This window comes from Paenibacillus sp. FSL H8-0175, assembly GCF_045040615.1.
In the GTDB taxonomy this organism is placed as follows: domain Bacteria; phylum Bacillota; class Bacilli; order Paenibacillales; family Paenibacillaceae; genus Paenibacillus_AQ; species Paenibacillus_AQ odorifer.
This window is the reverse complement of sequence record NZ_CP150299.1, coordinates 4,496,982-4,612,324: the sequence shown is the minus strand read 5'-3', so window position 1 is coordinate 4,612,324 and position 115,343 is coordinate 4,496,982. Positions and strand designations below refer to the sequence as shown.

Sequence of the window (115,343 nt, the reverse complement as noted above, 5' to 3'; positions counted from 1 at the left end):
ATATCTCCTTTGTAGTTATCGTTATGATTGAAGTGTATCAAGCAATTAAGAACGCAATATGAACAAATGATTACAAGGTGAAAAAAATCACTAGTTTATAAAATACATTATATCCTAAAGGAAGTTTCACTTTCCACGACGAACTGTACTACTAGAGAAATGAGAGGAGACTTAAGGAAAATATGATCGGTAACATTGAAGGATTTCCTGTGCTCGAAACAGACCGCTTTATTTTGAGAAGAATTACACTGGATGATGCTAAAGAAATATATAATTATTTTTCAAAAGATGAAGTGACCCAGTATTATGATCTGGATAGCTTTACCGATATACAGCAAGCGATCAACCTTATCGAAAGATGGGATGAACGTTTCAAAGGCAAACAAAGTATTCGCTGGGGAATAGCCAGGCGTGAGGATAATATAATGATGGGTTCGTGCGGATATCATAACTGGGCGCACAGAAATTTCAAAGCAGAGATTGGATATGAATTATCTCCACTTTATTGGCGGCAGGGTGTGATGACGGAAGTCCTGACAGCTATTATTGCGTATGGCTTTGAGCATATGAAGCTCCATCGAATTGAGGCGTTTTATGATCCGTCTAATATTGCCTCCAAGAAGTCTCTTTTGAAAGCGGGCTTTAAGTATGAGGGATTGTTGCGCGAATCTTTTTTTGAAAAAGGTAGATTTGTAGATGCGGAGATTTGCTCTTTGTTAGCTTCCGATACGAACTAAGAAGTATAAAATTAAAAAATGCGAGTTAACCATAATGCGAGAGGACGTATTATGGTTTTTTGTTTGTGATACAATAAATAGATTATCGAATTTATCCTACGTGGTACTAATCCAACATACATATCATGATGAAAGAAGGTGAAGGTATGGAGTTTGAGTATTTGCTTCGTGTAATTGGCGCGGGAATTTGTGGCGTATTAGTTGGATATGAACGCAAAAGCCGGATGAAAGAAGCTGGAGTTAGAACACATTTTGTTGTGGCCTTAGGTGCTGCACTCATGATGGTCATCTCCAAATATGGGTTTCAGGATCAAGCGGATTGGCCTAATCTTTCTCTTGATCCCGCTCGGATAGCTGCTCAGGTAGTAAGCGGAGTAGGTTTTTTGGGCGCAGGAATGATTTTTATGCAAAGACACACAGTCAAAGGGCTCACTACTGCTGCAGGGATTTGGGCAACAGCCGGAGTGGGCATGGCTATAGGGTCTGGTCTTTATATTCTTGGCGTAGGAGCAACGATAATCATTTTACTTGGGCAAAAGATCTTACACAGTCGTAACAGCTGGCTGGCCGCACCAAAAACCCAACAGCTCGTTATAAGTCTAGCTAACACAGAAGGCGCTATGGGCCGAATTCAAGAGTTGCTTAAAGAACACAAAATCGCTGTTCTAAGTTTTCATGCTGAAAATAACAGTGTAGAATCCGAATTAAACGTAGAAATCGTTGTAAGATTGCCTGAATCATTTAATCCAGTACAATTGTTATCGATGATCCAAGAGGACGCAGCGGTTAAGACCGTTGAGTTTCAATGATTTTTTAGCACCTTCGATGTAACTAACTCACTTCGCATCAAAAGCTACCTCCTTTTTGAGAGTTTCCTTTTGATGCGAGTGTTACCTTCAATTTACCATCGATTCACACACCCTCACATTAATCCAAGCAAAATACCACTTTCAGTCTTTCTATTCCAATTAATAGGTTCAAGATTCAAATTAAATGCTAATTCATGGGCTTGTATGTTATGTCTGTGTTATATATTGAGTGGTTTTTGTGTTGGTTATCTTTCGTTAACCGCTTACATTTATTTTTAAATAAAAAATATGTCATTTATATTGACACATAAACCATGACCCTTTATTATTAATCCCATCACTGGAGAAACTAAATTAAAATTTAAATCAAAGAATACATTATCAGCGCTTTATTTGCAAATAATTTCTTGTTTTTGTGGTTTATTAATCCAATTAATGCACTGGAGAAAATAATTAGGAGAATGCCCGTGAAAAAGCACGATCAGGATTTTATGAAGCGACAAAATCGTTTAACGGTTTTCGAAATTATAAAAAATCAACAACCGATTTCTCGCGCTTCTATTGCTAAACAGACTGGTATGAGTCCTACGACTGTAAGTCGAATTGTCGGAGAGTTGACGGAGGAAGGATATTTACTCGATTCAGAGCAGGTATCATCAGGATTAGGTCGGAAATCAACGTTAATAGGTATGATGGACGCTTCTGTATTATCGGTTGGCGTTGAACTGGATCGCAGTCTTATGTCTATTGGAATTGTGGACTTACAAGGACAGCTTATCTGCAGTAGTCAATTTCCCCGTACACCAGACGAAAGCCCGGATCGAACGCTGGAACGGATTCATGAAGCCATTGAGCAATTGTTCCAGCAGCATGTGATTGACAGAACACGTATCGTGGGTATTGGCGTTGGACTTCCCGGCATTGTGAATAACGAAGAAGGAATTGTTGTCTTCTCTGTTCAGCTAGGATGGAAAAATGTGCCGTTAGCCAAACGCTTGAAAGAGCTGACAGGTTTTGAAATCGCTGTGGACAATGAGCTGAAAGTAAGGGCTCTTGCTGAACATCTTAAAGGAGCCGCAGTCGGCTCAAGCCGTACGGCATTATTGGGTTTCGGTCAGGGCGTGGGCTCTGCGATGATTCTCGAGGGAGAGATTTATCGAGGGGTGATGAACAGTGCGGGTGAAATTGGGCACACGACAGTAGATCCTAACGGAATGATGTGTGAGTGCGGCAAAGCGGGCTGTTTACAGACCTATATAAATATCAGTTCTTTATTATCTGAAGCTAATCGGATTCGCCCGATCCGTACGATTGAGGAGTTATTCGCAGCAAAACATGCAGGAGAACAATGGGCGATGCACTTGATCGACCGTGCACTCATGTATATGGCCATCACCATTAATAATGTCGTATGCATGTATAACCCCGACAGCGTGATTTTAAGTGGAGAACTCGTGGACAAATTCCCGGATATATACGAAGAAGTTGAGCAGCTGTACCTCTCTCGCTTTACCTGGGAGCCGCTTCGTGGTTCCTTTACGATTCATCGCTCGTTGCTGAATGAGAAGGGTGTAATTATCGGATCGGGACTTTTATCGCAAAATCGATTTTTTGCCTTAGATTAAATTAACTACTGCTGGGGAGGTTGTACAGATGGGATTTACAACATTGGTAGAAGAATATCGTGGTGGCCTGCTGGAGAATGTGCATTATGGTGCAGTTAGTGTAGTTGATGAGAAGGGCAACATTTTGTACAAAGCAGGCGATCCGGAGCATATGACTTATCTTCGCTCTGCTGCTAAGCCATTCCAAGCTTTGCCGGTAATGAAACGCCGGATCGATGAAGTATATGGTTTGACAAGTAAAGAAGCTTCGCTGTTTACCGCTTCACACCGGGGAGAAGCCTTCCATATTGAAGCGCTTGAAGCTCTTTTTCAGAAAATGGGATTAAAAGAAGAGTCACTTCATTGCTGCTCTACATACCCGCTGAATGAAGAAGCCAAAGCAGAACGTCACCGGGCAAATGAGCCCACTCGTAAAATCTTTCATAACTGCTCAGGCAAACATGCAGGGTTAATGGGCCTTAGCAAATATATGGGTTGGGATATAAACACTTATTACGATCCTAACCATCCTGTACAACAGGAGATTCTTGAGATGATGGCTTATATCGCTGAAGTTCCCAAAGCGTCCATCCCGCAAGGTATTGATGGCTGTGGACTTCCTATCTTCGCACTTCCGCTTCATAAAATCGCTTATTCCTATCTAAAGCTAGCGTGTCCCGATTTGATTGAGGATACGGATATACGTAACGCAGCCGCTGTCATTGCAAAACTTATGAACGATAACCCGGTTATGATTGCTGACACGAAATTTGTATGCTCAGAGCTCCTGAAGGATGACAATCTGACGGCTAAAGGTGGAGCAAAAGGGGTATACGGTATCGGACTCCGTAAGGAACGAATGGGTATATCACTGAAAGTATCCGACGGATCAGAACAAGTCTGGCCATGTATTATCGCATCGATTCTAGAACGTATTGGTTACAGCAATCAAGACACAATTGATCGCCTATATGCACTCGTGCCTAACACGATTGTTAATGATGGCGGTACTGTAGTCGGCGAACGCCGTGCTGTATTTCAATGGGAGATCTAGAGCATAAGGTCAAGAATAATCTTCAAGTTTGGTGATTAATCGGACTAGAAGCTTTTCTAATACATCGTTTGAATAGGGGAGTGTAAAAAATGAAAGCAAAAGGAAAAGTATGGTCAATGTTCATGCTGCTGCTTATTACAGTAGTAGTGACTGCAGGGTGCGGCAACAAAGCGAGCAACGAGGGACAAAACGGCAATACTGCTGGTGGAACTGAAACTAGCACCCCAACTACAAAGAATGATAAAGACATTGTAATTGCCATCAATTCTAACTTTATTACGCTGGACCCTCATAACGCAAGCGATACGCATTCAATCAGCGCTGCCAGAACGATGTACGAAGGTCTGATGGGTTTTGACGAGAATATGAACGTGGTTCCTGTTCTTGCCGCAAGCCATTCCATAAGTGAAGACGGGTTGGTCTACACGTTCACGCTGCAAGAGAATGTTAAATTCCAAGACGGTACTGACTTTAATGCTGAAGCGGTTAAAGTAAACATCGCCCGTATTCAAGATGAGAAGAACAATCTGAGACTGCGCAAAAGCTTCGCAAAGGTAGCGAAAGTGGAGACTCCTGATGCTAAAACCGTGGTTATTACACTCAGCGAGCCGTACAACGCATTTTTAAATAAAGTAGCTATGGCACCTATTATTAGTCCGAAAGCTTTAGAAAAAAATGGCACCGATATTTCGAAAAATCCTGTAGGGACGGGACCATTTAAGTTCAAAGAATGGGTGCAAGGCGACCGCTTGGTTGTCGTTAAGAACCCTGATTACTGGCAAGCGGGCTTGCCAAAAGTGGATAGTGTGACCTTTAGACCTGTGCCAGAGAATGGATCACGGATAGCCATGCTAAAAACCGGCGAGGCAGATTTTATTTATCCAATGCCAACGGAGCAAGTATCTGAGGTTGAAGGTCTTGAAGGAATTACTGTAGATACCATCGATTCGACAATCGTCCGTTATGTAACGTTGAATACGATGAAAAAACCTTTCGATGATGTGAAGGTTCGTCAAGCCATTAACTATGCTATCAATAAAGAAGCTTATATCAAAGTTGTGAAATCGGGTCTTGGTGCTAAGCTTGATTCCACGATGTCTTCCAAAACACAATACTATTCCCCGCAAACAGGTTATGACTATGACATTGAAAAAGCTAAACAATTGCTTGCTGAAGCAGGATATCCTGATGGATTCGAAACCGAAATTTGGGGTGAAAATGAATCCGAAACTATGAAGGGTATGCAATTTATTCAGCAACAGCTAGCACTTGTAGGGATTAAGGTAGACGTGAAATCCATGGAAGGCGGCACATTGTCCGACCAAATTAACTCTGCTAAGACACCAGAAGAAGCAAAAATTCAAATGTGGTATGTCAGCTGGTCTCCGTCTTCAGGTGATGCAGATGGTGCAACCAGAGGGTTGTTCAGTAGTGAAATGTTCCCGCCTGCTGGCTCAAATACAGCCTATTACAAAAATGAAAATGTAGACAAATGGATCGCTGAGGCGAATAAATCTGTTGATCCAGAAGCGGCTAAATCCATCTATGGCAATATTCAAAAAACAATTTGGGAAGATGCTCCATGGGCATTCATGGGCGTCGACCAAATCATCTCAGGCAAAAGATCGTATCTGGAAGGAGTTAAGGTCTTCCCGGATGGTTCCATTAATGTCCTGAATGCAGAAGTGAAATAATGCTAAACAAACGTTAGGTTTAATATCCCAAGAAATGAACGAGGCCGCTTCTGTAGTATGGTGGGAAGCGGCCTCACTAAATCATTTGTCGATACTGAAGGGGGCTTATGAGTTGGGTAGATATGCTTTACAAAGACTCCTCGGGGTTATTCCGCTGTTGTTCATTGTATCGGTGCTTGTCTTTTTGTTTATTCACTTAATCCCAGGCGATCCAGCCCGACTTATTGCCGGTAAAGATGCCACGCTTGAAGAGATTCGTGGAATTCAGGAGCAGCTGGGTCTCAATCTGCCTTTGTGGAAGCAATACATAAACTACATGGGTGATCTGCTAAGTGGTAATCTGGGCAATTCGATCCGTTCAGGGATCCCGGTTACTGACATGCTGGAAAGCAGAGTAATGCCTACGTTGTGGCTGACTTTTCTTAGTATGGCCTGGGCTCTAATTATTGGTCTTCTAATTGGCGTGGTTTCAGCCGTTTATCGCAATCGGTGGCCGGATCATTTAGGGACATTGACAGCCATTTCAGGGATGTCTATTCCTGGATTTTGGTTAGGCTTGGTACTCATTCAAATTTTCTCGGTAGAGCTTGGTTGGTTTCCAACGGGTGGTGTTGATTCCTGGAAGTCCTATATTCTTCCTTCCATTACACTCGGGATGGGAATTATGTCTATGTTGGCCCGTTATTCTAGGTCATCTATGCTGGAGACCCTTCGGGAGGATTATATCCGTACAGGACGTGCAAAAGGCTTACGCGAGTATGTTGTTATCGGCAGGCATGCGCTGCGCAACTCTTTGATTCAGGTGGTTACCGTAGCTGGGCTTCAGTTTGGGTTCCTGCTCGGCGGCTCTGTAATGGTTGAGACGGTATTCAGTATTCCGGGTCTTGGCAGGCTGCTAGTAGACTCCATTTTGTTCCGGGATTATACAGTCATTCAAGCCTTACTGCTTCTGTTTGCTACACAATTTATTCTTATCAATCTATTAGTAGATTTATTGTATGGCGTACTTAATCCGAAAATAAGGTTTTCTCAGTAGCTAATGCGACTAAGAAGCAGAATTTCAATAGATTTATAGGGTGAATTTAGGATCAGGAGGGATATCATGAGTGACAATTCGGCGGTGATGGGAGCAAAATCTCCATTACCCGGAGAGGTACTGGCCCCGGAGAAAACAAAAGGCCGTATGGGTGTTTTTTTACGTAAGTTCAGTAAACAAAAGATGCCCCTTGTGGCCGCATTTTTTATTATATTGCTATTCCTAATTGCAATTTTCGGGCCATTTCTGACCCCGTATAATCCTGATGAACCAAACTACGATGCTCTTATGGCAGGTCCTTCTGCTGCGCATTGGGCCGGGACAGACGAATATGGCCGTGATATTCTAAGCCGTCTGATTGATGGTACTCGCTTAACCTTAGCGGTCAGTCTCAGTTCCGTCTTAATCGCAGGTGTACTTGGAACTATCCTAGGTCTGTTAAGCGGATATTATGGCGGTTGGCTAGATCGGATAATTATGCGTGGCAGTGATGTACTATTTTCTTTTCCTGACTTGCTGCTTGCCATTGGGATCGTCGCCATTCTCGGTCCGGGTCTATCCAACGTTGTTATCGCAGTTGCAGTCTTTGGTACTCCATCGTTCGCCCGAATTATTCGGAGCGTAACGCTGTCTGCGAAAGAAACATTGTTTGTGGAAGCGGCTCGTTCCATGGGAGCGAAGCATCGCCGGATTATTTGGCGTCATATTTTTCCTGAGACCGTGCCCAGCATTATCGTTAATCTATCCATGAAGATTGGCGGAGCGATTTTGGCCGCTGCATCATTGAGCTTTCTCGGAATGGGTGCAAAAACAACAGAGCCCGATTGGGGCGCAATGTTAAGTATGGGACGTGATTATTTAAGTATTGCTCCACATATCGTTTATTTTCCGGGGATAGCCATCTTTTTAACAGTACTTGCATTTAACCTGGTCGGGGACGGACTGCGTGATGCTCTTGATCCCAAAATGAAAAACTAAGGAGGGACAAGACATGACTCAACATTTGTTGGATGTACAAGGGCTGAAAACGGAGTTCAAACGCGGCGATGGAAGTATAACTGCGGTTGCGGGGGTAGACTTTGCTATTAAAAAAGGTGAAGTGCTAGGCCTGGTTGGTGAATCTGGTTGTGGCAAAAGTGTAACCTCATTATCGATCATGCGGTTGCTTAAAGATACGCCGGGCAGAATTTCTGAAGGTTCTGTGCGTTTTGAAGGAAAGGATTTGACGAAGATTTCTGAGAAGGAGATGCGCCAAATCCGGGGAAATGATCTGGCAATGATTTTTCAGGAGCCGATGACCTCTCTTAATCCAGTGCTGCGGATTGGGCTGCAATTAACAGAGCCGATTAGGCTGCATTTGGGTTATGGGCGCAAGAAGGCTCGTGAGCATGCCATTCATATGTTGCGGCTTGTAGGTATCCCTCGCGCAGAGGAATTAATCGATGAATATCCGCATCAACTATCCGGGGGGATGAGACAGCGGGTTATGATTGCAATGGCCATGTCTTGTCATCCAAAGCTGTTGATTGCCGATGAACCCACGACCGCACTCGATGTAACGATTCAAGCGCAAATTCTTGATCTGATGAAGCAGTTGAAAGATGAACAGGATATGGGAATGCTGCTCATTACCCATGATCTTGGAGTAGTTGCCGAATTATGTGACCGGGTAGTTGTTATGTATGCAGGTCGTGTGGTGGAAGAAGCCTCTGTTCAGGAGCTGTTCGCCAGACCGCAACATCCGTATACCAAGGGATTGATTCAATCGGTACCTAAGCTGCGCCAGAATGTACATCGCTTGGAGTCTATAAAAGGGAATGTGCCAGACCTTTCACAAATGCCTGCCGGCTGTAAGTTTGCGCCACGCTGCGAATTTGCCATGGAGCGTTGTCTGTCGCAAGAACCTGAGCTACTTCCGATTGAGGGGCTAGAGCGCAAAAGCCGTTGTTGGCTTACACAGCAGGAGGACACGGAAGGAGCGGGATGTTTATGAAAGAGACTCCATTAATTGAGGTTAAGGGTTTGAAGAAGTTGTTTTCTGTGAAGAAGGGCTTCTTCGGAACGACTAAATATTTACACGCCGTTGATGGGATTTCATTCGCCATTCGTAAGGGAGAAACGTTCAGCCTTGTAGGTGAAAGTGGCTGTGGGAAATCGACTACGGGCAGGCTGGTGACTCGCTTACTGGAACCCAATCATGGAGAAGTATGGTTTAAGGGACAAAATATTAGCCATATCTCAGACAACCAAATGCGGCCTCTGCGCAAAGATATGCAGATGGTGTTTCAAGACCCTTATGCTTCACTTAATCCCCGCATGAAGGTGAAGGATCTTGTCGCCGAACCCCTGCTTATTCATACAAAGCTGTCCTCTAAAGAACGGGATAAACTAGCTTGCGAACTGCTAGAGACCGTTGGATTGAACAGTTTCCACGCCGAGCGATTCGCGTTTGAGTTCAGCGGTGGACAGCGGCAACGGATTGGGATTGCCCGGGCTCTGTCCGTTCGCCCAAGTCTAATTGTGGCGGATGAACCCGTGTCAGCGCTGGATGTATCGATTCAGTCCCAAGTGTTGAATCTGTTACAGGACTTGCAGGAGGAATATGGCCTGACGTACTTATTCATCTCTCATGATCTCAGTGTGGTCGAGCATATTAGTGATCGAATTGGGGTTATGTATCTGGGTTCTCTTGTGGAGACGGCTGATAAGGATACATTGTATGACCGTCCCTTGCATCCTTACACCCAAGCGCTGCTATCTTCAGTTCCCGTGCCCGATCCAAGCTTGAAGAAGGAACGCATTATTCTAAAAGGGGATCTTCCAAGTCCCGTTGATCCGCCGACGGGCTGTCGTTTTCATACAAGATGCCCTTCCTGTATGGAAATCTGTAAGCAACATGTGCCTGTATTCCGGGAAGTTGAACCAGGTCATGAGCTCGCTTGTCATCTGTTTGATGAAGAAATGTTGAAACTAGAACGATAATTTAAAATGTGAGTACACTTTACGGAAAAGAAGGGACAGCTATGAATATCTTGTTCGATTCCGCTAATGGGGCGGATACGCTTATCTACTTAGCCTATGAAGAGGAGCCTTTTCCTCTTCGGCTGGGAGAAGCTCACAAACAGAGTGGCAGTGTGACATGGTTATATGCTCGCTCTGAGGAAGAGTCCGATGTGATAGCTATTGGAATGGGAAAACGCCGGGCTCTTACGCTTGAGAAAGTTCGCCGAGCAGCGGGATCTGCCGCCCGTACAGCCCTAAGAGAAGGAAGAAATTCAGCTTCATTTGTTCGTAGGACAGCAGAAAGTAATATTTCCGCTGCGGATGAGCTTCAAGCATGGATTGAAGGCTGGCTTCTCGGATTATATCGTTTTCAAACCTATCGTGGTGTTACTAAAATAGACATTTCAGTTGATTTGCTGCTCCAGACAGCTGATTGGCCTGAACTGACTAAGCTTGAACTGGAAGTTGTACTAAGTACTGGCCGCATGCGCGCTGAAGGAGCAGTGGTTGCTCGCGATCTGGTGAATGAGGTGCCCGGGACTCTAAATTCGGATCGGTTCGCAGAATGGATGGTCGAATATTTCGAGCGTGATAACGCAGCAGTGAAAGTTCATGTCTACCGGGGGCAGGAGCTGGTTGACCTACAGATGAATGGGTTGCTGGCGGTTGGAGCAGGCAGTAAACACTCCCCAGCCCTCGTTGAAATTCGCTATGAGAGTAACCCTGAATTGCCAATGCTGGCATTGGTGGGTAAAGGTGTTACCTTCGATTTGGGTGGGATGAATGTTAAGACCGCAAGTGATATTAGCGATGCACGTATGGATATGGGTGGCGCAGCAGCTGTTATTGGCGCGCTGGATATTTTAGTACGGAATCAAGCTCATGTAAATGTGACCGCATTGATCCCAGTTGTTGATAACGTACCTGATGCTGAAGCAATGCTGCCATCGTCTGTTATACGCTATCCTAATGGGCTGACGGTTCAGGTTGCAAATACGGATGGCGAGGGGCGGCTTATTATCGCGGATGCTCTTATTCATGCAGCAAATATCGGGGCAACTAAGGTCATTGATATTGCAACACTTACTGGAAATGTTGGCGCAGCGTTAGGATTAGGTATCGCCGGCATATGGGGTGATGGAGAGATGACGCAGAGCCTCGTCGAAATCGGTGAGCGCAATGGAGAACGACTGTGGCCCATGCCGCTTATGGATGAATACGAAGTCGATCTTCGAAGCAATTACGCTGATCTGCGCAACGTTAGTACTTCACCTTTTGCAGGTGCGATTACAGCAGCGCTTTTTATACGGCGCTTTGTAGCGGAATCGCTGAGCTGGGTCCATATTGATATGGCTGGGACGGTTCAGTACAAACAGGATGTGGGGTATTCAGAAGCTGGAGCAACGGGCTATGGTGCTCGACTGCTCGCTGATTATGTTATGAAACAGGCACAACAATAACAACCGGAAGAGTGGAGGGAAGTTATGAGATTGGAAGTCATCGCTACCTGTATGGACGATGCCCTTACAGCAGAAGCGAACGGGGCTGACCGCCTGGAGCTCATTACTGCGATTACGGAAGGCGGATTAACACCAGGGATAGGATTGGTGCAACAAGTTGCCAAATCGGTTAACATTCCTGCGTTTGTTATGGTTCGCCCGCACAGCCGTTCTTTTTGCTATTCAAAGTATGACATTTTGACCATGGCAGCAGAGATAAAGCAAATTGCAGCCAGCGGTGCGGCGGGGATTGTGCTTGGTGCGTTAACCCCGGAAGGGACTATCGACGAGCGAGCGCTTGAAACATTATTGCCGTTGACCGAGGGATTGCAAGTTACCTTCCACCGTGCTTTTGATGAGTTGAAGGATCAAATAGAAGGTTATCGAACGCTTTGTAAGTATCCGCAAATTACGCGTGTACTCACTTCTGCCGGGCCAGGTCCGGCACCTGAAGCTATTCCTGCTATGCGGAAGCTAGTCGAGGAATCAAGGGGTAAAACGGTAAGTATACTGGCTGGAAGCGGTCTGAAGCCGGAAGGTATTACTTCATTTATACATCAGACTGGAGTAACAGAAGTGCATTTTGGGTCGGCTGTTCGTTATGATAAAGACGCTTTGTCGCCAATCGATCCAGCAGCCTTACGGGCGTTAGCGGAGAGTATTCATTCTAACGGCTAATAATAGATAGTGAAAAGGTGAATGGGTTATGCAGAAGGTTGAGAGCTACGTAGTTGGAATCGATTTAGGAGGCACAAAAATTGCCGCAGCATTGTTCGATTCAAAGGGGACCGTGTTGAAACGGGAATTGATGGAAACGGCTGGGGCACGTACCGCTAAAGAAGTGGTGCAGCGAATGATCGATATGATCCGCTCCGTATCCGAAGGGCGACCACTCACAGGAGTGGGTCTGGCTTCTCCCGGAGCTGTAAATAGCCAGGACGGGATCGTTATTCACGGCACCAATCTTCCGGAGTGGGATAATGTCCCACTGAAGCACTGGATGGAGTTGGTGCTAGGCGTTGAAGTAAAGGTAGTGAATGATGCGAACGCTGCGGCTTGGGGCGAGTATGTCCGAGGTGCTGGCAAAGGTGCAGACAACATGGTTTATGTTACCTTTAGCACAGGGATTGGAGCAGGTATCGTCATTGACGGCAAGCTGCTTCTTGGCAAAAATTCATTTGCTGGTGAACTAGGTCATAATATTATTGACCCGAACGGAACGGAATGCAGCTGTGGAAGATTCGGCTGCTGGGAAGTTTTCGCTTCGGGCACAGCGATTCGGGATATGGCGCTGCGAAGTATGGAGAGCAGCCCGTCGATGATTACGGAACTGGCTAATATAAATGGAGAAAAAATTACTTCGCGGCACGTATTTGAAGCCATGGCACTTAACGATCCCGTGGCCGTCGAGGTTATTGACCGGAGTATTCATTATATGGCACTAGGTCTAGCCAATGCAGTACATACGTTCAATCCTGATCGGATCGTGATCGGTGGAGGCGTGAGTAAGGCTGGAGATTTGTTATTCCCTGCACTGGTGGAGAAGACGGATCTATTTGTCATGGATCCTTATAAGGGTACTTTTACAATTGAACCTGCCGCTCTCAAAGATGATGTAGGCCTAATTGGAGCAGCAGCATTATTCCATACCGCTTAGGTGGAGTGAAAGATTGATTCACAGCTTTCATTAACGGAGGAGTTGGAGAGATGGGTACAAGAGAAGAAAGAACGAAATGGTTCTTACAGGATAGGTTCGGGATGTTTATCCATTGGGGTTTATATTCAATTCCTGCTAGAGGGGAATGGATACGCGGCAACGAGCGGATGAGTAGAGAGCATTACATGACGTATTTCGATGAATTTGACGCCTCACGATATGATCCGAAGAAATGGGCAAGTGCAGCCAAAGCTGCGGGTCAGAAATACGCTGTGCTTACGACCAAACATCATGACGGGTTCTGTCTGTTCGATAGTAAGCTGACTGATTTCAAAGCGACTAATACGCCCGCTGGGCGTGATCTAGTGCGGGAATATGTAGACGCTTTCCGTGCTGAAGGTATTGCAGTTGGTCTATATTACTCTATCATAGACTGGCACCATGAGGATTATCCCGGTTATGGAGATAAGGCACATCCTGATCGGGATAACGAAGCGGTCAAAGATAAGCCGATTGATTTCGATAGATACTTGGAGTATATGCATGGGCAAGTAAAGGAACTGCTCACCAATTACGGTAAAATCGACATTATGTGGTTTGACTTCTCCTACGATAATATGACAGGGGAGAAGTGGAAGGCGACGGAGCTTATCCGGATGATTCGTTCCATACAACCTGATATTATTATCGACAATCGATTAGGTGGCAATATTCGTGCGGCAGAACCTGAGGAGTATGCTGGAGATTTCTTCTCCCCCGAGCAGATCATTCCGCCTGGCGGCATTGTTGACGTAAACGGCCAATCCATCCCTTGGGAAGCCTGCATTACCCTGAATGACAACTGGGGTTATCATTCCGAGGATAAGAATTATAAATCGACCAAGCAAGTCATCCGTACGATGGTCGAATGTATCAGTAAGAATGGTAACCTGCTCCTCAATGTTGGACCAGATGCCAAAGGTGAAATGACGCGGGAATCACTGGTTATCCTTGACGAAGTTGGGGATTGGATGCGCCTTAATGGAGATAGTATTTATGGATGCGGGAAGTCTTTGCTACCTAAGCCAGAGTGGGGACGTTATACGCAAAAGGGCAATAAATTGTATGCGCATGTCTACGACCGTGGAATTGGCCCGATCTATTTCCAAGGTCTGAAAGGGAAGATTAAAAAGGCAAGATTACTACGTGATGGTACCGAGCTAAAGGTGGAGGCGCCGTGGATGGCTGAGGAATATTCGGATGTTGACGGTGGAGCTTTTATTACATTAAAAGGCGCGATGTTACCTGATGAGATGGATACGGTTATCGAGCTTGAACTATTTAATTAAATCAGAAGGAGTTGTCCCATATGCCCTGAATGGCTGCTGAGACAACTCCTTTTTTTCGTATTCTTCGCCAACATTTGCACATACGAAACACCTATCGGACACAGATGACTCTAAACCCAGAAATATCGCACTTTTGGGATGCCAACGGACCGCATAGCCGCTATTGCCTTGAAACACCCCCGATATGGAGCTGATTCTAGGGAATAGCGTCATTGGAGTCCGAAGCCCTGTTCCAAAGGCAGAAAATGTGCAAATAACGTCATCTGGGTCCGTAACTCTCAGAGGGGGCTGACAATGTTGAAGTTGTTGTATTTGAAGCAGGCATTCAACGAGTCAGAAAACAAAGCGGCAATTCTCCAAATAACAGGAGAATCGCCGTTCTGTGAATACTAGAGGCGAGCCTTGCGGAAGCCTTCATATATATTGAGGACCGCAACTAAAATCAAGACTGCTATACCTCCACCTACTAGCCCCGTTTCAAATTGGTTAGCTGTAGTGGTTAATAAATTAGACATGTAGTTAATGAATTCTTGGTTAAATACATTCGGATTTATAAGGATAACAGCGAATACAATAAGCACAATGAGCTCAAGGGCCGTATTACATAATGCTAATTTTCTAGTCCATTGTCTCTTGATTAATTTATATATAGTTAACGCGACTTCTAATCCGATCACAATAAGAATAATAGGCCAATAATCAAGTAATACATGCTGATTAAAAGCTGGGGCCACGAAGTTAAGTGCGCCTTCACCGCCTCTATAGACTCTGATCAGGTGTTCAGCATTAAAATAAACAGTAGCCCAAATGGCAGTCCACAGTAAACTTCCGAACACTTCGAAGCTTGTAATTGCTTTTTTCTTATGGACAAGCGCGATATCCTTCAAATCATCAGGAGTCCATTTCCTTAATTTTGTAGTAAGAGGATGACCTTCCTTTCCTTTATCCGCCCGTTCGATAATAGCGAACACAACAGTTATCCAGAAAAAGACTTGGATGCCTACTTCAAGAAAGGTTCCAATTCCTGTACTTATAACTGCAGTAACAATATCCGCAACTGTTTTATCGCCGCTGTAGCCAATCAAGTAATCAGCAACCAGAGCGATTAAAGAAACAACTACAGCGATGGGTATAATCATTTTTAATAACGTAACATATAAATCGAAATAGCGTGGGCCGATGAGATACATGGGCTGATCGCGGTACTCACTAGCTAAAATAGCTGGATTGCCCAATTTTGCAAGGACGGCTTTTACCTCTTTTTCGTCATAATCATCCGGTAACATATCCTCGATGGTTGATCGTAATTCTAATGCGATGTCTTCCCGATTTTGTTCTGGTAACCTCCGAGTAACTTCATGAATGTAAATCTCAATCAGCTTCATGGTCATCCTCCCCTTGTAATAGGCCGTAGAGTTCTTTCGAATTCTTAAGCCATTCTTCCTTTAGCTGTAAAAAAATCTCTACACCATAGTCACTTAGAACATAATACTTACGGGGTCTGCTCTCGGATGTGTCCCAGCTGCTCGTCACTAATTCCTGTTTCTCTAATCGGCGAAGTAATGGATATAGGGTGCTTTGATCGATGATGATGCTGGATTCCTCCAACAATTGAACGAGCGAATATCCATACTGGGGCGTTCGTAATTGACTTAAAACGGCTAGCGTTAACGTACCTCTTCTAAGCTCTGTGATTAAAGAATTTAATAAAGTACTCATTCACCCACCTCATTATTTAAAATATAAGGATTTATAATCTCTTATAAATTGTTCTTATATTTTTGGTTTAAAAGCTTGCTGTCCTTAAGAGGACGTCGAAGTCGTTTATACTTACTATGTGTCATACAGTATTCGATCTATACTATGCATCATACACTATTGTTGTTCCAACATCAATTGAATAAAATAATCTTCTGAGAAATAAATAAGAAAATTTATCTATTTTGTGAAGCGGTTTGATTAAAAGGAGGTCGTGAAATGATTCCATTTTTTAGTGACATCCCGAATGCTTCTACATGGGAGGTAGTTGAACCGGTTCATAAGGGCTGGTCAAAGGATAGATTTGATTATGGTAATCCATGGGTATTTTAATCATGATGTTCCAGTTGTATTCTTTAGGCTTTATATACCGAAGTGGTATTGGCAAGTTATACTGAGTGAAAAGACTCAGCTATTTGAGAATAGTTAGGGGAATTAAGCGATGAATATACTGATTGCTGAAGATGAAACTGATATAAGAAAACTAGTGAAAATTCATTTAGAAGATCGATCCTATCGAGTATTCGAAGCCAAGGATGGCATTGAGGCTTTAGAGGTTGTTAATCAACATGAAATAAATCTTGCCATTCTGGATATTGTAATGCCCAGGCTTGATGGGCTTAATCTGCTGCGACGGATAAGAGAGAAAAGCCATATTCCGGTTATCTTGTTAACTGCCCGCGGTGAAGAAATTGATAAGATAGTGGGCTTAGGCCTTGGAGCAGACGATTATATGGTGAAGCCATTTAGTGCTTCAGAGCTTGTGGCTAGGGTTGAGGCGCAGCTGAGACGAAGAAATGTATACGATCTTAGCCAATCGATAACTGAAGAAACAATCCAACATAGAGAATTGAAGCTGAATTTAAAGGAATGTATGTTGTACATAAATGAAAGTCCAGTTCTTCTAAATGCCAAGGAATATAAGGTGTTACAATGTCTGATGCAGAGTCCTAATCAAATTTTTACGCCCAAAAAGTTATATGTAGCGGCGTGGGAAGAAGATTTCTATAGTGATAATAATACGATTATGGTTACCATCAGCCGTCTAAGGAATAAGATCGAACGGGACCCGCACCATCCCGAATATATCGTTACAGTGCGTGGACTAGGTTACAAATTCTACAACCCAGGTAAATAAGATGAGAAAACAAAATATATCCTATCAATTGTTAAAAAACTATATCGCGATCTTTCTTATAACAACGGTTATAACGATATTGGTGATTGTTGCTTTGTTTTGCATGAACAGGCTGGGATCTAAGGACATTATTTATAATCAGTTAACGGCTGCTAAGCTTATGCAAAATGACTATCAAAGAATTGACACTAGTGTTGTTAATGATGTCGGGGGCAGTTTACAGGTTGTGAATTCCAATTACGAAGTCATACACTCCATTGGCAACAATCCATTTACGTCCAAGCAGATTAGTGTCAAAGAATTTACGGATTTTCTAATGAATACTGGCGCTAACAAAGATATGATCACTGTTGAATATAATGAGCAGGAACAATTTTGGCTGATCGTCTCTTTACCTATACAACTGAAAATGACAGGCAGTTTCCATTGGAATTCAGATTCACCTATGCAGGATCATACCCTTCAAATGCTTGGGTTTATTGGGTTAGGTTATTTGTTGATTCTGATTCTAAGCACGATGATTTATGCGAGAATTACGGCGGTTAGTTTCATTAAACCCTTAGACCAGTTGTCCGCTGCTGTTAAAAAGGTTAAGAATGGGGATTATTCAGCAAGAGTGCAGGTAGGCGGGAATAGGGAGTTTAGTCAACTGGAGCAGGCTTTTAATCATATGGCAGAAGTGATTCAGATCCAGACCTCGTTAAAAGAACAGAGTGAAAACAATCGAAAAAATCTAATATTGGATATATCCCATGATTTAAAAAATCCATTAACAAGTATTATGGGTTACGCAGAGCTTGAACTAAAAGAACAGGGGAGCGGTCGGATAGAACATTTGGAATTTGCCAAAATAATATACGAAAATAGTATCCGTGCCAATGTATTGATTCAGGATTTGTTTGAATTATCGAGAATGGAAAGTCCCGAATTCCGCTTGGATGTTACAACAGATGATTTCTCAGAATATTTGAGAGAAGAAATGATACATATGTTGCCCGAGCTTGAGGCTGCGGGTCTGATCCCTGATTTTGTAATCGAGCCAGAAGAAATAATTCTACAGTTTGATAAAAAAAGAATGAATCGAGTATTCTCAAACCTGCTTTATAATGCCATCGCTTATCAGGAGCAAGGTTCTACGTTTCAAGTTGTGCTGGAAAAGGTGAATGATGGAGCCAAGCTTACTTTTATTAATTACGGCCAACCATCAGCCTTGAACCCGGCAGGTTCTGGATTAGGGCTACTCATTGTTCAAAAAATAATAGCTGCTCATGGAGGGACTGTTCAGCTGAATACGCAAGATAACCAGTTTGAAATTATAATTGAGCTGAACCGGCAAATTTAAGGTCTATGTAAGATTACATTAAGTCGTATGAAATTTCCCAATGCTAAAATGGTTGATATTCAGTCTATTAACAATTTTACTTGGGGGAATAGATTATAATGATTGATGAAAAATCAAGTAAAAGGCAATTGATCTTGGGCATTATATTAGCAGTAATGTACTTTTTAGGATTGTTCTCCAATCTCTTGATCAGGCCGGTTATGGGGATTCTTAACCATGTTTTTATTTGGCAGCCAGAACAACAAAATCGAATGGCCTTACTGTTGAATAGTCTGATCTACATAGGAGTGATTATAGGTTTTAGGGGATTCTATAAACAAGCTATTCATGATTTCAGACAATACTGGGTCCGTAATATGTTATGGATGGTTTGGGGACTTTGTTTGATTATTATCATCGGAAGTATGTTGATTCCCACACTAATTTCCATTTTTCATCCTATTACAAAGTCTGTTAATGAGGTGGATTTACGGGCAATGTTGTCCTCGTATCCATTTATTTTTACAGTGAACGTGGTATGGATTGGCCCCGTGATTGAAGAATTAGTATATCGGGTTACCATTTTTAGAACGATCCGCAGGAAGAGTCGTCTTCTGGCTTATCTGATATCCTCCTTTTTATTTGGCTTCCAGCATGTCTATAGAGCCGTGGTGTTCCAGAGCAACTATAATGAAATGTGGAATATCTTCTCCTATATGGCTGCTGGATTAATCTTTGCCTACCTATATGAGAAGAGAAAAAATATATTAGTGCCTATAGGCGCGCACATGTTTAGTAATGGTTTATCTGTGCTTCTCTATTTCTTAAGTTAATACGAAATTTGACTTCACATCAGATTACTAGTAAACTGATAATCAAATAGATCCAATTCCAAAGCAATGGATGTGGTATAATGCGAGACAATGGATTCACTGAAGACAACAAACTAAGCTTATTGATCTGGCTGCGGCTGGTAAGAGTTTATGACAATAGTAACGATCTTTCCAATGAGTTCTTGAAGCAGTTTGATTTAACGGTTAGCCAGTTTGATGCGTTAGTACAAATACTATTACATCAGCCTGTGACACAGATGGAAATGGCCGAGCATTTAACCATTACTAAAGGTGGAGTATCACATATGCTTGGCAGATTAGAAAAAGAAGGATGGATTGAACGCAAGCAGGATTGGAAGGTGAAGTATATTTCTTTAACTGAAAAGGGCCAGGCGCTTATCGAGAAGGTGCTTCCTTTGCAATCGGATTTCCAAGCTTCGTTATTCGATCCACTGACGGACGACGAGAAGAAAGTATTTTACAGCATGCTTAAGAAGATTCACCGCCATAGCCTGAATGAGAATCGAATTCCACGAGGAGTTCAGTAGTATTGTAAAAGCTTTATTCTGAATAAAGCTTCCTTTTTTCAGCATCAGTTTACTAGTAAACCATAATTATATTAGGAGGAAATTAAAATGAGCCAACCACAAATAACCGGACAACATCATGTATCAATGATTACTAAAGACGCTAAACAAAACCTATGGTTTTATACAGAAGTACTGGGACTAAGACTTGTCAAAAAAACCGTAAATCAGGACGATCCAACCATGTACCATTTATTCTATGGCAACTCTAATGGCGCTCCAGGCACCGAGGTATCCTTTTTTGAAATGCCAAATGCAGGCCAGACCCGGAAAGGAACGAACAGTATTTCTGCAATCTCTCTTCTCGTTCCTAGCGATGAGGCTTTAGTATATTGGGCTAGCAGATTAGATACATTTGAAGTCGCTCATGAAGCTATCGTAAGTATAGAGGAGCGCAATTCGCTTACTTTTCAGGATAGTGATGAATTAACGGTTCATCTGGTGTCCGCAGAAAAAGATAATGTGACTCAGCTGGTAGAACCTTGGATTACTGATGATATTCCACCACAATATGCCATTGTTGGATTGGGTCCCGTTGAATTGACTGTTCGTGAGGCTAGCCGTACAAAGGCTGTTTTGGAGGATATTTTAGGCTATACACAAGTTCGTAGAGTGCCATCCATGGGTGACCCGAAGGTAATGGTGGATATTTATGAAACAGCTAAAGGCGGCTTGTACACTGAACTTCAGCTCAAAGAAGTTAATGATCAAGACCGGGAAAGACCGGGAAGAGGGAGTATCCATCATGTGGCTATAAGAGTGAAGGATCTGGAAGAATTAACCGCATGGGCTGCTAAAATCACAGCTGCAGGGTTCAAGAACACAGGGGTCATTGATCGTTATTACTTCCATTCCTTGTATTTCCGTGATCCGAACCATATTCTTTTCGAGCTTGCTACAGATGGTCCAGGGTTTGAGATTGATGAATCTTTTGACACATTGGGCGAGAATTTGACCTTGCCTTCTTTTCTGGAAGAACGCCGGGAAGAGATTGCATCAAAGCTTCATCCTATCCAATAATACAGCGAAGAAAGTAGGACATCATCATGATGGAACAATATAGAATCGACGAGAATAAGGGTTTAGAAATAGGTTTATACACTTTAGGTGATCATGTTGCAGATGCCTTAACAGGTAAACCAATCAGTGAACGACAACGGATTCAAGAGATCATTGCTGCCGCCAAATTAGCAGAGGATGCTGGATTAGATGTATTTGGAGTGGGGGAGAGTCATCAGCCGAAATTTATTACTTCAGCAGCATCGGTCGTACTTGGAGCTATAGCAAACGCAACGGAACGAATCAAACTTATCAGTTCAGCGACTGTATTGAGCACAGCGGATCCTGTACGTGTACATGAAGAATTTTCGACATTGGATTTGTTATCCGGAGGCAGAGCAGAGATTGTTGCTGGACGTGGATCACGATTAGGAGCTTATGAACTGTTCGGATATGACGTGAGGGATTATGAAGAATTGTTCGAAGAGAAGATTGAATTGCTTATGAAAATAAATAACGAAAAAAGAATTACCTGGGAAGGGCAATTCCGTCCTGCTCTGAATGATATGGAGATTTTTCCGAAGCCACTGAGTGGTAAACTGCCCATCTGGAGAGCGGTTGGAGGACCTCCGGCAAGTGCAGTTAAGGCAGGAAGAATGGGCATCCCGATGATGCTGGCTGTTCTAGGTGGACCTGCTTCAGCGTTCAAGACCTCTGTGAATATGTATCGTCAAGTTGCCGCACAATCAGGTTTTAATCCGGCTGAGCTGCCGGTGGGTACAACCACCCTTTTATATATCGATAAAGATTCACAGCAAGCGTTCCGTAACTATTACCCTTATTTAAATCACATGATGAAAGAGCTTCGTGGATCAGCGTACCCTAAAGACCAATTTGCTGAAGCCATGAGTGTGAGAAATGCGCTGCTCGTAGGCAGCCCACAACAGGTTATTGAAAAAATCCTTTATCAACATGAGCTGTACGGACACAATCGTTTTCTGGCTCAGATTGATATTGGTGGTTTACCGTATGCTCAGGTTGAGCAAATCATTGATTTGTTGGGATCGGTAGTCGCACCAGCCGTAAGACGGGCCACAGCTAAGAAATAAGAAAAACTATGAGATTGGAAAAAATTATATTAAAATTATTCCAATAAGGTTAGACGATGGTTTGAGAAGGATCACTTAAGGAGGCGAAGTGTGACGAATAAAATGATAGCTGCGCAACGTCTATATAACCAGAAGATCGTTGATTACAAGCTAATCAAGCCTGAACAGGTCGTTAAAGAATTAGGGGCAGTACAGGCGCAGGATTACATGCAGGCGATGTGGGCGATCGGGTTACGTACTCCATCTTCGAGTTTAGCTGATATAGAGCGTGCTATCGCTGATCGTAAGATGATTCTGAATTGGACGCTGCGAGGTACGCTTCATTTTGTCCCACCGGAAGATGTAAAGTGGATGCATCAGCTATCTGTGCCGCGTTTAGCAGGACAGACAAAGCGGCGGAATGCAGAGCTTGGGCTAGATGATCAGACACTAGAACGTTGTAGACATATTATAGTTAATGCTTTACAAGGTGGAAAGCAGCTAGATCGTGCTCTTATACTTCAGCTAATAGAAGAAGAAGGTATTCACACAGGGAACCAGCGTGGTTATCATATGTTGTGGAATGTTGCGTACCAAGGGTTGATTTGTTTCGGACCGATGAATGGTAAGCAGCAAACGATTGTTTTGTTAGAGGAATGGGTGCCACAGTTTCGAGAACTTTCTTACGATGAGTCATTGTATGAACTCGCTCGGAGATATTTCACCGGACATGGTTTAGCAACTGTTCAAGATTTTGCTTGGTGGGCAGGCATAACCCTTACCGATGCTAGAAGAGGTCTGGAAGCGGCCAAAAGTCAACTGCAATCAGAGGTTATTGATGGCAGTGAGTATTGGATGTCTGCTGATCGGCTAGAGCCAACTGCTGAGGACTCGGGCGTTCATCTGCTTCCGGGTTTTGATGAGTACATTCTGGGTTATAAAGACCGAAGTGCCGTTCTAGAGCCCGACGTTGCTCCTTTAATAGTTCCGGGGAATAATGGTGTTTTTCTTCCGACGATTGTTGTGGAGGGTCAGGTGGTGGGTACATGGAAAAGAACCCTAAAGACCAAGGGGATTGAGATTATGATCCATCCTTTTGCCGATCTGGGCGATACGGAAAAGTTGGTACTTAAAGAAGCTGACCGATATGCGGCATTTATTGGGCTGCCGATACTCAAAATGAATGTGAGTGGTTCATTGAGATGAGTATTTCACTATTCTCACCAATCTCATCATTCTCACCATTCTGATCATTCTCACCATTTTCATCTTTCTTACCATACTTTTGTGTGCTTCTTTCTCGCTAACGGACACCGTTGCACTTATTAGCACCTAAATGCTGATTTGCTGAGCTTTTCGGACTCCAATGCAGTTATTCCCGTCGCAGCACCTCTTTTGACCCCTATTTTTGCGGAATAGCGGCATCTGGGTCCGATAGATTCGTAAAAAGGCTATTTTTAGCTCAATAGCGTCTCCTGAGTCCGAACGGCATAATGGGTGAAGGGTGAAGGGTGAAGGGTGAAGGGTGAAGGGTGAAGGGTGAAGGGTGAAGGATTAAATGGATACCGATTACCGAATAACATTTCACGAATGCACTCTGAGTAAAAAATAACCCGGCAGGGCGGATCTGCCGGGTTATTTTCATGAAGCATATAGTTAGCTTAATTAGATTCGTCTAGCTAATTCAGCGCCTTCCCAAATCGCATTCAGCGCTCTACGCGCTTGCACCGCATCGCCAATTACATGATAAGGGATGGAGCTTTCCTCCAAGAAGTCCTGAAGGGGTTGTTTGTTGAGGGCGCGTGAACCTACAGCAATTACTACATAATCAGCAGGTAGGCTGTGACGTTCGCCGTCTTTTTCAACAATTACGCTATCCCCTTGAATCGCCATACTTTTGCTGTTGGTCATTAATTCAACGCCATGTCCATATAGACTTTCCATGACACAGATTTTCCGCAGAAGCCCTAGATCATTAGCAACATCAGCTTGCATTTCAACTACAGTGATTTGATGTCCTCGCTCTACAAGCAGTTCTGCGACCTCAAGCCCCACTAAACCACCGCCGATAATAACGACTCTTCCTTCTGGATGAACCGTTCCCCATAACACATCATGTGAATTGACCACATGTGAACTGTCGATGCCTTCCACAGGCGGAATAATAGGAGAAGATCCGATTGCAAGAATGACCTCATCTGGAGCAATTTCCTGGATTAATTCAGGTGTAACCTCTGTATTCATTCGAATGTCTACACCTTCTCGTTTAGCGGTTTCTCCCATATTCAGAGCGGCTGCAGCCATTTCCTCTTTACGTGGTGCGGCACCGGCAATATAAAGCTGTCCGCCCAGAATGTTATTTTTTTCGCATAATATTGGATGATGCCCACGTCGTTTCAGGGTGACAGCTGCTTCTAATCCGCCAGGGCCACCACCAGCAATAAGTACTTTTTTGGGGATACCCGTTTGCTGCAATTCATATTCACTTTCACGGCCGGTTGCAGGATTAAACACACAGCTGATAAATGGAACATTAGGATTCACGAATCCATCGAAGCAGCCTTGATCGCAACCCACACATTTAACGATCGTGTCTGCACGTCCGGCTAAAGCTTTATTGCAGAATTCCGGATCTGCCAGCTGCGCACGCCCAATGGCTACAAAATCAGCCAAACCCTCCGCAATAATCCGGTCTGCAATTGCTGGATCATTAATACGGCCTACGGCAATAACAGGGATGTTAACCACAGATTTAATTTGTGCTGCGTTATCTACATTGAAGCCTACAGGTAAATCGATCGGCGGTACTTCATATTTAATTGCAGCGCCAGCAGGGACCCCACGAGATACATTAACAGCATCAATTCCAGCTTCTTCAGCGAGCTTTGAGAAGAGCTTCATATCTTCCAGTGTAAGTCCACCCGGTAGATCCTCAATCGCAGAGATTCTCATCAAGATAGGGAACCCAGGTCCAACCGCTTTCCGGATAGCCCGGATACAAGACAGCGGGAAGCGGCAGCGATTCTCCCAAGAACCGCCGTACTCATCCTGACGAAAATTCATTGCAGGACTTAGAAATTGTTGGGGCAAATAACCATGGCCCGCATGGAATTCCACACTGTCAAATCCGGCTTTCTTCGCACGTAATGCTGTATCTGCGTAAGCTTGAACCATCTCACCGACTTCATGATGCGCTAGTTCACGTGGTATATGAGTCACGCCTTCAAACGGAACAGGTGAAGAGGAGACCTGAATTAGGTTGGGAGTTACTTTACCTCCATGCCATAACTGCAGACAGCTTTTGCCTCCTGCCTCTCGAATAGCTAATGCTAATTGAGCCATACCTGGAATGAATTTATCATCATAAAGGGCAGGAGCATCATCGGAGGCCGCCGTTGGGTGAATAGTTGTTACTTCTACAGTATTTAAGCCGTTGCCGCCTTTAGCTCGTGCTACATGGTAATCAATCAGACGATCACTGACGTATCCACCCGGCGCGTTCATTTTCGTGCCCATCGCTGGTAAAATGACCCGGTTCCTAAGCTCCATATTTCCGATTGTGCCCTTGCTAAATAGATGTGTGAATTCCATACGATAACTTCCTCTCTACATATAGGTTAAAAATAAATAGGTTATTTTAACCTATATTAGCGAAAGGGTAGGGTGAAAGTATGTGCAAAAAATCACGAGTGATTTGGCAGGAATGTAGTAATTGAGGTAATATAAGAAAATGATGAACCGGATACGTATTCCGGAAGCCCGGAGGATGATTATGGATATTGAAGTTTTGATTCTGGCCCAATTAATGAAAGGGGCCAAACATGGTTATGAAATTAAAAAAAACATTATTTTTGTAATGGGCAATGATAAAATCGTAAACAATAACTCGCTTTATCCAAAGCTGAAATTATTTGAAAAGCGAAAATGGGTAATCAAAAAAACGGAAATTCAGGAACGCCGGCCTAAACGTTATGTATATTCTATAACTACTGAGGGTGAGGAGCGGTTTAACACCTGCTTAACAGAATTTACGCTGGAGACTATTCGAATTGATAATGAATGGTCTATTCGTCTTGCTTATTATGAGCTTTTGGATCAGGAGACACGTAGAAGATTGCTTGATTACAGAGAGACTTATATGAACGAAAAGCTGGACCATTTACAGCAGTTATCCAAAGTAGTTGGCAATAGTGAGGATATGGATTACTCTGAGGAGCTCTATTTTTACACCCGAAGTATGGTTTTACGAGAGATCGAGTTAATTAAGGAGCTGTCACGTAAATTAGAAGCATAAGGAAACCGTTGGATTAGCTATAAAAATAGAATTTTATAAACACACCTCGCTGTAATCGTTAATTAACGGTATATTTGTAAAATCGATTCATAGTTTAGCTTTAGGTTTTCCGCTTGTGATTGGTATCATCATCTTTATTTTGGGTTTGATCATATTGGGAATCGAATATTTCACATCAGATTAGTTGAACCCCTCTCCAGAGAGGTGGGCATAGAACTGGATGATGAGAGTGCGCTTTTTCAAGCACTAATGAAGGATTCTGCTGCTTCTATTCCTTATGTAAAGCTTGGTGAAACCATCCACTAATTCGCAGATCGAAAAGCAACGTTTAAACTTGAGTCTAATCTGGCAGCCTTTTTGAGTTCAAATAGTAAAGATTATGAGCCTGGAGCAACGATCAGAGGATTTCATCTGACAGGTAAATGGGCGGATCAGACTAAGGATATCATTTTTGTTGTGCGAACAGATGCTAAGTAAATACTGTATTTTAAAATAAAAAAGACTACCCAGAAAAAAATCTGGCTAGTCTTTTATTGTTCGCCTTTATTTTTTGGCTTTAAAACCTGATGCTTGCATAAGCTTGGTGAATACTTCGGTGTTTTCGTAGATTCCAGTAAATAATTGTGCATTTTTGCCCATAGCTGTAATTGGAATATCAACCGCAGTATGGCCTGAGGTCGTCCAGTCCACTACAAAATTGTGTTTGGAATTGGCGATGGCGAATGGACCGTCTTCTTTGGATATGCCGTCACCGGACTCATCATCTGCGTCAACTGCTTCAATAGAAAATCCGCCGGTCTCATGGTCGGCAAGCACTAGAACCAGTGTATCTGGATTCTTTTTGGCGAAGTCTTTGGCTACTTGCACGGATTTGTCCAGTTCTTGACCTGATTTAATCGTCATTTTAGCGTTGTTTTGATGTGCAAATTCGTCAGTGCCTTCTTCTTCCACCATAAGGAAAAATCCTTTTTTATTTGTTGCTAGCGTATCTATAGCTTTCTTAGTCATCTCGGGCAGCGATACCACCGGATTATAAATATCTCCTTCACCCTCAGGCTTTTGCTGGAACATTTCCTCGTTTGCGAATATTCCAAGCAGCTTGCCGTCTTTTGCTTTTTGCATATCCGCTTTGTTCGTTACATAGGTGTAGCCCAACTGTTTAGCTTTATCCACAAGGTTACCTTGCGTTCCTTTGCTTTTTTCTGAAGGATCTTCAGCGGGTTCATCTGGGAATTTGCCGGGATTGCCTGCCGGGTACCAGAAATCCTCACCCCCACCGAGCAGAACATCAACCTTGCTCTTTGTCAGAAGCTGAAGAGCGATATCACTTTGCTTTGAGCGGTCTTCAACGTGAGCACCAAATGCGGCGCCAGTCGCGTCTGTAATCTGACTAGTGGTAACGACACCTGTTGATTTCCCGGCATCTTTAGCATATTCCATAATGGTCTTAACACTTTTTTTATCGGCATCCATTCCGATAGCACCATTATAAGTCTTCACACCGCTCGCATAAGCAGAAGCAGAAGCAGCCGAATCTGTAACAGGGACAGTGGAGCTTGTATGAATTAATCCAACGTATGGCATGGAATCCATTGCTAGATTTCCTTTTTCACCTACGGTGGCAAGCCGGATGGCATCACGCTGAGCAGCACCCATTCCGTCTCCAATAAACAGAATTACATTTCTTGTGTTCGAAGATGCTGCGTCTGCTTGATTAGGTGCATTTGTAGTGACTATGCTGGATACAAAAAGAGCAGTTGCCGCTGTCGCTACAATTGCTGTTCTGACGCCATACTTTTTCGGTGATTTCATAATTTCCCTCCTAATGTATGTTTACAGTCTCATATTATAGTAGTTACATTAAGAGAATGTTTTCTGGACTTGTAAAAAATGTAAAATGGTATAGTGAATATAAATTATCGGAGCTTGATAAAAGATTTTAAAATAAAAAATATCTGGGTGTATTATTGGCATATTGGATATATTCGTCTCCGAATACGGACTTTAAATGTTGCTCTTCTTGAAGAATTAGTAAATGAATCGCGGCAATGTTAAGAATGAATATTAGGAGTGTTAACAGATTGGGGTACATCAGATACAATCCCAAAAACATGAGATCAAACCCGACAAATGCAGCGTTTCTACTATATTTATAAATACCGTGTGTGATGAGTTTGGTTACAGTAGTCTTATCAATCCCAACTCTCCATGAAGTGCGCATAGCAATCATAGCTTGAATGAAAATGGAACATCCGAGGGCAGCTACACCAACACCGCTAAAGTGAATTACAGGAATATCAAACGTTTTGCCTACAAGTGTAACCATAAAGGACTCTGCTACGGAAAAAACAAACCATGCTGCGCCCCATAAAAAAGTAGAGGTTTTTACCAATAGCTCGGTATAATGGATCTTAGATAGTTTAGCGCCTTTAGCCAGAACGTTTCCTTTAATGTGGTTTTTCTTGTAAAGTATAAGGAGCTTTAATAGATAAGAAATTAGGAAGATGCAGAAAAGAAGTAGAGATAGGATATTTTTAAGATCGCTCATTTTAATTTCCTCCTCACTAATACATATGAATGATTGCTCATATGTTTGTTTATATCTTATTTCCTAATATTGTACATGTCAACTAATTATTGATTTAGGGGGATATCGTGAAAATAAGAGTATACAAAAAACGGTGGCTATGGGTGTTGGTTATCGCGGTTATTGTACTTGCAGGTACTGTAATCGGTATGCTGGTTACGCAAACTGGGCTTGCAACCTTTACTTCCAATGCTTATGGAGTCTCTTTGAAGTATCCAACGGAATGGGTCTTAGATTCAGCAGATGATGAGAAGGGTCAGGGGGAGGATGGTTTTTTTCAATTATCCGCTATGTCTGGAGAGGGACAATCAATAGATGAAGTAGCTGAAATCATTGCCTCCCATCAGCTGAAGCCTTATGGCTCCAATCCGCAAATCACTGAACTGACATTAGAGGGGTTAAAAGAGGAAGAGAAGGCAAAGTTGATTATGCCTTCTGCTGACCAAGGGGAGGAATGGAATCATCAAGCGGCGCTTATAATTAAATATCCCGAAGCGGTGAAAATAGGAGATGATGTATACTATTATTTTATTTTGCAGGGCGATAAGGAACATGTGGAGGAGATAGGTCAGACCGTAAGATTTACGGGTAAACCGTAAAGTGCTTGCGCACGAAGGTAGTCTACGGGTTTATTTGCAGGGATATCCAAGAAATATTCCGACTGCCATGTTTGCGTTTTTTGAGCTTGGCGACTCGTGGGATTGTCCCAAGGCGGGTAGACTCGAAAAGCTCTTTTTCCACCTTCACCTTTATCAGATAGAATATCTTGTTCTCTTAGGACAGCTTTTGGAAAAATAAATTGGCCAAAGTGATTCCCATTTCGTGTACTTATAACGAAGAGATCAGCAGGATCTGAGATGTCATAGGGTTGGATGGGATGATCTCCAATTCGCTCCCATAGTGTCACAAATTGCCCGACTTTAGTGGGTGTGATTTTAGCCACCCGGAATCTAATGGCCAGTGCATTTAAGGTAAAGATATATGCTCCGTATTCTGCATTTTGCGGTTCAAGAATTGGATCGGAGCAATCAAACCTGCAAGGATTATATACTTCTTCCATGGTAGCAAGTAAGTCACTATGTAGGGTATCTAAAAAGCTCAGCTTCTTATCATTCATCTGTTATTCTCCCATTTGAGTTCGTAATGTTCACTATCTTAATGCAAGTGAACCGAGTTCACAAGTGTAGGAATAATAGAGAAATTGAAGTTGGATTTATTTTATTGATATGGTTTTCCAAAGAAAAATAGTTTGTGATTTTTGGGGGAGTAGAAATTTTGGATATGATGAACATACTGGTTGAAGAACGCCATTGTCCTTTATGTAAAGAATTGAATCGTTGTGGCGCTGAAGGCGGTGACTGTTGGTGTTTCCATACAGAAATTCCACTCGAATTGCAAGAACAGATCCCGGAAGAACTGAGAGGGAAAGCTTGTATCTGCCAAAAATGCGTAGAAGCATTTAATAAACATTAACGGGGATTTTAATTAACTCTCGACGAAAACCGTAATTTCATTGTATATAATTAAAGTGTAATCTAAAAAAATAATGGAGGCGCAGATGAGGAAGCCAATAATTGCAGTAGATATGGATGATACAATTTGCCATCTAGTGAAGCGAGCCATATACCATAATAATAATGATTTTCCCACGCATCTGCTGCGGTATGAGGAAATGCTTGATTGGAATACGGATCATTTACGTCATCCGGATTGTACACAAGAGATTTTCTATGGGCGGCCCGGTCTGTATGAAGAGCTTGAACTGTTTGACGAACATGTCGTAGGAGAAATGGAGAAGCTGCATAACGCTTATGATGTAATTATAGTTACGGCAGCCCAACCCCAGTCGGTGGTGGAAAAATGGAACTGGCTGCAGAAGCATATGCCGTTTATTCCGATTGAAAATTTCTTTACCTGTAAGCGAAAAAATCTTATTAACTACGATCTATTGATCGATGACGGGGTGCATAACCTGGTTCCGGCATTGCAGGAGGGAAGAAAAGTGCTTTGTATTCCGCATCCATGGAATTTGCGGGCCCGTGAACAATATGCTTTTCCATTATTGACCTCATGGGAAGGTGCAAAAGAGAAGATAGATCAGATGTTAGGACGTCCAGAGAACGAATGAGACTGTTTTTTTATAGATGATGTACAGAAAAATATCCTCCGCCAAAAAATGAAGGTATCCCATTAGCCATTGTGGATTTTGAGATACCTTTTTTATGTCTATTGCAGAAGCACAATTTCATTATTATGCTCTGGATGTAAATATGTTGAATTAGTGACATTTCGATTCTTGGACTCTTTTCTTTGTATATTATTGTATATAAAAGGAGTGGAGATAGTAGTGAGAACAATCGGAATTGATTTAGGAACGACCTATAGTCTTGCTGCTTATTGGGACGGCAGTCAGGCTGTAATTATTCCCAATGTACTCGGGGAGCATGTAACACCCTCGATTGTTAGTGTAGATGCAGGGGGAGAAGTATTAGTTGGAAGAATCGCACAGGAAAGACTGATTACACATCCACAGTTAACCGCCTCGACTTTTAAGCGCTTTATGGGATCAGCAAAGAAATACACGCTAGGTACGATGACTTTTACTCCTGAAGAGTTATCTTCTTTTGTTCTGCGATCACTGAAAGAGGATGCGGAAAATCATCTAGGTGAGTCCGTAACGAAAGCTATAATCAGTGTTCCGGCTTATTTCAATGATGTTCAGCGGAAAGCAACTAAGAAAGCGGCTGAGATGGCTGGTTTACAAGTAGAGCGGCTTATTAGTGAACCTACGGCGGCGGCACTCGCTTATGGCCTGCATCAGAATCAGGAGACTTCATTTCTTGTTTTTGATTTGGGTGGAGGAACCTTTGATGTGTCAATCCTGGAGCTTTTCGAAGGGGTAATGGATGTTAAGTCGATTGCCGGAGATAACTATCTTGGCGGGGAAGATTTCACAGAGATACTAGTGGCCTATTTTATCCAAAAGAATAAGCTGGACGCTGAATCGTTAACACCAATAACGAGGTCGATGTTGTATAAGCAGGCTGAGCAGAGTAAACGAATTCTTGGTACAGAGTCTGCTGCGACTATGCGGATAGTTATTAAAGAGGAAGAATACGTGCTGACTATAGAACGCTCAGAGCTTGAGCAATTGGTACAACCATTACTAATACGTCTAAGACAGCCGATAGAAAGAGCATTGCGGGATGCTTCTCTGCAGCCTTCCGATCTGGATGGGATTGTGATGATTGGGGGTGCGACTAAAATGCCTCTGATTAAGCAAATTATCAGCCGTATGTTCGGGAAAATGCCTTATGCGAATATCAGCCCAGATGAGACCGTCGCACTGGGAGCTGCGGTTCAGGTGGCGCTGAAGCAGCGTGATCAAGCGCTGGATGAAATGATTTTGACGGACGTTTGCCCCTATACATTAGGAACCAGTGTTCTGCGAAGAGGTTCAAGCGGACAAACGTCATCTGGACATTACTTTCCGATCATTGAACGTAACACTCCGATTCCTGTTAGCCGGGTAGAACGTCTATATACAGCCGCAGATAATCAAAAGATCATAAGTGTGGATGTGTATCAGGGGGAGAGTCCTCGCGTTGAAAATAATCTTTTCCTGGGAGAAATGGAGTTTCAGATTCCGCAAGCACCTCGGGGAGAAGAAAGTATAGATGTGAGATATACATATGATGTGAATGGGATTCTTGAGGTGGAGGTTACAACCGTTTCAACAGGTCAGAAGCATCAGATGATCATTGAGCAAAATGCTGGTGGAATGACGAAAAAGCAAATTGAAGCTCGTTTACTGGAACTGCGGAGTATCAAAATTCATCCGCGTGAGCGTACCGAGAACAGGCTTCTGCTTGCTAGAGGTGAGCGTTTATATGAAGAGGTGCTTGGGGACCAACGGAAATTTATCGCACAGTGTCTGAAAGTATTCGAAGATGCTTTATATACTCAGAACGAGAAAGTGATTGAAAAAGCGGCACAAGCTTTCAATGAGCAATTGGCGGAAATTGAAGGGTGGTCATACTTCACATGACAATCTGGAGTATGTTGGAGATTGAACCCACAGATGAACTAGCTATCATCAAAAAGGCCTATGCCAAAAAACTGAAATCGCATCACCCCGAAGATGACCCTGAAGGATACCAGCAGCTTAGAGAAGCTTATGATACAGCTGTGAAATGGGCCCGCTCCGGGCAGCGTATAGCAAGCACTGTCCCTTCATTGGTAGGTGAGGATAAGAAAGAAATAGCAGAAGCAATATCAAAAGAAATAGAAAAAATGGTGATACAAGCAGAAAAAGTAATACGAGTAGATGAAGTTGAGGAGGAAGAAAGCGAGGAGGAAGAACAAGAAGTTGCGGAGGAAGACACCGAGGAGGAAGTAGAAGGGGCTACTACTATACCGCATGAAAACGAGTGGGCGCTGTTTCGCCCACTTCCCATTCAACTTGATGCTGATCTTCAAGAACAGCCAGCAGATATTTTTGACAGACAAATTAGGGAACTGTATGCGGATTTCTCGCGGCGGATTAAACAAGCTTCGTGGCATTCACTTTTGAATGAAGATTTCATGTGGAGTATAGAGCATCGTGATCGGCTAAGGGATAAGCTTATGTTGTTCCTTGATCAGTATCGAAATTTGCCTCATGCCGTATGGGAGGCTTTGGATTCATTTTTTCATTTTCGTGAGGACAAGGAAATATTTCTTCAACGTTATGATAATAAGTTAGTTGAGTACATACTAGGGCAGGTCGACGGAAGCATGGAAATGCGTTATGAGTGTTTCCTTTTGCAGGAGTCTCTTGAGTTTGACATAGAACACTATCTAAATCTGAGGCGATCCGCTCAATTCATGCTGATGGAGGATAAACATACTGAAGCGGGTCAACTGCTCGACGAAGCAAATAAGCTGTTTCAGAATGATCCGGATCTGCAATTATTGCGAGCTAAGAATTGTCTGGATACTGCTGATTATATGGAAGCGCTGGTGTGCTTGGACCGAGTAACCACTATGTGGCCTAACGAAAGAGACGGTTACTTATTAAGAGGGCGGCTTCTCTACTATTTGCAGCGTTATGAGGAAGCGATGAAGGATTGTGAATATTTGTTGCAAGAGGATGCTGGAAATAGAGATGTGCAATGTTTAATTCTGGAATGTAAGATTGCACGTTCTCAAATTGAGGAAGCTCTTACACAAACGGAGACTAATGAGTCTAAAAAGGACGAGTTCATTCATTTTCGTTACCTTGCGAATAAGTCCATGTTGAAGAACAAAAAACTGTATCCACAACGTCTTCGTATCTCTTCGCTCGTAACCATTGGAAAGAACATTATGGGGCCTATATTATTCTATCTATTGGTTTTCCTGAAATTAAGCTGGTTCTATATTTTGGTATATACCATATGTTATTTTTCAGTATCTGAGCTTCCCCCGCTTGTCAATGCAGTGTTCATTCTTATTTTTCTATGGAAAATCAGGAAGATTTGCAAAACAGCATACCTATTCTCGAACTAATATCAGGAGGCTCTACATGCTGAAGGAATACAATGTTAAGCAAAGAAAACGATTGGAAATGTATTTCCGCTGTCTTTCCTCTACCTGCATACGTGGTCTCTTAGGGAGATACTATGTGGTTTATGAATTTGATTTCAGTAATGTCTTCTTCAAAAGAGGATTAATCAAAAATGCTTGTGAAAGATGGAATATCGAGGATGCTAACTCCTTTCATCGCCAGATTCGCTGGCTTCTAGAAGATGGCAACCGTGCAGAATATAGATCTTTACATGCTCGTTTAGCCACACTTTCCGAAACCTCACGCAGTAAATATCTTGAGGCACATAAGGATCATGAGGATTTTGTTAATCTGAAGGTTGTTGCACAAGGTATACATCAGTTGCCTTCTGGTGACATTTCTGCTTTTGGGTTAGCTTGGGTAATTTATCTGAGCCGGATTGGTTATGTTGAAGATTATTTGAAGAAGGAAGAAGCCTGGGAATACAAAATAGAAGCCGCAAGGCAGCTACAAGAACGTTATAGCAGTTGGGCGGATTATTATATAGCCTATTCCTTGGGCAGCAAATTTTCATTAGTACAATCCGGCGGTTTAGATAATCTATTTGAGACGGGATTGCAGAAGCTCATGCGAAATAGCAGCATTCTATACAGGGAAGCCGTTTGGGGGCAAAATCTCCAGCCGGAAGCCACTTAGTCCGAACTTAGGTAATTAATACCTATTGATTACCTATTGAATCCCTATCCCATGTTGCTTAAGGACCCAGAGGACGCTATTTGCAAATTTATAGCCCTTTGAGCCGGTTTTCGGACTCCAGTGCAGCTATTCCTTGAGGAAGCGGTCTTTTGTGGTGTTTTTGATGCCAATAGGTGCTATGCGGTCCGTTAGGAATCCAAATGGGGGATAATGCAGCGTATAAGGTCAGCTGTGTCCGATAAGCTGCGTCGTAAGTGCAAATGTGATCCAAGCAAACGAAGTTTAGTAGTTTAGTGTTACAACGCGAGCAAAGGTATCTCCATGGATCAGATCAAAGAGCAAGCTAAAAGTAAAACGCAGCAGTAAGTCCAAACAGTAAACAATAAGACCAAACAGTAAACGATAAGACTAAACAGTAAATAGTAAGACTAAAACTCAACAGCAAGACCAAACAGTAAACAGTAAGAATAAAACCCAGCAGTTAAACCCAACGGTAAAACCCAACAGTATATCCAAAAAAAGAGGGAGTTCCAGCTGCTATAACGTAGCTTTTGGAATTCTCTCTTTTTTGTGATGCCGGATTAATCTTGACAGGATCTAATATTTGTATATAATTGGAATAGACCGACGGTCGGTCAATAGAATGGAGGACGTTTCAGATGAGAATTTCCAAAGAAGCGGAAGAACGTAGAAATGAAATATTGGATACAGCAGAAATGCTGTTTTTTACGAAAGGGTATACCAAAACGACAGTGAATGATGTCTTGCAGGCTATAGGTATTGCGAAGGGAACCTTTTACTATTATTTTAAATCGAAGGAAGAGGTCATGGATGCTGTTGTGCTGCGATTTATTGATGCTGGTGTAGCAGCTGCTAAGCAAATTGCTGCAGATCCTAAGCTGACCGTTCATGAAAAGCTGCTGCAAATCATTATGGCACAAAAGCCGGATACGGACAGAAAAAGCCAAATGATTGAGCAGTTCCATCAGGCTGATAATGCACAGCTGCACCAGAAAAGCTTGGTGGAAACCATTTTGCGGCTAACTCCTGTTTTGACGGAGGTCATTGAGCAGGGTATAGAGGAGGGACTGTTTCACAATCCGTATCCCCGGGAGACGATGGAATTTCTATTGATCACCTCTCAATTTCTTTTTGATGAAGGGATATTCAAGTGGCAGCCTGAGGAAATCATCCAGAAGATAAGAGCTTTTATCTATACGATGGAAATTACGCTAGGGGCGGAGAAAGGTAGCTTCGACTATGTGTTTCAAATGTTTGAGTAGGGGAGAGGGAATATTCTGAACAACAAATCCTTCGGAAATTTTATGATCATTTGGATGGGGGAGTGGATATCCAGTATTGGCAGCGGGTTGACGGCTTTCACCTTAGGGGTCTATGTGTTCCAGATGACGCAGACCGCCTCTAGTGTGGCACTTTTAACCTTATGTGCTTTTCTCCCTTCCATTGTGCTCAGTCCTTTTGGCGGCGTGTTAGCGGATCGGTTTGATCGGCGATTGATGATGATAGCAGGGGATTTGTTGTCTGCTTTTGGACTTATATATGTTCTCATCATCATGCTGCTGGGTGAACCTCATTTATGGCAGATTTGTCTGGGCGTGACGTTTAGTTCGATTTTTGTATCCTTGCTTGAACCTGCCTACAAGGCTACCATTACAGATTTATTAACAGAGGAGCAATTTGCCAAGGCTAGTGGTTTAGTTCAGCTTGCTGCGTCCTCAAAATATCTTCTTTCCCCTATCCTTGCCGGGATTTTGCTTAGCTTTATGGATATAAAAACTATCCTGCTTATAGATATCTCAACCTTTCTAGTTACAGTTCTTGCAGTGATGGCTGTTCGCAGGAATCTACAGACTGAACACAGAGTTCCAACGAATCAGTCGTTTGTAAAAGATTTGAAGGAGGGCTGGGATGCTCTTATTTACACGAAAGGTGTACTGCAGCTTACGATCATTTTGTCTGTCGTTACTTTTTATGTGGGTTTTCTCCAAACCTTATATACGCCTATGCTTTTACCCTTTACGGATACGAAAACTCTAGGCACGGTATTATCTGTAAGTGCTATAGGGATGTTGCTCGGCAGTCTGATTATTGGAGTTTTTAGCATCGATCGTAAATATATCAAAGTATTAGCGCTCGGCCTAGGATTCGCCGGACTGTTTTTTTCTTTGGTGGGTCTGACCACGAATGTTGCTTTTATTACAGCTGCTGGTTTTTTATTTTTTGCAACGTTGCCTTTTGTTAATACCAGTGCTGACGTTATGATTCGCAACCATATCCCAAATGACACACAGGGGCGGGCATGGGGGATCATTGGCATTTTATCACAACTCGGTTATGTGGCTGCGTATGCTTTTGCTGGCATATTGGCTGATCAAGTGTTTAATCCTCTTTTACGAGAGGGAGGTCTACTTGCTTCATCAGTAGGTAAGGTGATAGGCACTGGGGAAGGACGGGGAATCGGCTTATTATTTATCATCTCTGGTTTGCTCATCATTATTATGGCATTTGTGATCCCCAGAATGAAATCAATTCGCTGCCTTGAACGTGAATAATTGAATTCCGTATTAGAGAGGAGAAGGCCCGTCAATGCTGCTACGAATTGTAAAAAGAGACCTTCAACGCAATAAAATCATTACCTTCGGATTATTTGTGTTTATCATGTTATCGGCTTTGCTTGTTGCTTCAGCGTCGCAAGTGATTATAGAATTGTCGGGGTCCTTGAATCAGCTATTGATTAAATCCAAAGCCCCTCATTTCGTGCAGATGCACGCAGGACAAATCGACAGCTCAGCAATCGAGAGCTTTACAGCCGCTAATCCACTGGTGAAAGATCAACAAACCGTAGAGATGCTTAACTTGGATGGATCTAACGTTTATCTAGGCAGTAACCAAGGCTCGGAAGCAAACAGCGTGATGGATATCGGCTTTGTAGAGCAGAACCCTTCATTTGATTTGCTGTTGAATTTAGAGAACAAGGTGATTGAGGTATCGGCAGGAGAAATCGCTGTCCCCATTTATTATATGAAGCAAAAGAATCTGAAAATCGGCGACGTAGTTAGTGTTCTAGGTGAACAGTTCGATAAAAAGTTTGTGATTACTGATTTTGTAAGGGATGTCCAAATGAATCCAGCCATGGTCAGCTCCAAACGTTTTGTCGTAAATGCTGCTGACTTTACAGCGCTTAAACAACAGCTCGGCGAACCTGAATACCTGATTGAATTTCAGCTTACAGATCTATCTAAGCTCAATGATTTCCGCAATGAGTATCAATCCTCAAATCTGCCCAATAAAGGCCCCTCCATTGACTATCCTTTATTTAAAACGCTGAATGCACTGACGGACGGGATTATCGCAGTTGTTATTATTTTGGTAAGTGTTCTGCTGATGCTGATTGCTATTTTATGTCTCAGATTTACGATGATCGCTACCTTGGAAGAGGATTACAGAGAGATAGGTGTCATGAAAGCGATTGGGATCACGCAGCAAGATATTCGCAGCATTTATTTAGCAAAATATATTGTGATGGCAGCCGTCGCCTCTGTATGTGGATATTTACTGTCTTTAGGTGTGGTTCGTTTGTTTACAGCTAATATTACTTTGTATTTGGGCGTTGCTCCTGCCAGTATCCTTCATTATTTTGTTCCTGTCCTGGCGGTAGGTTTGATCTTTGGAGTTGTTGTATTCTTTTGCCGGATGATTCTTAGACGCTTTAATCGCATCACGGTTGTAGAAGCTTTACGGTCAGGTACGAGGGGTGAAGCAAGGATGAACACAAGCAGATTTTCACTTAGCAAGCGTAAATTTGTTAACGTGAATGCTTTTCTCGGGGTAAAAGATGTTTACGGGCGCTTCACCATGTACGGATTATTGTTCTTCGTATTTGTGATCAGTTTGTTTATCGTTCTAGTGCCAGTGAATATATTGAATACCCTTCAGTCTCCCCGGTTTGTTTCTTATATGGGCGTCGGTCAGAGCGATATTCGCATTGATTTGCAGCAATCGAACCAAATAGAGAAGCGTTTTAATGAGATGATAACCAAGCTTGAAAATGACCCGGACATCTCTAAATTTTCTCCACTGATTACTTCTAGATTTAAGGTATTAGGTAGTGATGGTGTATGGGAATCGCTAAATGTTGAAACCGGTGACTTTACTATTTTTCCGCTCTCGTATGTTCATGGAGGAACTCCTAGAAGTGCAAATGAGATCGCTCTTTCTGACCTGAACGCCAAGGAACTGAATAAAAAGGTGGGGGATATCGTTCATTTAGAGGTTGCTGGGGTGGCAAGAAAATTGACCGTTAGCGGGATCTATCAGGATATAACTAATGGTGGCCGAACCGCAAAAGCGCAATTGCCATATGATTCGAAGAAGGTTCTCTGGTATGTAGTAGCTTTGGATGTGAATCCGGGAATTTCCGTCCAGGCAAAAATGGATCAGTACACCAAATTATTTTATCCAGCAAAAATCACTCATCTGCAAAGCTATTTAGCTCAGACATTAGGAAATACAATTCGCCAATTGAAGCTGGTTACAGGCTTATCCATCGTTATCGCATTTTCGATTTCGATATTGATTACCTCTTTATTTCTGAAAATGCTGCTTGCCAAGGATTCTTCGCAAAACGCTATTTTGAGAAGTGTTGGCTTTACGTTAGGAGATATTCGTAGGCAATACCTGGTAAGGATGCTGATAATATCAGGGCTGGGCGTCATTCTTGGTACTTTTGCGGCTAACACTCTCGGGCAAAAAATTGCTCAAACGCTAGGCTCTTTCATGGGGGCTTCTAAGATACAGTTTGTAGTCAATCCGGCGGTAGCCTATCTTATTCTTCCTCTACTTGTCATGCTTATTGTAGCGCTCACCACCGTAACAAGCACGATCTCAATCAGAAAATCCAGTATAGCCAAACTAATTGCCGAATGATAGGAGGTGGCAGAATGTTCATATTAGAGACGAAAGGGTTAAAAAAAAGTTATTCAACAGGGCAAGGAACTCCGCAGTCGATATTAAAGGATGTTCAGCTTCAGGTGTCTCAGGGGGAATTCATAGCTGTCATGGGACCTTCTGGTTCAGGAAAATCAACATTGCTGTATACGATCAGCGGGATGGATAAGTTGACAGAGGGAAGTGTTATTTTTAAAGGGCAGGAGATCAGCGGAGTTTCAGAGAACGAATTAGCCGGTCTGCGCTTAAAGCATATGGGCTTTATTTTTCAGCAAATGCATCTGTTAAAAAACTTGAATATCCGCGACAATATCATCCTGTCTGCTTATCGGGCGAGAACCAGCAGCCGTAGAACTATCAATAAAAGAGCAGCTGAGTTAATGAACAAAACAGGAATATCTGCGCTGGCTGAACGTGATATTACACAGGTGTCAGGAGGACAATTACAAAGAGCAGCAATCTGCAGAGCACTCATTAATCAGCCAGATATATTATTTGGCGATGAGCCAACCGGGGCGCTTAACTCAAAAGCAGCTAGTGAAATCATGGACATATTAGCAGATATTAATCAATCAGGAACAACGCTTATAATCGCCACACATGATGCTAAAGTCGCTGCTCAAGCTGAGCGTGTCTTGTATATGCTAGATGGCAGCATTGCAGCTGAGCAACGGCTTGGAAAATATAATCGCGTAGATGGGGAATTGAAAAGGCGGGAGGAGAAGCTTGCGGCTTGGCTATTAAAGCTGGGGTTCTAATTGGGGATCTAGCGCTGTACGAATGTCAAACAACGTTGTGCAGTTTAATATCTGCCCAGCACTAAAACCTATCCTATATGCAATAATAACCACTCAATGCGAAGGCATAAAACAATTAAAAAAACTATTAACGCACCTCGATCATTGCTGATGCTGGTATAAACCGAACAAAAAAGCAGTTGCCCCGGCACATCCGGATAACAGCAATTGCTTTTTTGTTCACTTACTGATTCTTTAGAAAGCTTACGGCACTACGTAGATATTGGGTTTAGACACAGTGGCCATACCGTTGCCTAGGAAAAATCCTGTGTGCGGAGGTTGATTGTAAGCTGTATTCTGCCAGGCAATGCTTAACCGATATACTGGATCATGCATTAAGGTATATATTTTATTAGTGGTGATGTTCGTAGTTGTATAGATTCGTAGAGCCGAGTTATCGGACTTTCTCCAGATAGCCTCTTCGCGCCAGTCTCCAAGCAGGTCGGCCTGTAGGCTTGGCGTTGCTTTGGTACTATTGTTGGATGCTACGCTCGCTCCGGTTAATAAATTGGTAACGGAGTTGCTTGCAGGGTTCCATTTATCAATCTTGACACCATCCAGCAGTTCGCGGGACAAGTCGCCATCCCACCAGATTCCAAAATTCACAGAAGGCATTGAGCTGCTTATTTTGGTGCCTGTAATGGAGTATAGGCCAACGCCGTGAGCCCATACCTCTTCCCCGGGATAATTGGGATCAATATCGGCAGCCATCCCCCGGCCGGTATCTTTTCCCGTGTATACACCCCATAAGACCGTCCCGTTTGCAGCATCCCATACCGCAGCGCCATAGGGAGAACTAGTATTTTCCATGACTTTAAAAACTTCGAGACCGGGGCGGTTCGGATTTAAATCACCTACATGCAGCGCGTCTCCATGACCCAGCCCTGTATTGTATAAGGTCGCACCGTTATTATCAATGGTTAAGGCACCATAAATGATCTCATCCTTACCATCGTTATCCACATCGGCTACACTTAAGCTATGATTACCTTGACCGGCGGTTCCAGCATTGGTGGAGCTATTGCTATCAAAGGTCCATTTACGGGTCAAAGCACTGCCATTCCAGTCAAAAGCTACAACGACTGTGCGTGTATAATAACCACGTGCCATAATGATGCTTGGATGTACTCCATCCAGATAGGCTACACCTGCTAAAAAGCGGTCTACTCGATTGCCGTAATTGTCACCCCAACTGGATACGGTTCCTCTGGCAGGAACATAATCAATCGTGGTTAAGGCTTTGCCCGTTTGTCCGGAAAATACACTCAGATATTCAGGCCCGGTCAGGATATATCCACTGGAGTTGCGATAATCTGCACTTGTGTTTCCAAGGGTTACGCCAACTCCATCAACTGTACCGTCTGCTGTTTTGCAGACTACTTCGGCTTTACCATCACCATTGAAATCATAGACTAGAAATTGAGTATAATGTGCGCCAGCCCGAATATTTTTACCCAGATCAATTCGCCATAGCCGAGTTCCATTCAGCTTATAGGCATCCAGATAGACGTTGCCTGTATAGCCACTTTGCGAGTTGTCTTTGGAATTGGAAGGATCCCACTTCAACACGATTTCATATTCCCCGTCACCGTCTAAGTCGCCCACGCTGGCATCATTGGCACTATAGGTATAACTTACGCCATCTGGCGTAGTGCCACCTGCCGGAATCTGAATCGGAACGTCCAAATAATTGTTGGCCCATACATTTGCTGCTGGGGAATCTGATTGCTCAATACCGCCGACGATTGCTCGAACTGTATAGCTAGACGAAGTTATGCCAGCGTTATCCTGATAATTCGTGCTGTCCGTGATTGGGGTAACGTTTACTTTTGTACCATTGCGGTATAAATTAAAAGAAACCGACAGTTCTTCTGTTCCGAGTAGCCGCCAGCTCACAAATACACCGCTGGATACCTTCACTGCTACTAGTCCCCGATTTAGCTTTTCCGCTTGCCGGGCAGATGCTGCCGACACAGAGGAAAGAGAGCCAAAAGCTGCCGTCCCTAAGGTAAAGACTAAAAACCAAATGATTACAAGATACCCTGATTGATGTAACCGCTTACTCATTAACGAAGCCTCCTTTTCATTTTTGGTTCACGAGGGTTACACAGGATGTCATAGTGAACAGTACATAATATTTCATAAAGATAAAAATATGTTTTAAATTTACTTGAACCATTTTAAATGAGTACGACTTTACTCACACAGAAAGGAATACATAACATGGAAAATATAAGCTATAATTTAAAATTCGCTACACTTTGTGCCAAATATAATCTGGGTCTGTTGATGAATGAACCTGAACCGATAACAGGCGGACTCTTGCACAGAATGTATCGCCTGCAAACGGATAAAGCGCAATACGCAGTAAAGGCCTTAAATCCTCAAATTATGCAACGAGATACAGCAATGTCCAATTATATTTTTTCTGAAATGGTTGCGAATCTGGCTTATCAAAAGGGAATCCATGCTGTTCCGGCAATCGTATCTAATGGCAGTAGTATGCATGAGGTTGAAGGGCAATTTTATTTATTGTTTCCATGGGTTCAGGGGAAGGCATTACCTTTAGATGAAATAGATTTAGATTGTTGTAAAAAGATTGGGGCAATTCTTGCGCAGCTCCACATCATCGATTTCTCACAGGGAACGGATGATCATCACTTTGAAACGCTTAAAGCGTCTAAGGCTGCAGTTGCCAATTGGAAAGAGCTTGCTCTCAAAGGAGAGCAGCAGGGTGCAGAATGGTCAAGCTTGCTGGCAGATCACCTGCATAAGATAGAGAATTGGGAGTCATTGATTCATTCTTCAACAAGTCTATTGACGAATCATTATGTTATCAGCCATCGGGATTTAGACCCCAAAAATGTCTTGTGGGATGAGCAGAAAGTTCCGATAATAATCGATTGGGAAGCAGCAGGACCTATTCATCCTACGTTAGAGCTGATAGATGTAGCTTTATATTGGTCAGGTTCTGAATCGGGAGATTTAAGCAAAAAGGCATTCTCAAATTTGATTAACAGCTATCTGGAGCATGGCGGAGAGATTTATGCGGATTGGCAGGTTGTGCTCAACTATGGCTTTTTGGGAAAATTAGAATGGTTAGCTTACAATATCAGACGTTCGATAGGACTGGAGAGCTCAGATGATGCAGAACGGGAGCTGGGTACTCGTGAGGTAATCCGTACGATTAATGCATTACACGACTACGCTGATTTTATTCCACAATGTTTATTATGGTTGGGAGATTTAGAGGAAGGTAGTGCCTAATCTATTAAAGGAGAACTTATTTATGAATGTTATTAACGCTACGATGGAAGATATAAATGGATGAGTGTGTTCCGATGGACCGGAAGGGGGTTCACGCCAAAAGTTTAAACTGACTGTACGTTAAAAAGGAGGACTTATGAAGAAGTTTATAGTTATATCTGGCGTCTCGCTATTTTTGCTGGCGATTTCTTTTAACCCATTGTTCAACTATATACGTGAGTACATAATCTCTGATCAAATTAATCAGCGTTATGAGATAAAGCATGCTGAAAAAGAATATAACCCAATAAACGTACAAGAGATAACGGTTGATGATAAGAATATTAAAATCAGGGAAGAAAAAACAGGCAGGAAAGCAGATTTGACCCCATGGGATAAAGAGGAGAAGGTCCCGCCTGGTGATATTGTCAAAGTTCAGTTCTTATTAAATGATCAAAAAATCTCCACCCCTGATGAAATATGGCTATCCAATCGGGACAGAGGCAGCCGATATTTTTCGTGGATAGATATTCTCACAGTAAAGGACCGAAAGACTGGTGAGAATCAAATAAATATAGTCCAAAGACTGACCGACGATAGTCAACCCATGGAAACAAGAAAATGGAAAATCATCACGATTGCACAAGACGGAGAAGTAGACGAAGAGGTTCTCAGCTATGCGCAAAGAAGCAACAATCATTTAGGCGTCAAGCTAATCGAGTTCTCCGGTACCTCCCTTATGGGTATGGGCTATTATTCAGATGTTACTAAGGCCTATCCTAGTATTTTCTTCCCACTCCTATTTCCATTTCTAACTGGAATAGCGGGTCTCCTGTTATTGATTTTTCTGGTTGTTCTATTACTGTTTGAGCTTCATCTTAGACGCGTTATTAGAAAAAGAGGGCGATAAAGAACACAGGATACGTTCTGAAATTACTTGTAGTTTCGAATTACCTTTAATTTAGTGATAGTTGATAAGGCAAACAGCAGCAGTAAGACCCCGATTGAACCCATGACAGGACCAGGGCTGAAGAGATCAGACAAGGATGAGACAGCAGTAAGACCAATGGATGGGGCTACACTCATGATAGAACCTAATACACCGAACACCCTACCCTGGAGGTCTTCTGAAACTTCCAGCCTAAGGATTGTATTAATCAGCAACGTGCAGAATGAGAACATGAAGCCAATTACAAGAATGATAGGAATGGCAATCGCAGCGGAAGTGACGAATGATAACAGGAGGTACAGGGGACCGAGACATAGCAGTCCAGTCATAATAAGAAATCCTCTATTCTTCAATTTGGAGCCGAGCAGTAAGATCAGACCGGATCCGATCATATAACCAAGTGGAATACAGGCTTCAATAAGTCCAAACTGAAAGGGAGTGGAATCCCACACGTTGACGGCCATAACCTGGGTCAACATCAGGGAGGGGACAAAAAATAAGGTTAAGGTAGGAAGCATAATCATAACGGCGCGTGCAAAAGGGTACCTCCAAATATAGCGAATTCCATCGATCAAATCCTGTGTGAATTTCCGTTCCTTCTTGGGCACGTTGTTTAATTGAGTTGGCAAAGGAAGGGAACGGACCGCTAACACGAGCAGAAAGGAGAGGAAGAATGTAGCTCCATCAAATAAAATAGCGTCGGCTGCTCCAAAACTCGCTACGAAAATCCCACCGGCGGAATAACCAATAGTCCGGCAGATGTTTTCAGACAAGTTCAACAGTCCTACCGCTTTTTGTAGATGTTCTTTACCAACAACAGTAGTGATAGAAGCTTGGTATGCCGGGGACTGGAATAAAGCTGAAATGGTCGTAAGACCCGTCAGTATGGCGACGATAATGAACGAAGTAGAGGGCAGGGAAATGGCTAAAGCTAGCGTCACTACGAGACCGCAACTTATCAGATCTGTGATCAGCATGAGGGTTCGACGATTGACCCTATCCGCAAAAGTTCCCCCTATCGATCCGAGCAAAGAACTAAGCAATAAATTGATTATCGTGATGATGGCAATCATTTTGGCGCTGCCGGTCGTTTGCAGTACCCATAAACTTAAAGCAATACTATGAAAAGTGTTACCGAACAAGGAAATGGAGTACGAACTGAGTAGCAGCAGGAATCTCCGATTTCCCCAAAGAGAGGGATGAGCTTGAACAGCAGAGGGAACTTGTTTCACTAATACAGGACCAGGCATAAGTTATGCTCCTTTCAACTTAAACGCTTAAGTGAATAGCAAAAAAAATTATTCTACAAAATAACAATTATTTTCTTGTGCGGAGTAGTCAGAATGATGCAATAATTTGTTCATGAGTTCAAATGCAGTAGCCGCTTTATCCCCTGTGAAAATGAATTTATGAACGTCATCTCCTAATATTTCCGGACAATTGCAGGTGCAAAGAACAGAGAGTTGTTCGAACCTCCCGTTTTTTTCAACGTAACTTCCAATAAACTCATTAATGACAATGGCCTCTTTATAGCCCCCCTCCTGTAAGAATGTATTTAATTCCTCCAAATTGACAACGGTGAATATCGCTTCTTCAGGTAATGGAAGACTGTCCTGAATAAAGCGGGTGAGGAAAGAGTTATTGAAGCTCTCCATAATTAAACATACCTGTGAAAGGTCCTGTGGTTTTACCTTTTGCAGAGCTGCTCGATAGTTGAAAAAGACTTGCTTAAAGAGTTTATCTTCTATCATGCTGTCGATCAGAATCAAAGGAATTCCTTCTACAAAATGCTTGGAGATCGAATAAAAGGCTTCCTCGCGCACATCGATCAGAAATACAGCCTCCAGCTTTCTTTCTACGATAATATCCAAAGAAGGCTGGTCAACATCAAGTGAATATAGCAGCGTATGGTAACCAGCATTTGTTAACCGTTGTTCCAAGGCATGTATAAATGAGAACTGGGCATGGAGCTTCCAGTGTGGGGTATGGGCTGCTGTGTTAACAAGCACACCGACCAATCCTGTTTTCTGATTCGCAAGTGAACGTGCTGCCAGATTCGGTATGTAATGCAGTTCCTCGGCAAGCTGAAGAATCTGCTGGCGCGTTTTCTCAGGAATGGTTTGGTTGCCGACACGATTCAGAACATAGCTCACTGTTGCGACGGAGACATTGGCACGAAGTGCGATGTCCTTCATGGTTGTCTTTTTCACCAGTAAATAGCTCCCTTATCCTTGTGATATTTTCTAAAGATTAACATTCTGATTCTAAAGCGTCAATGGGGGGTGAGTGAGCAGTCAGATGACCCTGTTAAGTAGCTAGAAATGGAAGAATGTAGCCCTTGAGATTCAACTCTGGGAAGATCTGCTTGATAATCGTCTTAAGCTAAATTATACGAAACAAGCTTTATGCAAAAGCTGAAAAAATGCTTATTGACCCAATGGTCATCCTTCCGCTGTATTATTTTTATGCTGGAGTTTTGCATAAACCTAACATTAAAAAAGTAAGCGTAGAGTATGATGGTTCCATATCTTTTTCAAGAGGATATCTAATCTAAAGATTTATAGTAATAAAGATTATGAGGATACTTCCGCAGTTATTGGGAGTGTCCTTTTTGTATGGAATTAAGCACCTTTGTGACCTTTCTTAAAATTTGGGTAAATAAGTATTAAGATCCATGAACCTAAAACGGGCAGCGAGATGAGGTGTTCCTTATGGATACGATTCCGGATGGAGAGGAGTGATCTTTGTGAAACCGCTTCAGATAACGACACAATATTGTGAAAATTTTCACCTGTTTATTAAAATTTTTAATATATAATTAATTTATAATCAAAAACAAGGGGGATTTCAAATGAAGTTATTTAAAATGATGTTAGTAGCAGGCGTCTCGGTTGCAGTCTTGTCTGGTTGTGGTGCGAATAATAATAATGCGACTAATTCGGCGGCTACTACGGCTCCAACTACAGAGCAAACGGATGCAGTTACTACAGCTTCAATCGTAAATCAAGCAGATGCGTTTACCAAGGCTGTAAGTAAAGATGGAAATTGGATTATTGCCATTCTAAATGATGTGACGATTGCCCAAGATGTTGTTGTTGAAGGCGAATTCCATGATAAAGGGGCCGCAGACGGCGACATCTACCGTAAGATTGCTCTTTATGCCCAAGACGCTGATCACAAAGTTACTGCCAATTACACACTCACTGTACCTAAGTTAACTGTACAAAGTGAAAATTTACGAGTTCAAGGCGGAACCATTAAAGGTGATGTTTATGTAGAAGCGAACGGATTTAATCTGCATGAAACCTCGACTATTGATGGAAATCTTTACTTCGCAAACGAAGATGTGAAAGCAACTGCAGGGATTGAAGGTAAAGTGACTGGGGCAACTGAAGTTAAATAAGTTAGTGATGTTTTCGATTAGTTAGATGTAGAAGTTGAAGGACTAAATAGATAGAATTATTCGGATAGGTTCAGGAAAAAGGAATCAGTATGAATGGGCAAACTCATAATGGACTACACCCCATCTAGTTACCATATGAGAGCCGACGGAAGCTTTGAAGTAACAAGTAATGGAGTATTGAAGTGTACAATAGATGGTTTTAACTGTATTTTGTACAACTAAAATGCTCAAAATGCTCGGCCAGTGAAAATAGCTGTATTTAGTACATCTATTTTCTTGATTTAATACTCTACAGGCTATTTCTCTAGTTTTTAATTGTATAGAATACACTTAAAGTTAGAATTAGCCCTTGTGGATATGGAATAAGTGTATAGAATGCAGTTATCTTACAAATTTCACCAAGATAGTGCGTTACAACGGAGTGGGTATCCGAAAGCTACAAATGATTAAGCTTAGCTCGTAACCTACTCAAGCAAACCACCGCAGACCCAAAACACCAGGCAGTGAACCTCCAACGGAGAATCGCTGCCTGGTTGTTTTTTGTGGATGAATATATGAACTATTGTTGATTTTCTTCATATTGACTTATAATATTACTACCACTACTAGGAGGAACACATATGTCTAAGGAGTATTCGCGCACATATATTGAGAGCGTAAAGCTTGAAATGTTAAATAGGTTGGGATTAAAGCAGGTGTTCTTCAAGGAGCAAATAGGGGATAGCCTAATTTTTGAAGCTGTGGGCTTTGATAAAGGGGCAAAACATCGCTTTTGCGTTAGACCAAAGACGAAAACGATTGATGAATTCATTTCAGGCAAATGGATGAAGGTCCGCAGTTTTATAATCAAAAGTGTGGATATTTAATGTTGAACCCTATAAAGGTAGCCCCGTTAATCGGAGTTACCTTTTTATTTTTTGACCCATAGTCATTGATAATGTGAAGTATCTCCATACAGATCAATGGTTGTATTGTTATCAGTTAGGGTTACTTTACATAATGCTGTAGAGAGAATATCCGGTAACTCCCCAATTTCCTGCAATGATTTATTGAGAAAATAAGCCATAATGACTTTTAAAGTCATCCGATGCGTGACGATGAGCACTTCTAGCCCTACGTTATCGTTTATGATGCGCTCCATTGTCGGCACTACTCTTTGTTCAAGCTGCTTGTAAGTTTCACCTGAGGTTAGAGGAATATATAGATCGGGTCTGGTGAAAAAATGGGAATATTGTAAAGGGGATTCTAGTTGTATCTGATCCGTATTCATTCCTTCCCAGCTCCCCATGTTAATTTCCATTAAAGAAACTTGCTGATGAATAGGTAAACTCCGCTTTCCCCGTAAAATCTGCGCAGTATGCAATGCTCTTGGACTAGTACTAGAATAAATTGCGCCTAAGTTTTCTACTTCCAAACGATCTCTTAACCATTCCGCCTGCTGTTCGCCCAAGGCTGTAAGCGCAGAATTTTGATGCCCTTGCATTCGTTTTTGTAAATTCCATTCTGTTTGCCCGTGGCGGGTTAAGTATAATACTGTTTTTGTCATTAACGAGACCTCCCTTATGAATAGTTGTAAGTATAAGATAAATAAATATAAATAAACAATATATAATAGTTAACATCCATAATGTATAGTTATAGTAAAATGGCTGAGGATAAGCGGCGAATACAGATATTATTTTATGAAGTGAGGAAGAGATCACGATGAACTATCATGTATTAAAATTGTTTTATTACGTTGCGATCACAGGTAGTGTGACCAAAGCCTCTGAACGTTTGCATATCAGTCAACCCGCTATATCAGCGCAAATCCGTAAGTTTGAACGGGAGAATCATATTTTATTATTTGAAATTAAAGGAAAGAGGATGGTGCTCACCCCTTTAGGAAAAAGGTTAATCGAACCTCTTGAGAAGTTTTTTGCCATGGGTGATCAAGTCCAGCAAATCATTGAAGACTATCACAAATTTCCTGAGGGGAATCTGCGGATTGCAGGTAATTATTTAGCGACAAGCATCCTCATTCCCCGGTGGGCGTCATTATTCAAACAATCTTTTCCGGAAGTTAACATTCAGATCACTACTACTAATTCTCATGGTGTCATGGAAAAATTAAATAATTTTGAAGCAGACGTGGCGATTTACAGTGATATGGAGTTTCCTTCGCATAATACAGGAGTGTTCGAACATCGGGAGTTATATAGGGACGAGTATGTATTCGTGGTTTCTTCCCATCACCCTATTGCCAATCAGCAGGTTAGTTTTGAAGAAGTGATGTCTGAAGCATTTATTATGAGGGAAGAGGGCAGTGCAGCCAGAGAGCAGCTTGTCCGGTTGTGTGAAGAAAGAAGTGTACAGCAGCCAACGATTGGGCTTCAATTTAATGGAGTGAATGAAGTTATTCAAGCTGTCATTGCCGGTTATGGAATTAGTTATGTATCCGCTTTGTTGGCGAAACCTTATCTTGATCAGGGAACATTAGCTAAAATAGCAGTAGAAAATGTAGTCTCCAAGCATTCGATATGGATGGGCTACAGAAAGAAGGAACTTCAAGAAAGTTATATGCAGTCGTTTATTACGCTCGTTATGAAACAATTAAGTATAAAATAATTTTAGGAAATTAAAGATAATCTCATGGTAAACTATGGATAAAAATATTAGGAGGGGTCATAATGGATCAAATTGTATTCAAACAAATTAAGTTTGTGCGTAGTGTTACTGTGCGTGCTGTCGAGGGACTATCTGAGGGAACTTTGAATAGCATTCCAGAAGGGTTTAATAACAATATCCGATGGAATTTGGGACATATTTATTTGGTGCAAGAGAAGTTTGCCTTTCATTCTGCTCGGGAGCTTATGCAATTGCCGGCAAGCTTTGAACGCTTATTTGCGAAAGGGACTAAACCAGCCGAGTGGAATGAGGAACCGCCAACGCTTGAAGTTTTACTTGAGATGCTTACGGAGCAACCCAAACGGATCCAGGAAGCTTTTCACAATCGCTTAAGTGAGCAAGTAACCCCTCTTACAACAGGAAGTGGATTAACCCTAAATTCAATCGGTGAATTCATAAATTTCACACTTTACCATGAAGGTATGCATTTCAATACAATAAAATTATTAAATCGCTTTGCAGATAAATAAATTCAAATAACAAAAGATATCGATATATAGTTGGTATCTTTTGTTAGCTTTATGATCGAAAAAAAGATTTGTAAATGAAAAGGTTATGTGATAATCTAATTTATGTAATACATGTAACCGGTTACACATTGGGGGGATGAATGAAAAAATGATGACGATCAAAGATGTCGCGAAAATAGCTGGAGTTTCGGTAGCAACAGTCTCACGGGTTATAAATGAATCTGGATATGTGAATATCGATACCCGCAAAAAGGTTGAGGCAGCGATCAAAGAAATGAATTATACCCCTAATGAGGTTGCAAGATCATTGTACAAGCGGAAATCTAAATTAATCGGGCTGCTCTTGCCTGATATTACTAACCCGTTCTTCCCGCAGTTAGCGCGGGGGATAGAGGATCGGATGCAGGAGCAAGGTTATCGGATCATCTTTGGCAATAGTGATGAGAACGAGGACAAAGAGATGGATTATATTCAAACCTTTATCCAAAACAATGTCATTGGCATGATATCGTCAACCAATTTCCCTGAGAGTGACGTTTATTCTAACTTGAAGATTCCGGTCGTATTTCTGGACCGTACTTCTAATGATAGCCCTTCCGTATACGCAGATGGCAAAAAGGGCGGACGTCTTGCAGCACAGGAGATTATCGCACGGGGAAGCAAAAAAATTACAGTGATACAAGGACCGGCGCATATCAAACCTGCACAAGATCGATTTCTTGGGGCGATTGAAGTCCTTAATGAAATGGGAATCAGCTATAATGTGATCGAAACTTCATCCTTCTCCCATACAGTAGCAGAACAATGGGCTGTGGAGTTATTTGATAAATATATAGATACGGATGGCGTAATTGCCAGTAATGATATTGTGGCGACGGCAGTCATTCATGAAGCACATCGTTTAGGTAAAAGAGTGCCGCAGGATCTGCAAATCATCGGATTTGATGATATCCCGCTCAGCAGCTTGTTGTCACCTGCTTTATCCACCATTCGCCAGCCGGCACATGATATGGGTAGAGAAGCAGCGGGTTTACTTATTAAGCTAATTGAGCAAGATAAGGTGGAAGAGAAGATTATTCAACTACCCGTTAGCTTTGTGGAGCGGGAAACTACAAGAAGTAAAGAATAGATGACAACATGAGAAAGGTTGATGAATATGGCTAAGATATGTGTAATTGGCAGCTGTTCAATGGATTTAGTAGTGACTTCGAATAAGCGGCCTCACGCGGGTGAGACTGTGCTTGGAGAACAATTCTCCACCGTTCCGGGCGGTAAGGGGGCGAACCAAGCCGTCGCTGCTGCCCGTCTAGGAGCAGAAGTTACGATGGTTGGTTGTGTAGGTGATGATTTCTATGGTACCGCTATCATGGATAATCTGAAAAAGAATCGCGTTTTTACCGCCAATGTGGAACCGGTTACACATGTCGAAAGTGGGACAGCTCACATCATTTTAGCGGAAGGCGATAACAGCATTATCGTTGTAAAAGGAGCCAATGATTTAGTTACTCCTGCATTGGTTGAACGGGCACTTGATAATATTAAAGGCTCTGACATGGTATTAATCCAACAAGAAATTCCGGAAGAAACGGTGTCTTATGTAAGTAAGATTTGCTATAAATTCAATGTGCCTATGTTGCTTAACCCAGCACCTGCTCGGCCTATCAGTGAAACGATTATAAACAATGCCACCTATTTAACTCCCAATGAACATGAATGTGCAATATTATTTCCTGAGATGAGTACTGCTGAAGCTTTACGCAAATATCCCAATAAGTTATTTATAACCGAGGGCAGCAATGGTGTACGTTATTACGATGGTAAACAGGAAGTTTTAGTTCCCACCTATAAAGTGAATGCTATAGATACCACTGGAGCAGGAGATACTTTTAATGCGGCATTTGCTGTTGCTCTAGCTGAAGGCAAGTCTATTCGTACTAGTGTAAAGTTTGCCAATCGCGCGGCTTCTTTATCCGTCACAAAATTTGGTGCTCAAGGTGGCATGCCAACAAGAGTAGAGGTGGAGGTGAGTCTTTAATTATGAAAAAACAAGGAATCTTAAACAGTCATATTTCCAAAGTGCTTACTGATTTAGGCCACACCGATACGATTGTCATTGCTGATATTGGATTACCCGTTCCATCTGGTGTTCCAAAGATTGATTTAGCGCTTAAATTGGGAGTTCCCAGCTTTCAAGAGATTGTCGAAATCATTTCAGAGGATATGGTCATAGAGAAAGTTATCGTGGCAGAGGAATTAGCAGCAAAAAATAAAGGCACTTCTGAATACTTGAATGACAAATTTAAGGAAATACCTATAGAGGCGATTTCACATGAACAATTTAAATTGTTAACCCAGCATGCGAAGGTCATCATTCGTACGGGGGAAGCTAAGCCGTATGCAAATTGTATTTTACAAGCCGGGGTCTATTTTTGATAAAAAGGGGGTTCAAAGCGTATGCACATTACGATGAAGGATATTTATAAATCTTTTGGGGCTAACCGTGTGTTGACGGGTGTGGATTTTGAGCTGAAGGATGGTGAAGTTCATGCCCTAATGGGAGAGAATGGTGCAGGAAAGTCTACTCTGATGAACATTTTGATTGGACTGCATCAGCGTGATCAAGGAACCATTAGTATAGATGGTCAGGAAACATACTTTAACAATCCCAAAGAGGCTGAACGTTATGGTATCGCTTTTATCCATCAGGAGTTGAATGTGTGGCCGGATATGACAGTTCTAGATAATCTGTTTATTGGTAAGGAACGAACCTCCAAACTAGGGATCTTAAATATGAAAGAAATGAAAGCGTTAGCAAATGAACAGTTTCGTAAGCTCTCCGTAACGATTCCCTTAAATCAAGAGGCGGGGGAATGTTCGGTAGGGGAGAAACAGATGATTGAGATTGCAAAAGCGCTTATGACTCATGCAAAAGTTATCGTCATGGACGAACCGACAGCGGCATTAACCGAACGGGAAATCCAGAAATTGTTCGAAGTCATAACTTCCCTTAAAAAGGAAGGCGTCTCCATCGTGTATATTTCGCACCGGATGGAAGAGATTTTTACGATATGTGACCGAATAACGGTCATGCGAGATGGGAAAACAGTAGACACGAAGCCCATTCCAGAGACTAACTTCGATGATGTAGTTCGGAAGATGGTAGGGCGTGAATTAACCGACCGGTTTCCTGAGCGTACCTCCAAACCCGGAGAGGTTGTTCTTGAAGTTAAAAATGCTACGAAAAAAGGGCAATTTAAAGATGTTAATTTCTCCGTTCGTTCGGGTGAGATCTTAGGTTTCTCAGGATTAATGGGATCTGGACGAACAGAAATGATGAGAACCTTATTCGGATTGGAATCGTTAGACCGTGGAGAAATTATGGTGCGGGGAGAAAAGGTCACGATTCGAAATCCCAATGATGCGATGAAGGCGGGGATAGGATTCGTTACGGAGGACCGTAAAGATGAAGGGTTAGTGCTTGATTTCTCTATTCGAGACAATATGGTGCTTACAAATTTATATAGCTTCGCTCCTAAGGGTGTAATCAATGATAAAAAAGAACAAGAATTTGTAGACATACTTATCAAGCGGCTGCACATCAAGACACAGTCTTCCTCCACTTTAGTCCGGAATTTATCCGGGGGGAATCAACAAAAGGTGGTCATCGCCAAATGGATTGGGATCGGCCTAAGTGTGCTTATCCTCGATGAACCTACGCGTGGAGTGGACGTAGGAGCTAAACGGGAGATCTATCAGCTCATGAACGAATTAACAGAGCGTGGAGTCGCCATTATCATGGTATCGTCAGAGCTTCCTGAAGTCTTAGGAATGAGCGACCGGATCGTAGTGGTTCATGAAGGGGAAATTAGTGGAGAGCTATCACAACAAGAAGCTACGCAAGAAAAAATCATGACGTTAGCTACAGGGGGGCAATAGTAATGACAACTATCAAAGGTGAGAGAGAAAATAAAGGTTTTCAAATCGGGCAAATTACACAGAAGCTAGGTCCATTACTAGGGCTGATTATTCTAATTGTTATCGTTACGGTGTTGAACCCAAGCTTTATGGAGCCCCTTAATATCCTGAACTTGCTTAGACAAGTTGCCATAAATGCGCTTATCGCTTTTGGGATGACCTTTGTTATTCTAACGGGTGGTATCGATTTATCGGTGGGTTCTATTCTAGCCCTATCCAGTGCCTTCACCGCTAACCTGATGTTGTCTGGTTGGGATCCTGTCTTAGCCATTATTGTAGGTTGTTTAGCGGGTGGCGTGATGGGGATGGTCAACGGACTGATGATTACAAAAGGTAAAATGGCGCCATTTATCGCTACGTTGGCGACCATGACGATTTTCCGGGGATTAACACTTGTATACACAGACGGAAATCCGATCACAGGTCTCGGAGACAGCATGACCTTCCAATTGTTTGGCCGTGGATATTTACTAGGAATACCTGTACCTGCTATAACAATGATCATCGTCTTCGCAGTCTTATGGGTTGTATTGCACAAAACTCCATTTGGCCGTAAAACCTATGCCATTGGTGGTAATGAAAAAGCATCTATTATTTCAGGGATTAAAGTCGACCGCATTAAAATAATGATCTATTCATTGACCGGTATGTTGTCCGCATTGGCAGGAGCGATCCTGACTTCCAGATTGAACTCCGCGCAACCCACAGCAGGCACATCTTATGAGTTGGATGCTATCGCAGCTGTAGTATTAGGCGGTACGAGCTTAACTGGTGGTCGTGGACGTATCGTGGGCACATTGATTGGTGCACTGATTATCGGGATTTTGAACAATGGATTGAACTTGCTCGGCGTATCTTCTTTTTACCAAATGGTGGTCAAAGGGATCGTTATTGCCATTGCCGTACTCATAGACCGTAAGAAAGCCGTATAAGGGGGATTCCAACATGAAAAAGTTAACTTTGATTCTTACTTCCTTACTATTAATTCTCATGACAGGTTGTTCCTTGGAGCCTCCAGAGTGGGCTAAGCCTAGCAGTGGTGGAAGCATGGAGAACATGAAGATTGGATTATCCATATCTACATTGAATAACCCCTTCTTTGTATCCGTTAAAGATGGTGTTTTGGCCGAGGCTAAGAAGCAAGGCTTGGAAGTCCTTGTCATTGATGCCCAAAATGATTCTGCTAAACAAAGTAATGACGTCGAAGATTTGATGCAAAAAGGTGTGAATGCGTTATTGATCAATCCAGTGGATTCATCAGCGATCTCGACGGTAGTGCAAACAGCTAACAGTTTAAATATTCCCGTCGTTACGTTGGACCGTTCCGCAGATCAAGGGGATATCAAAGCTCTTGTTGCCTCTGACAATGTAAAGGGTGGCTCTATGGCAGCAGAATATATTGTAGAGCAGCTTGGGAAAGGTGCAAAGGTCATCGAGTTAGAAGGATCCCCAGGAGCTTCAGCGACTCGGGAACGCGGTAAGGGATTCCATGAGATTGCGGACAGCCAGCTAGAGGTCATTGCTAAGCAAACAGCTGATTTCGACCGTACGAAAGGGCTGACCGTTATGGAGAACCTTCTACAAGGAAATCCTGGCGTACAAGCAGTTTTCGCTCATAATGATGAAATGGCGCTAGGTGCTATTGAAGCCATTCAAAGTTCAGGCAAGAATATCCCTGTGATTGGTTTTGATGGAAATGAAGATGCACTTAAATCCATCGAAGCTGGTAAATTAACAGGAACCGTTGCGCAGCAGCCTGAATTAATTGGCCAACTAGCCATTCAAGCCGCTAAGGATGTATTAGAAGGCAAAACCGTAGAGAAGCTGATTGCGGCACCGCTTAAACTAGTTGTTAAAGAGTCAAAATAATAATCATTATAGAAAAAGACTGCGCTCACCGATTTGGTGAGCACAGTCTTTTTTGCTATACATTGCAGCTTATTCTTCAATAACTCTATCCGGTAGCTGTGTAACATAACTGTCTGACAAATGGAGTAGCTGTAAGGCACGCTTGAATTCGTCTTCTGTGGATTGCAGAGGTTGGTTGCCGTTACCAGATAAAGTATAATGCTGGCCATCCTCGAAGCCACTGCCGGATAAGAAGAGCTCTTCGTTATTTACGAAAGATCCTGTAGGCAAGTAATACCGTTGTGGTAGTAAGTTATAAGTTGATTGATTCAAGAGATCTTGTCCGAAATGAATATGATCTGCAAGAGAGACACCCAATAAATTAGATACGGTAGGTAAAATATCCACTTGCCCGCCTAGCTGTTCTTTTACACTAGGAGTTGTAATCCCTGTTGCTGACATGATCAACGGAATATTAATCAATTCACGTTCCGAATATTCATGGCCGAGAATCTCTTCCAGTAGGAGATGATCATCCTCTTTTAGAGAGAAGATAGGCAGTCCACGATGATCCCCGTACAATACGATCAAGCTGTTATCCCACACACCGTTTTGTTTGAGCTCATCGATAAAAAGTCCCAGCGCATAATCAGCATAATTCTGAGCCCGAATATAATCGCCAACAAGCGTTCCTTCGAATCGCTCTGGAAGTGTCATTTTGTATTTATCCTCTGGGATGGAGAACGGATTATGAGATGACATCGAAATTACATGGGAGTAGAAAGGTTGCTCATTCTGATCCATTCTTGCCAGCTCTGCAGCTGTTTTTTCATACAAAACTTCATCAGAAGCGCCATAGAATACTGTGTCTTCTTCTCCGAAGTAAGTTTTATCATAATAACGATTGAATCCCAAAGCACTATAAAGCTCACCACGGTTCCAAAAGTCGACTTCGTTCGTATGGAATGTTGCCGTATCGTAACCTTGTGCTTGCAGCAGCTTGGGTAAGCTTGGAAGCTCTTTAGGAGCGTACATTTGGGTAGCTGGACCATCAGGGGGTACATAAAAAGAAGTGTTCACAATAAACTCTGCATCTGAAGTGTTGCCTTGTCCAACCTGCTGGTAGAAACGCGGGAAGTAGAAGCTGCTGGCGGCAAGCTTGTTCATATTTGGTGTGATTTCTTGTCCATCAATCTTTAGATTGATTAAGAAGTTCTGGAAAGACTCCATTTGCAGAATGATTAGATTTTTTCCTTTGGCGGCTCCAAATAAAACCGGATTAGAGATAGCTTGAATTCCTTTGGTTTTATCAATAGTGGATTGCGTAATCTCAGAAACGTCAATTTGTTCTTCCTCTTGATCAGCTAGGAGAGAGTAGGCTTCATAATTAAGAATGCCCATTTGTTCCGCTTTAATCGTTTCGTTCATACTGGCACGGTTTGGAAAAATATTCATTGCACAAATGATGATGGAAATACAGAACAGGACTGCCACCGCTTTACGGTTACTTTTGCGCGACATGGCTTTTTTCCAATCCAGCGCTTTCTGTTTTCTAAACATCACCAAGCTGATGACAATGATATCCACAAAGATAAGCATATATTGAGGACGAAGGACCGAAAATATACTTTTCTTTACGGCTCCCACTTGTTTGACCTGATCTAATACTTGCGAAGTAGCAATGATGCCAAAATGATTATGATATACAATTAATGAGAAAAATAGAGTAGTAATCAATACATTGACAAGCATGTAAATTGCAATTTTTCGTTTCGTAGCGAACCATTCAATCAAGCAAAAGACTAGAAGTACAAAAGGGATTTCTTTAAGCCAAGTGGTCCAAGTAGGGCCATCTTCAAATAGAAAATACCAGGCAAAATAGCTTTTCACAAGCATAATGAGAGAGAAGAATAGCAGGGATCTTTTACTAAGTGTACGAGGTTCTTTAAACGGCATTGCTTATGCCCATCCTTTTCTTTTTAGATTAGTTCATTCTATTACATTGAAGCGTTTAAAATCAACTAGATTTGGGTATGTCTGAGTGAAATTTTCCTGAATATTACAGTTTAGGTGGATTGAATAGTTCACGATATATAAAAATTTTTTATGAAGATGAACTTTTTATAGTGCTCCTGACTCATATAGGGGAGAGAGGTGAAGGCATGGATGTTGTTCGATTGGTGAAAAAAGCTAAAAAGGGAAATAAAGAAGTTTTGCTGCAATTAATCATGTATGAAAAAGATATTTTTTATAGGCTTGCGTACAGCTATATGGGAAATGCGCATGATGCTATGGATGCCATGGAGGAAATGATAGTTACGTTATACGAGAAGATTGATCAACTTAAGAAAGAGGAGTCTTTTTACAGCTGGAGTAAGACGATTTTGGTAAATGGCTGTAAAAGGCAACTTCATAAGCGAAGCAAGCTGGTGTTATTAGAGGACTGGAACATCACTGACGAGAAGGAAAAAGCCGATGTTACATCAGGCGATCCTTATCATAAAAGTGAACAGCAAATGGATATGCAGGCGTTATTGTTACATGTGAACGAGCAGCAAAGAGAAGCAATTCAATTGAAGTATTTTCATGATCTCGATTATCAAACGATAGCTGAGATCACACAGGTCTCGATCGGAACTGTTAAATCAAGGATCTACAATGGATTACAAACGCTGAAAAATCATTACAGAGGTGATGTTGATGAACAATAACGTCGAACAACGATTAGTGGATGAGAAGAGGAACTTAGAGTCCATAACTGCACCTGAGGGTTTAGAAATGAGATTAAGAAATGCTTTAGACTCGGCACCTCCAAAAAGAATAAAAAGAAAAAGCTCGCCCCTCTGGAAGATTGCAGCCGTCATTATATTAGTGATAGTAGTTTCTGGAAACAGCTATAATGCCTTCGCTTATTATGGAAAAAAGTTATTTGGTTTTGATGAGGTGTTAGAGGGAACTTTACAACAACTCAATGAACAAGGAATGGGACAAAGCATAGACAAAAAGACGACGTTAGCAGATGGAACAGAACTTACGATTAACGGAATTATGGCAGATGCCAATCAATTTATTGTATATTACACGTTAAACAATCCTAAGGGACTAGAGGAGACGGGAGATCATTTTAGTCCTTCAAAAATAGAAGGGTTTCTCACGAATTCCAACATAAGAAGTGGCGTATCTTTAATCAACGACGAACATACAGAAATAAAAGGCACGATGACATTTGATAGCGTAAGCCCATTCTCGAAAAAACTGACACTTCATTACTGGGGACCTCCACAGAAAGGGCAGATGAGTGAAGGGAGCATAACGTTTTCTTATAATCCAAATCAAGCGATGGTGACTCAGATCAAACAGTCGATTAATAAAAAGGTCAAAGCCGACAAAGGATCAATTACCTTCAAGTCGATCACGGCCACACCCACCATGACTGTGATTAAAGGGAGTATGAATGTCGAGAATTTCGATCGAATAAGATTAGGGTTAGAAGGCATTCAATTAATTGCCAATGGAAAGCCTGTAGAAATATTAGGTAGTAGCAATAAAACCTCGCTGGGTGGGAGATCATTTGATATTCGTTATGACACCTTGCCAAAAGAACTGCATTCATTGCAGCTGGTTGTTAAAGAGTTTGTTGGATATCAGAAACTGGAAGAAAAGTATCCTCTAAATGCTGATAGTAATGAGCCGATTCTACTGGGGGATAAAGAATTATGGATTAAGGATGTGACCAAGACCGCTCAAGGGATTGAAGTAACTATTGCTACAGATGAGGATGTAATGCTGGATGGTGTGTCTATAGAAAATGCTAACGAAAACACGGCTTTAAAAACAACAATTAATCAAAAAGAGTCAAAACAAACAAACGGTAAACTCATGAAGGAACGCACCTTATTATTTGATACACAAACGAAACCTGAAAGTATTCTGATAGAAGGAATACATTATATGAAGGAATATAACAAGGTCATTGAGATTCCTGTGGATTAAAAAGAAGTGCCATATCCATAATTTATGAAATATAGTAAGCTATAATAGTCTGAGAAAGTGAGGGGGTTATGGAAAATATAGGTGCTTATAAGGTGAGTCGTCCGTCGTTAATGTCGCTTCTGTTTTCTATGATTTTTTCAAGTGGCATACTATTGTTAAATACCAGAAATAATACGGAGTTTAAAGTATTACTTTATTTTGGTTATATATGGTCGACCTTCTGTCTGATTGTTGTAATCATATTGTTCTATAGGATCATTACGATTAGAAAGTTCATTGAGGTTCGGATTCTTCCGGACTCTATAATAGTAGAAAACAAAGAAATTCAAGCGAATCAAATTGATAATATTTATGTAAAGGGCTATTTCATACCCGTAATAGGCATTAAACCTGTAGATCACAAATTTCCTCCCTATAGATTATGTTTTAGTTTTCTTGACGAAGAATACAAGGGAATGAAAGAACTAACCGCATGGGCCGAAAGTAATCAGATTAAACTATCTAAAAAAAGATTTATGAGATGGCTTTAACCGGGCTCTTACCAGTCCACCATACCGCGCTATATGCGCATTGCGGAAAGGATGGGTGTCCCAAAAGCCGAAAATGGCTGCTGGGGCACCTCATTTTTTTTGCTCCATCATCGTCCCCCAAACGTCGCTCGTTTCCTCCATCCGCGAATCCTGAAACTTCGTTTGCTTCCTCCATCATCAAGAACCCTCTACTTTTGTCACCTCCGCTATCCCCCAAAAAAAACTACACTTTCTTCGATCACATTTGCACACCCGTAAGCATCTATCGGACTCAGATGACCCTTAGACGCGTCATATCCCACTTTTGGAATTCTAACGGACCGCATAGTCGCTATTGGCCTGAAAAACACCCCGAAAGCAGCCTTTTCAGGGGAATAACTGCACCGGAGTCCGAAACCTTGCTCCAAAGCCGAAATATTCGCAAATAACGTCATCTGGGTCCGAAAGTAGCCATCTTCCATCATCGAGTCCCCAAGCCACACTTTCTTCGATCACGTTTGCGCGCCCGGAAGCATCTAACGGACTCAGATGACCCTTAGACGCGCCATATCTCACTTTTGGAATCCTAACGGACCGTATAGCCGTTATTAGCCTGAAAAACACCCCGAAAGATGACGTTTCGAAGGAATAACTGCACTGGAGTCCGAAACCTTGCTCCAAAGCCGAAATATTCGCAAATAACGTCATCTGGGTCCGAAAGTAACCGTCATCCATCATCGAATCCCCAAACCACGCTCGCTTCCTTTTGGAGTTCTGACTGCCGTATAGAGACTGATTACCCCAATACGCTAATAGGTAGAATGAATGGTAAATCCTTAGTTTTTTTGTTGCAAATACAACAATTATGTTATACTATTTTCCTGTCACATCTGCATAACACCATATAATTAGAGCTCAAAATAAGAGTTTATTTGTAAATTGATATTTTAAAAGGAGAAAACAATATGGCTATCAATATAAAAAAGTGCACGTTCGAAGATCTAGGTTCACTTCAAGGAATTAGTGTTGAAACATTTAATGAGACATTTAGTAATCAAAATTCACCTGAAAATATGAAGGCCTACCTGGATAGAGCATTTAACTTAAAACAATTAGAAAAAGAATTGTCGGATAGCTCATCAGAATTCTATTTTATTTATTTTAATGAAGAAATCGCTGGGTATTTAAAGGTTAACACCGAAGATGCTCAATCTGAAGTAATGGGTAATGATTCACTTGAAGTCGAGAGGATCTATATTAGAAAAAAATTTCATAAACAGGGGCTTGGGAAATATCTAATAAATAAAGCTATAGAAATAGCGGTACAATGTAATAAAGAGAAGATTTGGTTAGGGGTTTGGGAAAAAAATAAAAACGCTATTAGCTTTTATGAAAAAATGAAGTTTGTTCATACAGGAACTCATTCTTTTTATATGGGTGAAGAAGAACAAATAGATTTTATTATGACAAAACAACTATAACATTTGTCTAAAATGATGTTAACTAAGAGGATCGATAGGAGGCTTAGAATGAAGCAACTTTATATAAAACAAAAGGTATTCAGTCTAAGTGGTAAATTCACGGTAAAGAATCAGCAGGAGCAAGATGTCTATTACGTAGAGGGCAGTTTTATGCAAATTCCCAAGACATTCTCCATTATGAATACAACAAGAGATGAAGTCGCACTTATTACGAAAAAAGTGTTCAGTTTTTTACCGAAGTTTTTTGTAGAAGTAGATGGTCGAGAGGTATTGACGATTAAGAAGGAGTTTTCTTTCTTTAAAGCACGTTATACGATTGATGCGGCTGACATTGAGGTACATGGTAACTGGTGGGACATGGATTTTCAGGTTTTACAGCATGGTGTAGTCATCGGTAAAGTGAACAAGGAATGGTTCACTTGGGGGGATAGCTATAAGGTTCAAATATTGAAGGATGAGATGGAGACGCTCATGATTGCGTTCGTTGTCGCTATTGATTGTGTGAAGGCTGACCAGGCATCTACATCACATCAGTGAAGATTCAATATTAAAGTTAAAAACTTAGTAAGGTGATGTGGACGGAATAAATTCAGCAGGTAAAGCTGAGTGTAATTGGTCAGTTTATCTATGATGCGCTGAACGTACCATAAGTAGAGCAAGTTAGGTTTCCGATAGGCCTATGTTAGATCTTATTGTTGATTTTCATTTTTTGAAAAAACGTCTATTGCGCCCAAACGCTCTCTCCGCGAATGCATATGATGATTATGCCTACTCATTGAAAGGAGCGATCACATATGGGATTTTTTCCAACACCGGGAGCCGGCGGAGGATTTCCAGGATTCCCAAGCGGACCAGGCGGACCAGGCGGACCTGGCGTGCCAGGAGGACCTGGAGGACCAGGGGGACCAGGGTTTCCGGGTGGAACCCCCGGACAATTTCCGGGGGGTGCACCGGGAGGCGTTCAAGCGCCGACGGCTCCTCCACCGCAATTCGTGCCACAAATGTCGTCTACCACATTTGCCATTGATCCCGGCGGGATCAGACGCTGCCTGTTCCGCAACACATACATTTGGCTGAACAACGGCGAGCAATTCTGGTTCTTTCCGGTATTCGTCGGACGTAATTCTATTGCAGGGTTCAGATGGAATGGTTTTTTCTGGTCGTACTTTGGCATTGATTTGAATCGGATTAGCTCGTTCACGTGCTTCTAAGGCAGACAGCGATAGAGAACAGCCAGCAGGCTGTTCTCTATCGCTGTGCAAATTATCGTGTCCCCGGAGTTTTGAATTACGCAAAAGATACATAGTGAAGAATCGTTTCCACTGACGCTAACGTTAATGCTGGATCAAAAAAGGGACTGCTCTGCGAAGGATAGCCTTAAAGCTTGCCGTTACAGACAGCGCGTTGAGCCATCTCATTAATCACGGTAATGCGGAGGGATGGGCACGTTGGTGATCCATTGTGTTATGAATTCAATTAGTTTTTTTGCCGCTGGAGAGGCATTTTTAATGGAGGCGGCTGCAATACCAATAGAACGATAATACTCGCCTTCCAATGGGCGATAACATACATTGTCGGGGAGATGTGACAAAATCATTTCTGGGAGAATACTTAACCCTAAACCATTTTGTACCATGGCGATTATGGCATGATCATCTTCTAATTCATATTTGATCGTGGGTGTGAGTTTATTTTGCGAGAAAATTCGCTTTACATCGGTGTCACAACCCGCAATGGGCATGATAAAAGGTTCATTAATCAATTGCTCAAGGCGGATATTTGATTGGCGCTCGAGAGGATGATTCTGCCACATAATGCAGACCATCCTATCTTTTTGAAGAGGGACCACATGAAAAGCATCTCGAGTAGGCAGATTAACAAATCCCAAGTCAGCGGTTCCATCGGCAATCCATTCTTCTATTTCAGAGTAGTTACCATCAAGTAGTTTTATTTCAATATGTGGAAACTGATTTTGAAATTGTTTAATGATTTGGGGCATCCATTGGATCGATACACTAGAGAAAGTACCTATTTTCACAGTGCCGATTTCGACACCCTTTAATGCAGCTACTTCTTGATTGAGTTTTTCATTAAGTTGGAGGATTTCTCTGATATGTGGGATTAAACGTTCGCCATCGTTGGTTAACCGGATACCCGATCTGTTTCTTATGAGAAGACACAGTCCGAATTCAGCTTCTAAGCTAGAAAGCGCATGACTGATGGCTGATTGTGTTAAATTTAATATCTCTCCTGTTTTGGTAATGCTGCCGATCTCAACTACCTTACTGAAAATTTGATATTTTAAAAGATTCATAATGATTTCTCTCCTCAATAATGTATGAAAAAAATTCATTAAACTAACAATTAATATTCATTATTTTTATCTTAATTATAATAGTATAATCTGTTTTATATAAAAACATCTACGATTAAAGGGGAGTTTGAGCGGAATGGTTCATGAATCAAACGGATCTTATTATGCAGTCATATTTTCAAGTCAACGTACGGAGGGGGATAACGGGTATAACCTTATGGCTGAAAAAATGGAGCAGCTTGCGTCCGGGCAACCTGGGTTTTTAGGAGTGGAAAGTGTCAGGGATTCTTCAGGAGCGGGTATTACGATTTCTTATTGGGAGAGCTTGGAGGCGATTAGTAACTGGAAACAGCATCAATCTCACAAAGTTGCTCAGGAGAAAGGTAAGAAAGAATGGTACCAAAATTACAAAGTGAAAATTTGTAAAGTTGAAAGAGAGTATTCTTGAGTGGTAAAATATTACTGCAAAGTAATTGGGAAACAATCCATTGAAGCGTACAACAACAATCATTTTATTTCAAAAGGATGCGAAGAAACTTATCCGAGAAAATAGAAGAGTCCGTTACTAATTAGATAAAATATAGATATGGGATGGTTTTTAGATGAACTATCAAATTAAAAGGGCGACCCTTGAAGAAAAAGAAATCCTCAACAACCTAATGCAATTTTATATGTATGATTTCTCCGAGTATATGGATTTGCACCTTGAAGAAAACGGAAAATTTAATGATTATCCTCTCAACGATTACTGGACAGAAGAATCGAATTTCCCATATCTGTTAACTCTGAATGGGAAAAATGCTGGATTCGTTTTAGTCAAAATAAAAAATAGAGATGATGATTTATACTTTTCCATTGCAGAGTTTTTTATTATAAAAAAGTATCGGAGAGTAGGATTAGGTAGACTAGTTGCAAAAGATATTTTAATATACATAAGGGGCAATGGGAAGTTTACCAAATAGATAATAACGAGCCCGCACAACGCTTTTGGAAAAAGGTGATAGAGGAATACACTGGCGGAAAATTCACTGAACGAATTGAAGCAGGGAGAAAGACACAGGTGTTTGTTAATCGAGTTGAATCTTAAGCTAGGGTACAATAGATCAATAAAAAGCGGCAGTCGAGGACTTTATTTTCTAGTCCAGGGTTGCCGTTGTTTTTTTAGGATCTCCAGAAGTGATGTTATAGGCCAGTTGTCCGGGTATTTTTGAGTAGTACAAAATCACTTCTAATGTTAAAATTACCCAAAAAGTATTTTAGGAGGCTAAGACGGGAATTATGCTAAATATACAGCAGATTGTAGAACTTATTCCTCATCGGTATCCGTTTATTTTAGTGGACAGAATTATAGAGCTGGAGGAGAACAAAAGAGCAGTAGGTATTAAAAATGTATCCATTAATGAACCGTTTTTTAGCGGCCATTTTCCTGAGCATCCTGTTATGCCGGGTGTTTTAATTGTGGAGGCATTAGCCCAGGTAGGCGGAATCACAATGTGCAAAAACGAGAAGCTGATGGGCAAGATAGGGTTATTAGTTGGCATTGATAATGCCCGTTTTAAGCGCCAAGTAACGCCTGGGGATCAGCTTCTTCTTGAATTCGAAGTCAATCGGATGAAAGGTGAAATTGTAAAAGGCAAAGGCACCGCAACAGTAAATAGTGAGCTTGTATGTGAAGCTGAGATTTCTTTTGCATTTGTGCAAAAAGGAGGTTCAAAATGAAAAGGATGCCGTTTGTACGACCAACCGAACATTACGATCTGCAAATTAAGGATATTGACGAGCAAATATGTGCATTGATCAAGCAACGAAAGGAAATCTCGAATAATAATCCAGGATTCCCACCGTTTGAATCTATCTCTAAATGGGCAGAAAATTATGAGCTCTATGAGGATTTTTTGAAAGCGGTATTTGGGATGTTGCTAAGTGAAGATCATTTTAAACCGATGGTTGAGCCAATTGATTTTAGAAAACATATTGCAGTTCTTAAATCAATTGAGAAAGATGGATTTTTTTATACACTGACCTCTATACGCCAATATAGTAATGCTAGTGTGGTCACCCTTAATATAGATTGGGACATGACAACTGAGCTTCCAACAAATTCTCATAACCATAGCTTTTTCGAGCTGTTTATAGGAGAAGAATATGATAGTCGAATGATGAATGGCGGAAGTTCAACCGGACAAGCTTCTTATAATTACGTAATTTCTCCACCGCTTTCTGACGATCCTTCAGGTGTTATATTAGAGTTCAGGGAACATGGTAAACCCTTCAAGAACAATGAGACAGGAAATCAAATTGTTTTTAGGCTGTAGTACTTATTTCTTCTCCGGAAAATATTGCTTATAGCTGTCTCCATTGCTATTATCAAAAGTGGAGATCCGAGCGAAGTTAGTTTGACTCCGCTCTATATCACAGTTAACGGATTTTTAGTGAAATAAAAACTGGCCATCCTGAGGGGATGGCTGTTTTCTGTGAAAGACAACTTAATGATTCATTTCCGAATGCGTTCCTTCCTCAGGAGATTTGCCTTCTGGTGGGATCCAAACGATTTGATGAATATTATTGTCTGCTACTAAATAGGTATAAGCCCAGCCCGCTTCATTTTTAAATCTAACCGTTAAATGATAAGGATTATATTGTCTGCCTTCTGGCCGGCTAATCTCCCACTCTTGATAAGGGTATTTTTTCTCCAGATATTGATTAAGTTGTTCTGTTTTTTTAGAAACTTGAAACTCAATCCAAACGGGACGAATCGCAAAGGATAAAAGCAAAAGTAATGTTAATATAGAGGCTACGATTAAACCGAGTTTTCTAATCCTCGTAGGTGAAACTAATACTATAACAAAAATGACAAGGACAAACCCAACCGACGTTACAATTTCGATTACGGTTATGGGATGCAATGAAATCCTCTCCTTCTCTCAGATACAGAAAGGTGGCAGCTCTAGATTTATGCGCCCTTAAAAACTACGAAGGTACAGTTTACAATTTAGATATTCAGGAATACGAAAATTGATGACCCCACACAGACTTCACATGTCTGTATTTTTTTGCTAATTGTGGTTCTATAGTATGATTTTTTGGGATTATTTGAAAAATGGTTGAGAAATACATAGTGTATAGTCAATACTGTGACTTATAATGTTAGCTTAGGTAATGATCTAAAACTCTTAATATAACCTTGAATATATTCATTTACGCAGTAAAAGGCTGAAAGGAAGTCATCTCTTGTTTGAAACCCTACTTTTAAATTTTTTGTTTTTGCTTTTTCCAGTATTAACATTTCTAATATTCTTTGAGAATCGGGCCTATTCCTACAATAGATTGATTCTCGTTTTTATGTCTGCAGTGACCATGAGTCTCTGTATTGCAAAACCTATCAGACTTGAAATTGGCTATATTTTTGATTTAAGGTACATTCCGTTTATTATTGTGGCACTGTTTGGAGGATATAGGAACGTTCTTCCTCTATATATTATTTTGAATGCTTACAGATTCTATGTGGGTGGAGGTGGAGTATTTTATTCGTTTCTATTTGCGACAGCGATTCTGATTTTGGTGCCGTTATATAAAAATAGATTTTTAAAATTACCATCGAAGGGCCGTGTGATTGCGGCAAGTCTGATTGCTTTGCTAATTATGGGGGTTTATCTGTTAATTTTAGGTTTTGTTCAGGATTCCTTAGACAGGCAATTTTGGATTCTTTCATTAAATGCGTTGACAACTCATGTTGGGGTGATGAGTGTCATTATGATTTTGATTGAGAAAATTATCTCCAATATTAAAAATCGGGAACGGATTGTCCAATCGGAAAGATTAAATGTCGTCAGCGAGCTAGCGGCAAGTGTATCCCATGAGATCAGAAATCCACTTACAGTGACTAGTGGTTTTTTGCAGCTATTAAATAAATCTAAAACGATGACGCCAGAGGAAAAGGGCTTTGTAGAGTTATCTCTACAAGAGCTACAGCGAGCAGAAAAAATTGTAAGTGATTATCTCTCCTTTGCCAAGCCACAATCTGAAAACATGGTTTACTCCAATATGAAGGCAGAGTCAGAATATACTAAAAATATCATAATGCCTTATGCCACTATGCACAAAGTAGATGTTCAATTTAGTTTTAATAATTCGTTAAATAAAAACTATGACCGGAACCAGATTCAGCAGTGTCTTATTAATTTATATAAAAACGGTATAGAAGCGATGAAGGAAACCGATGGCGGTACGCTATTTATCGATATATTTGAAAAAAAACAAAATATTATGATCAGTATCAAAGATAACGGAGTCGGCATGACTAAAGATGAAATATCGCGACTCGGTAAGCCGTATTATTCGACTAAAGCAGAAGGAACGGGGCTGGGTATGCTTATGGTCTACAGTACCGTCGATAAAGTGAAAGGAACTATTGAAGTCGATAGTGAAAAAGGCAAAGGGACAACGTTCCTTATAACTATCCCAACATAGGCAAGTTGCAGAGAGTATCTTTTGCTGTTTATACCCCACTAGGAGTGTGTAATACCTCTCATGAATGGATTTCGTGTAAAAAGGGTAACGAGCCTGTGCGAGTCCCATCTGGAGGTGCAGCAATGGAGATATTTGTATCTATAGGCGTCAAATTGGTCATCAGCTTTTTTGGTTTGTGGATCATTACCTTTATTACCGGCCGCAAGACGCTTAGTCAATTGACACCACTCGATTTTCTGTCTTCATTGATTTTAAGTGAAATTGTCGGCAATACGATATATGATGATGAGGTGAAGATCTGGCATCTGCTGTTTGCTCTTTTTATTTGGACCGCATTATCTTATCTGTTCGAAAAGGTGACCACCCATTTTGTGAAATTCGGGAACATGGCGGAAGGCCGGACAGTGCTGCTAATTGACGATGGCAAAGTGAATCAGGATTTGTTGGAGAAATACGATATTGAGTATACCCAACTGCTGTTCATGCTGAGGCAACAAAATATCTTCTCCCTAAGTGAAGTACGGTATGCTCTGCTTGAAACGAACGGCTCTCTATCGGTTATGCGCAAGTCTGAAGCTGAGCAGTCTTCTGCTTTTTCCATAACAGTTATTGATAAAGGCAGGGTACTGGAAGAGTCCATGCGGGGCAGATCGATGAACAAGGAGCAGATTCAGGAACGCGTCAGAGAGTCTGGTTATAATTGCATTGAGGATATTGCCTATGCTGAATATAAAGAAGACGGAACGCTCTATATCCTTCCCAAAAACAAACCATAAATCAACATGATGAGACGCTGGAGCCGGGAGGCTCAAGTGTCTTTATTTGAAATCAGGAGTGCCCAGTGGATAATAAATTTTAATGGAGGTATGGATGATTAGTTTAGGATTATGGATCTTAACCGCTCTAATTGTGCTAGTTGTTGTAATGTTTCACGCAGGAGCATTATTAGATTTTATCCGGCCTAGTGTGCTACAAACTCAACTTTTTGGTCTTCACATTACATTGTTTGGAGTAGTTGTGATATTAGCCTATGAGGGTGGTCACGGGATAGGCGTTTTTATTGGATTAATTGGACTGTTTACGGGGATCTTGGGCTCTTTTAGAGATTCCTCTAAACCGAAGGATAAAAAGAATATCTGACAGCTTATATATTTACTAACTTTCGGAGGGGTATAACTTTATGGAGATTTCTTTATGTAAAGCAGACGCGAGCGACGCAGAGTTTATTCATGAAATGCAAGTCAAAGCCTTTATGCCATTGCTGGAGAAATATAAAGATTATGAAACCAGCCCAGCCAATGAATCTGTGGAACAAATCAGGGATCGAATTAATCAGTCTTTTGCAGATTATTATATGATTAAGTATTTTGATATTGCTGTGGGCGGTGTCCGCATCGTTAAAAAAGATAATAAAGCTTATCGGGTCAGCATCATCTTTATATTGCCAGAACACCATGGAAAGGGGATTGCCCAGCAGGTTTTTGCAATCATTGAACAGAGATATAAAGATGCAAAGAAATGGGAGTTGGATAGCATTATACAAGAGCAAAGGAATTGCTACTTATATGAGAAGTTAGGGTATAGAACCACGGGGGAAACCAAAAAAATAAATGACAACTTAACATTAGTTTTTTATGAAAAACATATGAGTTAAAATCGTAGGATTATACTTGAAAAAAAGACAGCGGGCAGTTCATGTCCACTGTCTTTTTAACAGACAAATCAATACACTCGAATACGCTTCACAAATAACGATAAAATCAATCCTATAGCTGCAATTGCTGCGATAAATAAGTAAGCATGTGTAATTCCAGCGGTTAATATTTCAGGCTGTGCAGCGGTTGGATGTGTGTTTGCGAATTGTGTTTGTCCGCTTGACATTAGCGTAACAGCGAACGTTGTACCAAGAGCACCTGCAATTTGCTGAAGTGTACTCATAACAGCAGCCCCATCCGGATAGTATTTCACGGGTAATTGATTTAACCCATTGGTTTGAGCGGGCATAATGACCATAGCTAATCCGATAAACATTGCGCAGTGTATTAAAATAAAGGTTAGGCTACTGGTTTCAGTAGAGTTTCTTGTAAATAGAAAACCAGCAATGGTTGCGATAAAAAATCCAAGCGGCAGCAATAATTTCGGACCGTATTTATCGAATACTCTACCCGTAACTGGAGCCATAGCCCCGTTGATAACACTGCCTGGAAGAAGTAGAGTACCAGCCATTGTGGCCGATAACAATAAACCTCCTTTTAAATATAAAGGTAATAAAATTGCAGAAGATAAAATGATCATCATTCCTAAAAAGAGCATTATAAGACCTATCGTAAACATGGGATATTTAAATACCCGTAAATTCAGCATTGGGGTTTCCAATTTAAATTGCCGTAATACAAACAAGATTAAGCTGATGAAACCAACAATAAGAGGCAGCAAAACAATGATTTCACTCAAAGAATGATCAGCAAAGTTACTAAAACCAAAGACGATTCCACCAAATCCAAGAGTAGAAAGCAAGATGGATAAAATATCAATTTTAGGTTTTGTGATGTTGGCTACATTTTTGATGAATGTTAATCCGAAACCTAATGTAAATAACAATAAAGGTAAGCTTATCCAAAAGATATACTCCCAGCCCAAATGATCTACAATTAAACCAGATAGAGTAGGTCCAAGGGCCGGTGCACACATAATAACGAGTCCCATCATTCCCATGACAGTTCCGCGTTTATGTGCAGGGAAAATAATAAGAATAATATTGGTCATTAATGGAAGCAATAAGCCTGTCCCTAAGGCTTGCACTAATCGTGCAATTAATAATGAGGTGAAATTGGGCGAGAGGGCAGCAATTAATGTGCCGACGATAGATAATAGTAAAGAAGCTGTGAATAATTGTCTAGTGGTAAACCATTGCATTAATAGGGCGGATATTGGAACGAGGATTCCTAATACAAGTAAATATCCTGTGGTTAGCCACTGAACCGTTGAGGCGTTGATTGAAAATTCATCCATTAAATTTGTAAAAGCCATGTTTAAGGCGGTTTCACTGAATAGCCCGACGAATGCACCTAGCATAAGCGAGAAGGACATAAGAGCGGGACGTTTAACTTGAACAGTTGATGTTGATTCCATGATAATGATGAACCTCTTTTCAGAATTTTGATTCGGATTATTTTTGCATGATAGATGATATATCAACTATAAGGGAGAGAGAAATGCTTTAAGCATCTCTTACATTATCCTGCACACGAGTTAGCAAAGTCTTAAGTGTTGAATAATCCGCAGGAGATAGTCCTGTTGCGATAACTTCGTTTAATTTAATAGTCACCTCATTTATTGTAGACTCTAATTTTCTGCCTTCGTCTGTGACAAAAACATTTACTGAACGACGATCCTGCGTACTTGTTATTTTGCGTATATAACCTTTGCTCTCTAAGCTGGCGATCATTCGGGCAACACTGGCTTTGTCCTTCCCGAGTTTATTAGCAATCTCATTCTGAGATAAACCTTCTTTCTCAAGCAACAAAGCCATAAGTAAATGTTGTTCAGGCGCAAGTCGAACAGGGGCAAGCAATTTTGTTAAATAATTTGCTATTTCTAAATGCAAATCTCGAATGACCAAACCTAAAGGTTCTCTTGAATCCATATGATCTCTCCTAATTGAAGAATAGATGATATATCAACGTTATTGATTTGTCTATATTAGCATAAAGTTATGTATGCTTGTCAAGTTAAAGAAAATGAATTGAATCATAGACTTAGATACAAGCGGCAAAGTTGTTTAATGCCCAATCACTTGATGATACATAGTCATATGCTGTTGTGAAATTTGAAAAAATTAATTAGGGAGGGATTTAAATGGGGTATAACTGTGTTGGGGGCGTTCAAGAACAAAAAAAGGCTCCAGTTTGTATTAATCCTTGGACATCAACGGGTACGATTCTTGTGCTTTACATTCTTCTCGTCATTATCCTTAAAACTTGTTGGATCTAGAATTCATGTAAATTGATGCCCCAAAGTTTTTTTCTTCGGGGCGTTTCTTTGTTTTCTTTAGTTAGATAATAGACACGTTAAGGATTCAGGATAGACTTAACGGGAATAATCGGGTTGTGTCATAGAAATAGGCTGAGGATTGGCAAGTACCCATTGCACCGCCAGCTCGCATAATCTGGCTGGTTGCTCATTGCCAGCGATGTTGCGGAACCGTTTGGCGAGTGATGTTGCCTCTTGAAGAAGGACGGGCTCTAAAGGCGTTCCCGTGCTAAAATGCCGTATCAGTGCATCCAGCATTTTACGGTAATCGGCATCCCAGTTTCCTCCGCCATTATTAAGGATTTCATGAGACACCCGCCCTGTGATGCGGATAACCTCACCCTGCACCGTTGTCGCGTGTCCTGAAGCAGGGACGAGAAAATCCCACAGCTCTTGGTGCTGTGCGGGCCATGCGGTTGCCGTTACCTCGATAGGAGAGATTCCATCATGTCTCTGCAGTTTCGCTATAGGCTCGACATCAAATTGCCGGTACAGCTCCAGGAGAGCATTTGCAGTTTCATCCAGTCGATCTTTATTGTAATTTGTTCTGACGAATTCAAAATCCTTGCCGATACGCCGCACGGATTCCTTCATCTCCGGCGTGATTACTGCTCCTGCATCCAGCATAATTCGCGAGATTTCTGCCATGTGAACTATATCGATATTCCGGCATTGTAATAATCCTTTGGCGAGAGGTGTGTTTTTCCGGTTATTTTCTGCATGGACATTTGCGCCGCGTACCACCAGATCCCGCACTACTTTTGTTTTGTAAGAAGCAGCTGCTGAGTGCAGCGGTGTCTCATTCTGGTAATCCAGAGCTTCCATATCTGCACCTAGTTCAAGGAGTAAGGGGACATTTCCGGACCAGGTTGCAGCCTGAGCATGAAGAGGGGTACGCTTATAGTTGTCGGCAGCGTTGATGTCAGCACCCTGCTCCACAAGCCAGGAAACCATCTCATCCGGTATTTGCCGGAAGCTGAGGGCGGTACCTTTGCTGTAACCCCCACGGGCATCCCATTCGCATAGCTCAAATACCTCTTTTAAGGCAGATATATCATTCGTTTTAACCAGCTCGGCAAAATTGGCGGGTAATGTTTTTTTCTTTTTGCCCATCTCATTTTTCCGCTCCTTTATTAATAGATAAATAGCAGATAACTTCTTGCAAGTTTATCATATAGTAGAATTGAACACTAATTCATGCAGGACGAAAAGGTTGAAGATATAAACGTAACTTTATTGGAAAAGAGTGGGATATCGTTTATATGGCGTTCCCGAAATCATAGACTATTAGAAAATGAAAACATTAAGCTTGTGTCTTGGAAATATATTCGAGATTTACGAAGGGCATCGAAATTACGCTAACACAAGGCAGTCAGACAAAGCGATCGACTCTGCTTTTGTTGTTTTTTAAGTTCGTTCATTTCTAATTTTTCTGAACTCCTTAGGAGTTATGTTTAAGTGTTTTTTAAAAGACTGGATAAAGTGATTTGCGTTATTGAAACCAACTCGCTGTGCGATTTCAGTTATCGTGTAGTCAGTTGCTATTAACAAATCACAGCTTTTATTAATGCGATATTTAATTAAGTAGAAATACGGAGTCATATGGATACTTTTCTTAAAACCTCGAGTGCACTCCGATACACTTAGATGTGCTGTATCTGCTATTTCCTTCAATGTCAAATTATTAGAATAGTTTTTGTGAATAAAACTAAGCATTAATTGTAGTCTCTCTTGCTGGAGTCTGTTATATTTAGACGATTCCTCAGAGGATAGAGAAAAATTTGATATAAGGATTAACCATAACTGGACTGTTTTGATAGAAACTTCGTACTCCCATCCCCATTTTTTTTTCGATTCAAATTCTTTTTTCATAGCCCAAAGAATTTGTAGGATTTGATTATGCCAGTCCTTATCTCCTTTGATTTCTAAACTTAACAAGAATGAATTGGTATACGGAAGTACATACTTTTTTTCCATTGCACTATCAGAATAAAAAGCAAGTAACTTCTCTGGGAAGTTAAAACTAACATATTCACCCTCTTGGTTAAGGTATGTAACAATATGAAGTACGCTCTTATTAATAAAGATGGCCTGACCTGCTTCTAAATCATAATTGATTCCGTTGACTTGTATGGTTAGTTTCCCTTTGGTCACTAAAGTAATTTGTAGTTCTTGGTGCCAATGTAGATCGTTAACCCCTCTGCCATTAGGAATAGATTCATAATTGGTATGAGTGTACATGATGTATGGAAATGCATCATTAGGAAATTGAATGGCTTCGTGTAATTGCTTTTTCAAAGTGCTTATTCTCCTTATTTGACGATATTTCAATATAAATTAAAGATATAGTTGCACAATATTGATCTTGGCGGTGATATTATTATATCCAGCCTAGACTTATCATACAATTCTGTGCACAGGGATTGTCACACATTTTGGAGGAACTATGGCTAGTTCAAATAAACCGCCTATACTATTGCATCCGTTTATTCTGTTATTTATCAGTATTTTGTCCGTTTCTATCTCTTCAATCATGATTAAACTTTCAGATACACCTACTTCAGTGGCCGGGATGTATAGATTGTTTATTTCTGTAATCATCATGCTCTGTTTTACATCTGGGAAAATGGCTCGTTCTACTGAGATGAATAAAAAAGATTGGGTCATCGTTATTTTATCCGGCCTATTTCTAGGGTTACACTTTTTATTCTGGATGGAATCATTGGTCTATACTTCAGTTGCAAGCTCCATGGTGATCTTATCGTTACAGCCGCTATTTGTTATGATGGGGTCTTACTTTTTATTCAAAGAACATGTTAACCTGCTAAGCGTTTTTTGCCTGATTGTTGCTCTTTTAGGTTCGATTGTTATTGCATGGGGAGACATATGGGTTTCGAAAGATGCATTAATTGGCGATGGTTTATCGTTAATTGGCACATTCTTTGCTTCAGTCTATCTGTTGGCCGGGCAAAAAGTAAGCGGCAAAATCAATGCAAGTATATACAGCATTTTCGTTTTTTTTATTGGTGGTACTGTTATGCTCGTGTACAATTTGATAAATAATGTCTCATTAATTAATTATGCTTCATCAGATTGGATTTATTTTTTGCTTCTTGCAATAATTCCAACTATTTTTGGTCAATACATCTTTAACCTTTTGTTAAAGTCGATTGGAGCAACTACTGTCTCGGTTGGGATTATTGGTGAGCCTGTTCTTGCTATAGTCCTTGCATATCTATTATTAGGGGAAACTATATCATTATTCCAGTTTTTAGGTGGCATAATAACCTTACTCGGTATGGGAATGTATTTTTGGTCGAAATCTTTAAAGTACAACATTCAAAATAAGTGAATGAGTAGTTGGAAAATGTTTTAGCTAAATAGGGGGATGGCAAATGGTAACTATTGATGATTTTTTAAAACTTGATGTTCGTGTTGGAACAATTATTAAAGCGGAGTTTTTTGCAAAAGCAAAAATACCTGCGATTAAACTCCAAATTGATTTTGGACCAGATATCGGAAGCAAAACATCAAGTGCACAGATTACTAAACGATATAAGGCCGAAGAGATTGTAGGGCAACAAATCATTGGGGTAGTTAACTTTCCTGCTCGAAATATTGCGGGTTTCCAATCAGAAGTATTAGTTCTTGGAGGAATACCGGATAAAGGGGATGTGGTTCTCTTGAAGCCAGATATTAAATTACCTAATGGGACACCTATTGGGTAATATAGGGTAATTGTAGTATACAAAAATTGATAGTAATCGGAGAGAAGACAATGGAAGAATTAACAAGCTTAGCATCTGAAAGTATTGAGGCAAGTAAAACGGCGCTAGTCGTGATCGACTTGCAGCAGGGAATTGTCCACAGTCCAAAGCAGGGGCCGCATACAAGTGCTCAGGTGGTTGAGAATGCCAGCAAATTAGCCCAATCCTTTACGGAGAAAGGAGGATTTGTTGTTCTGGTGAGGGTGTCATGGCTAGATGGGCAAGATATGCTTAAACCTAAAACTGATTTGAAAATGAATTCCGTGACCTATCCAGAAGGTTGGGACGACATCGTACCAGAATTAGCGAATATCAAAAATGCACATCTGATTACCAAACGGCAGTGGGGGGCATTTTTCGGTACAGATCTTGATTTGCAGTTACGACGCCGCGGAATAGACACGATCGTATTATGTGGTATTTCTACCTCGATTGGTGTGGATACTACTGCTAGAGAAGCTTATCAGCTTGGTTATCATCAAGTTTTTGTAGAAGATGCTATGACCGCGATGGCTAAAGAAGAGCATGATTATGTATGCAAAACTATCTTCCCTCGCATAGGTAAGATCCGGTCGAGCGATGAAGTAATATCCATGTTGAAATAATATAAAAAAACCTCATGCTCTCTCTGTGATCTCAGAGATTGTCATGAGGTTTTTTAATTGAAGTTATGTCTTACATAAAGATGAGGAGAAGTATCCCAGCTAAGAAGCAGTAATAAGAGAAATACTTCAAATTACCTTTAGCCATAATCCCCATAAACCAACGCATGGAGAAATAAGTGACGATAAGTGTAGTAATAAATGCAATCAAGTATGGAATGGCTAGCTGCGAGCGGTTAGGATCGTGGGCAATATCAGATGCGCCCATAACAAGTCCGCCCAAACTGACAGGAATATAAAGCATAAAAGAAAAGCGTAAGGCAGTTTCTTGCTTCATTCCCACAGCGATGGAAGAGATGACAGTTGCACCAGAGCGGCTTATCCCAGGAATAAGGGCGACTGCTTGGGCAAGTCCGACTATAACTGCATCCTTCGCTTTTAAGTCACCATCTTGTTTACGTCCGCGAAGGTTACGGATCAACCATAAAGCTACCCCTGTAACCAGCAAGGCGATGGATACGGTATGAACCGACGAGAAGATATCCTCAATCTGATCCTTGAAGAGTAAGGCAACAATTACCGCAGGCAAGGTACCGATGATGATGTACAAAGAGAAGAGGAAATCCGACTTATATTCCTCTTTGCGGGTCAGAATAAATTGAACGAATCCAGTGATCAATCTTCCGATATCTTTGCGGAAAATAAAACAAATCGCAATTAGTGAAGCCGTATTTGTTAAGATTTCAAATGATAGCCCATTTTGTTTTAAGCCTAGCAATTTCTGTGCGATGATCAAATGGCCGCTCGAAGAGACGGGGATTGGCTCAGTTGCCCCTTGAACAAACCCTAGAAACAAGTATTTAAGCCACAGTATAATATCTTCCATTTTACCTCCCAGTATTTTTGTAATCTTTTCAATCATATCGTATTCAATAAAGAAATGACAATAGAACCATCGTGCCATATTCAATTGAACGAGTTATACTAATTCGTAAGACTATTAAATGAGGTGGAACTATTTGTAGTACAGTACTAAAAATTCAGCAGCATGATATTCCAAGAGCAGCCAGTGTTCTGGCCGAAGCATTTGCCAAAAATGATCCGTTATATCAGCATATCTTGCCTGATGAATCAACCCGATTACGCGTGTTGAATATTTTTTTTCATCGTTACATTGAGATGTTGTATCCATATTCGGATTTACTAACGACTTCTACTAACTTTGAAGCAGTGGCTTTAGTGTTCCATTCGGAGCGTCAGACAGGGACAGTGATTTCGAACGTCAGGTATATGAAACAGATTGTCTTTGCGATAATTAAGTCATTACCGATTTGCCGAATCATTGGGGTGCGAGGATTTATACGTGGTTTATCTATTTTGCGTAGTATGAGTTCCTTGTGGTTATCAATGTTTGGGGATCAGAAGTATAAACATTTGGATATGCTTGCAGTGCAGGATCAATATCGAGGTCAAGGATATGTATCAAAAATCATGACACCGCTACTCGCGGAATGTCGTATGAGCAATACGTTATGTACGTTAGAGACACAGACACCGAGCAATTTGCCCATTTATGAGCATTATCAGTTCCGTACGGTTAAGGTCATTCCTCTACCTAATAGCACACTTGAGCAGTATTGTATGGCGTTTACGCCAGGAGTTGCCGAGTAGTTAATAAAAAAGGGCGGTCCCATTCAGCCATTTCATGGTTTTTGGGGCAGTCTTTTTTTTGCGGAGTCTATAAGGGTTAATGAAGTTTCAACAGAAAAATCAGGGAATTTCTCCCTGTAATTCTGCGATCTTTTGTCATCCGGCTAGAATCAATTATTTTGTTTAACAAAAATAGCATAACCTTTGTAGGATTGTTATAATAGAAACATATATTCCCGTGCTTCAGAACCCTATACAGGATGTATAGGGGTTTTATTTCTTTTAGTGAGGGTGATCGAGAACAAGTATGGGGTTGTCCGTACAGGGAAAAGAGGATCGGAGAGTTCCGCAGGAAATTTTAAATTATGAAGTGATGGCGAGGTTAGCAGAAAGATGAATTGGTCGGATTTTGGCGAACGAAACAAACGATTGAATCCCCTGTGGAATTTGGGGGCTGGCATGAACCTTGGCGAAATCCAACCTTACAAAGAAATGGTATCTTTAAGCGTTCTGCTGCAAGTCTATTATCTGGAGCTAGAATCGAATGAGAGAAGATCCAAAGAGGATATTATTGAGCTTACTTGGACTGCGCTGGAACGTTTTAATATCGCCAATCTTGGGACTACCGAATCCGTAGAGCGTCTCGTGGACGGTTTATTGTGGAGCGGGAATGGTGGGGATTTCGAATCCTTTTTCTATGATGATGTGACCCGGCAAATGTCCGTGCAGAAATATAAGTATTTCACAGTGGACGAGGATGCGACTCGCAGCAGTTGGGAAGAGAACGGCAGAACCATCTATCGTCTCTCTGAATATGCAATGGAGCTCATTTTTATGAGCCATGAGATTATTGATGAATTTCAGATCAGCATCAAACTGCTCGAGATTCAAATGCATATTAAGCATGGGCGCGTAACTCGGGCTCTTCAGGATGTTAATGAACTGATCTCCCGTGTCCGTAAGATGACTCAGCAACAGCAAGAATACCGCAATGCGTTACGCCGCAATCCGAAGCATATTTTTAGTGAATTCGGAGTGGCTCGGCATCAGCGACTCGAAGAGATTCATCATCAGTTCGAGGAGGAACGCAAACATTTTGACAGTATTCACCGTTCTCTGGCCCGGCTGGCCAATGATGAGAAAGACGTGATCGACTTCAATGAGATCCGTATTCTCTCTGAACGAGTCGAGCTTTCTAGGCGTGTACACGATGAGCTGGCTGAGGTAGTGTTGAATATTTTTGAGATGGAGACCAATTTAAGATTGAACTTCCCTGAATTATTCTGGGGAGCAGCCGGGTTTAACTTTCGTACTCACGTATGGGAGGAATGGGTGAAAGAAGAGGGTCTGCCAAGCGGTGACAGTCTTGAACTGCTGCTCAGCGGATTATTCGCTCCGAATCAGGACTTCGTTTATCCGCTTCCTTGGGCTTGGGAGGAACAAGAGGTAGGGTTTATCCCCGACTTAGTGATGGATGATTTCGAAGATGAGGTGGACACAGAGCCTGTTCAATATATTCCTAAAGGTATTCCATGGGCAAGAGTAGTGGAGCTGTGGAAGCCGGTTTTTGCTGCCTTGGCTGAGCATGGAAGCTTTACCTTTACTGCAGACGCTTTTTCCGCCGAAGAACTGACAGGGTGGGCAAACACACCGGATGCTGTTGATCTGTGGGTGCAGTTTTTTCATACAGATATTTTAGTGCAGGAACAGGCACCAGAAGGTGGTAGCGGCGTTTCTGATGAATGCCAACAGCTAATCCAATATGTACTTGCAGAAGATCTTCTGTTGGAGAGTTTACGCGGCAAAACGCTGCGGACGAGCATTGCTCCAGAACCAGCCTCAGGGGTACGGTGTTCTGGTCTGGATATGAGTCCATATATGATTACGATCGTGGAGAGGTGAGAAGTTACTAACATGAGTTATACATTAGAACAGGTACAGCAAGCTTCGCGGCTATTTTTTGAATTGCTCCGTAAAAAAGTAATTCCTCTCGATGACCCTGCAGCGGCAGAATGCCTTCAGGATGCAGGAACTTATGATGCACTTCAGTACGTTGCTAAAGAAGGGGGCTGTCGGGTGATGAATTCCGGGCACCGTCTCCATCTGCTAGTTAATCCGCTGGGGTCAGTGTTTGCAACCAATTTCACCCAGTTGAAGAACAAATATTCACGTGTTGAGCGTAAAACTCACTTACATATTATCAATATTATTATTCTGGTTTTTCTGGCCGAAATGGATCAGGATGAGACTCATTTTAAGTCGGGGCAGGACAGTATGTCCTATATTCAAATTGCTGATCAGGTGTCCTCTCTCTTTCAGACGTGGATTCAGATGGATGAGGAAGGACGATTCAGCCAGCAGTGGCAGCTTGATATCCAAGCGATGTTTAAGGTATGGACCAGTCTTTACATGCAGACTAAGAGTCAGGAAGAGAGTGATCTTCTGACCAGAGGCGCAGGCTCACGAATTGGGCTGATTCATGAAGGCATGAAACTTCTGGAAGAGGAGAAACTCGTATTCATCTCTGAGACAGAGAAGCGTATCTTTCCTCGGGAAGAGCTTTATGAGAGAATGCGTTATTTATATCATGATGTCGATCGATATCAGGAATTAAAGAGCCTCATTGGAAGAACTTTAGCTGAGAAAGACGGTGCTACCTATGCCGCGGATTGAACGCATACGAATTACAGGACTTAAATACGAGAAGATGCTCAAGAAATACGACGACATGATTCTGGACATCTGCAACGAAGAGGGACCCGCTAATACGCTTATTACGCTCATGAATGGCGGTGGAAAGGGCGTACTGCTGCAATCTATTTTCCAGCTATTGATGCCCAAAACACCATGGGGCAAAGACGGTGAGAACCAGGTTGAGGCATTCTTTCATAATCATAAAAAACAACTTAAACCGTACACTTTTCACGTAGCTATCGAATGGCATCTCGACAACAATGAGCGCAATGAGTATATGACCACGGGAATCGCTATGACGGCACATAATTCGCTTGATCAGCAGGATATCAAAGTGGATTACTTGCTGTACGCACTTACAGATTACGGTGAAGCGGCTGAACTTACGCTATCAACGTTGCCGTTATTTGACGAGGTGACTGCTGAACCTACGAGTTTTGAAACGATCCAGCAATTTGTGCGCGATCGGCGGGGAGAGATTGTACCTTTTGGCAGCCATAGCTCGGATTTGAAAAGATATTATGACTACCTGGCTACCCGGGATATCCATATCGCCGAGTGGCGTAATATGCGGCGGATCAATGGTGAAGAGGGCGGTATCAAAGGTTATTTTAAAAAAAATGATGCCTTCACCAATCATAACTTGTTCGAAAAGCTGATTATTCCTGAAATCGGATCTAGTCTGAATGAAGGATTAAAGGAAGACGACAATACGCTGCAGCGGATGTTTATCGATACAGCAACAGTGGCTCAGCGCTTGCCGATGCTTGAACAGCGGGAGCAGGTCTATACAGAGTTTCTTAGTATGGCTGCACCACTTTATGAGCTGGTAAAACTAGGCGTGGAAGCAGAAAACGTAGTTCAAGAAACGGAATTACGTGGACGCCAAATCTATACGGTTATCTATGAAGAGCAGAGAAATGCAGAAGCTGAGCGAAGTAAGATTGCTGATGAACTGGCTGGACGTTATCAGGATGCGAAGCAATTGCGCTTTGAGACAGACAATCTTAAATACTTACGCAGTAAGGAAGAAACGGAACTGAAGCAAGAAGAGCTTAAGAAGCTCAGTGATGATCAGAGCCGTGCGCGTGGTCGGCTGGAGGATTCCAAAGCGCAAGATAAGAAGCTTGAAGTAGCTTATTTTCTGGCTAAACGGTTGCTCCATACCCGGCAAATTGAGCAGTGGCAAAAAGAAATTCAAGCTATCGAAGGTTCTCTGGAGATGAAAGAACGGCAAGAGGTCATTCAGGCAGCCAAGGAACAGCTGCGGAAACAGTGGAATGTGGTATTTAATCTCTGGCAGCAAACGATCAGAGAGTTTGGGACAGCACAGCAAGACCTAACGGCGGAAGAGAGAAGATTGCGCAAGGAAAGGGAGAGTTTCTTGGTAGAGCTGGCCGGGCTGGATAATCAGATCAATGATTTGACCTTATCTATTCGGCAATACACGGAAGAACTCGGAGCATTCGCAGCCCAATATGGGCAGGATGCCGCCCATTCTCCGGCAGCTACCCTGCAGCGTACGATCTCAGCGGCCAAAACGATTCTTGAAGACATTGGAGACTTGGAAGAACAGCACAAGCAGGAAGAGATTCGGAAGCTGGCACTGCATAAGAGTCATGCTGAGCTGAGTGAGAAACGGCGTTCTTATGAGCGTGAAGCGGACGAGCTTGGGGTTCTGCTTGAGTCACAGACTCAGAAAGAATCCCAATTATGGTCACAGCTCGTTGTACTGCTGGAAATGTATGAAGAGCATAATCGTTTAGGAGCTACTGGCCTTTTTGAAGAACAAGATGTTATCCCGGCACGTTTTATCCGAAAAATAGATGAAGTAGAGCAACAGACTAAACGTTCCAGAAGGGATTACTATAATCAGCTCATGGATGTGGAACTTCAGAACCAATCCTACTGGCTACCCAATTCAGATATTCTGACGGTCAAAGATACACTCGATTCGTTAAAGATTCAATCAACACTAGGTAGTTCCTACTTAAATGACCGTCCGTATCTTGAACGTGAGGAAGAACTGGAGCAATATCCGTTACTTCCATATAGTTTGATTATGACCCGGCGCGAAGCTGATAAAATTCAGCCGGAACTGATGAAGGACACCTTGCTTAAATCAGCGGTGCCGATCTTTATCCGTGAAGAGATGGCAGCTCCGCATCAAGCATCCTTCATGCTTTTTGCGAATCAAGGGCCGCAAATGGTCTTGCAGCCGGATCGTTTCCAGGATTGGAAGAGCAGTATTCAGGGGAAGCTCAAAGAACAGGAGCAGATCCTTCAGGACTCTGAAGCTTATTTATCTAAGTTAAAATCGGTGCGTCAAGAATATGAACGTTTATTCCAAACTGAGAATACCATGACGCTTACAGCCAAGCAGGATGCCCTTATTAAACTGCAGGCTGAACTTCAGCAGAGCATTAACAATCTGAGCCATGAGATGGATGAGAACGAAGGGACGCTTACCCGGATCGGACGGGAGCTCGCTGAGAACAAAGTTCTAAGTGTGGAGCATGAGCAGAGAGCGGGGGTTCTGCAAGCTTGGATTGAACGGACGAAGAAACAGGAACAAGATTATAAGGAAAAACAAAAAATAGTCGAACGAAAGAATATGGTGAGCAAAGAGTTAGCAGGTAAAGATCAGCAGCTTGAACACCTAAAGGTGCAAATAGAAAGCTTGAGTGGACAACGCAATAAATGGACGAGAGAAACCGAATATGCGATGTTCCCTAGACTGCAACGATGGTTTCCTGAGATTGTTTTCCCAACAGATCCCCAGCTTTCTGATGAAGGAGAAGTCATACCTGTAGATCCTGTAGAGCAGAATCTTCTATTGCAGCAGCTTAGTACCGTGGAAAGTCTACAGCAATCATTAACTGAAAATGAACTGGAAGTTCGGACAAGAGCTGCACAGATTAAAGCAGCAAGCGAGAATCTGGCTGAGCTTGAATCCAGCCTGAATCAAGTGGATGTGAATTGGCGGAAGGCGACCGAACCTACGGAAACGTCCGAGACCATTATGGCTGCAAGAAATCGCCAAAAGACGGATACTACTTCGTTGGAGGAAGACTATCAGATTGTTCACGACGGTTACATCCGCTGCCAGACTGAATTGGAGAACTTGCAGAAAGAGTTGCGCAAAGTAGAGAAGGGAATCAAAGAGAAACATGAACGTGCTGTGGAGCTTTGGAATGAGGCGCTAGGGGATAAGGAGACAGAAATTCAGGAGCGCTGCCAAGCGAATGAGCTTATGCTTAATCAGTGTAAAAGATCCTTGGACCGAATCGATGTCCTCCTTCAGACTTTATCCAATCAAATCAAAATAATGAACGCGCATATTGAGGATCGCGTCAACCTACGGAGTGTGCCAGAAGAAATAACGCTGAGGGTTAGAGAAAGCTGCGAGCCTTTAGTAGCCGACTGGCTTCTCCGCATTAAGGATAGCCGGATTAGACAGGATGAGATCTCCAAAAAGGTGAAGGAAGAGAAAAATTCCTTAACCGAAAAACTTGCGAAAAATGAACGGAATTCCGAACTGGAGACCAAGATTCTAGATCGATTGAATACGGTCCATTGGGATAATTTCGCCATTGCACTGCAAGTCCTAGATTCCATGCTACGCAGTTCGCGCGATCAGATTGAGAGCATTCAAAGCGATAAGGAAGGCATGGATCTCTCCCGCAAGATGTGGGTTGGCCGGGCATCTCTACGAGTGGTACAAATCATTGATATTATGAAGCGAATGGAACGCCGGATGATTATTCATAACGAGAATAATTATGCCTTCCCGCTGGTACGTCTGAACTACAAGAATATCAATGTGCCAAGAACAAGCGATGAGGTAGAGCCGATGGTGAGTGACTACTTCAATCAATGCATCAATGAATTGCTCAAAAAGTATCCCAAGATAGAACAAGTGCCGGCGCTGGTAATCAAAGAGGTTATTAATGACGGACGAATTGTCTATGCAGCGCTGCAGAACCGCTTTCCGATACTTCAAGTGTATAAACCGGTAACGGAGAATTATTTCCTCTACGCCGCACCGGAAGATTATCATTATTCGGACTGGGAGATTATTAATCGCGGCGCACTGGATGAAGCAGTCGGCAGTGGTGGGCAACGTCAATCTGTACAGCTGCTGGTCGCAATGATGATCATGACGCATAAACGGGTGAATCGTGAGAATAAAGGCTGGACGGTCTTTTTATATGACAATCCTTTCGGAGAAATGGTCTCCAATAACGTGCTTGACCCCGTCTTTGAAATTTCCAAGGCGCTCAAATTCCAATGGCTGATTGTTACGCCGCCGGAGCTGGTGAAGAATGATGTCAGCGTGCGTTTTGGCGTATATTGGCAGCTTTATTTTGGAGGCGTCAAAGGGGACATGCTGGAATCGACCCTGATTAAGGGAGGAAGAAAGCTTATTCCTGTCTCGTTGTTCTGAGTATGGAATGAAACTTAAAGAAGCTCCAGTAAGCATCACGCTGCTGGGGCTTCTTTTTATTAAATGTTAAAGATGGTGTGGTTATTTAGGTTTGCGTTCGGAAATATATGAACCGGTGAGCGTTAAAAAAGTTCCCGTCAGGATTGCCCAGGTGATCTTTTCATTCAGAACAAGGGCGGAAGCTGCCACTGTAATTACAGGCACAATATAGATGTATACACTTGTTTTTACAGCCCCTAGAATCCCTACAGCTTTATTCCAAGTCAAAAAACACAGTGCCGAGGCACCCAGACCTAAGAAAAGCAGGTGAGCTACATTTGAAATCTCTTTGAATCTACTCAGACCCAGCTGGAAATCAAACAGAAACAGAGGAGGCAGCATAAACAGCAGACCATAGAAAAATACTCTGCGGGTAGCCCCTATAGTATGAACCTTTAGTAGGCTTATTTTTCGCATCAACACTGAATATATTGCCCAAACCACAGGTGCCAGCAATGCCAGCAAGTCGCCGATGGGGTTCAGTTGGAGAAGAAAACTCCCGTTCAGCCCAATTAATATAATTCCTGCCAAGGCTATCAAAAATCCTATAAAAAACTGCCTGTGAAATTTCTCTTCTTCTAAAAAGAAGTGAGCGATAACCGCCGTGAAAAATGGAGCGATGGAGACAATCACGCCTACATTGGATGCAAGGGTATAGACTAGGGCAATATTTTCTATAAGAAAATATAACGTGACTCCACAAAGACCTGCTGAGATAAAGAGTAATTCCTCTTTAAAGGATGTAGTTCGGATTGGACGTGAATAGATCAGTAACAGTACAAAGTACCCAATAAGAAAACGGAAGAACAAAATTTCCACAGGCGTAAAGTCTTTTAACAGTATTTTTGTGGAGATAAAGGTGGTTCCCCAGATTAAAATCGTAAGCAATGCCAGCAGATGTCCTGTGTTAATCTTGCGTTGATTTATCATTTCGTAAGTTCCATTGATGACTTTACTCCCGTTTGTTGAACAAATATACGCATATATTGCTTAGGGGTTAAGCCTATGAGTCTTTTAAAAAAATTTGTGAAATGGCTCTGATCACTGAATCCGGTTAGAGAGGCCACTTCTATTGGCAATATTCCTTGTTCTAAAAGCCTTTTGGCGTGGTTGATGCGAATAGTTTCCAAGTAACGGTAAGGTGATATTCCTTTCTGTCTGGTAAATAAACGCAGCAAGTGATATTTACTTAAGCCGCTCAATTCACTTAGCTGGTTCAGCGTAATGTTCTGCGCATAATGTAACTCTATGTATTCGCAAATGATTTTAATTTCAGAAGTAGGCTCTTGAGCGGGACAGAGGGTTTCTGTCTCCGTGTATTCTCTCAAAAGCTGCTCAAGGAGAAATAGAAATAACTCTTCTTTTTGAAAATCGGATTGATCCTCTAATATCATTTGGTGCAGATCGTGTAAAGGGCTCGACAGTTCACTTTGGTAGAGGACATTGTGTGTGAACCGCGGTAAGTAGTCTATGCCGGTAATTTCTAGCACATACTCACGCATGACTTCCGGCTGAATATTGATGCAGCGATAGTCAAGCGTTCTCCCGTCTATCTGTTCACAGGCATGGGGATCCGCCGGATTAAAGATGACCACATCTCCGCTGTTAAGAATATGCTCTTCTTGGTTACATAGCAGATGTCTTTTTCCTTGTTCAATAAAACCTATGACATAATAGTCATGAAAATGGTTGGGAAACTTCTGCATAATACCTTCGAATCGATAGGCCTCAAATTTTAAGTCACGATCGAAAACAACTGTTCGAACTTCACGAGTCATTGCTGCACCTTCTTTTCCAATTATGTATAACCATTATAATGTGAAAGTTAGGGGCATTCTTGCATGATGTTGCGATACCTCATCTTCTACATGATAGGTTCCTCAGGTGTAATGATCGTTGGAATACTCACAGTAAAAGTTGTTCCTTGCTCCAGAATACTTTCTATAGAGATCGCTCCGCCATGATTATGTATAATATTTTGTGTGATCATATAACCTAAGCCTGTTCCTGTTTCTTTGGTCGTATAAAATGGTTTGCCGAGGGCATTGATCTGTTCCTCTGTCATCCCACAGCCTTCATCCTGCACACTGATTCGGGCTTCTCTGTCATAGGTTTGCACATGAATATAGATGTTTCCCCCATGATTCATTGCTTCCATCGCATTTTTAAGTAAGTTAATAAATACCTGCTTCATCTGATAAGCCTCACCATTGATCCAAATGGATTGATCAGTACAGACAGGGAGGATCTTGAGATTTTTTAGGGCAGCTTGTCCATTCATTAGTGTGGTGACTTGTTCCAGCAAAGACAATAAATCCACTGGTTTACTAATATGAGTGGTTTGGGGTTTAGATAAGACAAGCAGTTCGTTGACGATGAACTCGATGCGTTTCAACTCTGACTCAATAATGGAAATATATTTATCATTCATCCGCTCGGAAGAGCGCAGTAGCTTCATAAAGCCATTAATGGCTGTAAGAGGATTCCGTATTTCATGAGCGATTCCAGCTGCTAACTGTCCTGCTGTGGATAATTTCTCGGACTGTATCAGTCGTTCATCTTCCAATACTTGCTCGGATATATCTTTGAATATGCCAATGTAGGCTTCGTTTCCCTCATAAATGATCGGCAATGTAATCCCATCTACATATTTCTGCTGGTTATTTAAACAATTAATCAGGTAGCAGACAGAACCTGTTGTTCTATCAGTGTTGAATTTCTTTCTTCGTTCTGAGAGAATTTCATAATTAGAGTAGTCTACAATATCCATAGTCGATAGACCAAGCACTTGATCTAGGCTTTCCGCATGGATTAATTGTAAACCTGCCGAATTTGCATACAGAACAATCCCTCCCCTAGTGATAAGCACGGGCTGAGGCAGTTCCTCCAGCAGCTGTAGAAAAGAGCTCTCTTTTTCAAGTAGATGGGTCTTCACAACCTGAAGCTGAGTCTCCATTTCCCTGATCAGGGTCTTATTCTCGAATTGAGTAAAATAAAATATGGGTTTACCAATGTCATCCGAAAGGATAGATATGGAGATTTTTAAAGATAACCGGTGTCCGGTGGGATGGAAATAATCTACTTCGAGTCTCTGCGGATCAGTACTCGTAGGTGGAAGAGAGCTTCCTAATGAAATGAATTTATGAATCTGATCTAGAAGGGTACGGACGGTTGGAGAGGGTGTCGTTAATTCGGTTTCATCATACCCCAAGAGGTCGCATAATGCTGAATTCAGTTTTAGGAACGTTCCATCAAGCGAAATAAGGGCCATACCCATCACGGCTTGAGTAAAAACAAAGTCAAAACCTTGAAAATCATTTGTCCGCACAGCAGGTTACCTCTCTTCTTTATGGGGGAGTGAGTGTTATTTCGAAATGCAATATGTCTAACAGTCATAGTATAAAACATATAACTCAATAAAACATATAAAATTTCTGGGTTATTAGATATTCATACAACAGTTAAATAAAATCAGGTAGAATGGGAAGATACGTTGCATTTTAAGACAAGTGGAGGCGTTGTATTATGTTATCAGTTGTTGGTGAAATTCAAGGAATTAATCGTTATCCGGTCAAGTCATTTGCGGGTGAAAAATTAGAAAGCTGTATGATTGAACCGTATGGAATGCTTGGTGACCGTTTGTGCTCCTTTTACGATGAGTCAAAAGAGGGCTGGCGAAGATATATCACCGCTAGAAATATACCGAATATGCTTACCTATCAAGCGCAATTTATAGATGGACAAATCCATGTAACGGCATCAGACGGGCGAACCTTTGGATGGGATGATAATCTATTGGAAGAAATCCAAAGCCAAACCAAAACTCCAATCACTATGTCTGGTCTAAAAGCTGCACATCCACAGCCAGAACATCCGCAGCTCCTATCCGTGGATGGCGCTAGTATTCTACTCATTACGGATGCCAGCTTAAAAAAACTGGAGGCAACCTGGGGGCATTCCTTGGATCAACGTCGTTTTCGCGGGAATTTTGTTATCGCGCTGAATGATGATTCTCTTTTTGAAGGAGATTGGATTGGACGCCGGCTCAACATTGGGGATGTACAGCTACAGGTAGATAGTTTTTGTGAGAGATGTGTTGTGATTACGATGGACCCGGATAGTCTCCAGAAGGACCCAGTGCTTTTGAAAAAATTACATAAAGAGTTTGATTTGCATTTCGGAGTCTATGCCTCTGTAATCAAAACAGGGGAAATTCGAATCGGAGATAAAGTAGAAATAGTAGATTAGATATATAATCCCAATAGTATAAACTTCCTTTACATTACTCCATGGATAAATTATCCTTTAAAGGATGACGATTTCATATCGGGAGGTTATGTATGAAGAAAAATTTGGCATCCTTATTAGTTGCATTGCTTCTATTGGTGTATGTCCCTACTAGTGTTTTAGCAGCGGATAGCAGCAAAGGGCAAACGTATGTGAACACTCAGAAGGTGGCAGCAGAGAAGGCGGCGTTCTTAACGGAGAAGCTGGGGACGACTAGTCTCCAATATGCTCTTATTGATGGCGATAATATCGTTGTGAGCGGTCAATCTGGATTTAGCCATGTGGAGAGTAAGACAGCACCAAGCGTCACAACGATGTATGGTATTGGCTCGACGAGTAAAATGTATACAACAGCTTCTATTATGAAGCTTGTTGAGCAAGGAAAAGTAGATTTGGACGGTTCAGTCGTATCTTATTTGAATAATTTTACGATGGAAGATTCTCGTTATAAGCAAATCACTGTACGGATGCTGTTGAATCATTCATCAGGTCTTGCTGGCTCGAACTTATCCAATTCTTTCTTATTTAATGATTCCGATCCTATTGCAAAAGATAGTTTGCTAGAGACTTTGTCAACACAACGTCTGAAGGCCGATCCAGGCGCCTACTCAGTATATTGTAATGATGGATTTACGTTGGCTGAGTTGATTGTTGAAAAGGTCAGTGGCACGGACTTTACCACATTCATTCATCAAAATTTCACAGAACCTCTAGGGCTTGAACATACGAAAACGCCTGTAGATTCTGTAGCTTCTTCTCAGCTGGCTAGTGTCTATAATGCTACCTACTCAGCAGCTTTACCCAAAGAAACCATTAACGTGATTGGAACAGGTGGTATCTATTCCACTGCTGAGGATTTGGTGCGTTTTGCAACTATTTTTACAGGCCAATCGACTGGCATTTTGTCAGAAAAGTCTGTAAAAGCGATGGAACAAGAGGAATATAAGCGTGGAATATGGCCTAAAGGAGCCGATAATTCGTTAGCTTATGGATTAGGCTGGGACAGTGTGAACTTATATCCATTTAACCAGTACGAAATCAAGGCTTTGACAAAGGGTGGAGATACAGGTCTGTATCATACCTCATTAGTTGTATTGCCCGAGCAGCAGATGGCAGCAGCAGTAATATCTTCTGGCGGATCAAGTACAACGGACCAGATGCTTGCCAACGAAATTTTACTCAGCGCTTTACAGGAAAAGGGAGTTATTAAGGAACTGAAAGCTACACCTACATTTAAAACTTCGAACAAAGAGGATATGCCGCAAGAATTGCTAAACTATGCGGGTGTCTATGGTGATTCTACGCAACTGATGAAGATAGAGGTTAGTAAAACTGGGGAATTGAGTATATCTTCAATTATAGCTCCTACAATGCCTGCGCAGAAATTTTCCTATAATTCGAACGGAGAATTCTTAGATGCAGAGGGTACAAGTAAAGTTAGCTTTGTGAAGGAGAGCAATGGCCGTATCTATCTTTGGAGTCAAGGGTATGGGGTGATTCCAGGACTTGGTGAAACTGCCGTTACCCAATATGCAGCTGAGAAGCTTGAACCTAATGCCCTATCTCAAGAGGTCACTACTGCATGGCAGCAGCGCCAAGGGAAATTGTATTTTGATGTCAGCGAGAAGTACAGCTCCCAATATTACATGAGTATGCCGGTAGCTGGAATCGCTATGTTCCCTGACGCACCTGGTTATATGGGCTCGAATAAAATAACTGGGCCTAATAAAGCAGAAATGACCGTGCAAATCCCAACCATCGCTGGGCGCGATCTTGCGGATCTTATTTTTGAAGAGAAAAATGGTGTGGAGTATTTAAAGATTGGCAATCAATTGTTTATACATCAAGATGCGGTTAAACCTATTTATGCAGGCCCGCAATCTATGGTAACTATCCAATCAGATGGATATGCTAGATGGTATGGAGTTCCTGAAACGGCAACAGGTAAGATAATGACAGTAGAGCTGCCAACCAAAAGTTCCTTTGCCGTCTATGATGAGAATGGTGTATGTGTGAATTACTTCACCATAAGCGGTCTTAAACAAGTCAAACTTCCTAGCAACGGCAAAATTGTATTTGTAGGTGATGTCGGTGCGAAGTTTGAAGTGACCCTCAAGGCGCAATAAACGTATATAAAAAAAGAATCCTGTTATCAAGATTTTCGTCTTGGTAACAGGATTTTTTATTTGAAATTTTGTGAGAATTCTCTTATTTTATCTACCAAAATCCCTTTTAGCTGATCAGTACCTTCCTTTGGAGCCTTATAGGCCTTATAACCTCCAAAAGATTCAATACAAATCGCAGCTTCTTTCAGATCATCAGGGAAATTTTTCTCTATTAATTCTTCGGTTTTCTTAGGTTTCTCGTTGCAAATGTAGTAGCCCATCTTCTTAGTCAGTAACTCATCTTTATTTTTTTTGATAAAGTCACGAATGGCTTTATATATTTTTTCATCTCTTACTCCTGCTCCTAAAATAATGCTATCAAATGCCTCGATATTCGGCTTCTCTAATTCTATATTGCAAATTTTGCTCTGAGGTAGCTCTTCTGATAATACTTTTGCACATTGTTCTGTTGCTCCAGATTTTGTAGCGTATAGAATAAGTACTGCCATTGTGTTCCCTCTTTTCAGTTAAGATTAATCGTGTTCCCGCATTGAAAAAACTCTCGCATACCAATTATCTTGATTATCAAGATATAGTATATTTTATCGAATATACTGATCATTTGTCAAGCCAACGGCAAGCTCCTGAGTGTTAATTAGATATCCTTATTATACTATCATGGGAATAATATTAATCTAATGCTAACTATATCTTTAATGAAATATACAAAAATAAGAGGAGTGAACGTAAATTGGGGATCATCGTAATGCTAATCATCTATTTGTTGCTTGGAATATTCGTGATTAAAGTAGGCATCGATAACTCTAGAAGTACGCAACTATCAAAAGAAATATTAAATGAGTTAAAAGAAATCAAAGAACTAATGATCAGAAATAAATACGAATGAATTCTATATAAGAGTGGAGGTGAACGAAAGTGAAAATTGGACTTATACTTATAATCCTTGCTTTTTCTAACCTATTTCTAAGGATATGGATTGTTGGCCCGGATAAAGAAAAACTTCCTGAGGACGGTTATGAGCTTAATATAAAAGGGAAGCTTATACTTGCACTTGTGGGATTAATTACGGGGATTGTGATAATAATTGCCGATGGCCCAGAGGGTACGGTTATGAAGTGGTTTTGGATTGTAGTTATAATAGTAGCAATAGGATTTCAGTCGTTTATCGACTGGAAATTTCTAAAACATACGAAACAGCACATAGTTTCACTTATTCTGTTAGTCCTAGGTGTGGTATTAGTTTATTTTATATTCTGATCTAGTTTCATTCGTACCGGTATCGGACCCAGATGATGTTAATTGCTAAATAATCGCCTTTTGGGCAGCGTTTCGGACTCCAGTGCAGCTATTCGTTAGAAAGTGACTTATATTACGGGTTTTTATGCCAATAGTGGCCATGGGGTCCGATGGAATTCTTAAAGTGGAAATATACTGCTGTTAGTGTCGATGGAGTCCGTTAGTGACTTTGTAACTGCTGATGGCATCGAATCATACGAAGAAAAGAGGTGTTCCGGCAGCCAGCATATGGCTTGTTGGGCACCTTCTTTTTGTGTTCACATTATACTTCTGCTTTCGTAGCCACGAGTGGACAGAATCCAGGGTTCGTTATACATAATTCTTGAGCGAATTCCAGTTGGAGCTTGGAGAGCTCGGCGAAATAGCTGCTGATTACGTGATTACCACTTGTAGATCCATTCTGGAAAGACAGTGAGTTAAAAGTATGGACATGATTGTAATAATACTTTTTTTCCCGTTTGGGGAGCTTATAGACATGTGGAGGTGCGTAGGTTACAACATCAAAAAGATTGGCATACCGGTAACTCTTCCGCACATATTGTTTGAAAATATTAACGAAGTCCGGATCACCTACCCGTGGGGAACCATAAGTATATAGGTTAGGTGAGGTGTAAGAGGTATTTGCCGCAATATCTAAGGTACATAAGGTGGCGAGCGCTCCACCGAGGCTGTGGCCCGTAATGTATAAGGTCTTGTCAGGAGATAGCTTGGAGAGCGCAGAGAAGATGCCTTCCCGAGCTGAAGAATAAATGTTGGTGAAGCCACGATGGGTGAGAGAGTCTTCTTTAAGATATTTGAACCGTTCCTGTGAAGCGAGGACGTTGGATATCCAATTGGTCGTCGTACTGGTTCCCCGAAAAGCGATAATAATCTCTTGTGGAGACTCCAAAATAAAGCCGAAACGTTCCCATACATTATTGAAGGATTGTGCTTCAATGGGATGACATAGCTGATAATCTAATGGAATGACGAAAACTCCATCTATATTTGAAAATTGTGTATAGGTTTGCCCGCAGACTGCAGCTAGAAAGATCGCCCTTTGCTCTTGCTCATCCCTCTTACTCACGTACATCCCGCCTTTCTTTCCTACACTATATTAGGGGGATGAAGGAGTGATTCCTAAGAAAAAGGATTCCCTGAAACTTCTCTCTGAGTTACTATATATAAATAAGTCCAACAGCGAGAGAAAAGGGGGAAATGCATACATGGGCAACTTATTGGAAATTTTACACAAGGAAGTCGTGCCGGCAGAAGGCTGTACGGAGCCGATTGCAGTTGCGTATGCCGTCTCCTTGGCGGCAGAGCTTCTCGAGGAAGAAATTACGGGGATTCAGCTGCATCTCAGCGGTAATATTATCAAAAATGCAATGGGAGTGGGCATTCCCGGGACAGGCCAGACAGGCCTGCCCATCGCAGCAGCCCTTGGAGCGGTGGTCGGCCGTTCTCACAAGGAGCTGGAAATTCTGTCAGGTCTGACGCAGGCTGAGTTGAAGATGGCAAATGACCTGCTGGATAGAAAGCTGCTAAAAGTGGAGATAAAGGACACTCCTGAGAAATTATATATTGAAGCCCAATTGTTTACGCAGAACCATACGGCGACTGCCATTATTGCCAGAGAGCACACCCATATAGAATATTTGGCTCTGGACGGGGAGAAAATAACACCCCGGAATTCAAAAGCCGACTGTGGCAAGCCTGGTCTTTCCGACACGGAAGAGTATGCGGGCTCAGTTGACCAGATATTCGAGTTTATCTGTACCGCTCCTTTTTCAGACCTTAGCTTTCTCTTGGAAGGGGCGCGGATGAACAAAGCGATCTCTGATGAGGGATTGCGAGGCGATTATGGCTTGCAAGTAGGTAAGAAAATGAATCAGCAATCTGCGGTGAATCTGTTCGGCAATGATGTAGCGAACAGAATTATCGCGGCTACCGCAGCGGCTTCAGATGCTCGAATGGATGGCAGTGCAATGCCTGTGATGACAACTGCAGGCAGTGGCAATCAAGGCATCGCCTGTACGCTTCCCGTTATAGCTCTGGCGGAATTGTTGGACAAAGATGAAGAAATGCTAGCTCGGGCGCTTGCACTGAGCAATCTGGTCACTGTGCACATCAAACATTATATCGGGCGTTTGTCCCCATTATGTGGTTCAGGGATTGCAGGGGGAGTAGGAGCAAATAGCGGGATCATTTATCTCATGGGCGGCAGTCTTGAGCAGATCAAGCATGGAATACAGAATACGATAGCTTCTTTGTCAGGCATGATCTGTGACGGTGCGAATTCTACCTGTGCGCTGAAGATTTCCACCTCCACCAATACGGCGATCCAGGCAGCCACTCTGGCTATGAACAACATTGCTCCTACAACCAAGGATGGTGTGATTTTCGAAGAGGTGGAAGATACCATCCGCAACATGGAGCGTTTGGTTCAGGAAGGGCTGGCGGATACTGACAAGACCATTCTCAATATTATGCTCTCCAAAGGCGGAGCGAATTAGCTTCCAAATAATTTGAAAACAAGATAGAACATCATAATTAAGACCGCCCGGTTCCCTGCATAAAATGGCAGGAAGCCGGGCGGTCTTTGTAACACTTCGGCAAAAACATAGGTCTGCGAGAAGATTTGCATTAAATTTTAACATAACTTATTCTGAGTTAATAAAGGCATAGAGACTGAGGGTATAAAAAGGAGATAATATGACAGAGAAAATAGATATAGGCTGGAATTTTGCGAACAGTTATACTCAACTGCCGGAATCAATGTTTACAAGGATTAAGCCAACGCCTGTGGGTAAACCGGAACTGATTATTTTTAATGAACCATTGGCTGCTACTCTTGGGCTGAATAGCACCGCACTACAGAGTAAGGAGGGTCTTGGGATTCTTGCCGGCAACGAAGTTCCTGAAGGTACCCTGTCGCTTGCGCAAGCTTATGCTGGACATCAATTCGGACATTTTACCATGTTGGGAGACGGTCGAGCAGTGCTGCTGGGCGAACAGATCACCCCTCAAGGTGATCGTGTGGATATTCAATTGAAGGGTGCGGGAAGAACCCCATACTCTCGTGGTGGCGATGGCCGGGCAGCGCTTGGACCGATGTTACGCGAATATATCATTAGTGAAGCTATGCATGGACTTGGGATTCCTACGACTCGCAGCTTGGCGGTGGTAGCTACAGGGGAGTCGCTAATTCGGGAAACGGAACAGCCGGGGGCGGTTCTGACCCGGATTGCTGCCAGTCATTTGCGTGTTGGAACCTTCCAATATGTTGCTGCATGGGGGACTGTGGAGGATCTGCGTATTCTGGCTGATTACACGTTGCAAAGACATTATCCAGAAGCTCCTGTGGAAGATAATCCATATCTTGTTCTGCTTCGGGAAGTAATGGAACGTCAAGCAGCGCTAATTGCTAAATGGCAGCTTGTAGGTTTTATTCACGGAGTGATGAATACTGATAATATGGCCCTTAGCGGAGAAACGATTGATTATGGTCCATGTGCCTTCATGGATGTGTATAATCCTGAGACAGTATTTAGTTCCATAGACCAGCAGGGTCGTTATGCTTACCACAATCAGCCCGGGATTGGCGCATGGAATCTCGCCAGATTTGCCGAGACTCTCTTGCCATTGCTGGCTGACGATCAGGCACAGGCGATTAAGCTGGCTGAGGAGGCAATTTCAGATTTTTCGGAGCGGTCCTATCAATATTGGCTAACGGGAATGAGAGCGAAGCTGGGAATCTTTAACGAAGAGTTAGAGGATGTTGCTCTGATTGATACCCTCCTTGAACTGATGCAAAAATATCGGGCTGACTACACTAATACATTTCGGTCCTTAACTTTAGGCGTAACGGAAGATGCTGATCTGTTTGGCACCCCTGAATTTAAGCAATGGAATGAGCTATGGCAGGCGCGGCTTAGCAGGCAGCAGGAATCACAATCCTCTTCACAGAAGCTGATGCATAGCAGCAATCCTGCGATTATTCCGCGGAACCATCGTGTAGAAGAAGCGCTTGAGGCTGCGGTAGAGCGGGAAGATTACGATGTGATGGAGAGGTTACTTCAAGCTTTGACTAACCCATACGCCTACTCCTCTGAACAAGAGGAATACTCGGCACTTCCTGAGGAATCCGCATGTCCATATCGTACATTCTGCGGTACTTGATTTGCATATAATTTATCTGGAAAATGGGGGAAGGAAGAATGTTTCATGCTTATGATGTTCTAGCCAACCAGTTGCTGGCCAATGCGAATGATCCGAGTTGGTATGTGCCCTTTGAAGTGGCGGTTAAAGACTTAAGTGAAGAAGAAGCTTTTTGGAAGGTAACGGAAGAAAGCAATAGTATTGCTGAGATTGTGCAGCATCTGCTTTACTGGAATGAAACTTGGCAAACAAGGTATAAAGAAGCCAGTGTTCAGGCGGTTCCTCCAGTGGATAGTAATAATAATACCTTTGTCGTTGCAGAAGGGAAAACGTTCGAAGCGCTGCAAAAACAACTTTTAGAGGTTCTTTTACACTGGCAGGAATTGATTAAGAAAGAACAATTGGAAGCTGATGTTCAAGGATTTCCAGACAGTAAATGGTGGGAAGTTCTCGGAAATGTAACAACACATAATGCTTATCATGTGGGCCAAATTGTTTATATTCGAAAGATACAGAAGAGCTGGAACCGCGATGTGAAGTGACATTGTGAAGTGAATCCTAAAGAATAGACATTTTAAAGGCGTTAGCGGATGCACATGCATCTGGCTTTCGTCTTTTTTTACGCATTAATACTTATATATACTTAATTATTAACTTATAAATGCTTGTAAATACTTATAAAATGACTTATGATGACTTTAGGAGGTGAATTTCATTATGTATCAAGAGGAACGATTATTAAAAATACTCGAATATTTGAAACAACACCAATCGATGAGTGTTCAAGATATCTGTACGCAATTTGAAGTCTCAAGAGATACTGCCCGACGGGATATTGTTAGGTTAGTACAAGAGGGCGTCGTTGTTCGGACGCATGGCGGTCTAGCGTTACCTGAATTGCAAAAAGAATTATTATCTTATCAAGATCGTTTGATCGATGAATCCGAGAGTAAGCAGAGAATAGGGAAGATCGCGGCCGGGCTTATCCAAGATCGTGAGACTGTGATTTTAGATGTATCGACCACTGTACAGTTTGTTGCAGAACAAATTAGTGCGCAGGATATTACGGTTGTCACGCACTCGATAGATAATGTAGGGATTTTATCCCATCGCGAGGATCTGCTAATTTATGTACTTGGTGGTTACTTGAATGTGAAAAACCGCTTGTTATATGGTTCTTCCATTATCGATAAACTTAGTGAAATTCGTGCGGATAAAGCCTTTATTGGAGCATCGGCGATCTGTGCTGATGGACTCTATTATCCTTATGAAGAAGATGCGCGGGTAAAAAGAGAAATGGCTCGAAGATCTGATCAAGTGATTTTAGTAGCGGATCACACCAAATTTAATGCTAAATCCTTTTATCGGCTAGACTTTGATTTTGTTGATATTTTAGTTACAAATCGAGAGCTTCCAATCGAGATCAGAGAAGTTCTAGATCAGAAGAACATCACAGTTATTGAGTGCCTAGATGAAGCTGAAGAGGTTCGAAATCAAGAGTGATAACGACTGGAGGAGAATGTTTATGACTTATATTTTGCAAAATGTACAAGTAGTGCTTCAGAATAGTATAGTTTCAGCGGCCAATGTATGGATTTCTGAAGGAAAAGTGATGAGGATAGACTCAGGAGATATTTCTATCCCAGAGGGTGAGTATGAACGGATTGATGGCGGAGGGCATTTGTTAGTGCCCGGAATGATAGATGTGCATATTCATGGCGCTAACGGGTTTGATATGATGGACGGTACTGAAGAGAGTATTCAAGAAGTATCGAAGGCTTGTGCAGCTTCTGGTTGCACCTCATTTCTGGCTACCTCTGTGAGTTCTACGATGGAGGATCTTTTAGAGATGATTCGTAGTGTCAAACGTGTAATTGGGTATGAAGTGGGAGCAAAGATCGCAGGCATTCACTTAGAGGGACCTTATCTAAACCCCAAGAGAAAAGGAATGCAAAATGAAAAGTATCTGCGGCATCCTAACTTAGAGGAAATGAAGCTCATTTTCCAAGAAGCTGGATCACTCATAAAAATGGTTACGATTGCTCCTGAGCTGCCGGGAGGCATGGAGCTTCTTTCCTTTTTGAAAGAACAGGGAGTGGTGATAGCGATTGCTCATTCGGATGCCACATATGAGGAAGCCAAACAAGCTTTTGCCGCTGGGGCAAGTCATGTTACGCATTGTTTTAATGGCATGCGGCCGATCCATCATCGAGATCCGGGGATTGTGGTTGCCGCTTTCGAAGAGAAGCATGTGAGCCTGCAAGCTATTGTGGATAATGTCCATCTGCATCCTGCAATTATCCGCTTGATGCATACCATGAAAGGACCGGAAGGAATGGTCTTGATCACAGATGCCTTACAGGCAATGGGGTTAGGGGATGGGAATTATATATTTGGAGGACATCAGGTTACGGTATCTGGTGGCATAGCGCGATTGGAAGATGGCACGCTGGCCTCCAGTACAGTTACCATGAATGAAGCCTTACGTTATACTGTCGAAACTGGAATTTCGCTCACAGATGCGGTGCAAATGGCTTCAACTACACCGGCCAATATTCTTGAACTTCAACAAAAGGGGACGATCACCTCTGGCTTGGATGCTGACCTGGTTCTCTTGGATGATGAATTCAAAGTGCTCTGGACAATGGTAGGAGGGCAGATCTTACAGCTGTGACCGGTATTCATGTGCGGTTATTCCGAACACGCTTTTAAAATGCCTGTTCAGATGAGTTAGATCCACAAATCCGCAATCTACAACAGCTGCATAGATATCCTTGGTTCTCTCTATGGACTGCTTGGCACGCTCTACCTTGCAATTTAAGAAAAATTGATAGGGTGATATTCCTGTATGTGTCTTAAACTCGCGAATAAACTGATATTTGGACAGACCAAACTCTGTGCAGAGATCGTCCAGCTTCAGCACATGGTCTAAACTGCAGTACATCATTTCCTTTGCTTTTTTGAGAAATTTATTATTCGTTCTGCGATCGGTAACTATTTCAGTATTGGATACTAAATGAACCAGAGTGAATAACAGTTCACTGCACAAAGACTCCTCTTTGCCATTCTGGATGGCATGGTTTAGGGCTAATATGCACTGCGCCAATTTGTCATCGTATAAGATAGGAGTGGCGAAGCGGAGTTCTTTTTTTTCTAGTATCTCTAACATTAGGGTTGGCTTAATATAAAGCATGACATAATCAATGCCACCTTTATCATACGCATTGCCATCATGCGTTTGTTCTGGATTAAACAACATTACGCCATTTTTATGAGAGGATTGCAAACTACCGTCAAGATTATATTGCTGAATGCCACGAAGGGTCACACCGAGTGCATATTCCTCATGGCAATGTTTTTTATAGGTGAAATCAGTAAGGCTGGCGGATAAGGACAGGATCTCTGCTGACTTTTTATAGTTAAATTTCTCCACGTTCTTAACCTCCGCGACTTTATAGGATTCCCGATATCATAATGGCCGAGTATACTAAAAACAGTGCCATCACGGTATTTAGAACTTTTTGATGATTTTTCATAAATGTTCTGAAGATTGTCCCAAATACAACCCATGTCGTAAATGCAAAAAATCCGATCACAGTTATAATTATAACAAATATAAACAAGGCAAGCGAAGAGGTATAGAATGGCATTACGTAGTTGGGAATGACCGTTAGTGTAAATACTAGCACTTTAGGATTCACAAGCTGCATAAGCACGCCTGAGCGGAAATTGGCATTAGGGTCAGGCTGGTCTTCCATTGAACCCATTTTAAAGATTTTATAAGCAAGGTAGAGCATATATAAACTCCCAATGATTTGCATAATGATCAGGATATTTGGGATGATTTCTACTAGAACACGGTTCAGCAGAGTAGAAAGGATGAGTAATAAGCCAAAAGCCAGCGTAGATCCGTATACATACCCCATTGATTTTTTAGCCCCGGAATGTTGCACGGAAGAAAGAATAACAATATTGGTAGGACCGGGTGTAAATGTAGCGACAACGCAATAGATCAGAAAGGACAATATATTCATGATGACCTCCAGTAAAGTAGTTCTATGAATATAAACCTTTCAGTCTGAATGCTGATAGTATATTATTGCAGGATTTTTAAGAATTCCGGCCGGGAATAGAAGAGGTGTCCGAATCAATGAATAAGAGTAATCCAATGACCATAAGCACGCTTTCTCCAGCTGATTTTGAATCCACATGCTCTGTTTTTGAAACTTCAATCCAAGATGCCTTTGAAAAAGAAGGGCTTGATCATTTACAAGACGATATCCAAAGTGAAATAGATCATAAAAAGCAAATGGTGATGACTTCACTGGATACTACGACTGGGGAGCCTTACTTCCTTCTTGCAAAAATAGAAGAGCAGGTTGTCGGTACGATTTCCTTTGGACCTTGTGGCGAAGATATTCAAACCTGCACGGATCATCAGTTAGATGAAATAGGGGAATTGGGCAGTCTATACATTATGCCAAGTTATCAGGGCCAAGGTGTGGGTTCAGCCTTAATTAAGGAAATGATGATATTTCTAAAAAAGCAAGGGGTAGAGCAGTTTTGTCTGGACAGCGGTTATAAACATGCACAGGTCAGGTGGCAACGTAAATTTGGGCAGCCTTATAAAGTAGTAGAAGACTATTGGGGACCTGATTCTGTCCATATGGTTTGGTTTTGTAATGTGAATGATCATTTAAGCTAGAGATATATAGTACATGAAAATAACAGTCCCTTTGCTACGCGCAGAGGGATTTTTTGTTTTGTTGGATAAAACGGGTGTAATGTCGTTTGACAGATGATCTTTTGCCGGGTAATATGAATCTTATATTTAGTAAATTAGTAATTTAGTAAATTAGTAAATTAGTAAATTAGTAAATCATAAAATGGAGAGTGACTAACATGAAAATTCCAACAACTCTAAAACATAAACCTGTAGTCGTGTCAGAAAATTACGAGCAGGTTGATGGCCGGTACGCCGGGGACACAGATGCAAAAGGTCTGTCCCTAGGATTAGCACAATGGAACGATAGAGGAAAGGTCGACATCTCAGCAAAGGTATGGAGACATACAGGGGACAAATGGTCGAGACAGTCCGAAGAGCTGCCAATGCACAGAGTGCTTGACCTGGCAATTTTGATTTGCAGAAGTAGTTTGTATTTTCAAGAGGCCTATCGTTTTCCAAAAATGTATGATCCCGAGAGCCCTATGATTGATCGTATTGGACTGCAGGGAGATGCAATGAGTGTATCTGTATGTGCAGACAATCCCATGATTGATAATGATATTAAGCTGTTCGCTCAGGCGCTTAGTGATGATGGTGAAATGATCGGAGAACGACTTTCGGTATTGTCCCGTTTATTGAAAGAAATGGGGTACTGAAATTTAGCAGAATGGCCTGTGAAAGGAGAATCATAAATTATAATGGACAAAAGTAAACGTAAAGAACTTCAGGAGCAATATAAGCAGCTCAAGACGTACATGGGTGCTATTCAAATTACAAACAAAAGAAGCGGGAAAATATTCGTTGACAGCTATCCCAACCTGAAGAATAAATGGATGACTATACAGATGCAATTAGATATGGGCAGATTTGCGAATGCAGAGCTGCAAAAGGACTGGAAGGAACTTAAAGCAGAAGCCTTCAGCTATGAGGTGTTAGAGCAGAAGGAGTCAGAAGACGTAACCGACGTGCGCTGGGAGCTTAAACTATTGAAAAAGAAGTGGTTCGAGAAATTGCAGCCCTTTGATGACAAAGGATATAATAAGCCACTAACCCATTAAGCCAAGTATAAAGAAACCTTTAGCTTTTATAGCAAGGGTTTCTTTTTTTAGGGATCGTATTTCACTCCGGATTTTATGTGTCGTAATATTATATATGTTTTGTCGCATTTTCCTACTAAAAAAGCTGTTTATTATGTGTTATTTTTATAGCAGATGTCAGAATAACATATATACGGGAGGCACAAGTAAATGACCATTAGAATTGGTAAGCTCAGCTATTGGCATGTGCATGCATGGGATTATACCAAGCAAGCTCAGGAGCATGAAGATACCGTATTAGCTGCAGTTTGGGACGAAAACGTAGAGCGTGGGAACAAAGCTGCGGAAAGCTTGAATATTCCTTTTTTTGAATCACTGGATGATCTGCTTGCGCAAGAGGATATAGATGCCGTTATCGTGGATGCACCAACGAATATGCATAGAGACGTAATCGTGGCTGCGGCCAAGGCGGGCAAACATATTTTCACAGAAAAAGTTATTGCCCCAACGTTAAAAGAAGTTAACGCAATTATCGCAGAAGTTAACGAGAACAAAGTGAAGCTAACGGTCTCCTTGCCTCGTTTAAATGACGGCTATACATTAACTATTCAAGAGATTCTAAGTCAGGAGCTGCTCGGCAAGATTACTTACGTTAGAGTTCGCTTATCCCATAACGGAGCAACGGAAAGCTGGCTTCCTAATCATTTCTTTAGCTTGGAGCAATGTGGAGGCGGAGCTTTGATTGATCTGGGCTGTCATCCCATGTATTTGGCAAAGCTTTTCTTAGATCAAGATGTGACTGGGGTTAGTGCTAATTTTGGGTATGTAACCGGTAAAGAAGTGGAAGATAATGCTGTAGTGACATTATTTACGGATTCAGGAGCAATTGGTGTGGTGGAGGCTGGTTTCGTGAATAGTCATTCGCCGTTTACTATCGAGGTGCATGGAACTGAAGGAACGCTGCTTTACGGAACACCAGAGAATAAGCTTCTTCTTAGAACGAACAAATCCACGGATAAAGAAGAAGGCTGGAAAGAAGTAGCCCTGCAAAGCAATCGTGAAAGCGCCTTCCATCAATGGGTTGATCATATTCAAAATAATACACTCGCCACTCAAAATGTTGAAATGGCAGTTGAGCTTACCAGATTAATGGAGGCGGCGAACCGCTCGGCTAAAGAAGGCTGTGTAATTCCGATTGGGAGGACTTAACGTTGAGCAGCTTTCCCTATGAGATGATGTTTGAGAAGCAGGACATGCTTGAAAGATTGGATATCACGATTCTATGGGGACATTACGAGATTACAGTGTTTAGATTTCATTTGACATCTTTTCCACCGGGCAGAGTAGTCGAGTTCCATAATCATTCTGAATTTGAGTTTCATTTCATTCCGCGCGGGAAGGGAGAAGTCATTCTTGGGGATCAAAAGTATCCTCTGTCAGAGGGAATGTTCTATCTAACCGGACCAGGTGTCATGCATCGTCAAGAGGCAGCCGCAGATGAATCCATGGAAGAGCTATGCCTGCATGTTGACATCAAGAAGAGGATCCGGGATGATGCTGATCTTTGGGAGGTTGCGGAAGCTGAGACCTGTGTGGAGAAGCTGAAGTGTTTACCCTTGGTCCCAGCACAAGATTATCACGGGGCTATGAAGTGTTTTCGAGAAGCGTACGAAGCATGCGATGGGAAGTTGACCGGATATTATACTTCAATTAAGCATCTCGTGATTAGTATTTTATTAAAGGCCGTTAGAGCGTATGATTCAGGCGGGATCCGCACGGAGGCGCCGGTTAGAGATATGCTGACTTACCGGTATCAATACGCAATGCAATATATGGAAGCGAATTATTCAGGAACGGTTACCTTAGAAAATGTTGCGGAAAAGCTGAATATTAGTTCAAGGCAGCTGCAGCGGGTGTTTAAGCAAGTAAATGCAGAACAATCATTCAGTAGGGCGCTTGAGGACATCCGATTGCAAGCGGTCTGCCGCAAGCTTGAAGAAAGCAATTATCCGATAGAACAAATCGCACAGTCGGAAGGGTTTACCAATGCTACCTATTTGCATATTGTCTTCCGCAAGCGGTTAGGCATGACACCGGCAACTTATCGAAACAGCAAACAAATCCATTAGAGGTGAGGGTGAAGGATATGAGTAAGGTTTTTCGTGTAGGGATTATTGGATGTGGTGGTATTGCGAATGGCAAACATCTTCCAAGCTTGAGCAGACAAAGTAAGGTTGAGATCGTGGCTTTTTGTGACATTATTAAAGAACGTGCTGAAGAAGCAGCGGAGAAATACGGAAATAATAAAGCTACTGTCTATACGGATTACACTGAACTATTAAAAGATCAATCCATTGATATTATTCATGTGCTTACGCCTAATGATGTCCATGCGGAAATATCAATCGCTGCACTAGAAGCCGGAAAACATGTGATGTGCGAAAAACCAATGGCTAAGACAGCGGCAGATGCCAAACGAATGGTTGAAGCAGCGAAACGTACAGGCAAGAAGCTGACCATTGGATATGACAACCGATATAGAGAAGACAGCTTATATTTGAAAAAAGCCTGTGAGTCCGGAGAGCTTGGTCATATCTATTTTGCAAAAGCACATGCCATCAGACGGAGAGCCGTACCGACCTGGGGAGTATTTCTTGATGAAGAGAAACAAGGCGGCGGTCCGCTTATCGATATCGGAACTCATGCGCTGGACCTAACCCTTTGGATGATGGATAACTATAAACCTAAAGTCGTGCTTGGCACTAAATATCATGAACTTTCACAAAAAGAAGAAGCCGCCAACGCATGGGGACCGTGGGACCCTAAAAAGTTCACCGTGGAGGACTCAGCCTTTGGAATGGTCGTAATGGAGAATGGCGCAACAATCATGCTGGAAGCGAGCTGGGCTCTGAATTCACTAGACGTACATGAAGCGAAATGCAGCTTAAGTGGGACGGAAGCAGGCGCAGATATGAAGGACGGACTTAGAATTAACGGAGAGAAATTCAGCAAGCTGTACACTAATAAAATTGAGCTTGGGGCAGGCGGCGTTGCCTATTATGAAGGAAAAGCTGAAAGTGCTCCGGATATAGAATTAAGAAAGTGGATTGAAGCGATTGAACAGGATAAGGACCCGGTTGTAACTCCTGAACAGGCTTTTGTTGTTTCGCAAATATTGGAAGCTATTTATGAATCGGCGCAGACCGGCAAGGCTGTGTATCTGGATTAGATTTTGACAACTATAGCGATTTAGAGTAATATCCACTTGTGATTTAATTATAGGGATCTGAGACAAGACTCTCTCTTTACCGGGAGAGTTTTTTTGTTTTTTTACTTGTTTAGACTCTGGGTAATAGGGGTGGAAATCGTGGATACTATTGATCGTAATCATGTGCTTATTGTGGAAGATGACGATAATATTAGACGTTTTATATCTATAAATTTAACGAATAACGGGTTTGTGGTTAGTGAAGCTGCTTGTGGAGAAGAAGCCTTGCAGAGCTTTGAGGTGAGCCGTCCAGATGTTTTGGTTCTGGATATCATGTTGCCTGATTCTAATGGGTTCGAAATATGCCGAAAGCTAAGAGAGAAAGACGCTGGGGTCATCATCATTTTCTTAACCGCACGTGGACAGGATTTGGACAAAATCAATGGCCTTGAAATGGGTGCTGACGATTATATTGTTAAACCTTTTAATCCATTAGAATTGGTAGCACGTATTAAAGCTATTTTGCGCCGTACAGAATCAGCTCTAAAGCCGCAAAAAACGATACTTCAAGCTGGACCGATTCGGCTGGATCTGAATGCAAACAAGATGTTTAAGCAGGATGACAGCATTGAATTAACTCCGAAGGAATTTCAGATGATGAAGACCTTTCTGGAGCATCCGGATACAGCACTCTCTAGGAATGAATTAATGAATCTTGTCTGGGGAGAGGATTATATTGGAGATCCTAAGACGGTAGATGTTCATGTGCGTAAGTTAAGAGAGAAAATTGAGGTTGATCCTTCTAATCCGCTTTGGATTGAGACGGTATGGGGGCTCGGATACCGCTTTAGAAAGGATGGTTGAAGAATGGGGATTCAGAAAAGATTAGTAGGAAGCTATTTTGTAGTCATCTGTCTTACTGTGCTCATTCTTGAAATCATTCTTAATGTATCTGTGCGATATTATTATTTTCATAACATAGAGGAAACCCTGATGAATCAAGCAGAGCTATCGGCTTCTTTTTTTCAGCAATACTTTGGGGACCAGGATCTGGAGGAACAATCGGATAGGTTACTGAAGGGTTTTGCGAGTCATTCCGATGCACAGGTACAGATTATTAATGTTGAAGGCCGGCTGTTGCAGGATTCAAATGGACTTCAAGGCGATCTGACTATGACTGAGTACATAGATGTGCAAGCAGCAATAAAAGGGCAGCCCGGCAGTTGGAAAGGTGCGGACCCTAACACAGAGGAAGCGATTTACGCGGTATCCTATCCTTTACAAGCGAATGGAAACATCATGGGGGGAGTCAGATTTATTACGTCCTTAACGGAAACTATACATACAGTTAAACAGATTACGGTTTTACTGATCGGGGTGGGGATCATCGTCATTGGCATTGTCACCTTACTTGGATTATTACTGTCTTGGACCATAACCAGATCCATTAAAGATTTGAAGCAGGCAGCAGACCAGATGACCGAAGGTGATTTCAGCATCAGAGTGCATAAGCGCTATCAAGATGAGCTTGGTTCATTGGCGGATACGTTAAATATGATGGCAAGCCGAATCTCCAAGAGTGAACAGCTTAAGAATGATTTTATCGCTTCCGTATCCCATGAACTGCGAACACCCTTGACCTCGATCAAAGGTTGGGCAATTACCTTAAAGGCGAGTGAGGTGAGTAATCAACCTCTGTTTTATGATGGGCTTGATATTATTGAATCCGAAAGTGACAGGTTAACTCATATGGTGGATGAATTGTTGGATTTCTCCAAGTTGGATAACGGAAGAATCGCCGTTCACTTCACATCTGTGGATCTAACAGAACTGCTGCAGCATATCGGCAGACAACTTACCCCTAGAGCGACCCGACAAGGCATCTCACTAGATGTGAAAATAGAAGAACATCTGCCAGTGATTCAAGCTGACGAGAATCGTGTGAAGCAAGTCATGATTAATCTCATTGATAATTCACTCAAATTTACTGGTTCATCAGGTCGAATCTTTATCACCGCTCATACGGTTCCAGGGAAAGTCGTAATTTCTGTAGAGGATACAGGCTCAGGCATCGCAGAGACGGATTTAGAGAATGTGCGGCAAAAATTCTACAAAGGGGATCAACAGGCTTCGGGCAGTGGCTTGGGATTGTCCATCTCGGAACAGATCATTAAATTGCATCATGGAGAGCTGCGAATAAGTAGCACTTTAGGCAAAGGAACGATTGTCCAATTTGACTTACCGATAGAATAAGAATTCAAATTTAACTATTTCATAACCACTTTCATCTCTTTCACAGATAAAATACTATATATGCGGACAAGCGAGGAGTCGATGATCCAAATGCCGAGCAAATTCATAAAAATTGGTACCCTGTTGACAACTTTATTTTTGCTCGGAGGATGCGGAGTCCCGGCGACACCCGGAGAGCTGATTAAACCTCCATCATCAGAAGCAAATCTGCAGCGAGACAAAACGAGCCAGGAATTTATTAAGTGCCTTCCAGACAAAGCTCAATTGATAACTCCGATGAAGGGACAAGAAGATAATGCCATCTCCTTTGGCGATATGGATGGAGACGGAATCGACGAAGCTGTAGTTGTGTATGAGTACAGTAAAAACAAAGGATACACTATAAAAGCAATGTTGTTGAGGCAGGAAAATGAAGCTTGGCAGAAGATTTCCGAGGTTGAGGGGTTTGGGTATGGTCTAGATTATGCCGGATTCTTTGATGTTGATGAAGATGGCCATAACGAGCTTGCACTGGGCTGGTCATTGGGTGAGGCAGGTAATGGTATGGATATTTATACGCTAAGTGAAGATAAACTTAAGCTGTTATCGAAGAAGGCGTATCAGGGCAAATATGATCTGAGGTAATCATTTAACCTAATCATCCGCAGCGCTTCATTGAGAAAAAAGAAGTAAAAGTGCTCAGCGGATTATTTATAATGCCCATTTTCATGTATATATCCCCTACACAACAAGAAAACTACAGAAATTAAATAGAGGTTGTAAATGCTTATCTCTACCAAAATTGCAAAGCTGGACAGATCCGTACTTTTTCTCACCACCTGCTTAGTTGGCATGGGTACTGTTGCTATTTATGAAGCGACTACGGATACGCGGTTAGACGGTCTTTACATAAGTTATTTGTATTTATTTGCTTTATTTTGCCTACCCATGTTATTCATTGCTTTGGTAGATTATAAGATTCTATTAGGCAGGTTAGCCTATCTCTTTTATGGCGTGGGGCTAGGTTTACTAGTACTAGTCAAGCTGGTTGGAGAAAACCTCAATGGTGCTGTGCGTTGGTTAAGTATTGGGAGCTTTCAGCTTCAGCCCTCCGAGCTGGCTAAAATATGTACGGTGCTGCTCATTGCTCATCTATTAGGTACACGAGAGGGCCAGCGGCTGCGATTTTTTCAAGATTTAGTGCCGGTCTGTTTCGTTTTTTTAATTCCTTTCATTTTAATAATGGATCAGCCCGATTTGGGTACAGCACTCGTATTTGCTGGCATATTACTTAGTATGCTGTGGATTGGTAACATCCGTGCTCTATATATGATTCTGATCCTTGGTGTTGTGATTATTTCGATCGGCACGATACTATGGCTGTATTATGCTAACTTCGACCTGTTATCCAAGATTGTCGAGCCCCATCAACTGTCACGAATCCAAGCTTTTTTGGACCCGCAGAGCGATCCAGATAAGTCTTGGCATGTGAAAAACGCAATGTTAGCCATTGGCTCCGGGGGATTATCGGGCAGTGAAGGTATTTTTTTGCGAAAAGGATATATTCCATATGCGTATTCCGATTCGATCTACGTAGTCATCGGGGGAAAATACGGTTTTATAGGTTCATCCGTGCTGCTGATGCTTTATTTGCTGCTCGTGTACCGAATGATCTTTATTGCGCTGGATAGTAGGGACCGTGCGGGTACCTATATTGTCACCGGGTTTATCGCTATGTTCATCTTTCAAGTTTCCGTTAATCTTGGGATGCATATTGGGTTACTGCCCCTAACGGGGATTTCATTACCTTTTATTAGTTATGGAGGCAGCTCGTTGCTAACTAATATGATAGCGATTGGCATAGTGCTAAGTGTTAAAGTTCATAAGGATGAAAGCGCTGATTGAATAAGCTATTGGAACTGAGTGGAGGAAATTATGTCTAACAAACGCAAGTGGACAACAACCCGTAAAATTCTGACGAGCATTGGTCTTGTCTTAGGCGCAACTATTATAGGGATTGGAGTATATGCAGGGTATTTATACAAAAAGACGGATGATGCGATACAGCGTATGGCAGCTCCAGTCACCGTACAACCCACTGCTGCTCCAGAGGAAAAAAAGGAGACGGTATCGGTTGAACCTATGATTTTTCTGCTTGCCGGGGTAGATAGCCGGGACGGTGGCGGTGGGGTAATGAATACCGATGTTCTGATGCTTGTCAGCTTCAATCCGGACACGAAATCGACGAGTTTCTTATCTTTACCCAGGGATTTGTTGCTAAAACCTAAATCGTTACCTTCCCGTAAAGCCAATTATTATTATGCTTATCATTACATAAAAGACAAAACAGAGGCTATTCCGAATACAAAAGAGTTTTTCAGCAATTTGCTCGGTCTGCCGATTGATCACATGGTTGTGGTGAATTTTGATGTGTTGCAGGAGACCGTGGATTTGCTTGGCGGACTGACTATAGATGTCGATATGGATATGAAATATACCGATACGGCAGATGGTACACACATCGATTTAAAGAAAGGCTTGCAGAAACTGGATGGCCAACAAGTTCTTGATTTTGTGCGGTACCGTAAATCGAATCAAGGAACGGCTGAATCCTCCGATTTCCAGCGTAATGATCGGCAGCAGCAAGTAATCAAGCAGATTCTGGATAAGCTAGGAAACTTCCAAGGTGTGTCCCAATGGGGAAATGTATTGGATATCATTGGTGAAAATGTGAAGACGGATATTCCTCAAGCAGATCTGCAGCAGTGGTTATTCAACTTCCCTAAACTTAAACCAGAGCATATTAATTCCTTACATGTAGAATCTCTTTGGAAGAGCCCGTATGTCTATGTGAATAAAGAGGATCTAAAACAAGCACTTACTACTCTGAGTACGGAAGCAGGCGTCAGCTCCGAAAGCTCATTACACTTGGAGAATGTTGGAACGGTGGATTAACATCTATAACCCTGCTCTTAAGAGCAGGTTTTTTTGTTTGTTCTACTATAAATCCCGCTAACCAGTAAAGTAATCCGCCAAGAGGTAGAGGCCTGACTTCCATGCATAGTACCATAAACACAGCGATTATAACGAATCGTATATTGTTTCTGGTTTACTTGAGAGGAGAAGGGAATTTTATGAAATACAGACGGGGTATTATGTTTCTAATCGTACTTACAGGAATGATCTCAATAGCTGCTTTTAATCCGATTATTGGTCCGCTTGCGCGAAATTTGGGGCTGAGTGATTTTCAATCAGGATGTTTAGTATCGGTGGCGGGGTTATGTTGGCTGCTCGGGGGATATTTCTGGGAAAAACAAACGTTTATGAGCCGAAAGTGGCTGCTTGCTTCGATTATGTTCGTCTATATGGCCACACTCATCATTTTTGCACTATTGGCTGATTATGCAGTAAATGCACAGAGTAAAGAGAGTCTGTTTTGGAGTTTCTTTTTACTTCGCGCAATAGCTGGCTTTTTCTTTGGAGGAATTCCGGCATTAGCACAAGCTTATGTTATGGGCTGGAGTACAAAAGAAACCCGTACACAAGGAATGGCATTATTTGGTGCGGCCAACGGTCTTGGTTTCGTAGTGGGACCCGCAATGAGTGGAGGAATGGCTTCACTGGGCCTGACCTCACCAATGTACGCGGCCGCTATTTTATTGTTCACCTTGGCTATATTGTTTCTGGTGTTTATTCCTAAAGAAAAGAATATTGAGATTGAGCGGCAGGCGATTTCACTTTCCCCCAATGATCGACGGATACGCCTCTATTTATGGATTGGACTTTTGCTTTCGTTTGCTCTGAATATCGTGCAGGTTACTATCGGATTTTTTGTGCAGGATAGCTTGGGTTACAGTACTCAGCAAGCCACTCAGTTAATTGGAATGGGGCTGGCGATCTCGGGAATAATGGTAGTGCTCTCGCAAATTGTAATCAGTAAGTATCTCAAATGGCATCCTAAAAAAGTGCTGCTCGTAGGACTCTTATTTGTTGCCTTAGGCTTGCTGGGATTGTTATTGTTCATCAGATTTGCGTATGTAGACTTTACATTTTTGGGTATTGGCATCGGCTTTACACTGCTCGGCTACAGTGCGGGTGCTTCAATGGCGGTTCAAGACCATGAGCAAAGAAGCGTTGCTTCCTTTATTGCGGCCCTGCAAGGGGGCGGGTCATTCATAGGGCCAGTTATAGGTACGGCCTTATACACCGTTAATATGGCGCTTCCTTATTCTATCTGCGTACTGCTGATATGTATTGTAGGTCTCGCTAATATGAAGAAAAGAGCGGCGGATCGTGTGGAGAATTGTTAAAGAAGAAAGGCTCCTCTTAGGAGCAGCTTCAGGCTGTCGAGGGTGACTCGACAGCTTTTTTTGTAGCTTTCTGCTGGCAGTGAGTTTATGTAGAAAATAAGGAGAAAGAGTTTTTTACCTCGTATTGAGCTTCCAGTTAATAGTATAATAAGAACTCGTAGGAGTTATTTCAATATGTTGTAGAGAGGTTATCCACAATAACTTTATACGAATACATACTCATATTTTTTTGAGGAATAAGGAGATGAAAGCATGACTGTAAATACTACAGCGGAACAAATCCGCATTATCGAATACGATTCTTCTTATGCTGGGGCAGTCGCAGAAATGTGGAACCGCAGCAACGAAAGCTGGGGCGGAGGCACCAATCAAAGAACTGAGGACAGTGTGCGCCGTGAGATGGAGATCTCG

At 41.9% G+C, this 115,343-nt stretch carries 110 protein-coding genes (1 of these 110 only partly in view); 85 read left to right on the top strand and 25 right to left on the bottom strand.

Annotation, left to right across the window (positions count from 1 at the left end; all coding sequences use genetic code 11):
- Positions 1-182 precede the first annotated feature (182 nt).
- The 13 genes from MHH46_RS20570 to MHH46_RS20510 all read left to right on the top strand — a co-directional run bounded on the left by MHH46_RS20570 (position 183) and on the right by MHH46_RS20510 (position 14,421).
- Positions 183-737 (top strand): GNAT family N-acetyltransferase, encoded by a 555-nt coding sequence (locus MHH46_RS20570; protein ID WP_076190544.1) that lies wholly within the window; start codon positions 183-185, stop codon positions 735-737.
- Between the two features lie 125 nt (positions 738-862).
- Positions 863-1,546, top strand: coding sequence for an MgtC/SapB family protein (locus MHH46_RS20565; protein WP_244886359.1), 684 nt, complete (start codon positions 863-865; stop codon positions 1,544-1,546).
- Positions 1,547-2,013: 467 nt separating this feature from the next.
- The gene (locus MHH46_RS20560; protein WP_076190546.1) at positions 2,014-3,171 is read left to right on the top strand and encodes an ROK family transcriptional regulator; all 1,158 of its coding nucleotides are present in this window, start codon (positions 2,014-2,016) and stop codon (positions 3,169-3,171) included.
- Positions 3,172-3,199: 28 nt separating this feature from the next.
- Entirely contained in the window at positions 3,200-4,204 is a 1,005-nt protein-coding gene (locus tag MHH46_RS20555; protein WP_076190548.1) for an asparaginase, read from the top strand.
- A gap of 89 nt (positions 4,205-4,293) precedes the next feature.
- Positions 4,294-5,898: a glutathione ABC transporter substrate-binding protein gene (locus MHH46_RS20550; protein WP_076190550.1), complete on the top strand. Its 1,605-nt coding sequence runs from the start codon at positions 4,294-4,296 to the stop codon at positions 5,896-5,898.
- A 112-nt stretch (positions 5,899-6,010) separates the two neighbouring features.
- Positions 6,011-6,934, top strand: a complete 924-nt coding sequence (locus tag MHH46_RS20545; RefSeq protein WP_036689023.1) for an ABC transporter permease subunit — start codon at positions 6,011-6,013, stop codon at positions 6,932-6,934.
- 147 nt (positions 6,935-7,081) lie between these two features.
- Positions 7,082-7,912, top strand: a complete 831-nt coding sequence (locus MHH46_RS20540) for an ABC transporter permease (RefSeq protein ID WP_370510612.1) — start codon at positions 7,082-7,084, stop codon at positions 7,910-7,912.
- Between the two features lie 13 nt (positions 7,913-7,925).
- The gene (locus tag MHH46_RS20535; RefSeq protein ID WP_076129893.1) at positions 7,926-8,927 is read left to right on the top strand and encodes an ABC transporter ATP-binding protein; all 1,002 of its coding nucleotides are present in this window, start codon (positions 7,926-7,928) and stop codon (positions 8,925-8,927) included.
- The gene (locus MHH46_RS20530) at positions 8,924-9,916 is read left to right on the top strand and encodes an ABC transporter ATP-binding protein (protein WP_139332068.1); all 993 of its coding nucleotides are present in this window, start codon (positions 8,924-8,926) and stop codon (positions 9,914-9,916) included. Before MHH46_RS20535 ends, MHH46_RS20530 begins: the two co-directional genes overlap by 4 nt.
- Positions 9,917-9,957: 41 nt before the next feature.
- On the top strand, positions 9,958-11,397 hold the full coding sequence (locus tag MHH46_RS20525; RefSeq protein WP_076190552.1) for a M17 family metallopeptidase: 1,440 nt from the start codon (positions 9,958-9,960) through the stop codon (positions 11,395-11,397).
- Between the two features lie 24 nt (positions 11,398-11,421).
- Entirely contained in the window at positions 11,422-12,114 is a 693-nt protein-coding gene (locus MHH46_RS20520) for a copper homeostasis protein CutC (RefSeq protein WP_076183112.1), read from the top strand.
- Between the two features lie 28 nt (positions 12,115-12,142).
- On the top strand, positions 12,143-13,093 hold the full coding sequence (locus MHH46_RS20515; protein ID WP_076190554.1) for an ROK family protein: 951 nt from the start codon (positions 12,143-12,145) through the stop codon (positions 13,091-13,093).
- Positions 13,094-13,143: 50 nt separating this feature from the next.
- Positions 13,144-14,421, top strand: coding sequence for an alpha-L-fucosidase (locus MHH46_RS20510; RefSeq protein WP_076190556.1), 1,278 nt, complete (start codon positions 13,144-13,146; stop codon positions 14,419-14,421).
- Positions 14,422-14,810: 389 nt separating this feature from the next.
- On the opposite strand, the gene MHH46_RS20505 is transcribed toward MHH46_RS20510, so the two are convergent.
- Positions 14,811-15,806, bottom strand: coding sequence for an HAAS signaling domain-containing protein (locus MHH46_RS20505; protein ID WP_076190558.1), 996 nt, complete (start codon positions 15,804-15,806; stop codon positions 14,811-14,813).
- A complete protein-coding gene (locus MHH46_RS20500; protein ID WP_076129886.1) occupies positions 15,793-16,140 on the bottom strand; it encodes a PadR family transcriptional regulator in 348 nt (115 codons plus the stop codon). Before MHH46_RS20500 ends, MHH46_RS20505 begins: the two co-directional genes overlap by 14 nt.
- A 481-nt stretch (positions 16,141-16,621) precedes the next feature.
- On the opposite strand from MHH46_RS20500, the gene MHH46_RS20495 reads away from it, so the two are divergent.
- From MHH46_RS20495 to MHH46_RS20465, 7 genes are all read left to right on the top strand, one after another.
- On the top strand, positions 16,622-17,317 hold the full coding sequence (locus MHH46_RS20495) for a response regulator transcription factor (protein WP_076190560.1): 696 nt from the start codon (positions 16,622-16,624) through the stop codon (positions 17,315-17,317).
- Position 17,318: 1 nt separating this feature from the next.
- The gene (locus MHH46_RS20490; RefSeq protein WP_076190563.1) at positions 17,319-18,659 is read left to right on the top strand and encodes a HAMP domain-containing sensor histidine kinase; all 1,341 of its coding nucleotides are present in this window, start codon (positions 17,319-17,321) and stop codon (positions 18,657-18,659) included.
- Positions 18,660-18,757: 98 nt separating this feature from the next.
- Positions 18,758-19,471, top strand: coding sequence for a CPBP family intramembrane glutamic endopeptidase (locus MHH46_RS20485; RefSeq protein ID WP_076190565.1), 714 nt, complete (start codon positions 18,758-18,760; stop codon positions 19,469-19,471).
- 80 nt (positions 19,472-19,551) lie between these two features.
- Positions 19,552-20,019 (top strand): MarR family winged helix-turn-helix transcriptional regulator, encoded by a 468-nt coding sequence (locus MHH46_RS20480; protein WP_076190567.1) that lies wholly within the window; start codon positions 19,552-19,554, stop codon positions 20,017-20,019.
- Positions 20,020-20,106: 87 nt separating this feature from the next.
- A complete protein-coding gene (locus MHH46_RS20475) occupies positions 20,107-21,078 on the top strand; it encodes a ring-cleaving dioxygenase (protein WP_076190569.1) in 972 nt (323 codons plus the stop codon).
- A 26-nt stretch (positions 21,079-21,104) separates the two neighbouring features.
- On the top strand, positions 21,105-22,166 hold the full coding sequence (locus tag MHH46_RS20470) for an LLM class flavin-dependent oxidoreductase (protein ID WP_218642202.1): 1,062 nt from the start codon (positions 21,105-21,107) through the stop codon (positions 22,164-22,166).
- 90 nt (positions 22,167-22,256) lie between these two features.
- Positions 22,257-23,351 carry a winged helix DNA-binding domain-containing protein gene (locus MHH46_RS20465; protein ID WP_076190572.1) on the top strand — a complete coding sequence of 365 codons (1,095 nt, stop codon included), beginning with the start codon at positions 22,257-22,259 and terminating at the stop codon, positions 23,349-23,351.
- A 459-nt stretch (positions 23,352-23,810) separates the two neighbouring features.
- Here MHH46_RS20465 and MHH46_RS20460 read toward each other — a convergent pair whose 3' ends face one another.
- Positions 23,811-25,736 carry an FAD-dependent oxidoreductase gene (locus MHH46_RS20460; RefSeq protein WP_076190574.1) on the bottom strand — a complete coding sequence of 642 codons (1,926 nt, stop codon included), beginning with the start codon at positions 25,734-25,736 and terminating at the stop codon, positions 23,811-23,813.
- Between the two features lie 181 nt (positions 25,737-25,917).
- Here MHH46_RS20460 and MHH46_RS20455 point away from each other — a divergent pair, with 181 nt between their 5' ends.
- Positions 25,918-26,439 carry a PadR family transcriptional regulator gene (locus MHH46_RS20455; protein WP_036688994.1) on the top strand — a complete coding sequence of 174 codons (522 nt, stop codon included), beginning with the start codon at positions 25,918-25,920 and terminating at the stop codon, positions 26,437-26,439.
- A gap of 543 nt (positions 26,440-26,982) precedes the next feature.
- Here MHH46_RS20455 and MHH46_RS20450 read toward each other — a convergent pair.
- Positions 26,983-28,251 (bottom strand): alkaline phosphatase, encoded by a 1,269-nt coding sequence (locus MHH46_RS20450; protein WP_076129878.1) that lies wholly within the window; start codon positions 28,249-28,251, stop codon positions 26,983-26,985.
- 127 nt (positions 28,252-28,378) lie between these two features.
- On the bottom strand, positions 28,379-28,987 hold the full coding sequence (locus MHH46_RS20445) for an isoprenylcysteine carboxylmethyltransferase family protein (RefSeq protein ID WP_076190577.1): 609 nt from the start codon (positions 28,985-28,987) through the stop codon (positions 28,379-28,381).
- Between the two features lie 107 nt (positions 28,988-29,094).
- On the opposite strand from MHH46_RS20445, the gene MHH46_RS20440 reads away from it, so the two are divergent.
- Entirely contained in the window at positions 29,095-29,625 is a 531-nt protein-coding gene (locus MHH46_RS20440) for a hypothetical protein (protein WP_076190579.1), read from the top strand.
- Here MHH46_RS20440 and MHH46_RS20435 read toward each other — a convergent pair.
- Positions 29,595-30,143, bottom strand: a complete 549-nt coding sequence (locus MHH46_RS20435; protein ID WP_076190581.1) for a MepB family protein — start codon at positions 30,141-30,143, stop codon at positions 29,595-29,597. The genes MHH46_RS20440 and MHH46_RS20435 overlap by 31 nt on opposite strands.
- 164 nt (positions 30,144-30,307) lie before the next feature.
- Between MHH46_RS20435 and MHH46_RS20430 the strand changes: the two genes are divergently transcribed.
- The 9 genes from MHH46_RS20430 to MHH46_RS20390 all read left to right on the top strand — a co-directional run bounded on the left by MHH46_RS20430 (position 30,308) and on the right by MHH46_RS20390 (position 40,975).
- On the top strand, positions 30,308-30,499 hold the full coding sequence (locus MHH46_RS20430) for a cysteine-rich CWC family protein (protein ID WP_076129911.1): 192 nt from the start codon (positions 30,308-30,310) through the stop codon (positions 30,497-30,499).
- A gap of 85 nt (positions 30,500-30,584) precedes the next feature.
- Positions 30,585-31,154 carry a 5' nucleotidase, NT5C type gene (locus MHH46_RS20425; RefSeq protein WP_076129874.1) on the top strand — a complete coding sequence of 190 codons (570 nt, stop codon included), beginning with the start codon at positions 30,585-30,587 and terminating at the stop codon, positions 31,152-31,154.
- A gap of 219 nt (positions 31,155-31,373) precedes the next feature.
- Positions 31,374-33,074: a molecular chaperone HscC gene (locus tag MHH46_RS20420; RefSeq protein ID WP_076129873.1), complete on the top strand. Its 1,701-nt coding sequence runs from the start codon at positions 31,374-31,376 to the stop codon at positions 33,072-33,074.
- A complete protein-coding gene (locus MHH46_RS20415) occupies positions 33,071-34,555 on the top strand; it encodes a J domain-containing protein (RefSeq protein WP_076190584.1) in 1,485 nt (494 codons plus the stop codon). The genes MHH46_RS20420 and MHH46_RS20415 overlap by 4 nt, the downstream gene beginning before the upstream one ends.
- 16 nt (positions 34,556-34,571) lie before the next feature.
- The gene (locus tag MHH46_RS20410) at positions 34,572-35,249 is read left to right on the top strand and encodes a DUF1266 domain-containing protein (RefSeq protein WP_051491590.1); all 678 of its coding nucleotides are present in this window, start codon (positions 34,572-34,574) and stop codon (positions 35,247-35,249) included.
- Between the two features lie 659 nt (positions 35,250-35,908).
- The gene (locus MHH46_RS20405; RefSeq protein ID WP_076129871.1) at positions 35,909-36,532 is read left to right on the top strand and encodes a TetR/AcrR family transcriptional regulator; all 624 of its coding nucleotides are present in this window, start codon (positions 35,909-35,911) and stop codon (positions 36,530-36,532) included.
- Positions 36,533-36,574: 42 nt separating this feature from the next.
- Positions 36,575-37,822, top strand: coding sequence for an MFS transporter (locus MHH46_RS20400; protein WP_175623566.1), 1,248 nt, complete (start codon positions 36,575-36,577; stop codon positions 37,820-37,822).
- A 34-nt stretch (positions 37,823-37,856) separates the two neighbouring features.
- A complete protein-coding gene (locus MHH46_RS20395; RefSeq protein WP_076190590.1) occupies positions 37,857-40,196 on the top strand; it encodes an ABC transporter permease in 2,340 nt (779 codons plus the stop codon).
- A gap of 14 nt (positions 40,197-40,210) precedes the next feature.
- A complete protein-coding gene (locus MHH46_RS20390; protein ID WP_076129868.1) occupies positions 40,211-40,975 on the top strand; it encodes an ABC transporter ATP-binding protein in 765 nt (254 codons plus the stop codon).
- A 243-nt stretch (positions 40,976-41,218) separates the two neighbouring features.
- Here the strand turns inward: MHH46_RS20390 and MHH46_RS20385 are convergent, their stop codons facing one another.
- The gene (locus MHH46_RS20385; RefSeq protein ID WP_179086269.1) at positions 41,219-43,081 is read right to left on the bottom strand and encodes a rhamnogalacturonan lyase; all 1,863 of its coding nucleotides are present in this window, start codon (positions 43,079-43,081) and stop codon (positions 41,219-41,221) included.
- Positions 43,082-43,237: 156 nt separating this feature from the next.
- Here MHH46_RS20385 and MHH46_RS20380 point away from each other — a divergent pair, with 156 nt between their 5' ends.
- Positions 43,238-44,281, top strand: a complete 1,044-nt coding sequence (locus MHH46_RS20380) for a phosphotransferase (RefSeq protein ID WP_076190592.1) — start codon at positions 43,238-43,240, stop codon at positions 44,279-44,281.
- Between the two features lie 136 nt (positions 44,282-44,417).
- Positions 44,418-45,170, top strand: coding sequence for a hypothetical protein (locus tag MHH46_RS20375; RefSeq protein WP_076190594.1), 753 nt, complete (start codon positions 44,418-44,420; stop codon positions 45,168-45,170).
- 23 nt (positions 45,171-45,193) lie between these two features.
- Here the strand turns inward: MHH46_RS20375 and MHH46_RS20370 are convergent, their stop codons facing one another.
- Together MHH46_RS20370 and MHH46_RS20365 are read right to left on the bottom strand one after the other, a co-directional pair.
- A complete protein-coding gene (locus tag MHH46_RS20370) occupies positions 45,194-46,459 on the bottom strand; it encodes an MFS transporter (protein ID WP_076190596.1) in 1,266 nt (421 codons plus the stop codon).
- A gap of 48 nt (positions 46,460-46,507) precedes the next feature.
- Positions 46,508-47,419, bottom strand: a complete 912-nt coding sequence (locus MHH46_RS20365; protein ID WP_076190598.1) for a LacI family DNA-binding transcriptional regulator — start codon at positions 47,417-47,419, stop codon at positions 46,508-46,510.
- Between the two features lie 641 nt (positions 47,420-48,060).
- On the opposite strand from MHH46_RS20365, the gene MHH46_RS20360 reads away from it, so the two are divergent.
- A complete protein-coding gene (locus MHH46_RS20360) occupies positions 48,061-48,612 on the top strand; it encodes a polymer-forming cytoskeletal protein (protein WP_076183054.1) in 552 nt (183 codons plus the stop codon).
- Between the two features lie 620 nt (positions 48,613-49,232).
- Entirely contained in the window at positions 49,233-49,478 is a 246-nt protein-coding gene (locus tag MHH46_RS20355) for a hypothetical protein (protein ID WP_036688955.1), read from the top strand.
- Positions 49,479-49,540: 62 nt separating this feature from the next.
- On the opposite strand, the gene MHH46_RS20350 is transcribed toward MHH46_RS20355, so the two are convergent.
- Positions 49,541-50,158, bottom strand: coding sequence for a histidine phosphatase family protein (locus tag MHH46_RS20350; RefSeq protein ID WP_076190600.1), 618 nt, complete (start codon positions 50,156-50,158; stop codon positions 49,541-49,543).
- A gap of 158 nt (positions 50,159-50,316) precedes the next feature.
- On the opposite strand from MHH46_RS20350, the gene MHH46_RS20345 reads away from it, so the two are divergent.
- The 8 genes from MHH46_RS20345 (at position 50,317) to rbsB (ending at position 57,593) form a co-directional block, all read left to right on the top strand.
- The gene (locus MHH46_RS20345; RefSeq protein ID WP_076183050.1) at positions 50,317-51,219 is read left to right on the top strand and encodes a LysR family transcriptional regulator; all 903 of its coding nucleotides are present in this window, start codon (positions 50,317-50,319) and stop codon (positions 51,217-51,219) included.
- Positions 51,220-51,281: 62 nt separating this feature from the next.
- A complete protein-coding gene (locus tag MHH46_RS20340) occupies positions 51,282-51,749 on the top strand; it encodes a DinB family protein (RefSeq protein ID WP_076127369.1) in 468 nt (155 codons plus the stop codon).
- 148 nt (positions 51,750-51,897) lie between these two features.
- The gene (locus MHH46_RS20335; RefSeq protein WP_076127368.1) at positions 51,898-52,878 is read left to right on the top strand and encodes a LacI family DNA-binding transcriptional regulator; all 981 of its coding nucleotides are present in this window, start codon (positions 51,898-51,900) and stop codon (positions 52,876-52,878) included.
- Positions 52,879-52,905: 27 nt separating this feature from the next.
- Positions 52,906-53,784 (top strand): ribokinase, encoded by an 879-nt coding sequence (rbsK, locus tag MHH46_RS20330; RefSeq protein ID WP_076191023.1) that lies wholly within the window; start codon positions 52,906-52,908, stop codon positions 53,782-53,784.
- A 2-nt stretch (positions 53,785-53,786) separates the two neighbouring features.
- On the top strand, positions 53,787-54,182 hold the full coding sequence (gene rbsD, locus MHH46_RS20325; protein ID WP_076127366.1) for a D-ribose pyranase: 396 nt from the start codon (positions 53,787-53,789) through the stop codon (positions 54,180-54,182).
- A gap of 21 nt (positions 54,183-54,203) precedes the next feature.
- The gene (locus MHH46_RS20320) at positions 54,204-55,685 is read left to right on the top strand and encodes a sugar ABC transporter ATP-binding protein (RefSeq protein WP_076190602.1); all 1,482 of its coding nucleotides are present in this window, start codon (positions 54,204-54,206) and stop codon (positions 55,683-55,685) included.
- 2 nt (positions 55,686-55,687) lie between these two features.
- Positions 55,688-56,656 (top strand): ABC transporter permease subunit, encoded by a 969-nt coding sequence (locus MHH46_RS20315; protein ID WP_076127362.1) that lies wholly within the window; start codon positions 55,688-55,690, stop codon positions 56,654-56,656.
- 13 nt (positions 56,657-56,669) lie between these two features.
- Complete coding sequence (gene rbsB, locus MHH46_RS20310) at positions 56,670-57,593, top strand: ribose ABC transporter substrate-binding protein RbsB (protein ID WP_076127360.1); 924 nt, start codon at positions 56,670-56,672, stop codon at positions 57,591-57,593.
- Positions 57,594-57,662: 69 nt separating this feature from the next.
- Here the strand turns inward: rbsB and MHH46_RS20305 are convergent, their stop codons facing one another.
- Positions 57,663-59,528: an LTA synthase family protein gene (locus tag MHH46_RS20305; RefSeq protein WP_076190604.1), complete on the bottom strand. Its 1,866-nt coding sequence runs from the start codon at positions 59,526-59,528 to the stop codon at positions 57,663-57,665.
- Between the two features lie 206 nt (positions 59,529-59,734).
- On the opposite strand from MHH46_RS20305, the gene MHH46_RS20300 reads away from it, so the two are divergent.
- From MHH46_RS20300 to MHH46_RS20280, 5 genes are all read left to right on the top strand, one after another.
- The gene (locus MHH46_RS20300) at positions 59,735-60,283 is read left to right on the top strand and encodes a sigma-70 family RNA polymerase sigma factor (protein WP_076127357.1); all 549 of its coding nucleotides are present in this window, start codon (positions 59,735-59,737) and stop codon (positions 60,281-60,283) included.
- Positions 60,273-61,565, top strand: coding sequence for a DUF4179 domain-containing protein (locus tag MHH46_RS20295; RefSeq protein ID WP_076190606.1), 1,293 nt, complete (start codon positions 60,273-60,275; stop codon positions 61,563-61,565). The genes MHH46_RS20300 and MHH46_RS20295 overlap by 11 nt, the downstream gene beginning before the upstream one ends.
- Positions 61,566-63,039: 1,474 nt before the next feature.
- Positions 63,040-63,555, top strand: a complete 516-nt coding sequence (locus MHH46_RS20290; protein WP_076183033.1) for a GNAT family N-acetyltransferase — start codon at positions 63,040-63,042, stop codon at positions 63,553-63,555.
- A 48-nt stretch (positions 63,556-63,603) separates the two neighbouring features.
- Positions 63,604-64,092 carry an LURP-one-related/scramblase family protein gene (locus MHH46_RS20285; protein ID WP_076183031.1) on the top strand — a complete coding sequence of 163 codons (489 nt, stop codon included), beginning with the start codon at positions 63,604-63,606 and terminating at the stop codon, positions 64,090-64,092.
- A 257-nt stretch (positions 64,093-64,349) separates the two neighbouring features.
- A complete protein-coding gene (locus MHH46_RS20280) occupies positions 64,350-64,766 on the top strand; it encodes a transporter (RefSeq protein WP_076183029.1) in 417 nt (138 codons plus the stop codon).
- Between the two features lie 206 nt (positions 64,767-64,972).
- Here the strand turns inward: MHH46_RS20280 and MHH46_RS20275 are convergent, their stop codons facing one another.
- The gene (locus tag MHH46_RS20275) at positions 64,973-65,869 is read right to left on the bottom strand and encodes a LysR family transcriptional regulator (protein WP_076190615.1); all 897 of its coding nucleotides are present in this window, start codon (positions 65,867-65,869) and stop codon (positions 64,973-64,975) included.
- Positions 65,870-66,005: 136 nt separating this feature from the next.
- On the opposite strand from MHH46_RS20275, the gene MHH46_RS20270 reads away from it, so the two are divergent.
- From MHH46_RS20270 to MHH46_RS20255, 4 genes are all read left to right on the top strand, one after another.
- Positions 66,006-66,317, top strand: a complete 312-nt coding sequence (locus MHH46_RS20270) for an antibiotic biosynthesis monooxygenase (RefSeq protein ID WP_076190617.1) — start codon at positions 66,006-66,008, stop codon at positions 66,315-66,317.
- Positions 66,318-66,471: 154 nt separating this feature from the next.
- Positions 66,472-66,831: a GNAT family N-acetyltransferase gene (locus MHH46_RS20265; RefSeq protein WP_256717177.1), complete on the top strand. Its 360-nt coding sequence runs from the start codon at positions 66,472-66,474 to the stop codon at positions 66,829-66,831.
- Between the two features lie 316 nt (positions 66,832-67,147).
- Positions 67,148-67,588 carry a 3-hydroxyacyl-ACP dehydratase FabZ gene (gene fabZ / locus MHH46_RS20260; RefSeq protein WP_076127337.1) on the top strand — a complete coding sequence of 147 codons (441 nt, stop codon included), beginning with the start codon at positions 67,148-67,150 and terminating at the stop codon, positions 67,586-67,588.
- The gene (locus MHH46_RS20255; RefSeq protein ID WP_076190619.1) at positions 67,585-68,184 is read left to right on the top strand and encodes a chorismate mutase; all 600 of its coding nucleotides are present in this window, start codon (positions 67,585-67,587) and stop codon (positions 68,182-68,184) included. Before fabZ ends, MHH46_RS20255 begins: the two co-directional genes overlap by 4 nt.
- A 171-nt stretch (positions 68,185-68,355) precedes the next feature.
- On the opposite strand, the gene MHH46_RS20250 is transcribed toward MHH46_RS20255, so the two are convergent.
- Entirely contained in the window at positions 68,356-68,775 is a 420-nt protein-coding gene (locus MHH46_RS20250; protein ID WP_076127333.1) for a hypothetical protein, read from the bottom strand.
- Positions 68,776-69,211: 436 nt separating this feature from the next.
- Between MHH46_RS20250 and MHH46_RS20245 the strand changes: the two genes are divergently transcribed.
- The 4 genes from MHH46_RS20245 to MHH46_RS20230 all read left to right on the top strand — a co-directional run bounded on the left by MHH46_RS20245 (position 69,212) and on the right by MHH46_RS20230 (position 71,993).
- Positions 69,212-70,339 carry an ATP-binding protein gene (locus MHH46_RS20245; RefSeq protein ID WP_256720976.1) on the top strand — a complete coding sequence of 376 codons (1,128 nt, stop codon included), beginning with the start codon at positions 69,212-69,214 and terminating at the stop codon, positions 70,337-70,339.
- Positions 70,340-70,461: 122 nt separating this feature from the next.
- A complete protein-coding gene (locus MHH46_RS20240; RefSeq protein ID WP_076190621.1) occupies positions 70,462-71,115 on the top strand; it encodes a DUF421 domain-containing protein in 654 nt (217 codons plus the stop codon).
- A 94-nt stretch (positions 71,116-71,209) separates the two neighbouring features.
- A complete protein-coding gene (locus MHH46_RS20235; RefSeq protein WP_076127327.1) occupies positions 71,210-71,479 on the top strand; it encodes a hypothetical protein in 270 nt (89 codons plus the stop codon).
- Between the two features lie 40 nt (positions 71,480-71,519).
- Positions 71,520-71,993, top strand: a complete 474-nt coding sequence (locus MHH46_RS20230; RefSeq protein ID WP_076190624.1) for a GNAT family N-acetyltransferase — start codon at positions 71,520-71,522, stop codon at positions 71,991-71,993.
- A 68-nt stretch (positions 71,994-72,061) separates the two neighbouring features.
- Here the strand turns inward: MHH46_RS20230 and MHH46_RS20225 are convergent, their stop codons facing one another.
- Complete coding sequence (locus MHH46_RS20225) at positions 72,062-73,477, bottom strand: MDR family MFS transporter (protein WP_143762722.1); 1,416 nt, start codon at positions 73,475-73,477, stop codon at positions 72,062-72,064.
- Between the two features lie 82 nt (positions 73,478-73,559).
- Positions 73,560-73,985: a MarR family winged helix-turn-helix transcriptional regulator gene (locus tag MHH46_RS20220; RefSeq protein WP_076190629.1), complete on the bottom strand. Its 426-nt coding sequence runs from the start codon at positions 73,983-73,985 to the stop codon at positions 73,560-73,562.
- Positions 73,986-74,251: 266 nt separating this feature from the next.
- On the opposite strand from MHH46_RS20220, the gene MHH46_RS20215 reads away from it, so the two are divergent.
- On the top strand, positions 74,252-74,332 hold the full coding sequence (locus MHH46_RS20215; RefSeq protein WP_232061537.1) for a YjcZ family sporulation protein: 81 nt from the start codon (positions 74,252-74,254) through the stop codon (positions 74,330-74,332).
- 96 nt (positions 74,333-74,428) lie between these two features.
- Here MHH46_RS20215 and MHH46_RS20210 read toward each other — a convergent pair whose 3' ends face one another.
- Complete coding sequence (locus MHH46_RS20210) at positions 74,429-75,484, bottom strand: ankyrin repeat domain-containing protein (RefSeq protein ID WP_076190631.1); 1,056 nt, start codon at positions 75,482-75,484, stop codon at positions 74,429-74,431.
- A 294-nt stretch (positions 75,485-75,778) separates the two neighbouring features.
- The gene (locus MHH46_RS20205; RefSeq protein ID WP_076190634.1) at positions 75,779-76,669 is read right to left on the bottom strand and encodes an AraC family transcriptional regulator; all 891 of its coding nucleotides are present in this window, start codon (positions 76,667-76,669) and stop codon (positions 75,779-75,781) included.
- Positions 76,670-76,817: 148 nt separating this feature from the next.
- Here MHH46_RS20205 and MHH46_RS20200 point away from each other — a divergent pair, with 148 nt between their 5' ends.
- Genes MHH46_RS20200 through MHH46_RS20190 form a run of 3 tightly spaced genes read left to right on the top strand, consistent with a single transcriptional unit; the run spans position 76,818 to position 78,743 of the window.
- On the top strand, positions 76,818-77,723 hold the full coding sequence (locus MHH46_RS20200; RefSeq protein WP_076190636.1) for a DMT family transporter: 906 nt from the start codon (positions 76,818-76,820) through the stop codon (positions 77,721-77,723).
- 43 nt (positions 77,724-77,766) lie between these two features.
- Entirely contained in the window at positions 77,767-78,099 is a 333-nt protein-coding gene (gene csaA, locus MHH46_RS20195; protein ID WP_076134367.1) for a chaperone CsaA, read from the top strand.
- A gap of 50 nt (positions 78,100-78,149) precedes the next feature.
- Positions 78,150-78,743 carry a hydrolase gene (locus MHH46_RS20190; protein ID WP_076127313.1) on the top strand — a complete coding sequence of 198 codons (594 nt, stop codon included), beginning with the start codon at positions 78,150-78,152 and terminating at the stop codon, positions 78,741-78,743.
- A gap of 70 nt (positions 78,744-78,813) precedes the next feature.
- On the opposite strand, the gene MHH46_RS20185 is transcribed toward MHH46_RS20190, so the two are convergent.
- Positions 78,814-79,626 (bottom strand): undecaprenyl-diphosphate phosphatase, encoded by an 813-nt coding sequence (locus MHH46_RS20185; protein ID WP_036688882.1) that lies wholly within the window; start codon positions 79,624-79,626, stop codon positions 78,814-78,816.
- 293 nt (positions 79,627-79,919) lie between these two features.
- Here MHH46_RS20185 and MHH46_RS20180 point away from each other — a divergent pair, with 293 nt between their 5' ends.
- The 4 genes from MHH46_RS20180 to MHH46_RS20165 all read left to right on the top strand — a co-directional run bounded on the left by MHH46_RS20180 (position 79,920) and on the right by MHH46_RS20165 (position 87,531).
- A complete protein-coding gene (locus MHH46_RS20180) occupies positions 79,920-80,411 on the top strand; it encodes a GNAT family N-acetyltransferase (RefSeq protein WP_081387124.1) in 492 nt (163 codons plus the stop codon).
- Positions 80,412-80,783: 372 nt separating this feature from the next.
- Complete coding sequence (locus tag MHH46_RS20175) at positions 80,784-82,292, top strand: hypothetical protein (RefSeq protein WP_143762720.1); 1,509 nt, start codon at positions 80,784-80,786, stop codon at positions 82,290-82,292.
- Between the two features lie 12 nt (positions 82,293-82,304).
- Positions 82,305-83,063, top strand: a complete 759-nt coding sequence (locus MHH46_RS20170; protein WP_076190642.1) for a DUF6063 family protein — start codon at positions 82,305-82,307, stop codon at positions 83,061-83,063.
- Positions 83,050-87,531 (top strand): hypothetical protein, encoded by a 4,482-nt coding sequence (locus MHH46_RS20165; RefSeq protein WP_076190644.1) that lies wholly within the window; start codon positions 83,050-83,052, stop codon positions 87,529-87,531. The genes MHH46_RS20170 and MHH46_RS20165 overlap by 14 nt, the downstream gene beginning before the upstream one ends.
- Before the next feature lie 81 nt (positions 87,532-87,612).
- On the opposite strand, the gene MHH46_RS20160 is transcribed toward MHH46_RS20165, so the two are convergent.
- From MHH46_RS20160 to MHH46_RS20150, 3 genes are all read right to left on the bottom strand, one after another.
- A complete protein-coding gene (locus tag MHH46_RS20160; RefSeq protein WP_256717183.1) occupies positions 87,613-88,497 on the bottom strand; it encodes a DMT family transporter in 885 nt (294 codons plus the stop codon).
- Entirely contained in the window at positions 88,497-89,348 is an 852-nt protein-coding gene (locus MHH46_RS20155) for an AraC family transcriptional regulator (protein WP_076190650.1), read from the bottom strand. The genes MHH46_RS20160 and MHH46_RS20155 overlap by 1 nt, the downstream gene beginning before the upstream one ends.
- Positions 89,349-89,434: 86 nt before the next feature.
- Positions 89,435-90,898, bottom strand: a complete 1,464-nt coding sequence (locus MHH46_RS20150) for an ATP-binding protein (protein WP_256717178.1) — start codon at positions 90,896-90,898, stop codon at positions 89,435-89,437.
- A gap of 197 nt (positions 90,899-91,095) precedes the next feature.
- Between MHH46_RS20150 and MHH46_RS20145 the strand changes: the two genes are divergently transcribed.
- Together MHH46_RS20145 and MHH46_RS20140 are read left to right on the top strand one after the other, a co-directional pair.
- A complete protein-coding gene (locus tag MHH46_RS20145) occupies positions 91,096-91,818 on the top strand; it encodes an MOSC domain-containing protein (protein WP_076190652.1) in 723 nt (240 codons plus the stop codon).
- Positions 91,819-91,910: 92 nt separating this feature from the next.
- Complete coding sequence (locus MHH46_RS20140; RefSeq protein WP_076182972.1) at positions 91,911-93,983, top strand: serine hydrolase; 2,073 nt, start codon at positions 91,911-91,913, stop codon at positions 93,981-93,983.
- Between the two features lie 56 nt (positions 93,984-94,039).
- On the opposite strand, the gene MHH46_RS20135 is transcribed toward MHH46_RS20140, so the two are convergent.
- Complete coding sequence (locus MHH46_RS20135) at positions 94,040-94,471, bottom strand: flavodoxin domain-containing protein (RefSeq protein WP_076190655.1); 432 nt, start codon at positions 94,469-94,471, stop codon at positions 94,040-94,042.
- Between the two features lie 427 nt (positions 94,472-94,898).
- On the opposite strand from MHH46_RS20135, the gene MHH46_RS20130 reads away from it, so the two are divergent.
- Entirely contained in the window at positions 94,899-95,240 is a 342-nt protein-coding gene (locus MHH46_RS20130; RefSeq protein ID WP_076127294.1) for a DUF4181 domain-containing protein, read from the top strand.
- Positions 95,241-95,541: 301 nt separating this feature from the next.
- Here the strand turns inward: MHH46_RS20130 and MHH46_RS20125 are convergent, their stop codons facing one another.
- On the bottom strand, positions 95,542-96,345 hold the full coding sequence (locus MHH46_RS20125; RefSeq protein WP_405132508.1) for a lipase family protein: 804 nt from the start codon (positions 96,343-96,345) through the stop codon (positions 95,542-95,544).
- A 139-nt stretch (positions 96,346-96,484) separates the two neighbouring features.
- On the opposite strand from MHH46_RS20125, the gene MHH46_RS20120 reads away from it, so the two are divergent.
- The 5 genes from MHH46_RS20120 (at position 96,485) to nagA (ending at position 102,093) form a co-directional block, all read left to right on the top strand.
- Positions 96,485-97,774 (top strand): serine dehydratase subunit alpha family protein, encoded by a 1,290-nt coding sequence (locus tag MHH46_RS20120; RefSeq protein ID WP_076191029.1) that lies wholly within the window; start codon positions 96,485-96,487, stop codon positions 97,772-97,774.
- A 199-nt stretch (positions 97,775-97,973) separates the two neighbouring features.
- Positions 97,974-99,440, top strand: a complete 1,467-nt coding sequence (locus tag MHH46_RS20115) for a YdiU family protein (protein ID WP_076190660.1) — start codon at positions 97,974-97,976, stop codon at positions 99,438-99,440.
- Between the two features lie 38 nt (positions 99,441-99,478).
- Entirely contained in the window at positions 99,479-99,961 is a 483-nt protein-coding gene (locus MHH46_RS20110; protein WP_076190662.1) for a DinB family protein, read from the top strand.
- A 175-nt stretch (positions 99,962-100,136) separates the two neighbouring features.
- Positions 100,137-100,922, top strand: a complete 786-nt coding sequence (locus MHH46_RS20105) for a DeoR/GlpR family DNA-binding transcription regulator (RefSeq protein WP_076182961.1) — start codon at positions 100,137-100,139, stop codon at positions 100,920-100,922.
- A 22-nt stretch (positions 100,923-100,944) separates the two neighbouring features.
- The gene (gene nagA, locus MHH46_RS20100; RefSeq protein WP_076127285.1) at positions 100,945-102,093 is read left to right on the top strand and encodes an N-acetylglucosamine-6-phosphate deacetylase; all 1,149 of its coding nucleotides are present in this window, start codon (positions 100,945-100,947) and stop codon (positions 102,091-102,093) included.
- On the opposite strand, the gene MHH46_RS20095 is transcribed toward nagA, so the two are convergent.
- Both MHH46_RS20095 and MHH46_RS20090 read right to left on the bottom strand, forming a co-directional pair.
- Complete coding sequence (locus MHH46_RS20095; protein ID WP_076190665.1) at positions 102,082-102,852, bottom strand: AraC family transcriptional regulator; 771 nt, start codon at positions 102,850-102,852, stop codon at positions 102,082-102,084. The two genes, nagA and MHH46_RS20095, sit on opposite strands and share 12 nt — an antisense overlap.
- 19 nt (positions 102,853-102,871) lie before the next feature.
- Positions 102,872-103,453, bottom strand: a complete 582-nt coding sequence (locus tag MHH46_RS20090) for a LysE family translocator (protein ID WP_076190668.1) — start codon at positions 103,451-103,453, stop codon at positions 102,872-102,874.
- A gap of 116 nt (positions 103,454-103,569) precedes the next feature.
- On the opposite strand from MHH46_RS20090, the gene MHH46_RS20085 reads away from it, so the two are divergent.
- The 13 genes from MHH46_RS20085 to MHH46_RS20025 all read left to right on the top strand — a co-directional run.
- Positions 103,570-104,124, top strand: coding sequence for a GNAT family N-acetyltransferase (locus MHH46_RS20085; RefSeq protein WP_076190670.1), 555 nt, complete (start codon positions 103,570-103,572; stop codon positions 104,122-104,124).
- 197 nt (positions 104,125-104,321) lie between these two features.
- Entirely contained in the window at positions 104,322-104,801 is a 480-nt protein-coding gene (locus MHH46_RS20080) for a DUF6530 family protein (RefSeq protein ID WP_038572158.1), read from the top strand.
- Between the two features lie 42 nt (positions 104,802-104,843).
- Positions 104,844-105,203 (top strand): GIY-YIG nuclease family protein, encoded by a 360-nt coding sequence (locus tag MHH46_RS20075; RefSeq protein ID WP_076190673.1) that lies wholly within the window; start codon positions 104,844-104,846, stop codon positions 105,201-105,203.
- 189 nt (positions 105,204-105,392) lie between these two features.
- Positions 105,393-106,391: a Gfo/Idh/MocA family protein gene (locus MHH46_RS20070; protein ID WP_076190676.1), complete on the top strand. Its 999-nt coding sequence runs from the start codon at positions 105,393-105,395 to the stop codon at positions 106,389-106,391.
- Positions 106,392-106,393: 2 nt separating this feature from the next.
- Complete coding sequence (locus MHH46_RS20065; protein ID WP_248548564.1) at positions 106,394-107,311, top strand: AraC family transcriptional regulator; 918 nt, start codon at positions 106,394-106,396, stop codon at positions 107,309-107,311.
- 17 nt (positions 107,312-107,328) lie between these two features.
- Positions 107,329-108,411: a Gfo/Idh/MocA family protein gene (locus MHH46_RS20060; protein WP_076190679.1), complete on the top strand. Its 1,083-nt coding sequence runs from the start codon at positions 107,329-107,331 to the stop codon at positions 108,409-108,411.
- Positions 108,412-108,549: 138 nt separating this feature from the next.
- Positions 108,550-109,254, top strand: coding sequence for a response regulator transcription factor (locus MHH46_RS20055; RefSeq protein WP_076190682.1), 705 nt, complete (start codon positions 108,550-108,552; stop codon positions 109,252-109,254).
- Positions 109,255-109,257: 3 nt separating this feature from the next.
- Positions 109,258-110,643 carry a HAMP domain-containing sensor histidine kinase gene (locus tag MHH46_RS20050; RefSeq protein WP_076190684.1) on the top strand — a complete coding sequence of 462 codons (1,386 nt, stop codon included), beginning with the start codon at positions 109,258-109,260 and terminating at the stop codon, positions 110,641-110,643.
- Positions 110,644-110,733: 90 nt separating this feature from the next.
- Complete coding sequence (locus MHH46_RS20045) at positions 110,734-111,267, top strand: hypothetical protein (RefSeq protein ID WP_076190686.1); 534 nt, start codon at positions 110,734-110,736, stop codon at positions 111,265-111,267.
- 138 nt (positions 111,268-111,405) lie between these two features.
- A complete protein-coding gene (locus MHH46_RS20040) occupies positions 111,406-112,527 on the top strand; it encodes an FtsW/RodA/SpoVE family cell cycle protein (RefSeq protein WP_076190689.1) in 1,122 nt (373 codons plus the stop codon).
- A gap of 30 nt (positions 112,528-112,557) precedes the next feature.
- Positions 112,558-113,577, top strand: coding sequence for an LCP family protein (locus MHH46_RS20035; RefSeq protein ID WP_076182929.1), 1,020 nt, complete (start codon positions 112,558-112,560; stop codon positions 113,575-113,577).
- A 179-nt stretch (positions 113,578-113,756) separates the two neighbouring features.
- Positions 113,757-114,932, top strand: coding sequence for an MFS transporter (locus MHH46_RS20030; RefSeq protein ID WP_076190691.1), 1,176 nt, complete (start codon positions 113,757-113,759; stop codon positions 114,930-114,932).
- Positions 114,933-115,184: 252 nt separating this feature from the next.
- Positions 115,185-115,343 carry the start of a GNAT family N-acetyltransferase gene (locus MHH46_RS20025; protein ID WP_076190693.1) on the top strand. The gene runs 3,012 nt beyond the window's last position, so the window shows 159 of its 3,171 coding nt (coding positions 1-159); its start codon is at positions 115,185-115,187; its stop codon lies off the right edge, out of view.

Bases quoted from the DNA above. Each gene is read 5' to 3' on its own strand.
- MHH46_RS20570 (WP_076190544.1), top strand. From the start codon at position 183: ATGATCGGTAACATTGAAGGATTTCCTGTGCTCGAAACAGACCGCTTT.
- MHH46_RS20565 (WP_244886359.1), top strand. From the start codon at position 863: ATGATGAAAGAAGGTGAAGGTATGGAGTTTGAGTATTTGCTTCGTGTA.
- MHH46_RS20555 (WP_076190548.1), top strand. From the start codon at position 3,200: ATGGGATTTACAACATTGGTAGAAGAATATCGTGGTGGCCTGCTGGAG.
- MHH46_RS20550 (WP_076190550.1), top strand. From the start codon at position 4,294: ATGAAAGCAAAAGGAAAAGTATGGTCAATGTTCATGCTGCTGCTTATT.
- MHH46_RS20540 (WP_370510612.1), top strand. From the start codon at position 7,082: ATGGGTGTTTTTTTACGTAAGTTCAGTAAACAAAAGATGCCCCTTGTG.
- MHH46_RS20535 (WP_076129893.1), top strand. From the start codon at position 7,926: ATGACTCAACATTTGTTGGATGTACAAGGGCTGAAAACGGAGTTCAAA.
- MHH46_RS20530 (WP_139332068.1), top strand. From the start codon at position 8,924: ATGAAAGAGACTCCATTAATTGAGGTTAAGGGTTTGAAGAAGTTGTTT.
- MHH46_RS20525 (WP_076190552.1), top strand. From the start codon at position 9,958: ATGAATATCTTGTTCGATTCCGCTAATGGGGCGGATACGCTTATCTAC.
- MHH46_RS20520 (WP_076183112.1), top strand. From the start codon at position 11,422: ATGAGATTGGAAGTCATCGCTACCTGTATGGACGATGCCCTTACAGCA.
- MHH46_RS20515 (WP_076190554.1), top strand. From the start codon at position 12,143: ATGCAGAAGGTTGAGAGCTACGTAGTTGGAATCGATTTAGGAGGCACA.
- MHH46_RS20510 (WP_076190556.1), top strand. From the start codon at position 13,144: ATGGGTACAAGAGAAGAAAGAACGAAATGGTTCTTACAGGATAGGTTC.
- MHH46_RS20505 (WP_076190558.1), bottom strand. From the start codon at position 15,806: ATGAAGCTGATTGAGATTTACATTCATGAAGTTACTCGGAGGTTACCA.
- MHH46_RS20500 (WP_076129886.1), bottom strand. From the start codon at position 16,140: ATGAGTACTTTATTAAATTCTTTAATCACAGAGCTTAGAAGAGGTACG.
- MHH46_RS20495 (WP_076190560.1), top strand. From the start codon at position 16,622: ATGAATATACTGATTGCTGAAGATGAAACTGATATAAGAAAACTAGTG.
- MHH46_RS20490 (WP_076190563.1), top strand. From the start codon at position 17,319: ATGAGAAAACAAAATATATCCTATCAATTGTTAAAAAACTATATCGCG.
- MHH46_RS20485 (WP_076190565.1), top strand. From the start codon at position 18,758: ATGATTGATGAAAAATCAAGTAAAAGGCAATTGATCTTGGGCATTATA.
- MHH46_RS20480 (WP_076190567.1), top strand. From the start codon at position 19,552: ATGCGAGACAATGGATTCACTGAAGACAACAAACTAAGCTTATTGATC.
- MHH46_RS20475 (WP_076190569.1), top strand. From the start codon at position 20,107: ATGAGCCAACCACAAATAACCGGACAACATCATGTATCAATGATTACT.
- MHH46_RS20470 (WP_218642202.1), top strand. From the start codon at position 21,105: ATGATGGAACAATATAGAATCGACGAGAATAAGGGTTTAGAAATAGGT.
- MHH46_RS20460 (WP_076190574.1), bottom strand. From the start codon at position 25,736: ATGGAATTCACACATCTATTTAGCAAGGGCACAATCGGAAATATGGAG.
- MHH46_RS20455 (WP_036688994.1), top strand. From the start codon at position 25,918: ATGGATATTGAAGTTTTGATTCTGGCCCAATTAATGAAAGGGGCCAAA.
- MHH46_RS20450 (WP_076129878.1), bottom strand. From the start codon at position 28,251: ATGAAATCACCGAAAAAGTATGGCGTCAGAACAGCAATTGTAGCGACA.
- MHH46_RS20445 (WP_076190577.1), bottom strand. From the start codon at position 28,987: ATGAGCGATCTTAAAAATATCCTATCTCTACTTCTTTTCTGCATCTTC.
- MHH46_RS20435 (WP_076190581.1), bottom strand. From the start codon at position 30,143: ATGAATGATAAGAAGCTGAGCTTTTTAGATACCCTACATAGTGACTTA.
- MHH46_RS20430 (WP_076129911.1), top strand. From the start codon at position 30,308: ATGATGAACATACTGGTTGAAGAACGCCATTGTCCTTTATGTAAAGAA.
- MHH46_RS20425 (WP_076129874.1), top strand. From the start codon at position 30,585: ATGAGGAAGCCAATAATTGCAGTAGATATGGATGATACAATTTGCCAT.
- MHH46_RS20415 (WP_076190584.1), top strand. From the start codon at position 33,071: ATGACAATCTGGAGTATGTTGGAGATTGAACCCACAGATGAACTAGCT.
- MHH46_RS20410 (WP_051491590.1), top strand. From the start codon at position 34,572: ATGCTGAAGGAATACAATGTTAAGCAAAGAAAACGATTGGAAATGTAT.
- MHH46_RS20405 (WP_076129871.1), top strand. From the start codon at position 35,909: ATGAGAATTTCCAAAGAAGCGGAAGAACGTAGAAATGAAATATTGGAT.
- MHH46_RS20400 (WP_175623566.1), top strand. From the start codon at position 36,575: ATGATCATTTGGATGGGGGAGTGGATATCCAGTATTGGCAGCGGGTTG.
- MHH46_RS20395 (WP_076190590.1), top strand. From the start codon at position 37,857: ATGCTGCTACGAATTGTAAAAAGAGACCTTCAACGCAATAAAATCATT.
- MHH46_RS20390 (WP_076129868.1), top strand. From the start codon at position 40,211: ATGTTCATATTAGAGACGAAAGGGTTAAAAAAAAGTTATTCAACAGGG.
- MHH46_RS20385 (WP_179086269.1), bottom strand. From the start codon at position 43,081: ATGAGTAAGCGGTTACATCAATCAGGGTATCTTGTAATCATTTGGTTT.
- MHH46_RS20380 (WP_076190592.1), top strand. From the start codon at position 43,238: ATGGAAAATATAAGCTATAATTTAAAATTCGCTACACTTTGTGCCAAA.
- MHH46_RS20375 (WP_076190594.1), top strand. From the start codon at position 44,418: ATGAAGAAGTTTATAGTTATATCTGGCGTCTCGCTATTTTTGCTGGCG.
- MHH46_RS20370 (WP_076190596.1), bottom strand. From the start codon at position 46,459: ATGCCTGGTCCTGTATTAGTGAAACAAGTTCCCTCTGCTGTTCAAGCT.
- MHH46_RS20360 (WP_076183054.1), top strand. From the start codon at position 48,061: ATGAAGTTATTTAAAATGATGTTAGTAGCAGGCGTCTCGGTTGCAGTC.
- MHH46_RS20355 (WP_036688955.1), top strand. From the start codon at position 49,233: ATGTCTAAGGAGTATTCGCGCACATATATTGAGAGCGTAAAGCTTGAA.
- MHH46_RS20350 (WP_076190600.1), bottom strand. From the start codon at position 50,158: ATGACAAAAACAGTATTATACTTAACCCGCCACGGGCAAACAGAATGG.
- MHH46_RS20345 (WP_076183050.1), top strand. From the start codon at position 50,317: ATGAACTATCATGTATTAAAATTGTTTTATTACGTTGCGATCACAGGT.
- MHH46_RS20340 (WP_076127369.1), top strand. From the start codon at position 51,282: ATGGATCAAATTGTATTCAAACAAATTAAGTTTGTGCGTAGTGTTACT.
- MHH46_RS20335 (WP_076127368.1), top strand. From the start codon at position 51,898: ATGATGACGATCAAAGATGTCGCGAAAATAGCTGGAGTTTCGGTAGCA.
- rbsK (WP_076191023.1), top strand. From the start codon at position 52,906: ATGGCTAAGATATGTGTAATTGGCAGCTGTTCAATGGATTTAGTAGTG.
- rbsD (WP_076127366.1), top strand. From the start codon at position 53,787: ATGAAAAAACAAGGAATCTTAAACAGTCATATTTCCAAAGTGCTTACT.
- MHH46_RS20320 (WP_076190602.1), top strand. From the start codon at position 54,204: ATGCACATTACGATGAAGGATATTTATAAATCTTTTGGGGCTAACCGT.
- MHH46_RS20315 (WP_076127362.1), top strand. From the start codon at position 55,688: ATGACAACTATCAAAGGTGAGAGAGAAAATAAAGGTTTTCAAATCGGG.
- rbsB (WP_076127360.1), top strand. From the start codon at position 56,670: ATGAAAAAGTTAACTTTGATTCTTACTTCCTTACTATTAATTCTCATG.
- MHH46_RS20305 (WP_076190604.1), bottom strand. From the start codon at position 59,528: ATGCCGTTTAAAGAACCTCGTACACTTAGTAAAAGATCCCTGCTATTC.
- MHH46_RS20300 (WP_076127357.1), top strand. From the start codon at position 59,735: ATGGATGTTGTTCGATTGGTGAAAAAAGCTAAAAAGGGAAATAAAGAA.
- MHH46_RS20295 (WP_076190606.1), top strand. From the start codon at position 60,273: ATGAACAATAACGTCGAACAACGATTAGTGGATGAGAAGAGGAACTTA.
- MHH46_RS20290 (WP_076183033.1), top strand. From the start codon at position 63,040: ATGGCTATCAATATAAAAAAGTGCACGTTCGAAGATCTAGGTTCACTT.
- MHH46_RS20285 (WP_076183031.1), top strand. From the start codon at position 63,604: ATGAAGCAACTTTATATAAAACAAAAGGTATTCAGTCTAAGTGGTAAA.
- MHH46_RS20280 (WP_076183029.1), top strand. From the start codon at position 64,350: ATGGGATTTTTTCCAACACCGGGAGCCGGCGGAGGATTTCCAGGATTC.
- MHH46_RS20275 (WP_076190615.1), bottom strand. From the start codon at position 65,869: ATGAATCTTTTAAAATATCAAATTTTCAGTAAGGTAGTTGAGATCGGC.
- MHH46_RS20270 (WP_076190617.1), top strand. From the start codon at position 66,006: ATGGTTCATGAATCAAACGGATCTTATTATGCAGTCATATTTTCAAGT.
- MHH46_RS20265 (WP_256717177.1), top strand. From the start codon at position 66,472: ATGAACTATCAAATTAAAAGGGCGACCCTTGAAGAAAAAGAAATCCTC.
- fabZ (WP_076127337.1), top strand. From the start codon at position 67,148: ATGCTAAATATACAGCAGATTGTAGAACTTATTCCTCATCGGTATCCG.
- MHH46_RS20255 (WP_076190619.1), top strand. From the start codon at position 67,585: ATGAAAAGGATGCCGTTTGTACGACCAACCGAACATTACGATCTGCAA.
- MHH46_RS20245 (WP_256720976.1), top strand. From the start codon at position 69,212: ATGTCTGCAGTGACCATGAGTCTCTGTATTGCAAAACCTATCAGACTT.
- MHH46_RS20240 (WP_076190621.1), top strand. From the start codon at position 70,462: ATGGAGATATTTGTATCTATAGGCGTCAAATTGGTCATCAGCTTTTTT.
- MHH46_RS20235 (WP_076127327.1), top strand. From the start codon at position 71,210: ATGATTAGTTTAGGATTATGGATCTTAACCGCTCTAATTGTGCTAGTT.
- MHH46_RS20230 (WP_076190624.1), top strand. From the start codon at position 71,520: ATGGAGATTTCTTTATGTAAAGCAGACGCGAGCGACGCAGAGTTTATT.
- MHH46_RS20220 (WP_076190629.1), bottom strand. From the start codon at position 73,985: ATGGATTCAAGAGAACCTTTAGGTTTGGTCATTCGAGATTTGCATTTA.
- MHH46_RS20210 (WP_076190631.1), bottom strand. From the start codon at position 75,484: ATGGGCAAAAAGAAAAAAACATTACCCGCCAATTTTGCCGAGCTGGTT.
- MHH46_RS20200 (WP_076190636.1), top strand. From the start codon at position 76,818: ATGGCTAGTTCAAATAAACCGCCTATACTATTGCATCCGTTTATTCTG.
- csaA (WP_076134367.1), top strand. From the start codon at position 77,767: ATGGTAACTATTGATGATTTTTTAAAACTTGATGTTCGTGTTGGAACA.
- MHH46_RS20190 (WP_076127313.1), top strand. From the start codon at position 78,150: ATGGAAGAATTAACAAGCTTAGCATCTGAAAGTATTGAGGCAAGTAAA.
- MHH46_RS20185 (WP_036688882.1), bottom strand. From the start codon at position 79,626: ATGGAAGATATTATACTGTGGCTTAAATACTTGTTTCTAGGGTTTGTT.
- MHH46_RS20180 (WP_081387124.1), top strand. From the start codon at position 79,920: ATGTTGTATCCATATTCGGATTTACTAACGACTTCTACTAACTTTGAA.
- MHH46_RS20175 (WP_143762720.1), top strand. From the start codon at position 80,784: ATGAATTGGTCGGATTTTGGCGAACGAAACAAACGATTGAATCCCCTG.
- MHH46_RS20170 (WP_076190642.1), top strand. From the start codon at position 82,305: ATGAGTTATACATTAGAACAGGTACAGCAAGCTTCGCGGCTATTTTTT.
- MHH46_RS20165 (WP_076190644.1), top strand. From the start codon at position 83,050: ATGCCGCGGATTGAACGCATACGAATTACAGGACTTAAATACGAGAAG.
- MHH46_RS20155 (WP_076190650.1), bottom strand. From the start codon at position 89,348: ATGACTCGTGAAGTTCGAACAGTTGTTTTCGATCGTGACTTAAAATTT.
- MHH46_RS20145 (WP_076190652.1), top strand. From the start codon at position 91,096: ATGTTATCAGTTGTTGGTGAAATTCAAGGAATTAATCGTTATCCGGTC.
- MHH46_RS20140 (WP_076182972.1), top strand. From the start codon at position 91,911: ATGAAGAAAAATTTGGCATCCTTATTAGTTGCATTGCTTCTATTGGTG.
- MHH46_RS20135 (WP_076190655.1), bottom strand. From the start codon at position 94,471: ATGGCAGTACTTATTCTATACGCTACAAAATCTGGAGCAACAGAACAA.
- MHH46_RS20120 (WP_076191029.1), top strand. From the start codon at position 96,485: ATGGGCAACTTATTGGAAATTTTACACAAGGAAGTCGTGCCGGCAGAA.
- MHH46_RS20115 (WP_076190660.1), top strand. From the start codon at position 97,974: ATGACAGAGAAAATAGATATAGGCTGGAATTTTGCGAACAGTTATACT.
- MHH46_RS20110 (WP_076190662.1), top strand. From the start codon at position 99,479: ATGTTTCATGCTTATGATGTTCTAGCCAACCAGTTGCTGGCCAATGCG.
- MHH46_RS20105 (WP_076182961.1), top strand. From the start codon at position 100,137: ATGTATCAAGAGGAACGATTATTAAAAATACTCGAATATTTGAAACAA.
- nagA (WP_076127285.1), top strand. From the start codon at position 100,945: ATGACTTATATTTTGCAAAATGTACAAGTAGTGCTTCAGAATAGTATA.
- MHH46_RS20090 (WP_076190668.1), bottom strand. From the start codon at position 103,453: ATGAATATATTGTCCTTTCTGATCTATTGCGTTGTCGCTACATTTACA.
- MHH46_RS20085 (WP_076190670.1), top strand. From the start codon at position 103,570: ATGAATAAGAGTAATCCAATGACCATAAGCACGCTTTCTCCAGCTGAT.
- MHH46_RS20080 (WP_038572158.1), top strand. From the start codon at position 104,322: ATGAAAATTCCAACAACTCTAAAACATAAACCTGTAGTCGTGTCAGAA.
- MHH46_RS20075 (WP_076190673.1), top strand. From the start codon at position 104,844: ATGGACAAAAGTAAACGTAAAGAACTTCAGGAGCAATATAAGCAGCTC.
- MHH46_RS20070 (WP_076190676.1), top strand. From the start codon at position 105,393: ATGACCATTAGAATTGGTAAGCTCAGCTATTGGCATGTGCATGCATGG.
- MHH46_RS20060 (WP_076190679.1), top strand. From the start codon at position 107,329: ATGAGTAAGGTTTTTCGTGTAGGGATTATTGGATGTGGTGGTATTGCG.
- MHH46_RS20050 (WP_076190684.1), top strand. From the start codon at position 109,258: ATGGGGATTCAGAAAAGATTAGTAGGAAGCTATTTTGTAGTCATCTGT.
- MHH46_RS20045 (WP_076190686.1), top strand. From the start codon at position 110,734: ATGCCGAGCAAATTCATAAAAATTGGTACCCTGTTGACAACTTTATTT.
- MHH46_RS20040 (WP_076190689.1), top strand. From the start codon at position 111,406: ATGCTTATCTCTACCAAAATTGCAAAGCTGGACAGATCCGTACTTTTT.
- MHH46_RS20035 (WP_076182929.1), top strand. From the start codon at position 112,558: ATGTCTAACAAACGCAAGTGGACAACAACCCGTAAAATTCTGACGAGC.
- MHH46_RS20030 (WP_076190691.1), top strand. From the start codon at position 113,757: ATGAAATACAGACGGGGTATTATGTTTCTAATCGTACTTACAGGAATG.